Here is a 92,562-nt window from a genome sequence, read left to right as displayed (position 1 = left end):
AGAAGCAAAAGCCAAAGCAACGGCAACAGCAACAGCAACAGCAACAGCAACAGCGGGAGCGGGAGCGGGAGCGGGAGATTTGCCTGGGAAAGACATTGGCATGTCTTTCCGAGACTGCGGCATCGCGCCGCAGGCAGTCAACCCTTGGCAAAACCCTGCAAGCCCGTAGAATCGCGCTTCCTTTTCGCCCGTCGCCTTGAACGGTGGCAACCGGCAACCAAGACCGAGTCCGCGCCTGACCCCATGAACGCTCATGTGAAATAGGCTCAACCCTCCCCGCCCGGCCGTCTTCTCGCATGGCCAAGCGGTTGAGTCTTGCCCAGGTCGCATCCGTGCAGCCTCTACCCTATCCGGGTCGATCGGCGTGCGCGCTCGAAAAGGCCAACCTTCGCATATCCAACTTGAGGTACCTATGTCTGCGCGTTTGCTGGCCATGGCGCTGGCGCCGCTGCTCGGGCTGTTCATCATTGCCCTGGGCAACGGCTTCATGTCTTCTCTGACCACCCTGCGACTCGGCGAGGCTGGCGAGTCTGCCACCACCATCGGCATCGTCTCGTCCACCTACTTCATCGGCCTGACCCTGGGCGCCATCTTCAATGATCGGCTCATCCTGCGCATCGGCCATATCCGCGCCTACACCAGCTTTGCATCGCTGATCGGCGTCACCATCCTGCTGCAAGGCCTGTTCTATGACGTGACCTGGTGGTCGGTGCTGCGCCTGATCAATGGCTGGGCGGCCGTGGGTGTGTTTCTGGTGATCGAAAGCTGGTTGCTGCTGGCCGGGGACGCCAAGATCCGCGGTCGCCTGCTGGCCTTGTACATGATCGCTTTCTATGGCGCCGGGGTGCTGGCCCAGGCAGGGCTTGGCGAGATTACCCGCCTGGGCGAGACGGCGCCCTTCATGCTGGCGGGTGTGCTCACCGCGCTGTCGGTGTTGCCGATCGTGATCCTGCCACGGGTCTCGCCACTGCTGGACCAGGTTGAGCCGCTCAAGCCGCGGCAGCTGTTGGGCGTGGCACCCTCGGGGCTGGTGGGATGTTTTGGTTCCGGCGTGGCCATAGCCGGGATCTACACGTTGCTGCCGCTGTACCTCCAACGTATCGGGCTGGACGTTGGCGAAGTGGGCAATATGATGGCCTGGGTCATCCTCGGGGCCATGCTGCTGCAATACCCCGTGGGGCGTTGGTCGGACCGCAAGGACCGCCAGGACGTGCTGATTGCCCTGGCTGCGGTGTGCGCTGCGCTGGCGCTGGTCACCGTATTCCTGCCCTCGGATGCGTTCCTGCTACCGGCGATGCTGTTTCTGCTGGGCGGCGGGGTGTTCACCCTGTACCCGGTGGCGGTCAGCCATGCGGCCGACCGTGCCCCATCCGATGCCCTGGTGCCCATGATCCAAGGGCTGCTGCTGATCAACTCGCTGGGCTCGGCGATGGCGCCGATGGCGATTTCGCCCGTCATGACCGAGTTTGGCGAAGCCGGGCTTTTCTGGGCCTTTGCCGTGGTCAACCTGTTGATGGTGGGCTTTTTCCTGTGGCGGCGCGGCAAGCGTCCGGCCGCGGAACACCCTGCCCCGTTCACCGCCTCCACCACCTTCTCGCCTACCGGCGCTGAACTGCGGGTTACCGAGGACCTGATGCATGCTGCCCAGGAGCATCCTCCGATGGAAACGGCCGAACCCAAGCCATCGCATCATGGCGAGGCCTGTTGAGGTAAGCGTGCCGTAAACGACCATCCGTCGCCCTCAGGGCACCTCCTGTGCAGGTCTTTGCCAAAGCAATGACAGATTCCATGCACAGGAGCTTCGCCATGATTCGCATCCGTAGCCTTTCGCTGTCCGTTGCATTCGCCTTGGCCACCCTGGCCGGTACCAGTCAGGCCGCTACTGACACTACCAACACCGATATGCACCCGAAAACCGACCAGATGGGCGGCAAGACTGCAGGTGAAGGCAGCAGCGTTAATACCCCAGGCAGCAGCCGTGACAATGACAGCAGCAACGCCGGCGCAGCAGGTGCCCATGACGGTGCGGCAGGCGGATCCAACAGCACCGGCGAAGCCACAGGCTCCGGCGCAGGTGCCACCGGTGGGCAAGCTGAAGATCAAGACAGTCACTAAGACCGCGGTCTCGTGACCCTCCAACGTAATCATCCCATCGATTGCGCTCATAGCATTTTTCCATTGAATGGCCCGCGCAATGTGCAGTAAGCTCGGGCTCATTCACTGGAGAGCAACATGCAAGCAACCATCCACACACTCGTCCTTGCCACTGGCCGCGCTTCGCGCCCAGTATCGGCTGTGACCGTGTCTGTAAATGCACCTGCCTCCTATTACTTCGGGTATTGGTTTAGCCACTAGGCGCCGATACCCACACGGCGTCCACCTTCGAGGGGCCGCCGAACATGAGAATACTCAAACCCCCGGTCGGCCTCCCGACCGGGGGTTTTGTTTTTCAGGCCTACACCCAAACGATTCAGAGGACAGATTCATGAAATACGACACCTATTACGTAGCTGGCACCTTCACCTGGCGATTTAGTCACGTCCGCTCGGGCCAGCCTGCCGCCTCCGATCGGTTCTGCACAGGTGGCACAGCCCCAACCAATAGCCAATCACCGATCTGTCGAACACCTCGATAGGGCCGACCGCGCAGGATATAGCGCCTGCCGTCCGCCCAAGGAACCCCCCCATGCAAGCATCCAGCCTCGCCCTGCCTCCGACCCAACCTCAAGCTGCCAATACCGCTGTCAGCCGCCGCCTTCCCAGTCCGCACCTGCTCAAACAGCAGATGCCGCTCTCTGCCTCGCTCGCTCATCAAGTCCAGGCGCACCGCCAAGCCATTTGCGACATTCTCGAAGGACGCGACCACCGCCTGCTGGTGATCGTAGGGCCGTGCTCGCTGCATGATCCGCGCTCGGCGCTGGAATACGCCGATCGCCTGGCCGCGTTGAGCCGCCAGGTCGATGATCGCCTGCTGCTGGTGATGCGTGCCTACGTGGAAAAGCCGCGCACGACAGTGGGCTGGAAGGGCCTGGCCTACGATCCTCACCTCGATGGCAGCGACGACATGCACGCAGGCCTGGCCCTGTCGCGGGGGCTGATGCTGGGCATGATCGAACGGGGCCTGCCGGTCGCGACCGAGTTGTTGCAACCCATGGCTGCTGGCTACTTCGACGATGTGCTGGCCTGGGCTGCCATCGGCGCCCGTACCACCGAATCACAGATTCATCGGGAAATGGTCAGCGGGCTGGCGCTGCCGGTGGGCTTCAAGAACGGCACCGATGGTGGCGTGTCCATCGCGACAGACGCCATGCGCAGCGCTGCCCATGCCCATCGGCATTTCGGCATGGATGCCCAGGGCTACCCTGCGATCGTCGAAACCCTGGGCAATGCGCACACTCACCTGGTGCTGCGCGGTGGCCATCAGGGCCCGAACTACGACGCCCACAGCGTCGCCCTAGCCCGCCAGGGGCTCGCCAAAGCGGGTCTGCCTGCGCGCATCATGGTCGATTGCAGCCATGCCAACAGTGGCAAGGACCCGGCCCGGCAACCGGCTGTGTTCAACGAGGTGTTGCAACAGCGGTTGAATGGGGACGCCTCGATCGTGGGCATGATGATCGAAGGGCACCTGTTCGAGGGTTGTCAGGCGCTCGGCAAAGGGGCGCTGAAATACGGCGTGTCCATCACCGATGGCTGCCTTGGCTGGAGCGCCACCGAAACGCTGTTGCACGATGCGGCACGACGTCTGGGTGAGCGGCAGGCCGAACCCTGCGAGACACAACCGGTTGAAGTGCGTTAGGCTTTGCCTCTTTACCCTCCCAAGGAGCAGTACCCCATGGCACGTGCAACCGCCCGTCACATCCTGGTCAACAGCGAAGATAAGTGCAAAGAACTCAAGGCCCAGATCGAAGCGGGTGCTGACTTCGGTGAAATCGCCAAGGCCAATTCCACCTGCCCGTCCAGCCGCCAGGGTGGTGACCTGGGCTCGTTCGGTCCAGGCCAGATGGTCAAGGAATTCGATACTGTCGTCTTCAGCGCCCCGGTCAACACCGTACAGGGTCCGGTCAAGACCCAGTTCGGCTACCACCTGCTGGAAGTGACCAGCCGCCAGGACTAAGTCCTGCGAAGCAAGCCCGGTAGGAGGGAGTGGCTCAAAGCTGCTGCATTGGCGCCATGCGAAGGTACCCACGGAACCTTTGATCAGCCGCTCCGCTCCTACGCTCAGCCCATCCCGGGCGATGCCCAATGGCTTTCTTCGTTCCAGTCAGCGCCGGAGCGCTGCTAGGGAGCTTTGCATGACCCTCAAAGGCAAGACAGCAGTGATCACAGGTTCCACTAGCGGCATTGGCCTGGGCATTGCCCATGTGCTGGCGCGATCGGGGGCCAGCATCGTGCTCAACGGCTTTGGTGACCCTTCACCGGCCATCGCCAGCCTTGAGCAGTTAGGGGTGCAGGTGCGGCATCACCCCGCAGACCTTGCCGATGCCGCTCAGATCGAGGCCCTGCTGGCCTTTGCTGAACAGGCATTCGGTGCCGTGGACATCCTGGTCAACAATGCAGGCATCCAGCATGTGGCATCCGTCGAGCACTTCCCGGTGGATAGCTGGGACAAGATCATTGCCTTGAACCTGTCTGCGGTCTTCCACGGCACCCGCCTGGTGTTGCCAGGCATGCGTGCCCGCAACTGGGGGCGCATCATCAACATCGCCTCGGTTCATGGGCTTGTCGGCTCCACAGGCAAATCCGCGTACGTCGCCGCCAAGCATGGGGTGATTGGCCTGACGAAGGTCGTAGGGCTGGAAACTGCCATGAGCGGCGTGACCTGCAATGCCCTGTGCCCAGGCTGGGTGTTGACGCCGCTGGTGCAGCAGCAGATCGACGCACGTGCAGCAACCGGCATCGATCCCCAGCAGGCACAGCGGGACTTGCTCGCGGAAAAACAGCCTTCGCAGGCGTTCGTAACCCCTGAGCACCTCGGCGAACTCGTGCTGTTTCTGTGCAGCGAGGCTGGCAGCCAGGTACGCGGTGCAGCCTGGAACGTGGACGGTGGATGGCTGGCGCAATAAGCCATGCCGGTTCGCACGGCTAGCGGTGCGTCGGGCATAATGCCTGCTTTCTCTCGCTGCATGCATAGGTAGATCATGAAAGCCCAAGCCCGCCACATCCTGGTCAAGACTGCTGACGAAGCTGAAAAGCTCAAGCAGCGCATCGCCAAGGGTGAGGCGTTCGATGTGCTCGCCAGGAAGTTCTCCCTCTGCCCCTCGGGCAAGCGTGGCGGCGATCTCGGGGAGATTCGACCTGGGCAGATGGTCGGTGCGATCGACCAGGTCATCTTCAAGAAACCCTTGCGCGTGGTGCATGGGCCTGTGAAGAGCAAATTCGGCTATCACCTGGTACAGACGTTCTACCGCGACTGAGTCTCAACACTGCCACCTCAGTACCCAGCAGCTAGCAGTTCTGCCAGTTGTCGCCCTCAAGCCTGCCTCTGTAAAAAGTGCCTGACCCCGCGCAACCGATGCTGCGCGCTGGCTTGGGATGGAGGCTTCGCTATGCGTGTACGACTGATTGTGGGCTCACTGAGTTTACTGGGCGCAGCCCTGCCATCTGCTCAGGCAGCTTGCACATTTCCCCCTGGCGCCGGTAACGACACGTATGTCTGCGACAGCGGGTCATCGCCTTCGCTCGTCGATACCGAGGGCGACAACCGCCTGGTGTTTCCGGCGAATGGCACCGGCGCCATCGAAGGCGATGTCACCTTCGGTCCAGGCCGGGACAGTATCGATATGGGCTCCGGCACGATCGCCGGCAATGTCAATCAGGGCGGCGGCATCGATGACTTCGTCATGAGCGGCGGCGTGATCGAGGGCAACGTCAACCAAGGTGACGGGCTGGACACCTTCTATATGTCCGGCGGCTGGATCAAGGGCACCTTCGACAGCGGCGACTACGCCGAAATGGATGGCGGGCGGATCGGAAACGTCAACCTGCGCCTGGACAAGAATACCTTCATCATGCGCGGTGGCAGCGTTGACAGGAACGTCATCGCCGCGTTCGACACCGATTACATCGAAGTCTTCGACGGCACTATTGGCGGCAATATCAGTGTCAGCGGCGGCGACGACAGCGTTTTGATTCATGGCGGCAGTGTCGCGGGGGATGTACTGCTCAGCACGGGTAACGATCGCTTCGTCTGGGATGGCGGGACGATCGGCGGGAGAGTCGATGCCGGGCCGGGCGACGACACTGCGCTGCTCTCCGGGCTCAACCCGGAAACGCTGACGATCACGATCAATGGTGGCGAAGGCAACGATGCGCTCACATTCGACAATAGCCGCGTGGTGGGCGGTGCTCGTTACCTCAATTGGGAGACGGTGGCGTTGACCAATCTAAGCCAGCTGGCGCTCGACGACACCCTGGTGCTTGGAGACGCCGGCACCGGAACCGGCAGGCTCACGCTCGACAACAACAGCGTCCTAGCCTCCAGCGAGGGCGTGATCACAGCGTTTGGTCCAGGGCAAAGGGCATCGGTGAGCAACGCCGGTACGCTCAACCTCACCGAGGGTGGCGATGCCCTGGGCCGTCTTACTCTCCAGGGCGACTATGTCGGCGAAAATGGCTTCTTGCGCGTGAACAGCGTATTAGCCGGCGACAATTCGCCCTCAGATCGCCTGGTGGTCAGCGCTGGCTCCATAACGGGGACGACCGGCCTGATCGTCAACAACCTGGGTGGAGCCGGCGCGCCGACATACCAGAACGGCATTCAGGTGGTGGAAGCACGCGATGGTGCCACCAGTACGGCGACAGCCTTTGTGCAAACGCAAACCCTTTCAGCGGGCGCTTACGACTACCGATTGTTCAAAGGCGGCGTCACCGCCGGCAGCGAGAACAACTGGTACCTGCGCTCGACGCTGGTGGCGCCACCGGTGGTGACAGCGCCGGTTGAGCCCGAGGTGCCTGGCGAGCCGGACCCCGAGCAACCGGCTGCACCGCAGCCGGCGATCACCCCGCCGGTTGCCGCTCCGGCCCCAGGGCAACTGGACTTGCCCGCCCCGATCGCCGGCAACCAAAGCCTGCCACTGTATCGTCCCGAGGTCGCGGTCTACGCCGCCGCCCCCAGGGGGGCTGCTGTCGTGGTGCGCCAGGCACTGGGCACTTTCCATCAGCGTCAGGGTGACCAGCAACTGCTGGAGGGCCAGGGCGCATTGCCTGCTGCTTGGGGTCAGGGGTACGGCGGCGCGCTCCGTCAACAGTGGAGCGGTACTGTCAGCCCCAGCCTCGATGGCGACCTGTATGGCTTCAAGGTTGGTCAGGACGTGTACGCTCATGTGAGTGATACCGGCGCCCGTCAACACGCAGGGGTGTACGTGAGCCAGTCTCGCTTGACGGCCGGAGTCAAGGGCTTTGCATTGGCACAGGAGGACCGCAGCGTCGGTGACCTGCGCCTGGATGGCAAGAGTGCAGGTGTGTACTGGAGCTGGGTAGGTGCAGACGGTGGCTATGTGGATGGCGTTTTGCAGTACACCCGTCTGGATGGGCGGGCGCGCTCGGACCGAGGCGACAAGCTGGACCTGGATGGGGACGCCTGGGCCGCTTCGCTGGAAGCCGGCGTGCCCATAGCCTTGTCATCGCACTGGGCAATCGAGCCGCAGGCTCAGGTCATCGCCCAGAAAACCAAGTTCGATACCACCAGCGATCGTGTATCGCACATCGACCATGACGCGCAGGTCGAGCTCACTGGCCGCGTTGGGCTACGCCTTGAGGGGCGATTCAAGGCCAACGGCACCCGGCTGCTGCAGCCCTACGCGCAAGTGAACCTGTGGCATGGAGACGGCGGGCGGGACACGCTGGTGTTCGACAACACGGACAAGGTAAAGACCGATTACCGCTATACCGCCCTGCAAGCCGAGGCAGGTGTTGCAGCGCAACTCAACACATCATTGAGCGTGCACGGCGGGGTTCAGTACACGACGCACCTGGACAGCCGTGAACAGGAGGCTAGCGGCGTCAACCTGGGTGTGCGCTGGCAGTTCTGACACGCAAGAGGGGCGCGAGGGTAATACGCGCCCTGGCCTTCTTCAACGCCGGACGACCAACAGCCCTGCTCCAGCGCTTGCCAGCATCGCGGCACTCGTGCGATTGAACAACTTACGCGGCCGCGGCCTTGAAAACCATCGCTGCAAATAGGCGCCGATTGCGGCGTAGAGCGCGATAGCTGCCCACTCCAGCAGCAGAAACAGAGCGCCCAGTAGCAGGAACTGTTGACCTACAGGGACGGGGCTGGCGACCGATACGAACTGTGGCAAGAAAGCCGTGAATATCAAGATGGCTTTCGGATTGCCTGCTGCAACCATGAACTCCTGACGCGCCAGACGCCAACCGTTGCATGGCGGGTACCCAGCCTCGACGGCTGCGGCCACTGGCGCACGCCACAGTTGCCACGCCAGGTAGAACAGATACACCGCCCCCACCACCTTTATCGTCAGGAATAGGGTTTCGCTGGTATGCAGGACCACGGCCAGGCCCATGGCCGCAAGGCCTATCATGCCGCTGAAGGCCAGCAGGCGTCCTACCCCGGCAAAGCACGCGGTACGCAAGCCATAGCAACTGGCGTTGTGAAGCGACAACAGGTTGTTGGGGCCTGGTGCCATGTTCAGGGCAAAGCAGGCCGGTATGAAAAGCATCAGGCTGGCAGTGTCCATCTCTCTCTCCTCTGAATTCACGGGTTGTATCGCAGGTACCGGGCCGCAGCGTCAAGGTACAGCCACGTGCCACAACTGTACGGGCGAGCAGCGGCTGTTTAAGCTGTCGGTCATCACAAGGACCCTTCGATGCCCCATTCCACTACCACCCTGTGGCGAGACCCGCGCTTGCCGCAGGTCGAGAGCCGCCGCGCCTGTAACAGCCGAGCCTGCTACAAGGCCCATAGCCATCCGACATTCTCCATCGGTGCCGTGGACGCAGGCTCCAGCTTGTTCACGGGTGCAGGCTGCGGTACCGAGCGGCTCACCCCCGGTACGCTGGTGGCGGTCCCCGCGCACCGGGTCCATGCCTGCAACCCCGAGGCAGACCAGCCCTGGAGCTACCAGATGGTGCATGTGGATGCGAGCTGGCTGGCCGAGCTGCGCACTGAGTCCGGCCTGCCCTGCGGCGCCCCTGAGCAACCGGCGCGTGTCAGCCGGGATGCCGAGGCGTACCGCCGGTTCTGCCAACTGAATGCCGTGCTGTTTTCCGAGGCGACCCCGGTGCAAAAGGAGGCCGAGTTGATCGCTTTTCTGTGCGACATGGATTTCGATACTTTCTCGCCCTCGGCCGCAGCACCCGTCCTTCAAGCGCCGGCGCTGCAGGGCTTGCTCATGGACCTGCGCGACCAGGACCCGACTCGCCTGACCGTGGAGTCACTTGCCCGTGAGGCCGGCCTTGGCCGTTATCAACTGATTCGCGCGTTCCGCGCTGCCACAGGTCTGACTCCGCACGCCTACGTGCTCAACGCCAGGATCAACCAGAGTCGTCGACTGCTCCGGCAGGGTCACCGATTGGTGCAAGTCGCCCACGACCTGGGATTCGCTGATCAAAGTCATTTCCAGCGGGTATTCAAGGCGCATGTCGGGATCACACCCGGGCTATACCTCAAGGGGCAGACCACGAAGTAAGGCTGCGCGGTCATCACCTGCAATATTGTTCAATACGCGGGGTTCATGTGCCCGCACACTCGGGCAACTGACCTCAAGCGCCGAGTAACCTGCGACCATGCAAGCGTTTATCCTGATTGCCCTCGCCCACTTCCTGGCGCTGTTGTCGCCAGGGCCGGACTTCTTCCTGATTGCCCGAACTGCCATTGCCAGCGGCTGGCGCGTGGCCAGCGGTGCATGCCTGGGCATTGCATTGGGCAACGGGGTATTCATCGTGCTGGCATTTACCGGAGTATCCATACTGCACGAGGGCAGCGTGCTGTTCGACCTGTTGCAACTGGCTGGTGCGGTTTATCTCATCTACCTGGGTATTGCCTTTGTGCGTCATGCCGGCAGTACCAGCGTCTGCGCGACTTCGGGCAGCACATCGCCCACTTGGTGGCGCAACCTGCAGATGGGCTTGCTGTCAGGCCTGCTCAATCCTAAAAATGCCTTGTTTTATGCAAGCCTGGCCAGCCTGGTGGCGGGCAGTTCCACGGTGTGGAAGGTGTCGTACGGAGTCTGGATGCTCTGCGCGGTGCTTGCCTGGGACTTGCTGGTCGCCGTCGGCATAGGCCACCCGCGGGTGCTGCGGCGATTCAGCGCCGCCCTGCCCTTGCTCGAACGGTTGTCGGGCCTCGTGTTGCTGCTGCTCGGCATGGGTTTGCTGATCACGCTGGCCTGGCGTTGACGAGCGTCAGCGTACGCAGGTCCATCAGACTGAAATGCCCACTGGTCCATCCCCCGGTATCCAGATGCCACACATTGCCCAGCTGCCTGACAGACTGGACGGTGGTATGGCCGACCAGCAGGGCACGCAGCCCATTTATGGGCGTGGTATCGCCCTGCTTCAAACGTCGCCTTGACCACAGGCAGGTTTCAAGTACGTCTGGATCGTCGCCCAGTTCGAGCCAGGTACCCAGGGTCGACCAGTCATCGAACGGGCTGTCGGCATGCAGCAGGCCCACAGGGCCGCTTGCCGACTCGACCTGCAAAGCGATTGGCATCTGTTCGAAGCGTTCGACGAAGCGCAGCTGCTCAGCGGCCGCTGAATCGATGAACCATCCACCCCCGGCCGCACGGTACATGTCCAGGTCCAGCCGGCCGCCACGCACCAGGTTGATCGCCAGTGACTCGTGGTTGCCCTGGACCGCGTAGAACCATGGCTGCTCCAGCCAGTGCAGGGCTGCCCGGCTCATTGGACCGCGATCAACTAGGTCGCCAACGCTGAACAGCCGATCCTTGCCCGTATCGAAACCGACGGCGTCCAGGCTTTGCTGCAACCGGTCGAAATGGCCGTGTATGTCTCCCACGGCCAGGTCTCGACCCAGAACATTGGCGCCAACAACCTGGAAACGCTGCATGACCTGATCCCTTAGCAAGTAGGCAAAGACCCTAGGCCCTTGCCTGGACAGCATGGCACAAGCGTCTGGTCGGGAGTATGCTCGGCGATCACGTACCAGGGAAGGAAGTGTCATGAAGCTGTGCGCTGCGCAACTGGGTTCACTCAAGGGCGATGTGGCTGCTAACGTCAGGCGTCATCTGGCCTGCATCGAACAGGCCGCGAACGTGGGCGCTGCCGTGATTGTCTTTCCCGAGTTGTCTTTGACCGGTTACGAACCCAGCATTGCCCGTCAGGCTGCGCTGCCCCTATGCTCTCCACATCTGGACCCGCTGCAAGCGGCAAGTGACCGCCTGGGCATCATCGTTGCGGCGGGATTACCACTGCCAACCCCGAACGGCATCCAGATCGGCATGCCGATCTTTACCCCGAGCGCCCCGCGCCAAGCCTATGCTAAACAGCGCCTGCACGAAGATGAACTGCCCTACTTCTACGCTGGGGCGAGCACCTCGCTGATCCAGGCGGCGCAGCACCGAATCGCGCCGGCCATCTGCTATGAATCCATGTTCATGGCCCACGCTGCATCGGCCAAAGAACGAGGGGCAGACATCTATCTGGTCAGTGTGGCCAAGACGGCAAAAGGCGTAGGGGAAGGACACGCGCATTATCCGCAGGTGGCGCGAGAACTGGGCTTGATCGTGCTGATGGCCAACTGCGTTGGACCTGCCGACCATTTCGTGGCGGCCGGTGGTTCTGCGGCATGGGACAGTGAGGGCCGCCTGCTGGGTTGCCTGGACCCTCACAGCGAAGGCATGCTGCTACTGGACACCGAGGCTGGCACTGCCAGCATCATGCCGCTGGACGCGCCAGCGTGATCTACCTGGTAATGGCCCTGGCGAGCTACGGGCTAAGCTACTACGTGGTCGGATTGCTACTCGATGGCCAGGTGGCTGACATCGCCGAGGGTATGCGCCATCGCACCGATGCCCCGACCCCAGGTCAATACCTGCGCGCCGTTGAGCAACGGTTGCGCCGGGTGCGCTGGGAGTACTCGCTCATGGTAGGTACGGTCCTGACGGCGACGTCGTGCGCCGGCGTCTACTGGCTAGGCTGAAGCTGCAAGTGCAATGGCAACGTTTGCCGGCCTTCGAGGGCCAGTAGCAACTGCTTGGCTGCCAGCCCACCGGCAAAGCCGGTAAGCCCGCCGCTAGCCCCTATGACGCGATGACAGGGTGCGATGATCGAAATCGGATTGCGCCCATTGGCAGCCCCCACCGCCCGCACGGCACTGGGGTTGCCGATTTGCTGGGCGATCTGACCGTACGTGCGGGTTTCACCGAAGGGGATGCTCAGCAACGCGTCCCACACCTGACGCTGGAACGCCGTTCCAGTGAATGCCAAGGCCAGATCGAAACGCTGACGTTTACCGGCAAAGTATTCGCTCAGTTGATGTGCGGTTTCGATCAGAACAGGGCAGCGGTCTTCACGCTGCAGCGGGCCAAGGCGTACCCTGTTCTCTCGTTCCTGCTCCCACAGCACCGCACTCAGCCTTTGATCCTGAGAGACGAGGGTCAGCGTGCCAACTGGCGATGGCATGAGGGTGTACAAACTGGGCATATCGCGACTCGGGATCCAAAAGGCAGCTTGCGACGGGGTGCTTATGACAAAGCGACTAACCGTAATGGAACTGAATTACTGCGAATCAGCACCGGTCAACACTTGTGAACGCTGCAAGAAACTGACGAGGTGAATCATGACTATCGAAGCTGAGACGCTCGCACAACTCGCACAAGCCCTGAAAGCACAAGGGGCCAGGTTGATCGCTGACCTTACGTTCATCCGCGCGCCTTACCGGTGCGGCAAGCGCTGGGTATGCAATGTAGTACGCCGCAAAACCGCACGCAAGCCTGCACTGCTCCAATGAACGGCGGGCGAAACCACCACACACTTCAGTAGGCGAAGGACCGCCCTTTTTCCTGCAATCACCTACGTAAGCAAATCCGCCCACCGCTGGTGTCAATCAAGACATTCGCGTGCCGCCACCCTCAGCTTGTCGCCCGACAGAAAGCTGCCTTTGTAGAACGTTGCACGGCTACCCTCGCCCGATTCGATCACCTCCAACACATCATCGGTCGTCACCGCACTTGGCGCTGTCATACGTACGCCATGGGGTATGGATTTCTGCGTTGAATTGGGTGCCAGTGCCTGCCACTGCGGCATTACGCAGGCTGCATACTGCTGGGGCGTTTTGGATGTGAGTTTGCTGGCAGTGGGCTTGCCTGGGGAGGCGCAGCCCACAAGTACTACGCACAGCGCCGGCACGACATAAAGGTAATTAGGCATTTCTTTGGCCTCGATCAGTTGCGGGCATTTTAGCAAGCAGAGCAGGAACGAGTAATGGACCATCGTCGAATGCTGAAAACATCGCGGTTGCCCTTTATTGAACTACCTACGGAACGAATGCAGCCTGTGTTGTTTCTGATGAGCAATCATGCACGGCCACGGTGATGTGGCACTGATTGACTGATCTAATTTGGCTATTCGTTGGAGTCCTACATGGTGTGGTGGCTTGAAGTGCTTGCACAGTTTGCAACCTCCACTGGTCTGGCCATGGTGTGCATCCTGGTGTTCTGGACCTATGGGCTGGCGTTCGGCAGGCTTTACATGAAGCTGCTCGCTTGTCTGCTGGCCAGTGTTCTACTGATGGTTGCTGCATTCCCGCACGGGGTGAATTTTGCTACAGGACTTGGCGCATCAGTGGGCAACAGTCACTCACTGTCGTTGTTCCTGGCTGACGCCACCGGGGTTATCGCTGCGGTTCTGATCGCATCTTTTTTCTTCAATCCGGAACGCTTGATAGAGTAGCCGGCGCTGCGCGCGCTGTCGCCTGACAGTTCTGCCAGTAGCATGGGCAGGTAGAGACTGGCAATGTCATCAGGCCAATCCCGGCACAAGAACGCCTTACCTAAGGATGCCGAACCCATGAAAGAGCCGTCCAAACAAACGCGGTTGTTTTACCAGAGCGGTAAGCTGGTGACCCTTGTAAGTCCCGATCAGCGTCAGCAGATTTTTCGCACCCCTGATACAGCGCTTGCAGAAGCCCGTGCTGATGGCGGCCCTGTCCTACTGGGCACGGACGCTCAAGGATCGGTGCTGATGGTGCAGTCCGAAGACCAGGCACCGTCCTGATGGGGCGCGCGGCCAGGTGGAGAAACAGAGTGCGTCCAGGCGCTCCATCGCCCTGCGCCGTTGCCGCAAGCGTCGCCAGGCGCAGCGGACGCGAACATGCTAACGTTGACTCATCTTTCAGCGAGTCAACGTGTTCATGGAATCACTCGATTGCATCAAATCGGACTTGGTCAAAACCGCAGATCATCTAGAAGCGCTTGGCAAAGCCCTCAATGGCCATGCGCGCTTCATACAGGCGCGGGGTGCCCATCCTGATCAGATCGACGTGGACGCGCACATCCAAGCCCTTGCACAGGTGACCGAAGCCCTGCGCGAGGTAGCAACCAAGATGCAGAGCTCGCTTTGCCCTACGGTGCCTAACAAGTAACGCATTGTGTTCGATCCCCATGCACTGCAGATCGCCTCAACGAAACCTGAGCTTGACCACCTTGCTCAAAGCCCACCCGCTGAACACGTAGAACAGGTCCAAGTACAAGCGGCCGGCATAATTGGGCATTGGGTGGTTATCGATGAGCTGCTCAGGGCCGGGGTTAGGCGGCATGAGCGTGTAGAATGCATTCGGGATCAGAGCCAAGGCGATCAACAGCAAATAGGTTGCCCTTCTGATCCACTGCGCGCTTGGTGTAGGCTTGGCTGACCATTTGACGCCGTAGTATGCGATCAGACCTGCTACGGGCAATACCCAGAAATGTGTTGGAATACCAATGAACATTTCAGCCACAGCACTTCTTGTTTCCACGCACGTTCCTCCAATTGAATGAGCGAAGTATTGCGGTTGGGTTTGTTAAAAGCAAAGCCCCCATGACGCCTCTACCCGCCTGGCTGCTATTCGAGCGTTCAGTTGACCTCTTGAGTGAAGGCATCTGTCACTTCCGGAGCGCAGTCACTGTCGCTGGGTTTGCATCCAGCGTGGATGCAAACCCAGTACACGTTCCGTATCGCGCGTAGTAGCGTTCGGCTTTCGACGAACTGCCAGGGTCCGTTGCTATTGCCCACGGACCGGGCCACTCACGAACTGGGAAGTCAAATGGAACACGTTCATTCCGTCAGCCAAGACGTCATCGATTCAGCACTCATCGCGTTTTCACGTTTCAAAATTGGTGAAATCAAGGTATTCGATCTTGAAAGTTCAATGAGTTATGAAGCCGGGCAAGCGCTTGCCCGCAGCGGACTGGTGCGATTCTCGATTCACAAGATGCCTTCGGGGCGGTACCGCATCAGTGACGAAGGCGAAAACGCGATTACCGAAGCAGGCCGAGCACGGCTAAAGGTGATCAGGGGCTGAGTCGACGATTGGCTGCGATCGATCACCAAAGATGCAGCGGCACGGGGTGACCCGTGCCGCCTCGCTCCATCAGATACCCTGACTCCAGTGAGCGGCGATCGCCAATATAACGAAAGCCACCACCGCTTCCACAACGAGGTAGATACCGTAGAAATCCTCTGAAAACATACGCAACTATCCGCTTGAAAGACGACTGTCCACGGCCGGGCGAGCCGGCGCGTAAGTCAGATAAGCGATGGCATTCAGAAGTTCACGCCCAGTGAGCACTATCAGGCAACGCCGGGCGGTATCCCATCTTTGTTCTTGTCCTTGAGCCTCGCTTTTTCCTCCTCGGTGGCGTGAGCCGGTACCTCATCTTTCTTGGGTTCATGCTGCTGATCAGTCATGCTCAAGCTCCTCAACGTGTCATGCGTTAGGCATTGGTCGCGCCCAGCAGTTCAGGCGCATACGCAGCCATCACGTTCCATGATCACGCTTGGGGATGCCCAGGGAATTGCACGAAGCCACATCACGGGCCTTCATGACGCCCCAGGCCAATGCCCGGGACATGGACTCCTTTGGGCGGTCGTCGAACGCCTCCTCATAGACAGGCATGCCGCCCGGGGCATAGACACCGATGAACAATTGAACCCGGCCGTTTCGCGACAAGCGAACCTGAACATTGATCGACGTTCTGTCGATCAACGTCTCTTCGTGCGCGCGGTGGTGCAACGTAGGATCAGCCCAGGACCAGAACACACTGCCGCGCATCCGCATCGCGCCTCCTAATACTTTAGTCTAATGGCCACTACGGGGGACATTAGCGGCCCGCCGCTTGGGCTACTAGCAAAATATGGCATCGAGCGTTATCGATCAGACGAGCGGAAAACGTCAGTGCCATAATGCAGGACCATGCCGACAGGGAGCCATTGGCGATGCCTGGACACACTGCACATCTGCCGCGAGCATAAATCATGAACACGTTAGTTACCTTCTTCTCAGCCGCGGTGATGCCACTGTTGGCGATTAGCCTGACGGTCATGGCGCACCGGCACGTCATGAAGAAATGGCGAGCGAAGATCGATACCGAACTTGCAGATGCCTTGAGCACCTTAGGGGTCACTAGGTACACATTACTGGTCGACAAATTAACCTCGCCCAGTACGGACAGAACCGCCCAGGTCTATCGCATCCTCCGTGGCGAGCGTGGAGACCATTATCTGTTCATGAAAATTGGAGACCAGCCAGGCCTGCTCAAGCCGCTGAGCAAGGAACGGGCTTTGTTGGCTGTGCGGGTCAATGGTTAATATGCCTTGAAGGACGCATCAGCCTGACTTCGATAAGCACAGAGCGTCAGACTCAGACCGATAGCCTTACTCGTTAAAGGACCAAGAGGTATCAACTCCATGGATGGTCATCCCACGCTTTTTACTGATCGGCTGGTGCTCACGCGTCTGTGCTTGGAGGACGTTGCCTTCATCCAAGAGCAATTCCCCCAATGGGAGGTGGTGCGCTATCTGGATAGTCGGGTTTCATGGCCTTACCCAGTCGACGGCGCCCTGGCCTATGTTCGCGACATTGCGCTGCCGGGAATGGCGGCAGGTTGTGAATGGCATTGGATGATTCGCATGCGTGATGACCCTGACTGCAGACTGGGCAGCATTAGCCTGTTCGAACAGCCCGGAAACAACAGGGGTTTCTGGCTGGCACCGCAGTGGTGGGGTCGCGGTTATATGCGTGAGGCGTGCGCAGTCGTCACCGCCTACTGGTTCGAAACACTGGCGCGGCCGATCATGCAGGTGCCCAAGGCGGTGGCCAATCACGCATCTCGTCGAGTATCAGAATTTGAGGGCATGCGCTTGGTGGGCTTGCAGAAAGGATGGTTTGTAAGCGGCTTGATGGATGTTGAACTCTGGCAGATGACGCGGGCTGACTGGTTGGCAAATACCGCAGCTTACAGGGCTGATGGTCGCGGTATTGGTTGAACTGGAAAGGAGCCATTTGATTCGACTCACCTGTGCCCTGCTTATTGCCAACGCCGTCCTAACCGGGACACTTGGTGGATGAGGTTGCAATGAATAAAGGTCTACTAATCGCGCTGATGGCGACCCTGCTTACAGGATGCAATCACTACTTCAACAGCCCCTATGGCAGTCGCTGGGATCAGCGAAACATCCCCTGCGACGCCACACCACCCAACCAGCCTGGGTGCTACGACAATGTGCATCAAGAGGGGCTTCTCAACAGGCTTTTCGAAAAGGGCTAGTCATGCCTACCTTCTTCACGCGCTTGTTCAAGCGCAAAAATAAGTCAGGGCAGGCTGGGCTCAACCGTTCAACCGATTCCAGCCAGATCAGCCATGCCTGCTCCTTTGCGTTCACGAACAACGATGAGCCAGCGCCCATTACCTGTTCGGGACGACACCATGACGGCCATCATGTCAGCAACAGCGACCCTTCGAGTGACAGCCATTCTGGTGACAGCGCATCGAGTTCCAGCAGTTGTGACTGACGATCCGTCATCTTCTGGGTAACCAGGTCGCGATCAGCCAGATCACACCAGTCGCCAGCACCCAAGGCCACCTGCTTGCGGAGTTCATTGCCATTGCGAGCAACGCGATAACGATCAATGCTGCCCCAGCCCATCGCTTGCGTACTGGTGTAAACCATCTCTGAAAACGCTTATGCATGCGTGTCCCGTTTATAGGCAGGTCAGGGAACAGCACCGCCCGCCTGCTTCATTTCCTGCAAGGCTATCCGCCTGTGCTGCAGCGCTGACTGATCTTCGATCCTACGCACCGCCAGTGTTCTCAATACCTCATAAGCAAGCGCGTTACAGGCAGGCTCCGATACGCCGTCCTCATGCTTGATGTCGATAGCCGCTTGCCGGCGCTCAATCTCCATCCTTGCGGGGTCATACTGAAATGCTGCAGCATGCTCTTCAAGCATGACACTATTGGCAGCAGCCAGGTCGACATCCAGCATTCCGGTGATCGCGCACTGCTCCCCGGTAATGGATGACAGCGCAAAGCCCTTGTACTGAGCCTCCTCCATCACTGGCCGTGCAGGTTGCGCAGTACAGCTTGAAAGCATGACAGTGGCCATAATTAGGCATTGATAGTTTTTCATCAGGTCATGTCAGGTCTAATAAAGTTGATGAGCCATGCATTACAATCGGCCTCGTCAAATCCGCGCTCAAGGCACTGCACGCTCGGCCACGATACTGATGACGCGTAGGCTTCCTATCACGCCTACCGCGCCCCTTTCCAACTATTACCTGTTAAGGATGATGCCATGATCATTCGCCAGGCCACTAATGTCGACCATCCGCAGCTGCTGGACATTTGGCTGCGCGCTGTGCGCGCTACCCACCATTTCTTGCAGCAAGCCGATATTGAGGCATTGCTTGTTCAACTGCGCGATGTCTACCTGCCTGCTGTCGAATTATGGATCGCGGAAGAGCCCAAGGACGGACCGCTTGGGTTCATTGGGCTTAATGAAAGCCACGTAGAAATGCTGTTTATCGAACCCGATCGGCGAGGTGAAGGCATCGGCCGCGCGCTATTGGATCATGCCCGCGGTTTGCGCGGTCAAATCAGTGTTGATGTGAATGAGCAGAATCCGGAAGCGGTTGGGTTCTATCTGCATTATGGCTTTATCCAAACAGGCCGCTCCCCTCTGGATGGCGAGGGTCGCCCCTTCCCCTTGCTGCACCTGAGCTTGCCTGGCTAGCACTGTTGTCAGGGAGCGCTCTATTTCGCTCGTTGGTCAGGACGAAAAGCTCATCGGACCCCAACTGCTCACCTAGAGAGGCAGAGAAATGATCGACCATCTTGATCACCTCGTTTTGACAACCATCGATGTCGAGACATGCAAGGATTTCTACACCCGCATCATGGGCATGAAGCTGGAAAACTTCGGTGCTGGGCGCTTGGCTATGCGCTTCGGTGAGCAAAAGATCAACGTGCACGTGCGTGGCCACGAATTCGAACCCAAAGCTCACTTGCCGGTACCGGGCGCACTGGACCTCTGCTTCATCGCCTCGATCAGCCTTGAGGAAGTCGTAGCCCACTTGAAAGCACAACAGTGGCCAATCATTGAGGGCCCCGTTCAACGTACCGGCGCCACAGGACCTATCCGATCCATTTATGTGCGCGACCCGGACCTCAACTTGATAGAGATATCGGAGCGGCTCTAGTCGGTTTCGCAAAGCAGAGCGTGGAAGTCCAGGCAGGCCTGGATTGGCCTCAAGAAATTGAGCAGGCTATCGGGGGCTGCCGGTGGCAGCCCCAAATGATCAGGAAAAGAGCTTGAACGCTACCCAGCTCGTCGCCAGGGCGAACACTGCGCCTGCAGCAGCCGACAGAAAGATGCTGCGCGCTTGGTGTTGCGTGCCCTCACGGACCTCGCTGCCCAGCTGTGCTAGGTTCTCTTTCATCTGCTTGATAACTTGATCATGGCTCATGGTCGTCCTCGCTTGGGATGCCAGGTCACGCCTGTCGCAAGACCCTATGGCGCTAGTGTCGACCGAATTGGCGTAAAGCTCAAGACCGCTCGGCGCAAGCCTGTTTTCTAAGTGGGCAGGCTAGAGCTTTTGAATGAAGGCAGCAGCGGTAACGATGACGGTGACTAGCCCTCCCACCGCGACAAATGGGTAAAACAGCGTCTCGCGCTTCATTTTGTTGGCCTCGGCGATCAATTTTCGCGCCTCGGCAGTGAGCTTGTGAATCTCAGCCTGAAGCTTCTCAAGCTCCAGCTCCTCCTTCTCGGTCATTGGTCGTCCTTCCGTGCCTCGAGCCGCACCCCGTCGTGCGTCCTGTGTGCTGCATTATGTGCGCTTAAGTGAGGTAATGCAGCATGCCGCTGTTTTGCAGCTCGGCAGCTTTTCCGATTTCCTGAGATTCCACACGGTGCCTGGGGCGGCCGCCGTCAGCGGCTGCACCTCGCTGCATGACATCCAGATTGACGCACCAGCAATACCCTTTGCTATTCCAGCCGAACAAAGGTGGGCTGTGGATCGGCGAGACAAGTGTTACAATCCGCCAGTTCAAATCAGCGCCCAAGGCGCTGAACATCCGTGACCGCCGGCAGTACGCCCCCCCACACCTACGCAACCATGTGCTTGATGCCTGGGATGAACCCTGCGTTCATTGCAAATCAGCTCGGCCATAGCGTTGAGATGTTGCTCTCGACCTACGCGAAATGGATCAGCTCCTCCTCGGACTGGAGGGAGCTGGAGAAGCTGCCGCCCCGCGTCACGATTGGCCCATGCGTGGTCCAACCGTGACGCAAGGGGCTAAATACACCTCTGGCCCCCCCCCCGCAGGACAAGCACTTGATCTCCACAGCAAACATCACCATGCGCTATGCCATGGGGTTTTGCGGGTGGGAATGTGTCGATTTTGCTGGGCCAAACTCCTCTCACTTCCTCACCGATACTCATGAGTTGGTTCGCGAATTGGTCCGATGGCTTTCATCCGGCCATGATGCCGATCCGGCATAACGCACGTCGTTCCCGGCGTATGCTCCGCTGATTCAAAGTCTGCTATCGACCCACAGCGGACTTTCAGACCGTATCTGCTTGCATCACACATATGTATATTCGTATATTCGGATTTCCATATGTTATGGTGCAGCCATGATTACCCCGCCCGATGTGTTCAAGAACTTATCCGACGAGACCCGTGCTCGCGCCACCTTGCTGATCGCTAGCCTCGGTGAACTCTGTGTCTGCGAACTGATGTGCGCTTTGCATGACAGCCAACCCAAGATAAGTCGCCACCTAGCGCAGTTGCGCAGCAGTGGCATGCTGTTGGACCGTCGACAGGGTCAATGGGTGTACTACCGCCTAAATCCGGATCTTCCCGACTGGGTGCATGAAATGCTGCAGGTAACCTTGCAGGCCAACTCACAGTGGTTGGCAGAAAACTCGCTTCGGCTGCAAAACATGGACGGCCGCCCCGTTCGTGACGCTGCCTGCTGCTGATCAACATCGGGCGAGGCTTTCATGCTGATTGCAATTGCCGTCTTTGTGTTCACCCTAATCTTGGTAATTTGGCAGCCGAAGGGACTTGGGGTTGGCTGGAGTGCCGCACTCGGTGCCCTCATCGCCTTGGCGTCGGGTGCCGTTTCGCTGCACGACATCCCAACCGTGTGGGCGATTGTCTGGAACGCCACCGCCACCTTCATCGCCATCATCATCATCAGCCTGTTGCTGGACGAGGCAGGTTTTTTCGAGTGGGCCGCGTTGTATGTGGCGCGCTGGGCAAACGGCAGCGGCTACCGCCTGTTCGGCTTCTGCGTGCTGCTCGGTGCTGCCGTGTCGGCGCTGTTCGCTAACGATGGTGCGGCGCTGATACTCACGCCCATCGTCATGTCGATGCTTCTCGCGCTGCGTTTTTCTCCTGCCGCGACGCTGGCTTTCGTCATGGCCGCCGGCTTCATCGCCGATACGGCGAGCCTGCCGCTGGTAGTCTCCAACCTGGTGAACATCGTCTCGGCCGACTACTTCAGGCTGGGTTTCAGCGAGTACGCCTCGGTGATGGTGCCGGTGAATTTCGCCAGCGTGGGCGCAACGTTGCTGGTGCTATTCCTGTTCTTCCGCCGTGACATCCCTAAGCAATACACGGTCGGGGCCTTGAAAGTCCCAAGCGAGGCGATTCATGACCGCGCAACCTTCAACGTCGGTGGCTGGGTGCTGGTGGTGCTGTTGATCGGCCTGTTTGCCCTGGAACCACTTGGTATCCCGATCAGTGCGGTAGCCGCAGCCTGTGCGGCGATCCTCTTTGCCGTCGCCGCTCGCGGGCACCGCATTTCGACCCGTCGGGTGCTACGCGAAGCGCCTTGGCAGGTGGTGATCTTTTCTCTTGGCATGTACCTAGTGGTCTACGGGCTGAAGAACGCCGGCCTCACCGATATGCTCACTCACTTACTCGACAGACTTGCGCAGCAAGGGCTGTGGGCTGCCGCCATCGGCACTGGGTTGATCGCCGCATTACTATCCTCTGTCATGAACAACATGCCCAGCGTGCTGGTTGGCGCCCTGTCGATCCAGGCCAGCGAGGCGCAAGGGCTGGTGCGTGAGGCGATGATCTACGCCAACGTCATCGGTTGCGACCTCGGCCCAAAAATCACCCCTATCGGCAGCCTCGCCACGCTGCTCTGGCTGCACGTGCTTGAGCGCAAAGGCGTGCGCATCACCTGGGGTTACTACTTCAAGGTCGGCATCCTGCTGACGCTGCCGGTTCTGTTGGTCACTCTTTCGGCCCTGGCATTGCGCCTGAGCCTCTGACATCCGCCACGAAGCGGAGGAGCCCCCATGCGAGTCCTGTTCATGTGCACGGCCAATAGCTGCCGCAGCATCCTTTCCGAGGCAATGTTCAGTCACTTGGCGCCTCCCGGATTTGAAGCCGTCAGTTCCGGCAGTTTTCCGAAGGGCCAAGTGTTGCCTCGTACCCTGACCACTTTGCAGCATGCCGGCATCTCAACCGAAGGGCTGAGCAGCAAGGGCAATGACGCGTTCGTGGACCGTCCTCCTGGCATCGTCATCACGGTGTGCGACAAGGCAGCAGGTGAAGCTTGCCCGGTGTATTTCGGCCCTGCACTGAAGTCTCACTGGGGGCTGGAGGATCCGTCCGATGTCGTGGCTGACCATGCATCGGTCGAAGCAGCATTCCGCGCCACGCTGGCTCGCATCGAGTTACGCTGCCGGGCGTTCTTCGCCCTTTCTTTTGGCACCCTTAGCCGCGACGAACTCAAACGCGAGCTGGATCGCATTGGCGCTCTGTAACCAGGAGGAAGCATGTCCGATCAACTGCCTAATCTCGATCTCTCGCTGTTTGACCTACCGACAGCGACAACCTCTATCAGCGAGCACAAGCCGCGCATCCTTTTACTATACGGATCGACCCGCGAGCGCTCATTCAGCCGCCTACTGGTGGAAGAAGCAGCGCGCCTGCTTGAGCACTTCGGCGCAGAGACCCGCATCTTTAACCCCTCTGGTCTGCCGCTACCTGACGACGTGCCGGTGGAGCATCCCAAGGTGCAGGAGCTGCGTGACCTGGTGCAGTGGTCGGAAGGCCAGGTCTGGTGCTCGCCGGAGCGTCACGGCGCAATGTCCGCCGTGTTCAAAGCCCAAATCGACTGGGTTCCCCTCGCGCTTGGGGCCGTGCGCCCCACCCAGGGCAAGACACTGGCGGTAATGCAGGTCTGCGGCGGCTCGCAGTCATTCAACGTAGTCAACCAGCTGCGGGTGCTGGGCCGCTGGATGCGCATGTTCACGATCCCCAACCAGTCGTCGCTCCCAAAGGCCTATCAGGAGTTCGACGATGTGGGCCGCATGAAGCCGTCTGCGTACTACGATCGCGTGGTGGACGTCATGGAAGAACTGGTCAAATTCACCCTGTTGTTACGTGATCGCCAGCAGTTTCTGGTGGATCGGTATTCGGAACGCAAAGAAAGCGCCGAGCAGCTTTCCGTCCGAGTAAATCAGCGCTCAATCTGAGGCAGACATGTGCATTGAAGTCAGACAAGCCCGGCCCGATGACGCTGCGGCGATCCAGGCCATCTACGCCCCTTTCGTGACCGGCACGGCGATCTCATTTGAGGAAATAGCGCCGACAACCGAGGAGATGCGGCAGCGCATCATCAAGACGCTGCAGACCTATCCATATATTGTCGCGGAGCGTGATGGGCGCCTGGTTGGCTTCGCGTACGCCAGTCAACATCGTGCACGGGCCGCATACCGATGGGCGGTGGATGTCACTGTTTATGTCGCGGACGGAGAGTACCGCTCCGGGGTGGGTCGTAGCCTCTATGCCGAGCTGCTTCCCGCACTCTCCAAGCAAGGATTCAACGCAGCCTATGCCGGCATAGCGCTGCCCAATCCAGGCAGCGTAGGTTTGCATGAGCGGCTGGGCTTCATCCATATCGGAACCTTTCCTCAGGTGGGTTTCAAACTAGGCCGGTGGCACGATGTCGGTTACTGGCGCCTGGAGCTGAGCGCCGCAACTGGATTACCGGCAGATCCCATTCGCTATGTGGAAGGGGTCGGCTCATTACCCACATAGGCTCGAAATCCGAATCGGAAGCCTAACCTGCTAGACGATCATGGTCCCGCACGCTGAACCGCACCACACCCCACACCTCGAACGTATCGCCCTCCATGATGTACCGAGATGGGTACTTTGGGTTCTCCGACCGCAGGACCAGCACACCGTGCTCATGGCACATGCGCTTGCAGAGCGGTTCGCCGTTCACCGCCGCAATCACGATATCGCCGTGCTTGGCCTCGACGCTTCGATCCACGACCAGCAGGTCGCCAGAGTACATCCCAATACCCTGCATGCTCTCGCCTTCGATCTTGACCAGGTAGGTCCAGGGCGCTCGCACCTGCATAAGATCGTCCAGGCTGAGCAGGGGCATGTCATTGATTTCGAAGTCAAGGGCGGTGTTCATTAGCGGGGCCTCCATACTGTATGAATGAACAGTATGGTATTGGCATGCAATGGGCCGAGCAACTGCCGATAAGCGGGATGCGTTAGTGCGTAGGGGGTGGTTTGTTGCCCATCAGCTTGGAGACGGTGCGAAGCTGGTAGTCAGAAACCGCTTGGGCCAAGGACTCGGAATGCAGCCGCAGACGCTCTACCTCCTCGGCCGGCGCACCATAGTCCCTGGCCTCCCAGTACCGTTTGAGAGCTTGCATCGACTGCTCGATCAGCGGTTCGCCTGCCTCAACGGCAGCGGCAAATTCATCCTTGTCCATCGGGGATACCCTTATTTGGTCAGGGCATTATAGGACGCCTCGCACAGCTGTCCTGCTATTCGGGCCTGGTCATAAGCCTTCGCCAGCTCTCCCGCTCGAGCATCAGCCCGTGCGAGCAGGTCGGAGAGCACCATGGCGGCGTGGGTGGCTGCCTGGCCTCGGGCGACAGCGGCGGTATCCGTGCCGGGGCAACTGACGGCGGCAGCGAGCTTGGCGCCTTCGTCGCGCAGCCGCTGGCCAGCAGCATCGGCGCCAGCAGCGTCAGCAGCAACAGCCTTGTGTTGTTCATATGCATGGGCTCTCGCCTCCTCCTGCGCCTGGGCGCGTTGATGTTCCTGCTGACGGGCGCCGCGCTCGCCGATCACCTCCGCAAGACGGTCGCCGCTATCGCGGTTGGCCGACACTTGGCCAGCCTGCGCCTGCTCTACACTCCGGCCGTGCTCGTAGGCGCTCCAGTGGCTAGCCACCAAGACCACGGCAGCCGCCAAGCCAACCCAGGGGCTCATGCCAAGGCCCGCTTGATGCCCTCATCGATCAGCGTCGACGGATACGGGTTGGTGCCGTTCTCGTGCACGATGATGCCAACCACCAGCTCGCGCAGGATCTGCGGTCTGGAGATGTCGATCGATTCGCGCACGCCGACGCCCAGTCGCTTGGCGATGGCTTGCGCGTAGGCATTGGTGTCGTTCTCACTCGCCGGCGCCCAGCGGTTGATAAACTCCAGCGGGGTGTCGATACCAGGCCGGCCAACACCGGGCATCCCATCCTTGCCCCGGTAGTTGAGCAGCAACTTGCCCAAAGCGCGGATGCCGTTCTCTGGATGGTCAAAGCGCGCAAAGCGAGGCTTGGCCACGCCCACCTCAAGACCCAGCTGCCCCTGCCAGGCGTTGCGCGGGTTGTAATCGATGTTCCCTGGGTTATTGTTGCGGACACCGCGAGGTGTGGTCATAGGTTTTCTCCGGACGAAAAAAAGCCCGCGCTGGGCGGGCCGGATGTGCCTTATTTGTTGCACGAACGTCCAATCTGCATCATCCGTTACGCGAGACTGGGTATGAAAAATGGATTTTTAGCACTAGCGCTGTTCAGCTGGCTGCTTACTGGTTGCTCCCACTTCTCCAACAGCACCTACGGGAGCACCACCAACAAGCATGATATTGCGTGCGATGACACTCCTCCGAATCAACCGGGCTGCTACAACCGGCAGTATCAGGAAGGCATCCTCAACAAGCTGCTCGACTCGCTTTCTTGAATCACTGGTGGTCTCTGAGATCTACGTCCCTACCCGCCACTGCTAAGCGATACGATAGTGCAATCTATGGAAGGAATTTCTTATGAAACGTGTTGCTGCATTACTCATATTGACCGCGCTGGCGGGCTGCTCTCACTACAGCTCCAGCGACGACACCACGGAGGTAGGCTCGAAGGGATACACCGTTCGGTGTGATGCTTCGCCTGCTAACCAGCCAGGCTGCTATGAGCCACCTCCGTCTTTCAACTGGTGGCCAACCGATAAACTGAAGTTTCAAATCGGCAGGAAATGAGAGGCACCGCTGCTCGCGCATGAGGCGCTTTGGAAAGTGACTCGACAGGCACAAATTGCCCACGCCGAGCGGGCTGTATGGTGAAGCGTGGGGCTCAGGCCTCGGTGCTCTCGTCCGGTACCGGATCGGGCTTGGCTGGCTCGCTACCAGTGATCACGACTTCGGCAGTGAACTCCTCGAGGAGCTCGGCTGTAACGAACCGGTGGCTGGGGAACTGGAGCAGGCCGGCTTGAATACGCTCCTTGGCCTGCTCCAGGGTGTTGAATCGGGTCTTGTTGTCAGGGTCGTAATCATTGGTCAGGTTGATGGCTACGTAGGGCATGGTTATCTCCAGGCAAAAAAATGCCCGCGCGTGGCGGGCTCGTGGGGTAATTGACCGTCAGGTCTTGGGGTACTGCTGCTTTACTCGTTGGATCGTGGAATAGAACGGCTCCGCCTTGGGCATTGTTCCTTGGTCCATCGCGTGCCAAAGCATGTCCAGTTGCTCCTCGATGGCCGGATAATCCGTGGCCCGGGCTTTGGCATGATCACTTTTGTGCTCGATTTTCAACGCTCAATACCTCGCTCTGGTAAGGCCATAGGTCGATCACGACCTCGTACTCGCCGGGCAGGCTGAAGCCCAACTGGATGTCGCTGCCGTCGGCGGTGTACTCCACGCCCTCAATGTTGAGCACCGCATTGGCGGGCACGCCTTTGAGGGTCATCCCAACCAGCTGCAGTGCCATCTTCGGTCGAGGCACGATCTTGCCCGCGCTGACGAACTGCTCGAGCTCGCTGGCCCGGGCGAACAGATAGGAGAATCCTGTTCGCTTCGCGTTGAGCTCCGCCTCGAGCCGGGACATGTAGCCCCGCATACGGATTTCTCCACGATCGTTGTAGAGCACAACCTCCCCGACTTGGGGTGACTGAGTCATCGCATGATTCCTTGCACCATAAGGTTCTGATAGGAAAGCACCACGCCCACCGCCCCCAGGATCGAGAAATCGATCGTGTGCTGGCCTGCTCCCACGTACTGACCAGAGGCCAGGGTGATGGAGCTGTCCGACCAGTTCGCGACGGATTCAGCGATCATGTTTCCATCCAGCACCAGGCGGTACTGGTAGAACTGGGTGCCATTCGAGAGGAACGTCGAGCAGTAGTTGATGTAAACCATGCCTGGTTGAGGCATGAAGAACGTGATCGATAACGGGGTTTGCCAAGTAGCATTGCAAGCAAAGCGCGGTGCATAGCCTGTGTAGCGCGGGATTGTCACCGCTTCGTTACCGATCTTGAGCGTGCTCACCTGCAGATCGCCGATCTTAGCGGTCGAAATCGCGGCATCCTGGATCTTGGCTGTACCAATGGCAGCGTCTTGAATCTTCGCAGCACCGATACTGGCGTCACGGATGTACGCATCAGCGATGAACGTCTGTCCTCCTACGACAGACCAAGGAGAAGATAGGCCGCCCCCATTGGAGTTGATCAGCAAAAACTGATCGGAATACACCACGAAGGCCGATTGAGCGACACCGCCCTGCTCTGTAACCCCGATCCCGAATCCACCGAAGTGGTAATAGCCGCCTTGCCGGTTTACCTGGACCCGAACGGTATATTGGGCATTGAGCTCACCCTTCAGATTCGACTGTGCAGTCGCGACCTGCTGAACAGCAGCGTTAGCGTTACCCGCCGTTGCTTGGGCAGTATCGACGCGCTTGGAAAGAGCGCCATCGGCATTTGCCCGCGCTTGAACCTCGCTCTGGACCGCAGCTGCTGCTTCATCGGCTTTCGCCTGGGCGGTGTTGATCCGCGTGCTAAGTGCCGAGTCAGCAGTGGCGCGAGCAGTCGTTTCATCCTGAATCGCTGAGTTGACGTTGCCCACTGACGTGTACAAGCCGTTAATACGCTGAGTCTCTGCTGACAGCTTGTCGCCTTGCTGAGCAACGTTGACGCTGAGCGTATCGAACGCCCTACCCGACGCAGCCACTGACCTGCGACCGGCTGCGATGTAGGCAATGTCCACTTCGCCACTGGCATCAGTCGAGTTGTACATGTCCAGGCGGATGGCCCAGATCTTCTTCCCATTCCAGCCAGCATGGCCAGAGAGGTCGAGCTCAATGTCCTGCCAGTCTGCACTCGAGGTATTGATAGGCCAGTTGAATCGCCGAGCCTCGGCAAGTCCACCATCCTCGTTTGCCCAGTACATAGCCGCACTGGCCCGTCCAGTGTTGCGACGGCGCAGTCTGATGCGGATCAGCGGGTTCTCGGCACCATCTATAACCGGGAACGTGTTGGTAACCTGGATGGTCGTGAACTTGGCGACAGTTGCGTATTGAGGGCCAGCAGTCAGGGTTGCCCCGGATGTATTGGCCTTCCAACCCTCTACTGAGTTCGTAAACTCCCAGGTTTGCCCAGCCACGAATGGCAGAGCGTTGCCTATCTTCGCCTCCAAGTTAGTGATGCTGCTGGACTGAGCCGTCAACCCGCTTTCCGTAGCAGCGACGCGGTTGGCCACGCTGGTCAGCGCTGCGGTCGACGCCTTGCTGGCCAGGCCAGTGGAGCCGTTATTGACGCTGTTCTCCAAGCTGGTCGTTCTGCCAGAGACAGAGGTGATGTCCTTGCCCTGCTGACTAACGCTGGAGGTAAGGCCATCAACTGCCGTAGATACGGCGCCGATCGCGCTGCTATTAACTTGGCCATTGTCGCGCCAGCCTGTGGGGCGTGAACCGTACTCGATCTGTGGCCTGGCCACTTCGAACGTACCGGCCACTGTTCCACCAATCGCCGCGTGGGCCCGGTAGAAAACCCGAACCTTGGCAGCACCTGTCGGAGCAACCGATGTGAACGATATGCGGTCGCCGTCCACAGTCATCGGGAGAACTGCCGTCGCAGGCGCGTTGATTACGGTACCGGCGGCGTTGATCCACTGGTGAAAAATCCTCATTCCCAAGTCGCCGGAATCTGACGTTTTCCGTACGTAGATCGACGATGTGACAGTTTGACCAGGCGCGACTGCAGGTGCTCTCTCGCTGGCTGTGACCAGCGAAGTGTACGGGTTACCTGATGCCGTGCTGCCAACGCCGGTGGTACTGCATCGATATGCATTTTCAGCAGCGTTCAGCCAGGAACTGACCATTGACGGCGTATAGGTTGCCGTCCCTTCCGGTACCCACCCGTCAGGGTTGTTTCCTGTAGCCGCACCCAGTTTTGTGAAAGCTGGGTTGTAGAACAGGTTTTCCCCGCCCACGTCGCCGATCGAGTTGTCCAGCTGAGTTAGCCGACCACTGACTGATGTCAGGCCCTCCTCCGTGTTGGATACGCGACCGGATACGCTGCTGATCGCTACGGCGTTTGCTTGCGCTGCGCTTTGAGCGTTCTTGGCGTTGTCCTTCCAGGCACTGACCACGGTGGATAATTCAGCCTGGGCGCGATCAATCTCGTAGTAGCCGTCACTGGCAGTACCACCCAAAGGCCCTCTGACGCGTAAAAGAAGGTCCGCCCCAATCGTCCCAGCTGGAGCGGGAGCGCCCGTGAAGACTGGTCGGTTCCATGCGTCGCTCAGAATGGTTCGAAGCGGCCCATGCGTCCCGACCGTGGCCCCACCGCTGTTCTTGTATTGCAGATAGATCTCGCTGACCAGATCCTGGGTTCCCCGGACATACGCCGACACTGTCAGCACCTGCCCTGGCGCCATGGATACCCAGCTTGCGTTCGGTAGCGCAACGTCCACATACGCAGAGCCGGACAGTCCCTTGGCATCGACACGCTGCGCTTTACCGCGAGGATCCAAGGTTGACGGCACCAACGACAGGAGCCGATTAGGTGCAGCCAGCGAGGAGCCGACCCGCCAGCCATCAGCAAGGCCAGCAGTTTGCCCTTCTACCTCAAACGAAGGGTTAGGCAGCAGGTTCTCACCGCCAACCTGGCCGAGCGATGCATTGATACCAGTGATCGCCTCGCCAGCGGCGGTGATGGCTGTACCCTGTTGCTCTACCTTATTCATGAGGCTCTGAACGGTAGAGGCATCAGCCTTTGTCGCCACTTGGCTCAGGGCATTGCCCGCTGCTGTTGCGGCGTCCGTGGCTACCTTGTCCGAGACTGCCTGCCATGCAGAGCCGTTCCAACGCTTCGGTGTGTTTCCGCCCCCTGTGGTATCGATCCAAAGGTTCTGGATCTGCTGGTTAATGGCTGAAGGTGTTGAGTTTTGGACGATCACTTTGCCTTTGGCATCAGCGAGGCTGTATGCGTCTTGGGCAGCCTTCTGCGCGGCTAACACATTACCGTTGGCCGTATTGAGCCCACCCTGCAAGCTCACGATCGACTGGCCCTGGCTGGATAGCTTTCCTTCTGCTTCGGTAACCGCATTGCTCAGAGTGGACACGGCTTCTGCCGAGGCCGAGGCAGAACGCCTACCAACGGCGATGTAAGCGATATCGATCTCGCCGCTTGTATCGCCGAAGTTCATCATGTCCAGGCGGATGGCGTAGATTTTCTTGCCGTTCCACCCGGCATGGCCGGATAGGTCAAGCTCGATGTCCTGCCAATCCGTGGTTGTGGTGCTGATGAACCACCCAAAGCGCCTTGACTCGGCCAACCCGCCGTCTTCGTTCGCCCAGTACATCTGGGCACCCGCCCGGCTGGTACTACGCCGGCGTAGCCTGATCCGCAGATAGGGATTCTCTGCGCCTGCAATGATTGGGGTGAAATTGCACTGCAGGTTCGGGTTTGCAGTCACGGTAGCAAACAGCGGGCCCGCGGTTACCGTCCCGTTGGTAGCGGTCGCCACCCAGCCCCTGGTCGAGCCGGTGAACTCCCAAGCACGTCCAGCCACGAATGGCTGGGCGGCACCAACGCTGTTTTTCAGCTGCGTGATGTCAGTGCTCTGGCTGCTCAGCGCCCCTTCGGCAACCTCAACTCGGTTACCCAAGGACTGTACAGCCGATGCATCAGCCTTCTTGCTTACACTGTCAGTCAGCGAGGTGAGCGCTTTGCTTTGCGAGCTGATGAGCTGATCTTGGGCCTTGTCCTTGTCCTCGGTCGCCGTCACGCGGCTTGTGACCTGCTGCAGCGCCTGCGAGCTGGCCTTGCCGTCGATGCTGGTCTGCATGCCGTCCATGCGGGTGGCTTGCGACGTGAGCTTGCCCTCGGCATCGCTGACGCGAGTGGTCAGGCTGCTGACTACAGAAGCGTCAGCCTTAGTCTGTGCCAAGGCCAATGCGCCAGCGGCCGCTGCGGCGGCATCGGTGGCCACCTTGTCCGTCACCGCGACCCAAGCCGAACCCGTCCAGCGCTTCGGGGTGTTGGCGTTGCTGGTGGTGTCGATCCAGAGGTTTTGCGCCAAACGGTCCGCGACAGCAGGCGCTGCCGACTGAACGATGACCTTGCCCTTCCCGCCCGCCAGCGTGGCCGCATCCTGCGCAGCCTGCTGAGCAGCCGAGACGTTGCCGTTGGTGGTGGTCAGGCTCGATTGGAGTCCACTGATCTGCGATGCCTGCGCAGTAACCTTGCCATCGAGCGTCGATACGTCGGTCTCAACCTTCGACATCCGCGCGGCCATGCCGTTGGCAGTCACTACCGCCTGGCCAACATCGGTCCAGTAGCTGGCGTTCGGCGGTGGCGTGTTCAGCGGTACCGCTTTCAGGGCTTGGTATAGCTTGCCATCACTGCCCAGGGCGCTCTGGCCGACGCTGTAGGCCTTGTCCTTGCGATACGGCAGGGAGCCGGCCAAGGCCGAGACATTGGCGATCTGCTGCTGCAGCTCGGTCTTGGCAGCGGAAACGTCCGCGCTCACGGCGGTGATTTGCTGCTCGAGGTTGCCCTTCACAGTGCCAAGGGCGTTGTTCACATCGCTGATCTGTTTGGCCAGCTCGGTCTTCGCCGCCCCTACGCGCTCGTTCACCGACCCCGGGCCGTTACCGTCAATGAGCGCGATCTTTTCGATCTTGCTGGTGAGCTCCTTTCCGAGCTCGCTTTCGCCGATCTGCTTGGCAATCTGCTCGAGGATAGGACCGGCGTCGGCGCTGGCCTGCCCCTTAATCCCTGGCGCATCGACCGGAAACCAAGGGCCGACGTTGCCAGAACGGTCGACCAGGCGCGCCCAGAAGTAGAATGTCTGGCCAGCGCGCAAGCCCTGCAGGGTGTGGTCTGCCTGCGGGTAGGCCAGATCCGTCAGTTTCGTGGCTGCGGCTAGGTCTGAGCTCGGCCCGTACCACAGTTCTGCACGCTGCGTGTCGCTGGCACCCGCCGGGTAACCGATGGTGACCTTGATCCCGAAGATCAAGCTTTCAGCGCGCAGGAAGGTCACCGCCGGCGGTGGCGTTGTTTTGCCGGCAACTTCCGTCAGGGCTGAAGTGGTCGGGATAGAGGCCACGTCCATAGCGCTGATGGCGCGCACGCGGGCCAAGTACTGACCCGCGTAGACCCCACGAACATCAGCGGTGAGTTGACCAGTTCTCGGCATCCTCACCCAGTCACGCGAACCCCAGCGCCATTCAACGTCGTAGGCAACCGCACCTGGTGCCGCATCCCAAGAGATGGTCATGGTGGTGACCGCAATGCCCTGGTCCACAGCGGAGTGGCTGCCGATCAGCACGCGCGCGGGTGCATCTTGTACGCCCGGAGGAAGCACGCTGATGGGCCGATCATCGATGATGGTACCGAAGTCGATGGCGTCGAATTTGCCCGGCTCATACTGGATGCACTCCAGCTGGAACTGGTGCCACTCAGGCCGGGTGATGTTGCGGACGTAAAACTGCATGACCTTGAGGTCATCGAAGTCCAGCACCCAGGCACACTCAGGCTGCGGCGCCTCGCTGAATTCGGCTACCACGGTGATCTGCCGACCCGCCACGGACCGAATGACCCGGGCCTCTGCCTTTCCGCTCGGTAGGTTGACCAGCAGGCGTGCACCCGTTGGCACCTCTACGTCACGGTCCACGGTCACAACGCGGCCATTCACGGCCGTGATGCGCCCACCGTTCGCACGGCCAGCCAGCATCGGATCAGACAGGGTGATGACTTTGCCTGGCTTGGGAATGTATCCATCGAGCCCAACACGGAAGGTTGCCCCCCTGAGTTGCAGCTGCTCGGTCATCAAAGCCCACTGGCCAGCGCGCTGGGCCTGGCCACGCGAGGTGCACCCCACCGCCTCTACGGAGATCTCGCGGACCCCATATTCAGCGATCGCGTCCTCGTCGAAAACGGGCTCTTTGTCGGTGTCATACCCCCGCGCCGGGTCATCGAACGACACCATGGCCTGGCTATGCCGCTCGCGCAGCTTGCTGCCGGTGTACTTGACTGCGCCGTCGTCGAGGATCTGTGACAGGGTGTAGTTGTAGACCGGGTCCTGCGGCAGGTCTGCGTTCACGGTGATCTGGCTACCGTCCCAGAAGGCCAGGCCATGGAAGATGGCTGCCAGGTCCTGGATCACCGCCCAGGCCTCGGCCTGCTTCTGCAGGTACAGGTTACAGGTGAAGCGCGGTTCTTGGCCGCCCATGCCGTCTGGGACCAATTGGTCGCAATACTGCCCGATGCGATACAGCGACCAGCGATTGATCATGCTTGCATCAATGCGATCTCCCAGGCCGTAGTAAAGGTGCAGCACCAGGTCATAGAATACCCAGGCCGGGTTGTTGGTATAGGCCTCTTTGAAGGTGCCATCCCAGACTCCATTGGTTGTGCCGACACCGCTGGTGGCGTAGGTGCGAGTCTCTGCGTTGTAGTTCGCAGGTACGCGCACAATGCGCCCACGCATCAGCACAGCGATCTTGGCGATATCGCCGCCGAACTGCTCGGCGTCGTACTCCACGCAGCTGACAGCGGTCAGCGGGTACTCCTGGTCGCTGTCGACCACCTCCGACAGTGCCTCAACGTACATCCCATCTTGGGTCAGCGAGCTGTTGGCCTCGGGGGTGATACGGCGGGCACGGATGGTCCAGCGCGAACCGGCTGGGAGCTCGATGCGGTGCGAGCGTTCGTACTTGGTGACGTTCTTGCGGTTGACCTCGGACGCCAGCACTTGCTGGAAGGGTCCATTGTCGGTCGATACATCGACCGCATACTCAATGCGGACACCATCAATGTTTCCGCTCTGGTCCTGGCGCTGCAGCTGTGGCCAGGAGAAACGCAAACGCACGGCATCCAGCATGGGGTTGCTGATGGTGTGAACGTAGGGCGCAGTGGTCAGCAGCAACTGGCCAACAGCAATCTCGTTGCTCGACTCGGTGATGCCAGTCATCCGCTCCTGGTTCAACTCACCTGAGCGAAACTGCCATTTGACGCCCGGGTAGTTCATGGTGCCGTCGTCGGCCATGACCTGGGTGCCATCGAGCTTGACGGAGCGCAGCCCATTGACCGGCCCTACAATGGGGCCCCAGCTCCACAGGTACAGCAGGCGAGCAACGGCGATGGACGGTACGCTGTTGGAAGCGATGCTGGGCTGCTTCTGCTTCTTCTCCCCGCCCTTGCTGCCCACAACCTGGCGCTTACGCGCTGCGCGGGACTGCTGCGGCGCGCGCTTCGATACTTGGACCATTCCAGTCTCCACAAACAAAAAAACCCGCCGAAGCGGGTCATATGTTGCCAATATTCACAGCCGGTCTTGCGGGTAGATTCCCCCCGACTCTACGGCTCCGCCGATCTCGCGCTCGCCGTACAGCACCGGGTAGGGATTGCCCTGGGCAATCGTCGTGACCGCACCGCCAAACCCGTAGCTGGGGTTGTTGCCGTCCTCATTGCGATCAAGGCTGCCAGTTGTCGGTGTGGGCGACAGCATCTGCACCACACCAGTTGCAGCCATGGCGGCACCGCCGGCGATCATCGCCACGCCATAGGCGGAGGTGGTACCGAAGGTGAAGTAGCCAGCCACAATGAGCACGACGCCGATGATGGTGGTGAACAGCCCGGCCTGCTTGCTGCCCTGAATGATCGGAGCGATTCGGATGTCTCCGGCGTCGTCGCCCATCATGTCCAAGTCATCAGCTGAGAGGTTGCGGGTGCCGGAGAACACGGTGAATACCAGCCCTCGCTCCTCGCCCGTGGACAGAAACTTTTCGAAGCCGGGCACCATGTTGCACAGCGCCTGAATGGCGTCGCGTGTGCTGTTCACATCTAATTCATACTCACGCCCGAAGTGCTTGCGCAGCACCCCGTACAGTTTCACCTTGCGCTTCATGGTTGAAAGTCCTTGTGCCGCAGGATCAGCCGGCAGCGGTTGGCCATTGACCAGCCGTAGACTTCCCGCGTGGAGGCCCTGCCGGCCATGTGGTGGTAGATGAAGGGCCCACTGCCGCCCAGACGCGCAGCCGGCTCGCTGGTCAGCTCCGGCTGGCTGCCGAGGTAAATGGCCGCATGATTAGGGTGAAAGCAGGGCCGCCCCGGCGATGGGACCATAAACACCAACATGTCACCGCGCTGGAGCTCATCCACCTGGTAGAAGCCGGTTGCAGCAAAGTTGGCCTCATACAGGCTTGGGCCGTCTTCCTGCTCCCACCAGAGGTCATCGCGCTCGAAGTTGGGCAGCATCAAGCCGGCCTCGCGGGCGTACCAGTCTCGGCAGGCTGCCCAGCAATCCAGCAGACCATGGGCGAACTCGCGACCCAGCAGCGGGGCCTGATAGCCTGACGGCTTGAACCACTGCATGTCGCCACCTGGCCAGCCGACGATCCCCCAGGGCACCTCATGCAGTTCACAGCTCACCCGGTCTGCCATGCTGGGCGTAGGCGCAGCATCAGGATGGCTGTGCACGATCGCCAGTAGCTCGCCCTGATCCTCGGCGTCTGCCAAGTCCTCATGGTGAAGGCGGAAGTTCTCCCGCGGAGTTTTCGCCAGGTTGCGGCACGGCACATAGGCCCGGCCCTGTTCGGTCTTGATAAGCACCCCGCACGCTTCGGCCGGGTACGCGCGTTCGGCATGCTCGCGGATCGCGGCCTGCAGTGACTGGTTGATACGCATTGATCACCTCGAGCTGACGATCAGGCTTGCGCCCATGGAGCCGCCGAAGCGGCGTGTGTTGCCGCGAAGCTTGCAGCTCTTCCAGCGCCCCGGGCAGCGGTCGAGCGCCGGGTTGTCAGTGGGCTCGTCCTGCTTGGTGTACATGGCAGCGCCGGTATAGGCGCAGGCCTCGCCCCGGTACTGCCCGCGGCAGGCCCAGCGGCATAGCTTGGTGATCTGCTGAGCCGGCAGCATGACGCCGCCCATGTCCAGCGGGCTGGACAGCTGAAAGGTCACCTGCTGGCGGTCTTCGTCGGTCTTCTGCTCGATGTACCAGAGGTTTTCCCGGGCCTGGTTGGACGCATCGGGGTTTCCGGCCGGGAAGTTCGCAGCATCCAGGAAGTGGCGGAAGGTCTCGATGACCCTGACCTTGGAGCCCACCAGGTCCTTGAGCGCCAGGCAGAGCGCTGTGACCGCGCCACGCACGCCAGCTATCTCGTTGGCCATCTGCAGGGTCGGGGTCGCAGGCCGGCCATCGCCGCGAATGTCGAAGCCCTTGGCCTCGATCTGCATGGCCGAATAGAGCTGGCCCTGCCAGATGATATCGGCCTCCTGAGCATGGCCATGGAAGCGCATGATGTTCCCGCCCAGTCGGGTCGCGTCCACCTCGTAGAGCCGGATCTGGTTGCCAGGCTCAAGCTTCTGGATATCGGATTCGAAAGTCATGGGGGCCTCTGAAAGAGAAAACCCCGCAAGCGCGGGGTCAATAGGGGGTAAATCGCTGATCGAAAGTCCAGCTGATGGTCACCAGGTTGGGAGCGCCACGGGCTCTGATTTTGTAGCCTTTGGCCCTGTACCGACCCTGCACACCACCCGGCGGCGTCCAGTAGCAGGTGCGATAGCCCTCATGGCGGTCTAGGAACTTGCGAATCTCAAAGGCTTCCTCTCCCTCGACTAGAAGGCCTGTATGGGACAAGCTCCACGACTGTGTCTTGGTGTTAATGCCGACGCCACCTGCCTGGACAAAACCATCACCGAAGTTGTTCTCCCAGGTGTTCTGCTTGACCTCGCCGTCAGCTTCGGCCTCAACGTCAAAGCTGAAGATCTCTGTCATCACTTTCTCCAAAGAAGGCCGCCCTGCTGGGTTTCCCGATACAGCACATCACGCACGACACCTTCGAAGCCCTCTCGCAGACCTTCTCCCTGACGCCTCGCCTGCTCTTCACTTACTCCTTGCTGGGCCTGGACGTTGATTGGTGAGTTGATGATGATCTGCGCACCGCTCTGCGCGCGCTCTGCGCCAGCAGAAGCTGACGAACCTCGCCCGATTATCCCAATGCGCCCATCGCTAAGGGCTTCTAGATTGCCAACACCAATCCTGGCAGTGGCCTCGGCATCGAAAACGTATTCCCCACGGTGAACAGGGCCGGCGACTTCATCCCTGCGACCGTGGCCTGTGTAGCCGCCATCCATGAAGCCTGCACCTGCCATCGCTGAAGTCGCAGCAACACCAGCGACCATCGGTGCTGTTGCTGCGGCAGCTGCGGCAGCAGCTCCAGGGGCTAACGCCGGCCCAACTATCGGAATGGCAGCAGTGGACGCGAATGCTGCCAGACTGGCCTGGAACGCCGTAGCCTGAGCATTACCCACCATGGCAAGACTCGCGCCGGCCTGAGTCGACTTGTTAACCATTAACTGGACAGCTTGATAGATCAGCCACTGAGCAGCCATATCAGCCAAGGTTGAGACTACAGACTTTCCGAAACCCGTCACCATGTCTGCCAATGCATCGCCGGCGTCCTTTGACCTGGTGGCCATATCGGCGAAGAATGCTCCCAGTTCACTGCGGGCGCTGCCGAGAGTAGACGCGGTAGCATCGGCTGCAATAGCGGAGTAGTTGGTGGCCGCGTCAGCATAGTTCTGCCAGGCTTCCTGAGCACCCAGCACCCAGTTGGTCTGCAGCTCATCAACCTGCTCGTAGTAGAGCTGCTGGGCAAACAGCTGCTTGTTCAGCTCTTCCTGTAAAACCTCTGTCTGGCTGGCATAGAGCTCAGGGGTAATCTGACCAGTATTTCGCTGCTCGTTGAGGGCCTTTACATCCTCGACATACTTCTGCCGTACGGCCAGATCGGCACGCATCCGGTCACGGGCTTTGTCGCCCATCCCAATTCCCGCCAGCTCCTGCGCATAGCCGTTGATGGCTGTTTGTGTGCCAGAGGCCTGCGCAGCCTTGAAAGCGCTTAGCTTCAGCGCATCCTCATTGGCCTTCTTAATCTTGTTGAGCCCGTCCAGCTCTGCAGCCAGTCCCAGGAGCCGTTTTTGCTGAGCCTTCGACAGGTTGCCAAGTTTGCCCTCTTGTAACTCAAACGACAGCTTGGCGACCTCGGTGGCATCCTTTTGCCTGTCGCCGGTGGTGTTTATCAGCTGAATCTGACGCTTGAATCCCTCCTCAGTCGACTCAAAGTCCTTGAGCTGTTTTTTGGCGGCTTTCTCGCTTTCAGACTCACCCTTTCGCTTAGCCTTGTTGGCCGCGTCGTTGACTTTCTTCTGCGACTCGATAGCACTTGCTGCTGAGAGGATCGCGTTGCGGTCAGTGTCGGTGAGATCGGCGTGCTCTGCGATATAGCGATTGGCTATCTTGATCGCGTCATTGTTATCTTGCAGGCCGCCCAGCTGTTTCTGCAGGGTGTCGAGGTATGTCTGCCCGGCACTACTCATACCGATCTTGGCGGCAGTGTTTGCCTGGGTAGAAGCGGTGTTTCGGTCGGTTTCCTCGGTCAGTTCACCGAGCTTTGCGCGCAGGTTCTGCAACTGCGCGCTGAGCTCAGAGGCCTTAATCTGACCGGTCTCGATGGCCTGGGCCATGGCTTCGGTGACGCCGGGAATACCGCGCACCTGGTCAGCCACAGCCTTCCAATCCACAACTGCGCCTGTAGCCGCTTCATTCGCCGCCTGCCGAACCAAGTCGAGCGCTTTCTGCGCTTCTGCTGGCAGCGGCACCAGGGCACTAATAAAGCCGTCGACACCTGCGGCACCTACGTCGCGCAGGCTGTTTTCGAACCGGTCAGCGATGGAGCCGGCAACTTGGCTCAGCTCGCTGGCAGTGTCTTCGAGAGTCCCTTTTAGCTCGCGCAACGCCACAGCCTGTGTGGCCTTATTGAGCTTGCCGAACCGCTCAACCAGCTTATCGAGTGGGTCGTTTAGGTCTCCGAGCTTCTTCTCCAGCGAATCGGAATTGTCGCGCAGCAGCAGGAAACTGGCCGCTGCAGTACCGGCGAGCATGGCAATGCCCATCGGGCCACCCATCGCAGCCAGCAGGCCACCGGTGGCAGCCCGGGTAAGGTTTGCCTGGGCGATGGCCAGCGCGTCTGTCGAAGCCTTCAGCGCAGCCTGTTTGGGAATCAGTTCACTCTGGACGATCGAAAGGCGCTGCAGGCCGGTGGTAGCAACAACTGTGGCCTCGGCCTGCTGCAACTGGGCTTGTGCGTAGATGCGTTGAGCCTCAGCCGCCCACAGAGCAGCCTGCGCGTTCTGGACTTCTGCCCGGTACTGGGCCAATGCCGCCTTGAGCGCTAGGCCCGACTTGGCCACATAGTTAGTAAGCGCAGCCACGCCAGCGACACCCATCGCTGAAGCGACTAACTCGACATTTTCGCCCAGCACCAGTAGAACCTGGGATAGCCCGCCGACTACCCCAGTGCTCTCTTCCATGTTGCCAAGGAAGGTGCTGATGGCGTTTCCAATATTGGTCAACGCATCCTGCACACTGGTCGACATCTCGGCAGCTGCCTGGCGATTTGCACCGACCGTCTTCAGCAGGCCGTTGTTGAGGTCGTCAAGCGCAAGCTTGCCCTCTACGCCCAGCTTGCGGATCTGCTCGGCGCTTTTGCCGGTACCCTCAGCGATCGCATCGACGATAGTCGGCATTGCGGTCTGAATCGACACCCAGCCGTCAGCCTCGACTTTCCCAGTTTGCAGCGCCTTGGAATAGGCATCCAGCGCAGAGCCGGCTTTGTCCGCTGACGCAGCGTTGGTTACCAGCAGAAAGCTGAAGCTGTCGGTGATATCCAGGGTTTTCTGGGTGTCGTAGCCCAGGTTGCGCATTACCCCGGCAGTACGACTGTAGAGCTCTTGTGCCTCCGCCAGCGGGCGGTAGGTTTCATTGGCGGTCTGCAGAAGGTGCTCCTGCACCAACTGATATTCAGCGCCGCTGCCGGCAGCAGCCTTCATACGGTCGGACATCTGACCGTAGGCATCGACCTGCTTGATGATGCCGCCAACCAAGCCGGCACCGGCGACAGCCGCGAAAGCACCGCGGATAAGATTACCAGCCTGCTGCGCCGATTTGCCGGCCCGATCAAACGCGGAGTCTACTTGCGCCAGGTTGCGGTCGATGCTCTGTGAAGACCTCGCCACCATCTGATCGGCGTTAGCCAGCTCACGTCGAAGTTGAGCAGTAGTAGCCTCGATCTGGACCAACATGCCCTGGATTTGCTGGTCCGCCATATTTTCTCCTAAATGAAAAAACCCGGCGCTTGGCCGGGTTTATTAACAATTCACTTGCTTTATCTGTACGGGTTGGACATTTCGGTTGTGGTGTAGCTGACTACCTTCCCGTCAGCATCTAACACGACACTCAGCCCCTGATTTGTATAGCTAGAACCAGAAAAACCAACCTTCGCATATCCCCATGACAGGACCTGGGTGCCGTCCGAATTTCTGGTCGATGCCAGTGGTTTACCGAAACTGCTCAGCAAGTCGTCCTTGGTAGTAACGCCCTGCTTGATTTGGTCCAACTGTGCCTGCGTGACCGGCTTTCCATAGGTTGCGCAGGCAACTAATACACACGCTGCCAGCAGCGTGATTACATTCTTCATGGGGCACGTCTCCTTGATGAGCGCATGAATGTAGCACAGGACGATGTTTAGTCGCCGGATCTGCCGGTGAGTGCCTGGCGCAGCTTGTCTGCCACGTTCGATGCACTCGGTTTTCCCTTCCCTGGCTGAGCCTTGCCCTTGCCGAAGGGGTTCGTCATCTGTGACCACTCGATGCGCGCATCCATGGCCAGGAACAACTCCGGAAGAGGCGTGCGCCATGCTGCATCTGGTGACCAGCCAAGCCACCCTGTAGCGATTGCATAAAGCCGGTCTACGTAGCTGCCGTCCTCGACAACGCTCACGCCTCCCCGGCTGCCTCCTTTCCCTCATCACCGCCGCGTGGATTGTAAAGCGCGACCAGGTAAGCATTCAGTTGGCTGGCAACTCCCAGCACGCCGGCTTGCCACACTTTCTCTGGCATAGCGTCTGCAGCCTTGCCTTCCAGGCCGGCTCCAGCAGCCAGGATTATCGCGCAGCCATCAATGCTCAAGGCAGAGATGGTTTGCGAGGCACCGCGGAGGCCACCAAAACGGCTTTCAATAGCCCGCACCGCTTTCAACGTTGGCTGGAGGACGAACTCCTCATCACCCAGTTTCACGGTCAAAGTCCCGTAGAGGGTCTTGTTCATAAAGCACTGTCCTTGGTTGCCGGGGCTGAGCCCCGGTTATTCAGGCGGCTGCAGGTAGCAGCTCCAAGATATCGGAGTTGATACCGATGGTGATGTTGCGGCGCACGACGTTGTCGGCGGCACCAGGCGCGACGGTGTTGTTCATCACCTTCCCTCGCATGTAGAACGTGGTCGGCTTGAGCGCTGGGGTGGCGGTAGGATCACCATCGTTAAGAGTGATCTTGATGTTGTAGTCGCCCTTGCTACGGTCCTTGTGAGCGACCTTCACAGCCTTCTGACCGGCATCGCCGTTGTCCAGCCCCACGGTCAGCGTCAGATCACCAGCATCAGCGGTGCCCTTGTACTTGCGCACGCGGCCGTTCTTCAGCGACGTGAAAGTCACGCTGCTGAATGTGTCGCCGAACTCGCCCAGGTCTTCAATTTCGCCTACCTCGACATAGGTGTCGGCTTCGTATTGGGTCTGGGTGTCAGCGCCGGTTTTGCCGCCAAGCCAGAAACGGCAGCCAGCAGCGGTGTTCAGGTTGTCTTCGGCCATGGGGGTTCCTCCAAAGGCACATTGGATTGAGCCGCGGAGCGGCCGGTGGGTGGATCAGTGGGTGGTGATGACGCGGACGGTGATCGATCCTTGGTAGGTAACCCCGTCAGCGTCACGCTGGGCGTCCGACTGGATGACGCGCACAGAGACAGCCCTGCCGACGCTCAGCGGCAGCGGGCGCTCGTCCAGGGCGGCAATGACCTCCCCGTTGATGCGTTTCACCTCTGCCTGGCCAACCGTGTCTGACCAGACCGACAGGTACAGCAGGCGCTGCTCGCGCTTACGGCCTGATATCGGGCTGACGTTGACTGAGACCTCGCGGTCGATCGACACATAGGGCATGTCGGCGTCCATGGGTGCACCGTCATAGACCGGACAGCTCACCTCGGCCTGCAGCCTGGCAAAAATGGCCTCTTGCAGCGATACCGAGGGATCAGCCATTGCCCCCCCCTGGCTTGCCTTGCGCAGCGTGCGGCGCACGGCCGTCTCGATGTCAGCCATAACGTACTCACGGTTCACGTCGATGGAGGGCCGAAGCCACGGGTGCGCCGGCCTGGCCGGAATGTCCGGGTACTTGCCGAAGAAATGCGTACCGTCGCTCTTGTTGGTCGCCCGCCGGTTGCGGTTACCGGCTCGCTTGCCGCCGATGTAGCCCTTGGTGCCGTACTCGATGAAACGCAGGTAGAAGAACTTGCGGTTGTCGCTCTTGCCCCTGATCCCGATCTGCGCATCAAGGCCGCTGGGCGCGACGTAGATCTTCAGCGCGGCGGCGGCAGCGCCCGTATCCTTGGGCATCAGCTGTTGCTGCGTGGCCAGCACCCGCTCGGCAGCATGGCGCATGGCCGGGGCCAGTTCGTTGTCCATGGTCTTGTGGATGTTGCGCAACGTTCGCCGTAGGCGGATATCGCCGCGCATCTTTGAGCGGCGGGCCATGGCCTACTCCTTGGCCTGGGCCTTGGCTGTTTTTTCCTGCGCCGCGTCTTCCTTGATCTCGATCGCGTAGCCGCGGGCGATCAGGCCTTCGCCGTATTCCTTCTTCACTTCGAAGATATCGCCCTTTTCGCGCTCGCCGGATGCACCGGTCAGGGGGCCCAATGCTTGAATTTTCATGGTTCACCTCATGGATTCGGTACCGATGAGCAAAGAAGTCTCATCAGCGTGTTTTCGTTGTCTGGCAATACAGCCTCGACCTGATACGTGACGCCCCGGCGGGTGAGCCTTACGCCTGCCACCATGTCAGTTCGAGGCCTGCTGATGATCTCGGCTGTAACTATCGCTTTGAGCTTTTCAGCTACAGCGATGATCCGGCCAGAGGGTGTACGCACTTCACCCCACATCTTTGGACGAGCTGCAGGGAGCCAGGTGACGACAGCCCCACCGGACTTGGTGCGCTCCTCGTGACGGACAGTGACTTCAAACAAGTGACGAAGCGGTCCGGCCCTCATATACCCCACCCCACCCGGTATGGAGTCAGCAAGGCCTGCGAGCCTCGAGGCAGGTCAGTCGCGATTGTCCCCGTCACCACGTCTTCCCGGTTGGCGTAGAGGTGACCCAGGATCAGAAGGCACGCCGACTTGAACGATGCGTTGCTGAGCATAGAGTTTTCCCCTGCCGAGCCTGCCAGTACCGCCTCTGCCATCGATTGCGCATCGACGTAAACCTGGCGGTTGAGGTAGTTCATTGCCGAGAGCTCGGCCGAGTCGATCAGCAGCTGCAGATAATCGTCGTCATCGTCTGGATCACGAAGGTGGGCCCGGGCCTGCGCCATGCTGATCAATGACATGGCTCACTCCTCCAGCGGTGTGCGCGATACCAAGTTGCGGAGTTCAAGCTCCTCGGCATGACGCCGTGGCACTTGGTAACCTGGCCCTCCGCGTCTGCGCAGTTCGCCTTCGTCCATGAACGAGCGCAGCGGGTAGACTTTGACCTTGGCTGGGTTTACCTCGACGATTGGGCTGGATGTGAGGTCGTTCAGCCCTGCCGCATCAGCGGCGAAATGCAGCGCGTCGCCACCCTGGCCTGGCTGGATCGTCGAGACGCCGGCATTCCCAGCATCTCCGGTCGAGATAAGCGCTGGCTCCAGCTCTACTGCCAGGCCTGTTGCCATGCCGCCCGCTTCTGGCGCGTCGTTGACGCTGGTTGGGGTGGTGACAGTGACACCCGCGGTCGGATCGGCAGTGGCAGCGTCGGCACCGATGTGCGGAGAGTTCAAGGTCTGGTCAGTTGGATTTGAGCCGGCCTGCTCCGGTACCGGGGTGGACTTGTCCTGCTTCTTGGTGCTAGCCATGGAGTCGCTCCTGGGGGCGCCATCACTGGCGCCTTTCAAGTTGAGGGCTTAGGAACCGCTGCCGGTCAGCTCACCGGTAACGAAGGCCTCGCCGCGGTAGACGGCTAGTGCAAGACGCTGCTCGGCGCGAACGGTGACCATGTTGTTTTCGAAGTCCTTGTCGTTCTCAGTAGAGATCAGGATTTCAACGTCCATGCGGTCGAAGATCTGCGCGCCCAGACCGAATGCCCCGACGAGGAAGTCGTCGAGCGGCATGGCTTGAGTAGACACAACAGGTCGACGCCACAAGGTTGGCTGGGTATCACCTTGTGGTTGACCGATGAGGTAGCGACCCTGTGCATCCTTCAGCAACTCGATCATTGCCCAGTCGATCGGATTGAGGACGATACCGTCCGCTGGGAACTCGGCGAGTTCTGCCTGCAGCAGGGCCAACCGAATTCGATCGATGCGCTGCTCACCCGCCACCACTACACCACCAGGTGGCGCATAGAGCTGGGCAGCCGGCACGATACCGCCGATGTTCGCTCCGGTGCCGTTGCCGAACAGCAGCTGGGACTCTTCAGCGAGCTTGAGGCCATAATGACCACGGGCGTCGATGAAACTTCTCAGCGCAGGCGCATCGTCGAGAATCTGGCGGCTAGCCTTGAACAGGTGCGCCAGCGTGCGTACTGGGGCGTTTTCAAGCTTGAACTTGATGTCCGAATAGGGCTTGGCTGTCCCCTCGGCAACTGGACGCGCGCTGTTGGTGAAACCTTCTTCCTGAACGTACTCGACCGAGTTGCTGCCGGTCTGACCCGGCGCGATCAGATCGCGAATTGTCAGGCGTCGCTCAGGGATCGCCTGAATCCCGTAGCGCCGATCTGCCGGGACGGTATCAGCCCCCGACCCTGGTGCGGAAGTGATTGCGGCCCGTGCCACCGAGATGCGTCTTGAACCGCGGAACGAGGAGTCAACGCCCTCCATTTCCTTGGCTGCGATAACGATTTCGCCTGCGGACTTCTGTCGATCGGGCTCGCTGCGCGCACGGTTCGCGTTCACCAGCTTCTGCTCGGCTTCGCCCAGGCGCGCCTGCAGCTCACCCTGCTTGGTCAGCAGTTCATCCACCTTGGCACGGGTCTCAGCGTTCATTTCGCCAGACGCCTTCATCTGCTTTTCAGTGGCTTCGGCTTGGGTTTTGATCTGATCGCCAATCCCCTTAAGGCTGGCATTCAGTTCTTTGACTTGCGATTCGAAATCCATGGTCACTTTCCTTTGAGGGAGTTGAGAAGATCGGTTGCCGCGCTCAGCGAGGCGGAGAGGTCTGGCACGGCAGCGCTTGACGTGCCGGTCGGAACAGCGCGCGGCGTGTTCCCGCTGGCAGCGCGAGGCATGCCAGACTTGAAAGTGGCGAAGAGTTCGCGGCGCTCCGAGCGCGGCATGCCGGCCTTGGCCAAGGCTGCATCCATGGCCTTGAGTGCATTGGCCTGGCCGGTTTCCTCGGTCTCGCGCTCAGTGACCTCGGTTGCTGCCAGCAGGCCGGTGGCCAGCCCCAGCTCCACCGCTCGCTTGCCACGAATGAACGTCTCGTCATCCATAAGCTCGGCCATGTCCTGGACGGGCTGGCCGCTGGTCTCGGCGTAGAGGTCGGCCATGGCGGCATCGAACTCCTCCATGTCATCCGATACGTCGCGCAGGTAGTGGCGGTTGCCGGATAGGAAGGTCCAGCAGTTGTGGATCATCAGGAACGCGCTGCTGGCCACCTGGCGCTCGGTCCCGGCCAAGTAGATGATCGAGGCCGCGCTGGCGGCCATGCCCAGTACCTTGGTGGTGACCTTCTGGCTGTGTTCGCGCAGGCGGTTGTAGATGGCGATGCCTTCGAACATGTCGCCGCCGGGCGAGTTGATGTACACCGTCACCTCGCGGTCGCCGATCGCGCGCAGCGCTGCATCGATGCGCTTGACGGTAACGCCCTCCCCGTACCAGTCCTCACCGATCACGCCATAGATGGTGATGGTTTCCGAGGTGTTTTCCACGGCCGCCTGGATGGCGGGGTTCCATTTATCGAGCGCACGCGGGCTCATCTCGCTGCGCAGGCCGCGAGACTGGATCTTGTGTTTCATGGGTTACTCCCCGGAGTTGCTTTGGAGCCAGTTCATCAGCGCCGCGCGCGCGGCTTGGCTGTCGTTTTGTTTGCCCAGCTGGTCAAGCGGTACCAGGTTCGATTGCACGGTGAGGATGTCGCCGCCAGGCATGCTGGGCAGGTTCTCTTTGTGCCGACCCTCGTTTCGGGTCATGTAGCCGTTTTGGCCCATGGTGCTGAGGTAGGCAGCACGGCCGGCACTGTCAGCGCGCAGGAAGGCTTCCAGCGAAAACTCCGCGTAGTGCTTGATCCGATCCACCGCTGTTAGGCATCGCTTGTTCACGCACTGCTCGATCGGCGCCGTGTAGGTCATGATGCAATAGGTCAGGAACGCGATTTGCTGTTGCTCAAGGCCTGTGCCCCAGTTGCTGCCCTTGTCGGTCTTCATCACCATCCAGGGCGGCACGCCGAACCAACGGCAGATCTCCTCGATGCTGTGCCCACGTGATTCGAGCAGTTGGGCGTCAGCCGGATTAATCCCGATCATCTCGGGCTTCACGCCCTGCTCAAGCACCGGGCTCTTACCCGCATTGAGCGCGCCAGAGATCGTCTTGACGTAGTCCCGAAACTCGGCACGCTGCGTAGGGTTGAGCGTCTTATCCACCGAGAAGGCTACGGTGGGCATCATCCCGTTCTTGAAGGTGGTATTGGCCGCATCGTCGGCCGACATGGCCGAGCCGAATACATCGGCGCCGTAACGAATCGCCGAAAGGCCCATTCGCCCATCCAAGGTAAACGCTGGGATATGCAGCATGTCGGCCTGGGCGATCTCCCGGCGGGCGCCCTTGCGTGGCTGGAAGAAGTAGCGCAGCCTGCCATCGTCGTCCGGCTCGGGAGTCACCCGCGACGGCATCAAGAAATCCAGTGCGATGACCCTTCCACCGGACCTGTGAATCTCGCAGTAGGCATTTCCCCAAAGCAGCATCGAAGCAACAACCGCCTGCCAGAAGTGGAAAGCCGCCATGTCCTCGTTCGGGCTGTTGTGCACCACATCGTAGAGCGGGAAGTCTCGCGCCGTCTCACGCCCGCCGTCCGGAAGGCGCCGGTAGATGCTGAGCGGCAAGCCTGCAACCGAGGTAGAGATGATGCGCACGCAGGCCCAGACCGCCGACAGGCGCATGGCCTTGTCGACCGTGACAGCCTTGCCGCTACTGGACTGGGCGCCCAAGAAGGCGCTCCAGAACCCACCGTCCGACAACCGAATGCTCTTGCCCAGCCAACTGCTCATGCTTGCCGAGGGTTTGGCGGCTGCAGTGCCGAGCGCTTGAGAGAGGGTTTTAATCACTGCTCAGCCCTCGGCGAATGAACGCTGCAATGCTGAACAGGCTGACCGAGCCCGCGATCAGAGACCAGCCCGTACCCGCCAGCATCCAGACGCCCGCGCAGGCCAAGCCGAATCCGCACAGGGCGCAGATGATGAAGTAGTGAAATGCGTTCATGCGATCAGTGGATCCCGAATGCCGGCCATGAAGTTTTCCATGCCGCCCTGGCCCTCTGGATTGAGGGCCATAAGCGTCACAGCGTTGAATAGCGCCATCAGCGGGTCGATCTTGGCCGAGCCGCTGGCCTGCTTAGTAATGAGGATCGAGTTGCCACGGGGCTCGACTTTGGCGTTACCGCAGCACCAGGCCATCATCGGCTGGCCCCCGTGTAGCAGCGTGCCCTCGGCAAGCTTGCGCTCGGCAGTCTTGATGGCTCCGCCCAAGCGCCAGCCTTGTGAGATGCCGTCGATTTTCTCGCGCGGAATACCCATGGCCTCCAGCGCATCGAGAATCGCGCCGACGCCGGCCGGGTCCAGGCCGACCTTGTCCAGCAGGCCAGCCTGCTCGACCTGCGCCACCAACTGCGTCACCTCCTCGATGTCGTCACCGATGCGTTCGACCAGGGTCAGGTGTCCATCCTTGGCAAAGTCGCGGATGCGCGGCGCTTCGGCTTTACGCCGCTCCAGTACTGATGGATGGGCCCAGGCGTGGGTCCAGGTCAGCCAGCGCCGTGTGCCCTGCTCACGCCCGACTGCTGCCAGGCCAAGCAAGTCATCCAGCCCCCCGCCATCCACGCCGATATCGATCACTTCGCAGCGCTCGATGAGATCTTCCAGCGTGCGACATAGCTCGGACGTCTGCGCCTCCCAGAAATCGGCACCCGCCCAGCGATCCGAAAGCAGCGCCAAGCCGATCTCGACGTTGAGGTGCTTGGCCAGAAAGCCGCGGAACGACTCTTCACCGTCCAGCTGCGCCTGGGCGTACCCGCGCTCGATGAACGGCTCATCCACCGACAGGCCAAGGTTCGGGTTGGTGATGTAGGCGTTCGAGGCGTCCCGGTGTGCACCGGCGTCGAGCATCGCCTTGGGAAATTCATACAGCACCGGCAAAAACGACTTATCGACGATCTCGCCGTCGCGCACCTTGCGGGCGTACATCAGCTTCTGCCGGAAGACGCCGGCCGGCGGTGCATCGGACTGGGTGGTGGCCCAGATGATGAATCCCTCTGGCCGAGAGGCCAGGCCACCAGTGGCCTCGCGCAGCATGGCCTCGGCGTTGGCCCGCTTGCCGAACACCCACAGCTCGTCGACGAACACGCCAATGGCTTTCTTGCCCGACACCGTCTCGCTGTCCGCCGCAACCACCTTGAGGGTGGCGTTAGTCTGACGGTGCGTCACGGTGCGCAGGTGATCCTGCACCTTGAGCAAGGCCTTGAGCTCTTCGTCAGCACCCACCATGTCCCTGATCGGGAGGTAGGAGTTATCCGCGATCTCCTTGGTCGGCGCCAAGATGATGAACTCACCCGACGCCCGCCAGTTAAGGATCAGTGCGGTGAGCATGATGCCGGCGGCGATGGTCGACTTGCCATTCTTCTTGCTGATCAGCAGCATGAACTCGCTGACCAGGCGCCGGCCTGAATCTGGGTCGTAGGCCCCGAAGATCGCGGCCACGAACTGATTGACCCAGTCACGCACGGTTTCGCACATCAAAGGACTGCCAGTGGCGTCCACCATACGCAACGCCCCGAACACATCCAAGGCTTCCTCAGCTTCGGTCGGGAACAGCGGCTCGAACGGAATCAGGCTCTGGCGCGCAATGATGCGTTGCTCCCAATCTGGGCAGGCGGTTGACCATTCCATCATTTCACCGACTGCAGCGGACCGCGGCGGGTACCGAACTTGCCGGTGGCAGCCTTATCGGCGTTGGCCTGGGCCTGGTCCTTCTTGCCGCTCTCGCCCTTGCGGGGATGAACGAATGGCATCAGGGCCTTGGCGGCGTCTACACGAAGCTTCGCTTCCGTGCCCATGTCGTTCATCACCGAGAGGAGGAAGTCCTTCGGGTCACGGTGGAGCAGCGCCTGGGCCAGGTCGAAGCCGGCAGGTTCCGGCTCTGCTTGCTCCTCGGATTCCAGTGCCCCTTCCGGGCCCGGCTCAGCATCTTTAGCAGCCTTGGCGGCGGGCCTGGCTTTAACATCCGGTTTAACATCGCCTTTAACATCTGGAGGCATCAGCCCCAGGGCGCGCAGCTTCATCAGTTCGGCCGCCACGTCCTTGTCCTTGACCAGCCGAGAGCCCGCCGCAGACGCTGTGCGCTCGGAGTAGCCAGCGGCCACAGCAGCGTCCCGATTGGACGCACCTTCCCTCAGCGCGGCGATGAAAGCGCGCTTGCGGGATGTTAAAGCCATTTAACAAAAATCCTGTGGGGGAAAAAAATCTGTACGTGGGGTCGGGAGCGGTCTAGCTAGATGACAATCCCTAGCTTTTGACCCCCCTACCCCTTTGTGGCACGTCACTGGCGTGCTTAGGGAAAGATCCCGCACCTATTTGTTGCGCCGCGCGGTCAACCCACTAAGCCTGCGGCCTCTTCGGCTTGCTTGACCGTGTCGTGGCAGGACTTGCAGAGCGGTTGCCAGTTGTCCTGGTTCCAGAACAGATCGCGATCACCCCGGTGCGGCACGACATGGTCAACAACGCCGGCGGCGGTCGTTCGCCCGATCTTCGCGCAGTAGGCGCAGAGCGGGTGTTCTTCGAGATATCGCTCCCTCGCCTTCTGCCACTTGTAGTTGTACCCGCGCTGCGAGCTGGTCATTCCACTACGCCAACTGCTGGGGTCTACTAGCTTGACCCTAGTGTTTTCGGCTTCCTGTAGGCGGGGGCTGATCGTCTTGAGCCTGGCCATCAACGCACCTCGACCACGATGCCGCGCTCTATCCAGCGCGTGACGCGACCAAGGTGAGGATCACGCCCGGTGAGGTGACACGCCAGCAGCACGCCAGCCAAGTAGTACTTCAACCACCAGCGGTGGCGGCAGACGATCGTTGCGTAAACCTTGGCCATGGCCGATGTTCCTTATCTCTTGTACCAAGTCAGCTGGTAGCACCGTGCATCAGGCGGTAACTCAGCAATGGGCCAGCGCAGGCAGTCCATGTGCTTGCGCTCTGGCCTGGTGCGACTCACCCTCAGCGTCTGCACCAGGTAGGCAGAACCAGCAGCAGTGGTTATGTAGTCACCAACCGCGATGCCGTCGGCGCCGTCCACGTAAAGCTTGCAGGGTGTATACGGCGCTCGTGTCCTAGCCACCTCTCACCCCTCTCGGCGCATACCAATTTGGCTGGCGATATCGGTGGCGCGCTCGCGAACCTCAAGCGTTTGGCCATCGAACGTATGGACGATGGCGCAGATGCCGTGCCACTGAGAGCTGGCGCTGGCCTCGCTTACACGAGCGATAGCAGCAGGCGCCAGGTAGTAATTGTTGCCGTTGGTGCTGGTCAGCTTGATCACGGTCGTTCCTCGCTCTGCACTCGATTGAGGGCTTCGTCAGCCTTGTCGGCGGCCTGGGTAGCGGTAGTCGCTGCCTTCGACGCCTTTGCGGCGGCGCTTCCAGTCTGCCTGGCTAGTTCATCCAGGCGCTGATCACGCTGCAGGCTGGCTTCGTCATAGGCGGCGCGGATCTCGGCGACCTGCGCCAGGTAACTGCGGGCAAGAGCCCATTGAGCGAGCTGGTAGCCGCCGAACCCGCCACCCACCACGAGCAACAGGGCGATTACCCAAACCTCGATGCGACGCCACCAGCGGCGGGCAATGAATTCAATTGCGCATCTGTCCATCACGACATACCTCCGAGCTTGGTGCGCAAGCGGGCAATCTCTTCGCTTTGCAGCGAGACGCGCTCAGTGAGCTGGCCGACCTGGCTGGTCAGAGCCTCGATCTTCCCTTCCATGCGCCCAACGGTGGCGGCAAGGTCGTTGCGCTCCTTGGCGAACTGGTCAGCCCGGGCCTCGGCGAGCTTGCGGGCCTCGCGCTCCGAGTCGAGCAGTTCGTTCAGGCGGCGCACCGTGCCGATATCGGCGTTATCCATCGCTCGATCTGCCGCATCTTTAGATAGGAATTTGCGCAGCCAAAGGAAGCCGCCCAGCAGGACGGTGCCCGTACCGCCCAGCCAGGTGGCTGTGCCTGGGCCGAGATCGGTCGGGTCCATCAATTTCTCCTGAAGGGAACGAGCTACGACGAACGTCGAGGCCGATAATTCTGTTGTGTCGTACAAGCGCGACTTGATGTCACAATTCAAAACCGATTTCCAAGCCCTCCCAGGAGCTCCGCAGTGCCCAGGTCACGAAGCCACTATGAAACGACTCTGCGCCTCTATCAGGCAGAGGCAGAGATGGCATACATCCTTGATGTTTTTGGAGATCACTTAGCAAAGGCGCATCAGTTGCCGCCAGACCTGTACGGTATTTCGGCAGTGAATTATTACCTGATGCAGAAGCACAACTGGACCAAATCGCAGCTTGAGCAAATGAGCTCTGAAGAGAAGCGGTTTGCTCTCAGTGCCGAGATGACCGGCTACAGACTTCCGGCTGAAGCTCAATTCGATAGCTGAGGCGAGATGATGTCGCAGGACAGGCACCGAACCCTGCTGAAAAGCAAAAAAGCCCGCGCTAGGCGGGCAAGGGAGGGACTGTGAATTAGATCTGATGGCTATAGAACAGCGAGTATGACTCGATGCCGTCGTTCGGTTGCTTGATGCCAGCGTTGGAATAGTGGATCGCTCGGATACCGACCTTTTGCGTTTCGCCAATCTTCAGGCCTGCACCAATACGGTCTTCGAAGTTGAAAGCCGAGCCGAACTCCTGATCACCTGCAGAGGTGCCCGAGAACACTGCGAGCCCAATCCCCGCTTCGATGAAAGGCTTGATGTTACCGCTGCCAAATTCATAAACGAACACAGGGGCGAAGGACAGCGAATGGGCTCCACCAGAAGCGTCTCCAGCTTCCCAATAGGTGTAGCCAGCATCCCAGTACCCGGTTAAGCGGCCGGTGCTGCTCTCAAACCAGCTCTTGTCCCAGTTGAAGCCCACAGCTGCGCGAGCGGTCAAGCCGCCCTGACTAGTCGCACCGATTGCGCCAGATAGATCAGCAGCATGTGCACCGGTAGCCAAAAGGGAGAACAGCGCAGCAGCGATGATTTTTTTCATGATCACGGAATCCTGATGGTTTTCTTAGCAAGCTATCAGAATCATAGTGCTATCAATTCGTTCCGTGCACTCTGAAAAATGAGGCATCTACCAAAGTTTGTGTTTTCGGGACTCGTGAGGCCCTCTGAAGGCAATAAAAAACCCGGCGCGATAGCCGGGCTTTGCAGCGCCATTCCTCAGCAACGCGCAGGAATGACAGGATGGGAATAATTTCTCTCACTCTCTCACTGATGTCAACAGGCAATTATGCGGCGTCTTTGATCAGCAGCCCTTCTGCTTCAAGAATCGCTCGGACCTCGCGCAAAGAGTCGTTGATCATGCCATCCAGCTTTTCCTTGATTCCGGCACGCCAGCGGTAGCGCGTTGGCTCCGACGTAGCATCGAGGTCCCAGGTGTTCATGTCGTAGAAGCTGTCAGGCAGAATTACCAGATCCTCGGCCAGAGCCTCTGCCTTTTTGCGTTCCGCCTGGCCAGCGGCCAATGCAGCGTTGACCAAGTTCTCGCGGCGCCATTCAGGCGCATCCAGCGGAATATCAACCGCAACCGAGCGAGGCCCCTTGCGACGCGCACCTTTGAGCTTTGGGATGGCCCAGGTGGTCACGGCCTTGAAGATGAACAGCTGAGGCGCAGGGCTGGCAATCAGAGGCGCAATGGCCGTGATACCCTGTAGCCGCTTCGCCTTGTTGGTGGCGTACTTCGCATTCAGTGCGCTCCAGTGACGAGGAACGAGCAGGTGATGCAGGCGCGCAGCCAGCCAATAATCCACCTGGGCCCGATCGAAGCCACCTGAACTCCCTCCCAACGAAGCCAGGCAGCCACCCTCTTCTTCTGCCGACTTGTAGAGCTTCTGCCATGCCTGGCCTTTCGCAGCGCCTTTCTCCCCTGCCGCCAGAGCGGCAACTACTGCACCCGATACGCTGTTGTAGATCATGTCCTTCCCCTCAATCCCCGGTGTAGTTGGTGCCGCCGGCGCCGCGGCGGTTGTTCGACTGATACTGATCTTCCGGGCCGCTGATCGCGGCCAGGGGTTTGCTTTCGGCCTGTTGCTCCAGCTCGCGAAGGCGCAGGCCAAGCTGCATAGCCAGATCCTCGAGAGGTAGTGGCTCACCCGTCGCCGCCGAAACCCAGCCAGACACATTGCAGGCTATGCAGGGCCGCGGCCCGAAAAGCCCGCTGATTGCTGCTCGGCCACCACATGCCGAGCAAGCAGTCAGCGGTATCCGCCTCGTTGAAAACTCAGGCGTGCGGCTCTTCTTCATCCTTTCGAATCCTCGCTAGTAACAAATTCGGGATGGCGGCTACAGGCCTTGCCCGCTGCCGCCTGCGCCTGGATCTGTGGGATTTCGGATAAGGCCTCTGTAAGGCCGTGTATGCGCCCAAAGCCGATGCCGTCTAACCAGGCATGCCACTTCTCAAGGGCTGCCCTGCGCTGCGCCATGGCCTGGGTGTGGATGTAGGTGCTGGCGATCTTGCCCAGTGAATGGTTGAGCAGCATCTCGCCGATGTGTCCATCAATGCCGAGGTCGGTCCAAGTGCTGCGCGATACCTTGCGCAAGTCGTGGCTGGTCCACTCGCCCCGGCCAAGCTCGGTGAACACCGCACTGGCCTGGCCTTCGCTCAAGCACACGCCGCGCCGGTTCGGGAACAGGTAAACGCCTTCGTACCCATTGGCCTGCTGGATATCCCGGTAGCGCGTCAGCAGAGCGCATAGCTGGGCGGTCAGCGGGAGACGGTGTTCGGTCCGGGTCTTGGCGTTCGCCGCAGGGATGAACCATTCACCGGCCGTTACCGAAACCTCGCTCCACCGTGCCATACGGGTCTCGCCGATCCGGGTGCCATGCGCCAGCATCATCAGGGCCAGCATCACTTTCTCGGGCGCGTCATCAAAGGCATGTACCAGCTGCTGCATGACCTCAGGCAACTGCACGGCTCGCAGTCGGGAGGCCTTAGGCATGATCTTGGCCTTGGTGAAGTCGCTGAAGCACATGCCGGCCATGGGATCGGCCACGACCAGCCCCAGGCGCTTTGCCTGCTTGAAGGCGGTCAGCAGCAACGCGAACATCTGGCGCAGGTACGATAGCGACACCTCGGCCTGAGACGGCCACATCAGCTGCTTGTCCAGGCTGTCGGCGTTCACATCAGCTATGGACAAGTCGTCCAAGCGCGGCTTCAGGTGCTGCGCAATCGCCGATCGTGCACCCGCCTTGCGCTTAGCAGACAGCGCCCGGTCTCGGCCCATGCGGTCACCATACCAATCGAGCAGCTGCCCCACTGTAGCCATGCCCGACGCGACTGGTGCGGTGGCCGGGTCGCGAAGCAGCCGCTGGCGCAGTGCGGGCAGCTCGGCGATTACGGCCGCAGCGCCCAGATCAGGCCAGCGTGCTACCGGCACCCACTGCTTGCCGCGGACCAGGTGCCAGGTGCCCCTAGATCGATCCGACCAGAAGCGCAGGTACAGGCCCGGGTAACGCGGATCGCGCAGGTCGCGCACGGCCAGGTCGGCGGCCTGTCGGCGCACCTCAGTTTCCGTGAATTTGATGGACCGCGTTGCGCTCATGCTGCCACCGTCGCAGGCTGCAGGAGGTAGGCACGTATCGCTTCTACGGCATCAATGCGGCCCCGGCACACAATCGCCAAGTAGCCCTGCTGGGTCAGAGCCTCGATATAAGCGTGCTGACTGGCTGAGATGTCAGCATCGAACGGTGGCAAAGCTTTGAATTCGATGTACAGGCCGAACCAGCCACCGCGGGCCATCGGGAGCACAAGATCAGGCACTCCCGCTTTGACTCCTTGGGCTTTGAGCTTGCCGGCCACCGCCTTCACTCGGTGCCCCCCGTTCGGAACGTGATAGATCAGTTTGAACACCTGCGGGTAACGCAGCTGCAGCTCCTGCATCAGCGCTGCCTGCTCCTGCCCTTCCCTGTCGACGGGCTTGGCGCGTGGCTTGCGCGGCTTGAACGTGCGCATGGCAAACGCAGTCATGCGACCAATACCCCCTCGCTGATGAGCTGCGCCTGGGTTCGCATCACGCCCTCGGCGTGGTATTGGCGAGCGGTTATACGGTCAATCACGTGGCTTCGGCCGTCGCATGCGTCATGGCAAGCGCTGCAGCACCATGCGCCCTGCATGTCGTGCGGCTTTTTACCGACGCCACAGGTACCCGCCAGGCGGTAGTGCGCCAAGACAGTAGTTTCGGGGTTACCGTTGCACACGCCTGGGATACGCACTTGGCACTCGCGGCCACGCGCGGCCTTGGTCAGCTTGGTCTGCCTCATCATTCAACCTCGCAATGCAGCCATATCAGTCTTGCCTGGCGAAGAGCGCCGGGCTGGTCTAAGGGACCGTCCATCAGCACCATGGAAAACGGCCGATAGCCTGGTACGTGCACGGTCCAGATTCGTTTCACTGCTGCACGTCCAACCCAGCCAACGCGGCGCGAGCCTGGCGCTTGCGGAGGTAGGTGCTTACACGGCGCCGCTGCGCCTCTTTCGCACGGGCGCTATCTTTCTTTGCCTTGGAAGCCATCAATATCGAGCGGACTTCTGCAAGCTTCTCTCGCACCGCGGCGCTGGGCTGAGTACGCACCGCCCCTGTAAGCAGGCCTGCGATGGCCTGGCCGTCAGCAGTCACCGGAGCTATGCGAAGGTCGGCGAGGTACTTGTCTCCCGTGTTACGGCTGATCAACTGAGTCCGCACAGCGGTTTCAACGGCCGTCACGCGCCGCCCGGAATCGAAGCCCAGAGAAACCTCCCAGGTGACAGGCTTGTCTTCAGCGCGAGCGAAGCTGACCAAGCGCTCATAAGCGCTCATGAAAGCCATTCGAGCGCCTATCTTGTCGCCTGCTTCAAGGATCGGCTGGGACGCCACCATGGCCTGGCGAATCTCGGTGGTGAGTACTACCGTTTCGTACTCGTCACTGGCTGCCAGGGCGATGGACCACGCTTCATCCTTACCGGGCCGGCCATCTGCAGCGTGGATGTGTTTCAGGACCATGCCCAGCGACAGGCGCCCGGCTGGTTCACGACGACAAGCGCGCAGGGCGGCAACAATCACCTCAGGTTCGTGCGCTGACAGGTCTTCGGCGATCAGCTTGGCCCCAGCAGCACTAATGGCCTGGCCCATGGCTTCAGCCGTTGCGCAAATAGCCATAGCCAGCTCGGCGATGTCATCACAGGAAAGCATTGCGCTTACCCCCCTGGTTGTTGCGTATGGCATCGGCGGCATCGTGGGCCGCATTGATGTTTGCTTGGGTCTGCTCCTGCTGGCGCGCAGTGGTCGCGTTCATCTGCCGGTTTGTGACCCACTGGGTGTGGTAGGCCTCACACTTGGTGAGCAGGTCGCCCAGGTTGTGGCAGCCGTTGATCAGTCTGGAGTCGTTGATCGACACGAAGTACGCGGCCACTTGGTGGGCGACGTCGATACCCAGGCGGTCGATCAGTTGTCCAAGTTGCCCGCCGACCTTAGCGTTCCACACTGGCCAGGCGCCGTAGCGCTTGCGATAGGCCATGGCGTAGTTGGCCCAGGCCTTGTAGGTCTTGCAGGTCTGGTCCTTCGGCCCTGGCATGTCCTCGGGGATTTCACACCGAGGTGCACCAGCCGGAACCAGCGTCAGCCCCGTGGGTTGCGACGGCGGAGCCGGGGCATCCTGCGAACTGTGACTGGTACCCTGATTGGTATCTTGATTACTGGTATCTTGATTTGTCGGAGATTTTTCCGACCCTGGCTCGGATTTATTTCCGACCTTGCTCGGATTTTTTTCCGAGGTAGATCGGATTTTTTTCCGACCCTCTGTACCCGCCTTCAAGGTCGGATATTTTTCCGACCCATCCTCTTTTTTGTTCCACTGCGCGGCCTTATCGGTCAGCCGGAAAAGCGTGACATTCGAAGTGCTCGAAAGCTCGATCAGGCCAACGTCCTGTAGCGCCTTCAGCATGCGATACGCCGTGTCGGGCTTATCCGTCAGCAGCGGCAGTTCTTCGATGATCTTGGCCTTGCTCAGCACGAAGAAAACGCCCTGCTCCGTTGTCATCGCTTTGGCCCAACTCGGGCAGCCGTAAACGAACGCGAACAGCAACGCCTGCTGGGAGTTGAGCCCCCACTCCAGGGCCTTGACCTGATTGATGGTCAGGGTGAATTGCATGTCAGGTACGCTCCTGCGTGCGCGGCTTGGCGATGTCTGCTTCGGCCAGCCGTGCGAGACCTTTGGTAGTTACCAGCACGCTGAAGGCCGCACGGTCGGCGCCTGACTCTGGATCTGGCTTGAGCGATGTGATCTTGTGCTTGAGCAGGCCCGCGGTGATGCGGGGCTGGAAGGCGACCCAGCGTGTCGACCCCGCGCGGCGGTAGATCCACCGGTGCTGCTCCATCCAGGCGAACAGTCTCGACGGCGCCAGCTGCAGCTGCTTCGCCGCGTCAGTGATGCAGATCGCACCGCCAGCGCCAGCCAGCCGGTTGATGGCCGCGACCTTGGGGGCCTGCTTGGCCAGGGCGTCTTGCAGACGCTGGTTCTCCTCGGCCTTGTCGGCAGCCAGGCGCAGGGCATCGGCGAAGGTAGTCGGAATCTGGACATGGGCCACCACGCGCGCTTCCAGCTCCTGCCAGCGGTCGATGATCTTGGCCCGCAGCTCGACGCTATAGCCCGATACAACCACCAGAGTGTCCCGATATGTGAGCAGGAACTCGGTGTACCGCTGGCCGTTCTGCTGATGGGTGTAGGGGGTCTCGTTTGATGAAACGACACCCCTTTTGACCAGCTGGCGTACGGTCTTGAGGACGTTGTCATGCGTGCTTCCCGTGAGCTGCGCGATCTCGCGCGAGGACATCACGTGGTCGACAGCGTGTGAAGGAAAACCAACCGCGCCGGGCTGGGTGTTGCGTGTATCGACTGCACTGGGCATAATCGACCTCGAAGTTTGTTGAAGAGACCGCCCGGCCAGGCGGTTTTTTTGCGCCCAAAATTCAGGCTTTATGGGCGTCCGGCGCATCCGTGGTAGCTTTTTGCTTCCACACGAAAAGGCCCGGGAGGCCGGACATATGCGTTACAACCAGAGCGCTGGGGACTACCTTGAATCCTTGGCAAATGAAGCGCCGAATGACGTACAAAAAATCAGTCGCGATCTTGACGTGGGCGACTACATCAACAGGCTTCATTACGGCTACCAGCGACTCCTTCTGGAGACCCTTGACGAAAGGATGCATGCCAAGCTCTACCTGCCCTGGGAAAAGGTTGAGAAATTCGAGCCCCTTCGGGTGCATCTGGCCGTTACTCATCACTGGCGGATTGAGGACGTTCAGCTGATGAAGGAAGGCGAGCTTGTAGAGCTGCTTCGCCCAGAACTGATGTCTCTTCGGCTGAGCTCTGGTGATGTGCAGAGCATTCTTGGGAAGCTGGGTGACTTGGATGTGCCCATGATTCGCGAGGATCTGCAGGCGCGGACGCTGATGAGCTAGCGTCTTTCACTCGCCTGGCATGTTCTCGGGCGCGCTCGAAGCCCGCCGCCCGCTCAACCAAGCGATCCTTCTCGGCGACGTGCCAGGCAGCCCTTTCCTCAGTTGTGCCAAAACGCTGTTTGGGCCACAGCATTACCATCGGCGCGCCAGGACCTGCGTCCAGCGCCTCAATCCCCGCCAGAATCTGGTAAGCGGCCTCAACGGGAGTACCCCGGGCCAGAGCTGCGATGGCTCGCACAGCGATCTCTCGGTCGAGACCGGTGAGACGTGTCAGCGGGGTGTCGGATTGGTCTTGGCTCATGGCATCTCTCATGTCGATTGAGTTCGATGGCTTGTTGGCTTTGGGTACTGGATGGATCAGCAGGTGTTTTGGTCATCTACTGGCGAAGCGCCAGATCAGTAATCATTTAAATGTCAGGCGGCTTCTGGGCCGCGAGCCGTTGGCGGAAAGACTCCATCAAGGCTGCAATCGGCGCCGAGACCGTTCAGCGCATCGACTATCTTCCGGGCTGCATCCAAGCCGACACTCCGTCGGCCGGCCTCGTAATTGGCCAGACGCGACTGATTCCAGCTGAGCTCCCGGCAAAGGCGCGCCTGGCTTATCCCCGCCTCTACCCGGATCTTGCGAACGTTGTTCATTCGGGGCTCCTCAATGACTAGCACTCAGGATAAACACGCATCGTGTTAATATCAATCACAATAAGTGAAAGCCGCGTATTTCGTTTCGTGATGAAATCCCGCGCATGAATGAATCACTGAGCCAGCGCATTAAGCGCTTGAGAAAAGCGACGGGAATGTCCCAGGCCCAGCTGGCAGATGCTTGCGGCTGGAAATCGCAGTCACGCGTAGGAAACTATGAAGCCGGTACGCGAGAGCCGACGCTGGCGGATATTGCAGCTATGGCAGCTGCCCTTGGAGTCGACCAATCCGAGCTACTCCTGAACTCTCCGACAGTGCCCGAGGTTTCGGCGCCAGCACGGAGTACGGCTGATCTTGTCAGGCAGATGCTCGCAAAGAGCGGCAAAGGCATTCCGGAAGAAGCCCGTCAGCGCCTCCTTGCTGCGGCTGAGGAGCCGAGCGCTAGCAGTGTTGTCGCGGCTGACTTTGTTCGCCCAGGCCTAGTGGGCGATGAGGTGTGGATTGCTCACTACGACGTGCGCGGAGCAATGGGTGATGGTGAGGTAGCTCACGACTTCCCTGAGATGCTGCAGGACATCCGCGTCAGCCCTACTCACCTACGTGAGATGGGAGTGGAGTTCAAAGAGCACTTCCATCTGAAGCTCATCACAGGCGTAGGCCAGTCCATGGCGCCGACCATCAAGAGCCGCGACCCGCTAGTCGTTGACATCAGCATTCGTGAGTTCGTGGGCGACGGGATCTATTACTTCTCCCACCAGGGCCATCAGTACATCAAGCGTTTGCAGAAGAAAGGGCGCGATCACTTCAAGATGATTTCTGACAACAAGAATCATCCTCCTGAGGACATCCGTGTAGACGAAACCTACATCCAAGCTAAGGTACTGCTGGTCTGGAACGCCCACCTAGTGTGAGCAGATCCTCGAATTATCAGGAGCTCGCATGGCTCAGAAGGGCTAGAAATGATGGAGATCGCAATTGAAGATTAGGGAAGACGGTAAAGCTTATGCTCAAGACGTGTCGCTTGAGGAGCTGCGTGACTTTGTCCTGACTAACAACCTAAACGATGCCGGATGCAGGTACTGCGGTAGCACCACGTGGGACATCCCGGCCCACGATGGCAAGCCAATCGTAATAAATCTGCCAACGCCTACTCACCATCCAGGCGGAATCAACGCTTTCTACATGTCGTGTGCACGATGTGGTGGGATGGAAACCTTTTCAGCTCAAACCGTGGTCTCGCGACTCATGGGGTGGATTTGATGAGCATCGCTATTCAATTCATCGAGTCTGTCGAGGCAGGCGCTGGGATAACGGAGCCCGTCCGGTTCTCGTTGAGGTCAAGTCAGGTCATCAGGCTTGAATCATTCGGCTACCATTCCCATATAGGTATGGTAGATACATTCGCGTACACTAGATATAGTGTAACAGTTAGACCTGATTGCCAAAGGAGGGGAATCGTGCTCAGCTTTCTGAAGTTCGACAATCGTGACCTCTCCATGATGGTCGGGATGGCAACCATCGTAGGCGCAGCTTCCGGAGAAATTTCCAGGGCTTTCTTCGATGCGCCTCCTATGAATCTCCTGTCACTGGGAGCGGTCCTCGCCGCCTTCGTTGCGGGACGCTATATGGCAAGCTGGCTGGGGCTCAAAGTGAATGATTGAGTATTTGGCCTTTTTTTTCCTAAATCTTTGGAAAATTACCGGCGTCTTTTGCATTGTCGTCTTCGTGCTTCATATGTTCTGGGCGCGGAGAGCAGAGGACAACCTCCAGGTTGCCATTGGCAAGATGGTATCGGCAGCAGGCGTCCCGAACGGACTCGCTTTTGTGGCCTGCTCGTTTTATCCCGAATTCATCGTTAAAATGGAGGGTGCTTCCTGGGCATTCTTCATCGCTGGGCTTGTGCTTGTAGTTGTTACAGCTCGGGACATCGCCAAACCAAAACGCAGTCCTGGCCTGGCTATCGGAGTTGATTGATTGTCAAAAGAACCCGTTTCAGCGGGTTCTCTTGTGCATTAGAAGGGCGCCTCCTCCTCCACCTTCTCCTCTTCCCAGTCATTTGGCACGACTAGGTCGTTGCGATCCTCCGCGCTCTGCGGCTCCCACCGGACCGTTACGCTCTCGTCGTCGTTGAACGTCAGATCCAATTCCGGCGTTTCGACTAGCAGCCCCATCACCTCCTCCCACTCCACATCTCCATCCGTGTCCAGGCGATGGATAGTCACCCAGCGCTGCGACTGCGCAATCGGGTGATTGATCATCGATGAGACCCGAAGACCAAGTCGCTCTACCCCGGTCATTTCTTGGCGTGCTTGTGGTGCCGTCTTCTTCTGCTTGGACATAAACCATCTCCATTACTGTATATCCATCCAGTTTTTGCGGTGAGCATACATCACGCCTTGTGAAACGTGAACCCGCACCGTAGGGAAAATCCTGAACACACCATCAGGCAAATAAATCACGAATCGTGTTGACATTAAAAACACGATGCGTGATATTTGCATCAGCACGCAGCCACTAACGCTGACTGCCGGGGCAATCCAGTTTCACCGCTCTTTACACAATCAGACGTGACCACCTCGACGCACCCAGGCCATCACCTGGGTCGGGACAAGCTAAGTCGTCGACCATGCAGCCTCTGGATAGCTGCCGGCCTCTCCCATGAGAGGACGCCAAACTATGCAAGCCACCTGATGCGTAGCCAGTAGCTGCAGCAGGCAGTGGTGGGGATACCCGGCAACCAGCATGGCGCGGATCAAAAACCATAGGAGGAACCTGCCAGTGAAGTGACAAGTCCAGCCGGAATACGGACCGGCAACCCACGACGAGCTGCCCTAGCCGAGCTGCAGCTGACAGTCGTGTAGCGAACACCTAACCCCACGACCATCCCGCCAAGGCCGATCAAAGCGAGGTGACCAGGGAAGCTCAAGGCCAGACAAAAGATCGGGTGAAGCCATCGGTGGTGGAGCTCGACCAAGGTTTCACCGGCTGGCCTTCTCACGAGGGCCAGAAGGGAAACCAACCAAGGAGTAGGACCATGCTGATACTGACCCGCAAAGTGGGCGAAACCATTGTGATCAACGACACGATTCGAGTCACGGTGCTGCAGATTAAGGGCAACCAGGTGCGCATAGGTATCGAGGCACCAAAAAACGTATCGGTGCACCGCCAAGAGATTCAGGAGCGAATCGCGGCTCAAGCTGAAGTTGCTGCCTGATTTGATTTCACTGGCTGGCCTTGGCGACAGGGCCAGACGGGACATCAACTGCCCTGGAGGGCAAAACTATGAGCTGCACCTGCATCAGCGATGCTGTGAAGCTGGTAACCGACGCACTCGGCGAGGAGACGCCTGGGTCCGGGCCTTTCTACATGCGCGCAGAGGGTCACAACTTGTCCCTGAACGTCGAGACAGGGAAAGCGGAGCGGCGCTTCTGTGTCGAGGTCACCGGCCACTACATGGCGCCCAGGAAAGCCGGCGGGATGAAGCGCGTGAACAAAACGGTGTCAGTGGTCGCAAATTACTGCCCTCTATGCGGAAAAGCCTGCGCCAACGATGAACGAGAAGTGACAACCAGCGCCACGTCCGCCTGACGTTAACTGCCCGATGCCCTGCTCCCCATCGCAGGGTGCATCGGGATGTGATCTGAACACTCAGGCTGATGAGTTGATAGCGGCTACAGCAGCCCGGGTTGCTCCGGAAACTCTTGAAAAGACGCCGCTTAAAAGTCTGTAGAGCAACCAGACTAGAAAGCCGGAGATCAGCACCGGCCAGATCACATCACCGATACACCCCGCATCCCCCTCCCTTTACATACGACCGCATTAGGCAGGCGCCAGGCCCGCGCCCATCGGCTGCGCGGGGGTTGGTCACCCGCCCTGACGCCTGACCAATGCGGTTGCTGAGGATAATCATGGAGACGATCACCTGCGGCTCATGGACTGGCCAGCTCGGCAAGACGCTGGCACCACGCGAGCTGGAAGCACTGCTCTGGGTTGCCCAGGGCCTGACCACCAAAGAGATCGCGCGGCAGATGGCGGTCACCCCCGGCACCGTGGCCAACCGGATCGAGGCTGCGCTTTTCAAGCTGGAGGCCGGGCGTCGCATCGAGGCGGTCACCAAGGCCATGCGCCAGCAGATCATCAGCCCTCTTTGCATCGTGCTGGCCGGCCTTATCGCCATGCACGCTGCCATCAACGATAGCGACCCCATGCGCCGCGACCGCCGCGCTCCGGAGCGCCGCACTGCACAAGTCCGCATTGTTCGTAGAGCCGAAGCCCTCGAGCTCCACGCCTGACCGAGGATCACCCTATGCAAACAGCTACAAGCATCGCCTTCGCTCAAAGCGTACCGAAACTCAAGGCGCTTCTAGCAAGTACAAGCATTGCTCGTGACGAGGCTCGCGCCCGAATCAAGTCATCGGCCCCGCGATTTCAAGCTAAGGGTCGGGGGAAGATCTGGGAGGTAGTCGAGATCAGCACCGGCGCCATTATGGGCATTGCTTATCAGTATGAGACTGCCTTGGTATTCGTCAATGCGATGGAAGCCGGCGCCGCCAGCAAAGGCCTGCGGCAATGAGCAAGCGCAAGCCTCACAACATGCGTGCCCGGCTGGATAGAACCTGCCGCGCCCTGGTGTCAGCAAACCATGCCGCCGTGGTGAACATCGATCCAAGCGGCCAGCAGGTGCTGATCAATTGGAAGAACCTCAAGCAGATCCGCGTTCGACAGATCGTAGACGCCGTCTGCGATATCCCTCATCGCTGGACCATCTACCTCAGCGTGCTGTGTCGCACTGAGTTCGGCGAGCGGTACCACAAATCGATTGAGGTCGCGCCCCAAGGTAACTACAGGGCCGAGCACCTCACTGAGGTGATCCAGGCGACCTACGCAGACCTGCGGGCGACAGCCAATCCTAATCACCTGGTAGCCGCCGGCTGGATCGCCATCCCTACCGATACGACGCTCGACGAGGCAGAGGCCGCAAAGATTTTTGCCGCCGTCGGCGCATGGAGTCAGCAGAAAGCAGCATGAAGCGCATCACCTCACGCGTTCGGCACGGCCGGCGCCAGCAGTACATCAACCTGCCGCCCAGCGGCCTTGTCCTCTCGGAGCATCAGCAATGCCAAAACCTACAGACACTACCGAGTTCCTACAGGAGCTTAACGGCGGCGCATTCGCCAGCCAGATCGGCCACGCCCTCTCAGAAGTAGCCGCCGGCGTGGTCGATCACGGCAAGGCCGGCAAAATCACCATCACTCTGGACTTCAGCCAGATCGGTGACTCCCACCAGGTGAAGATCAAGCACAAGCTCGCCTACAAGGTGCCCACCAAACGCGGTGATCGCAGCGAAAACACTAGTTTGGACACGCCGATGTACGTCGGTACCGGCGGCAACATTTCGCTATTCCCTGAAAAGCACGACCAGCTTTTCACCCGTGAAGACGCCCCAGTCCATCCCCGCACTTGACTCCCACAGCAAGGAACCTCCGCATGTCCCTCACCAAAGACGCTCTGCAACTGATCACCGATAACGCCCTGGCTGCTGCTGGCAAAGAGCTACCCACTAACACCCCCACCGCAATCGTTCCGGACAGCTCGACGGTTATCGATCTGGAACGCTTCCAGCTCCACCGCTCTCGCTTCCGTGGCACCTACTCCACCCACTCCCTGGTCGACTTCGGCGCATATGTGGTCGAGCGCGCAGCGCCAGACGCCCGTGGCTTCATCGATCAGGATGCCATGACCTGCGTGGTGCTGTTCAACCTGGGTACGCCGGACCTACCAGGCCACGCTGACGACCGTGCGGTGCTGCGACTCAAGCCTTCGGCCGCGTTCGCCGCCGTACAGGCCATCTGTGGCCAGGCTCTGGTGCAGAAGGCCATGAGCGACTGGGTCGAGGACTGGCACCAGCACTTGGTCGCTACCGACGAGAACGGCGCCGTGATGAGCATCGCCAAGGCTATCGCAGCCGTGCGCACCATCACCGTCAAGGCTTCGTCCGAAAGCGACCACGCCGTCAGCGAGACTCGCGCTAGCCGCAGCGCCATGGATTCGATTGAGGCAAGCAGCAAGGAAACCCTGCCCGCCTGGCTCGACTTCAAAGTCATTCCTTTCGAAGGCCTGGACGAGCAGACCATCCGTCTGCGCGTGTCGGTCATCACCAGCGGTTCACAGCCGCAGCTGAAACTGCGCTGGCTGGGCGAGGAAGCGCAGCGCGAGGCGATCGCTCAGGAGTTCAAGCAGGTACTTGAGAGTAACGTGGGCGAGGCTGCCAAGCTGGTATTGGGTAGCTTCGATTCGAAGTGATTCAGCAAAGCGCCACGTATGTAAATGAGCGGCCTGTGGCGCTGCGCTAACCATGGTGCACAAGGCCTCGACGAAGAGGTCGCACATCAGTCTCGAAGTATCGCCTCATGAATCTTCGGCAGAAGTGCGACTTCCCCCCATTTTAAATTGTCAAGAGATAAACCTAAGCCGCTCTTCACCACCCGACCATAACCTATAATAATGCGGCCAATCGACGCATCCGCGATCTGATGGTGATCTGCATCTGAAACCGACATTTTGAAGCAAAAGTCTCTATAACCGAGACTTGAGGTATAACGTACAAATACCTGCCGCACGTTCCAGGGGTTAGAGCCACCGCTTGTTATCCGGACTATAGTCCCATACAGGAGCACCGGCTCTTCTGTGAGATCGGTCTGTGGCCCGACTTGCCGCAATGCATCCATCAACAGCTGGGCATGTTGAGCACCAGGGAAGTAGTAATACTTATAAAGGTTTTTGTCGAACCCGCGCCCTAGCCCTGCTATAGATGACACCACGCTTGGAACCTTTAATTTTTCCCCGCGGTGACGGCCTATCGGAACTTCGGAAACCTCGCCGTTAACGTCCTCTATTTTCGTTTGGTTGTAGACTCCCGAGGTAATCTCAGGCGATACCGGCCTGTCCTGCATGAACTGCTTAATAACTACTAACTCACCATCGACGACAGCCTGTCTTGCTTCTTCTTCGGTAGTATAGTTTTTGCCTACGTTGGGCTTTGTTCGCAGGCCGCACTCGGTTTTAATCCCTCGCTTGTGGGCAAAAAAAGCGCTTCCCCCGCGCTTATTTGCATCTTCTTCCTCAGGAGACCGAAAAAGTGGACAGGTGCACTCTGGGCAAAAGAGCGCCCCTTTCATTTCTCCAAGATACTCAGAGACCAGAACCGGCGTACCTTGACGCCTTAGCAAGCCTTTGTCACCTGACGCGAAGTTCCAGCCTGGCAGCATGAGGGCGTGCTTGATACGGTTGCTCGCACCTTTTCCCTTACCAACTTCCATTGAGTCGCCTCCTTTGCTCCTTGCTTTTTAACTGTAATACCTCATACCCAACCAAATTTCCACCATGCCGTATCCGGGTACGGAGGGCGGCGCATGCATGGAGAAAGCCGTGAGCAACTACAACTGCGACTATGTCCGTCGCCACTACGATGTGCCGGCCGAGATCGGGCGCCGGGTGATCGCCAACGGCGAGCCAGGCGTCATCATGGCCGACCGAGGCCACTACATTGGCGTGATCCTCGACAGCGATCCGAAGAAGCGTATCCGCAATTACCACCCCACCTGGGAAATGCAGTACGGCGAGATGGCTGAGAAGCTGCCGCTCAAGCAGTGGGAAGTGCTCACCAACGGCATGTACGACTGGGATGACGTCAAGTACATGCTTGGCGATGCCCGCCACTACGTGCGGCGAATCTGGGCGACTACCCGAAGCCAGGCCAAGTATCGTGCCTAACAGGAGCTGGCCGAGTGTTTCAACGATGACGCGACCGCCATGCTGACCTTCAAGGTTCGCGCCGCCTGACCCTCTAGCGCTGCCCGCCAGCGCCTTCCCCTCTCAAACGATGAACGCCGTCCCGGCGAGGAGCCGTATGGCTGCGTATTACAACGAACTAGACCCATACGCCGCGCAGTGGCTCCGCAACCTCATTGCCGCAGGCCACATCGCGCCTGGCGACGTTGACGAACGCTCGATCGAGGATGTGCACCCCGATGACCTCAAGCCTTACACCCAATGCCACTTTTTCGCCGGCGTCGGCGTTTGGTCCTACGCCCTTCGCCGCGCCGGCTGGCCCGATGATCGACCTGTTTGGACCGGTTCCTGTCCGTGCCAACCTTTCAGCGCGGCAGGCGCGGGAGCTGGGTTTGATGACGAGCGGCACCTCTGGCCGCATTTCCACTGGCTCATCAGCGAGCGCCAGCCTGCAATCGTCTTTGGAGAGCAGGTTGCAAGCAAGGACGCAGAGCCTTGGCTCGACCTTGTACAAACTGACTTGGAAGCCCTGGCGTATGCCTTCGGGGCTGTTGCGTTCCCGTCTGCGGGCGTCGGTGCTCCGCACATCCGAGACCGGCTCTACTGGATGGCCCACTCCGACAGCCAGTCTCGCGCACAAAGGCGTCCGCTCACCCGAGGGCGGTTATCGGGAAGCAATGCGAGCCAGGGGCCCGGATCTGGCTGCAGTAGCGTGCCTGGCGGGCTGGGGAACACCGACAGCGAGCGAGTGCGGCGGGAGCGCAGAACGATTTTTGGAGAGGAAGAGTCAGCTCGGCGGCAAGTGCGGCGTGAGCTTGACGCCGCTCAACCTTCAGGTACAGCTGGCCGGGTGGGTTACACCGACATGCCGGGATTACAAGGGGGACAGGCCGGAGCCAAGGGCGAAGGGCCAGGCACTGCCATATCAGGCGTCGATCACCGGCCCGGTCCGGCTAACGGCTTCTGGGGTGTTGCTGACTGGCTTGGGTGCAGGGATGGAAAATTCCGGCCAGTTGAACCCGGCACATTCCCGCTGGCTCATGGGGCTACCAGCCGAGTGGGACGCCTGCGCGCCTACGGAAACGCCATCAATGCTGAAGCGGCGGCGCACTTCATAGCCGCCTATCTCGAAACCCTATGAGCGCGCCTCCCCGGCGAGGGCGGCGCCTGCACGCATGGAGCAAGCCATAACACAGTAAAATCGTATACTGCTAGGCAACTGGGTTGCAGCTATATCGCAACGCTCATTGCTACACAAAGTGAAAGGCGTGCCCGTAACAGTTCTGACTCCGGACTAGATCCTGGAGGCATCAAACTGCCCTGACCTTCGACCATTATATCGGCGAATGAAAGCGCGCTCAGTAGGTTGAATAGCCTGAGATAGTTGGCTTCTGTAGCATATCCTTGAAAAAATCCATGAGAAATGCCATGTCTATTTAACGTGAGATGCTCTGGCGCATTTTTAGTATATAAGTACAGCTTCATCTTTAGGTAGTTCGAAATACCCTCAAAAATCTGTACCCTCTCGTGAAATCTATTCAACAAGCTGATATTAATCTCACTAGCCGGAAACCAGTCAAAACCATCCATCATCGAATCTACTTCTTTCTGCTGCAAGCGCCGGAATACTTTTACGAGGTTGTTGATACTTACTTCGCTGTCTACACGAATTCCTGACGCCAACCCCAAACGCCTAACAATTCCTTCGATGCACGGTAAAATTCCAACTATCGCAACGTTGTATAAGCCTAAGCAGTATGCCTTTGAAGACTCTACTAACTGATCATAGTAAGGCTTAAAAGCAGTTCGTTTGGACCAGACTCCTTCGATCAGTTCGGCAATAGCCTGAGGCGTGTATATTTCACGGAGCATGCGATCTCCGCACTCAAACTTACCTAGCTGCCCATTCGCTGAGTTTATGCTCGAAGCATGAAAACTAAGCAGTCCTATCATATAGTATGGCGGAGTTACAATATCAACAGAGGCAAATGCTTCGCGATGCCAATTCAAACCTGTCTGGCTTGGAATCTCTGTCAAATCTCTAGGGAAGAACGCTGTACCTTCCAGAGTGACAATACGATAGCCGTGTATAGGCCAGAACCCATCAACTTTTGTCGCCTCAATAGTTACATAGCAAGCATTTTCTCGTTCGAAGCACGCGGCAACTGACTTCACGCCTTTTCCTAAAGCCTGCGTTCGTCTACACGCCCTATACATTTTAGCGAAATCCATAACACCACCCTGCTTAAGAACAGGAACTATAGCCGCGAGGTATCCCGATGCCCACAGAAAACCGATCCAGCAACACAGAGATGGTCAGCGTGCCGCGAGCATTGATAGAGCGGCTTGAGCAATTTGGTGAAGGCTCTACTCCGGGCCGCACCGTCAGAAAGGATGCTCTGGAACAGCTCTACGCGGTTTTGGCCCATTCCGCCACCCAGCCCCACCCCGAGCCTATAGCCTGGATGGTTGGTACTGCCTTCTGGTGGACAAAAGAAGAGGCAGAGAGGGATGCAGCGGAGACTGGGCTGCCGATTGTTGGGCTGGGGCCGATGACCGAAAGTGCCGACATTGATCAGCTCCAGCTGGAGATCGCAGAGCTGCAGCTGGCACTGACGGTGCACGATGACGCAGCGATCCAGGATGAATGTATTCGGGCCGAGAACTCGGAGCTGCACGCCAAGCTGGCCGAACGGAGTGCCCCAATAATTCCAGAGCTGACCAGCGATCTTCGCGAAATTCTCGGGCGCCCGAACTTCACCTGCCACCACGTCGCCAAGGCACTTCGGGTCATGGGGATCACCATCGCCCCTAAGTCCGAGGATGAGCAGGCCGTCGTGATCCACTGGCTTCTCGGGCACTACCTGAAACATGGCGCAGATTGGCGCCAGCGAGCCACCGCCGAACTCGAAGCGGCCAGCGAGACGATGAAAGCCTGAAAGAGCACATCTGTACTCCATCCCGCTGTAACCCCTTCCCCTCTATTTCGAAGCGGCGAGCAGGTCAGCGGCGGGAGCGCCTTCGGCTGCAACCCGGCGCGCTCGACCCACGCCCCAAGCAAGGGCCCTGGTCATCGACTCGCCAGGCCGAGAATCAAAGGCCTCCTCGTGAATGGCCATCCCGCCTGGTGCATATACCCCGATGAACATCTGCGTGCTGCCAGTTCGCGACAGTCGCACCTGGACATCTATGTATGTCCCATCATCGAGTGCCTCGTCATGAGTGCGGTGATGAAGCATCGGATCAGCCCAATTCCAGAAAACATCGCCGCGAATTCGCATACAGCCCTCCTGCAACCGTCAGTGGGGTGGTGTTTATTCAAGTTAGCCAAAGCCAAACGGGTCGCAGTGGCATTTAGCCAATTTACGATCTTAATCGGATAAGCGGCAATCCCCTCTCCCCTCTATTCACTGCCGCGATATGGCGGCCAAGGACTACCCGTGCCTGAAGAAACGTTGATTGACCTCGAAAGCCTTGAGCAGAAAGCCCGCGCTGCCAGTCCCGGCCCATGGGTGGTTCACGCAGACGGCATGGAATTCGGCAGCTCAGATCGCTCCACAAACCCTGGAATCGACACCGCAGATGGCCAGGTGGTCTGCTGGTGGGGCACCGGTCTATGCGGAATACCGCAGAAGCCAGATGCCGAATTCATCGCCAGCGCCAATCCTGAAACTGTGCTGGCAATGGTTGAAGAGATCCGCAGCCTGCGCCGCGCCCTCGGCGGCATGCTTTTCGCCTTTGACGACGGCGTAGGTGAGGACTGGTCGCAGAGCGTGCTCGACTTTGCCCGTCAGGTCACCCCGGCAGTCGAGTTCAAATCATGACCCGCCTCGCCCTCTGCCTCCTGCTGCTGGCCACCCTGGCCGGCTGCGAACCGATGACACCAGAGCAGGCTGCGCGACAGAAGCCTGCGCGACACAAGCTGACGAACCCTATGCGCGACACAACCGTCGAGCATGACGACGTCCGAGCAGTGACCTGCTGGAAGTGGTCAGCTGGCGGCGGTGCCGGCGCGGCAAGCGGCCTTTCCTGTTTGCCCGACTGGATGCTGCGTGGCCCAGACCAGGCCGGCAACGAGCGCCAGCTCTCCCCGCACGAAACCCAACCCGAACCTACACCCGCTATGGCGCCTGGGCGCTGGATTGATGAGAGGTATGAGCTGTGAGCAAGAAGAAAACGCACTTCACCATCGTCTCCAGCGATGAGCTGGAAGCCCTGCGACGGGACAGGGCTCGCCTGAATGCCATCGAATCCTGCTGCTGGGACGTCGTCTTCGAAAGCCATTCGAACAGCATGGACGGCGACTACACCATCGGCATCGAGATCGTTGGTCACTACATGGGCAAGCCCAACCGGCGAGTTCTTGGGGAGAACTACAACGAAAACCTGCGCGCCGCCATCGATCAAGCGCTGACCGCCGAGGCCTATCCGCCAGAACGGCCAGAGTACGACATTTACGGTAACCCCGAGCGGAGGCGCGCATGACCGACCTGATAGAAGTGAAGACGGCAGACCTTGCCGGCGAGCCACTAGGCTGGGCGGTGGGCATGGCCGAAGGCATGGCTCTACACCTCGAGCCGCCCCAGTACGGCAACGGGTGGCGCGTATTCGCCATCTACCGGGGCGAGGCGACTGAGCGCTGCGAGCGGTACAACCCATGGGAGGCCTGGACGCTGGGCGGGCCGCTCTTCGACAAGCACTGCAAGGGCTTCGGCATGCTGCAAGACGGCACAGACGCACGGTACCGAGCATTCGCCTATGACCGGCCTACCGGATTCAGCCGCTTAGCCGGGGGCCCAACGATTCTCGTCGCGGGCTGCAGGGCGATAGCCGCTTTGAACTTTGGCGATACCGTCCAGGTACCCAAGGAGCTGACACATGACTGATTTCAATGATACGCAGCGCCTGGACTTCATCTTGACGCGAGGCCGGCAAGTCGTTTTGGAAGGCGTGGGCACCAACGGCCGTGGCACGTTCTTCTACGAGCTCTACGTGCAGGAAGGTATCTGGCCAGACGCGAAGTACGAGTGCATTCACCTCGAAGGCCCTGCCGACTTCTATGGCAGCCCCGAACAAAAGCGCCATGCAATCGACCTTGCTATGGAGGCTCAGCCATGATCGCACCTACCTGCATGGCCTACCTGGTATGGAAGACGCCGCGATGAACGAAGTCAGCCTGTACCAAGGCGATTGCCTAGAGGTGATGAAGACGATCCCAAATGCAAGCGTCGACCTGATTCTGGCTGACCTTCCCTACGGCACAACGCAGTGTGCCTGGGATTTGGTTATTCCGTTTGCCCCCCTGTGGGAGCAGTACTTGAGAATCGCCAAGCCTGAGACGGCTGTTGTACTTTGCGCGGCCCAGCCGTTTAGCTCGCTGGTGGTCGCCAGCAACCCCGGCGACTACCGTTACGAGTGGATCTGGGAGAAAGGTAACGCGACAGGCTTCCTCAATGCGAAGAAGCAACCACTGCGGGCGCACGAGAGCGCCCAAGTCTTCTACCGGCGCCAGCCGGTGTACAACCCGCAGATGACCTCCGGGCACGAGCGGCGCACGGCGAAGCGGAAGACGGTCAACTCGGAGTGCTACGGCAAGGCCCTGTCGCTCACCGAGTACGACTCAACAGATCGGTACCCTCGCTCAGTGCAGTTCTTCTCGAGCGACAAGCAGACGGCCAGCTTCCACCCTACGCAGAAGCCAGTGAGCTGGATGCGGTTCCTGATAGCCACCTACACCAATGCGGGGCAAGTCGTGCTCGACAACACGATGGGTAGCGGCACCACCGGCGTAGCAGCAGTCCAGTTAGGCCGTCGTTTCATCGGGATCGAGAAGGACACCGACGAAAACGGCAATCCGCTTGGCTACCTCGACATTGCCAGGCAGCGCATCGACGAGGCCATCGCCATTCGCAACATCCAGGCAGCGCAGATCGAACTGTTCGAAGCTCAAGCCTAACCCCCTCCCCCAACTACTCAAGCCCGCCGACATGCGCGGGCGAGGATGACCTATGTCTGCAACAGAACGATTCCACCACACCGCGAATGACTGCCTAGAGCGCCTGGCGGCCGATCTCTGGCCGGAAGCCAAGTTGGCTCTGGTCATCTACACCCCTGAAAAGCCTGAGCTCGACCTCGTGCTCAAAGATAGCGGCCTCAACGTAGACGAGGTCGTGAGCACCCTCCGGCGGCGCGGGGGCCTGGGCATAGGTGGCGAGAACATCTACAAGCGACTGCTCTGTGACGCCATCATCGGCGCCATGGCTTTCGGCAAGCAGAACAACAACCCTCCACCAGATGGCCACTGGGGTCAGGAGTTCTGGGATATCGGTCGCGCCGAAGGTGCGCTGCAGGAGGAACTTGTACGGGCGCTGCGCCGGGTGCGCACAGAGCTGGATGCTTGCCAGCGAGTGATCCATTACGCGGGCGGCTTCGATCCGGCCTACATTCGCGACGCCCAGGCCGCACTTAAAGTCGCCGACGCCGTGCTCGAGCAAACACACGTCTGACCACCAACCTGCCGCCGCCGGCGGCGTGGAGACCACCCATGGAAACCGCCAACACCGGTGACGTCGACAAAGTTACCGAACAGAAAATGGCCGATTTACTCGGCTGCACGAAGCGCGCTCTCGAAGGCCGGCGACTACGGGGGTCTATTCCCGAGGGCGTATGGATAAAGCACAGCGGCCGAATTATCTACAGCAAAAAGAGGTATGACGAATGGCTGGAAAGCCAATGGATTTACCCCCTGGCATCGACGTCCACTACGGCTCGCTCCGGCTCAGGTTCATTTGGGAAGGTGCTCGCAGGAGTGAGACCCTTCCCTATCCCCCGACACAAAAAGGCATCAAGGCTGCATCCCAGCTTCGAGATAAAGTAAACAGCCTGATAAAGCTCAACCTACTCGACCATGACAAGTACGCAGAACTCTTTCCCAGCTCCGGCGCTGTCGTTGGTGGCGTACCAACGTTCGGCGAGTACGCGCAATTGTGGTTGGACAGCCGGGAGATCGCGGCGGGCACGAGGCTCAATTACAAAGGCACCTTGAATCTGTATTGGGTGCCCCACCTCGCCTTGGTACGTATAGATCTAATCACGTCCACGCTTCTTAGGCGGATCGTCACCTCGATCACCTGGACATCGGCATCCGTTAAACGCAATGCCATGGTGAAGCTGTCGACAATCCTCCGCTCAGCTGTGCTGGACGGGCTGATCACCAGGAATCCCGCCGAAGCGATCCAACTTCCAGCGCGCTCAAGGAAGGAAGTCGATCCGTTCACTCTCGACGAGGCCAATTTGATCATCGCTGAGCTATACAAGCACGCGCACTGGCCCAGCCAGATCTACGCAGCATTCTTCGAGTTCATGTTCTTCACGGGGCTTCGTCTCTCTGAAGGCTTGGCTCTACGCTGGGATGCGGTGGATTCAATAAAGAAAACCGCTCACGTCCGACGGACAGTCGCGCTGGGCGTTGTGGAAGAGAGGACTAAAACCGGCCGTGATCGGTTTGTTCTGCTCAACGACAGAGCGCTGCATGCCTTGGCGTTCGCGAAGCAGTATGCAGAGCGCCGCAAGCAGGGCAAGGGGCAGTTCAATGAGTCGCCGTTCGTCTTCCCTCCAGGGAAGAATGGCGAGTACGTCAAGCAGACATCGGACCTCCACCACCAATGGCGCCCAACCCTGAAGGGTTTGGGGATCCGATATCGCCCACCGTATAACTGCCGCCATACCTATGCGACAATATGCTTAATGTCCGGTCTCAACCCCGCATTCATCGCCCAACAGCTCGGGCATAGCGTGCAGATGCTCTTATCGACTTATGCACGTTGGATTAACTCGTCCAATGACTGGCAGGAGCTGGAAAAGCTCCAGATTGGTCCAAAATTGGTCCGTAGCTGCGATGAAGCCACGTAAGTTATTGATAGGTAAGCTCCTTGATCTCCACCGCTAATATCACCATGCAATTCGGCTCCAAGCCGCTGTTCGAAAACGTTTCGGTCAAATTCAACAACGGCAACCGCTATGGCCTGATCGGCGCCAACGGCTGCGGCAAGTCGACCTTCATGAAGATCCTGGGCGGCGACCTGGAGCCTTCTGGCGGCCAGGTGATGCTCGAGCCGAACACGCGCCTGGGCAAGCTGCGCCAGGACCAGTTCGCCTACGAAGAATTCACCGTGATCGATACCGTGATCATGGGCCACGGCCATCTCTGGAAGGTCAAGGCCGAGCGTGACCGTATCTATTCGCTGCCTGAAATGTCCGAAGAAGACGGTATGGCGGTCGCCGAGCTGGAAACGGAGTTCGCCGAAATGGACGGCTACACCGCCGAGTCCCGCGCAGGCGAATTGCTGCTGGGCCTGGGTATTCCGCTGGAGCAGCATTTCGGCCCCATGAGCGAAGTGGCGCCAGGCTGGAAACTGCGCGTGCTGCTGGCCCAGGCGTTGTTCTCCGACCCGGACGTACTGCTGCTCGACGAGCCAACCAACCACCTGGACATCAATACCATCCGCTGGTTGGAAACCGTGCTCACCGCGCGTAACAGCACCATGGTGATCATTTCCCACGACCGCCACTTCCTCAACAGCGTGTGCACCCACATGGCTGACCTGGACTACGGTGAGCTGCGCCTGTTCCCCGGCAACTACGACGAGTACATGACCGCCGCCACCCAGGCCCGCGAGCAGTTGCTGTCGGACAACGCCAAAAAGAAAGCCCAGATCGCCGAACTGCAAACCTTCGTCAGCCGCTTCTCGGCCAACGCCTCCAAGGCCAAGCAAGCCACCTCGCGGGCCAAGCAGATCGACAAGATCCAGCTGGCCGAGGTCAAGCCGTCGAGCCGGGTCAGCCCGTTCATCCGCTTCGAGCAGACCAAGAAACTGCACCGCCAGGCTGTGACGGTCGAAAAAATGGCCAAGGCCTTCGACGACAAGGTGCTGTTCAAGGACCTCGGCTTCACCGTCGAAGCCGGAGAGCGCGTCGCGATCATCGGACCCAACGGCATCGGCAAGACCACCTTGCTGCGTACGCTCGTGGGCGAGATGACCCCGGACAAGGGCGAAGTCAAATGGACCGACAGCGCGGAAGTGGGCTACTACGCCCAGGACCACGCCCATGATTTCGAAGACGACATGACCCTGTTCGACTGGATGGGCCAGTGGACATCGGGTGAGCAGGTGATCCGCGGCACGCTGGGGCGCATGCTGTTCTCCAACGATGAAATCCTCAAGTCGGTCAAGGTCATCTCCGGTGGCGAACAGGGCCGCATGCTGTTCGGCAAGCTGATTCTGCAAAAGCCCAACGTGTTGGTCATGGACGAACCGACCAACCACCTGGACATGGAATCGATCGAAGCGTTGAACCTGGCACTGGAAAACTATCCAGGCACCCTGCTCTTCGTCAGCCACGACCGTGAATTCGTCTCCTCGCTTGCGACCCGCATCATCGAGCTGTCAGCCGATGGCGTGGTGGACTTCAGCGGCACCTACGACGAATACCTGCGCAGTCAGGGCGTGGTGGCTTGATTCAGCGTAATCGCTGAACGCCTCTGAGGCTGCGGCGCATCGAGCGTCTGCTCGAAAAACGCAGCCGTCTCGCGTTGCAGCGAACGATGGATGTGCCGGCGGTCCACACCCTCGGCATCCTTGCACAGCGCCGGCATGCGCAGGGCCTGCTCGGCGTCGCAATGCGCCATGAATACGAAATGACCGGCGCCTGCCAGCAGGCGGTAGTCAGGTGTGAGGGGTAACTTGCGAGCCAGGGCCTGGGCGTTGCGATCCACCGCCACGAGCTGGTCCTTGTCGCCGCTGTAGATGAGCGCCGGCAGGTGCACATCGACCAGGGCGTGGCGTCCGAACAGCAGGCTCAGCGGCGCCATCAGCATCACTGCGCCGACGCGTGAGTCTGCCTGTGGCGAAAGTTCGCTGCGGTCGGCAATCAATACACCGTGGGTTTTGCAGGCATCGTGATCATCCGGTCGCTCGAGGCAATACGCACGCAGGCGATCAAGGTCAGGGCGCGCGCCGGCCAGGATCAAGGCAGTTTCGCCGCCAGCCGAATAGCCAATCAATCCGACTTTCCCGCCATTGAGCCGAGGCCCAAGCAGTGCATCGCTGCGCGCTGCGGTGATAGCAGCGCTGACTTGCAGCGGCCGACCGTACAGATTGCTCAGGGTGCCCAGCCGGCTGGGGTCGCGGGCATTGTCGCCTGGGTGGACCACGGCCACCACTACATACCCTTGCTTGGCCAGTGAGGTTGCCAAATAGTGCAAGGCCAGTGGGCTACCGGTGTTGCCATGCGAGAGCACGAGCAACGGAAAACGCCCTTGGGCCACAGGCGCCTCTTCAGCCACCTCCAGCGCGTAACCGTCGATGTGGCTGGCGCGGGTATGCCCCTTGGCGGGATAGAACGCCAAGGCTTGCATCGGGCGGTTGTCTACCGGGTCGGTCAGGGTCATGTGATGCAGCCCTGCCACCCAGGGCGCAGCATCAGCGGCGCCCATCGGGCCAACGACCATGGCCAGTGCCAGCAAGCAACGAGAAAGGATCATGGGGGCTCTGCGCATCTGCCACTGAATAGCTTGAGCTTAATCGCTGCCCTCCCGTCAAAAATGAAAAACCGATGAAACATCGGCTGCGCCATGGAAGATCCGTTCTGTGTTTGTGCGCGTCATCGAACCCATGGCATATAGGCAGGTCAATCAGACGTCGTCGATCATTCGCAATCGTGGAGAGCCGAGCATGAGCACACCCGCTTACCAACCCCCGAAGGTATGGCGCAACGAAGCGGCCTCGGGGGGCCACTTCGCCAGTATCAACCGGCCGGTCGCCGGGCCTACCCATGACAAGGACCTGCCAGTGGGCGAGCAACCGCTGCAGCTTTATTCGCTGGCGACACCCAATGGCGTCAAGGTCACCATCGCCCTGGAAGAGCTGCTGGAACTTGGCCATGCCGGCGCTGAATACGATGCCTGGCTGATTAGAATTGGCGAGGGTGACCAGTTCTCCAGCGGATTCGTACAGGTCAACCCCAACTCGAAGATCCCCGCATTGCTTGACCGCAGCGTCGAGCCGCCGGTGCGGGTATTCGAATCAGGCTCCATCCTGCTGTACCTGGCCGAGAAGTTCGATGCCCTGCTCCCGCAAACGGCCGCCGAGCGCACCGAAGCCCTGAACTGGCTGTTCTGGCAAATGGGCGCGGCGCCGTACTTGGGTGGTGGGTTCGGACACTTCTACGTCTATGCCCCTGAAAAGATCGAGTACGCGATCAATCGCTTCACCATGGAAGCCAAGCGCCAGCTGGACGTGCTCGACCGCCGTTTGAGCGAGACCACCTACCTTGCCGGCGGCCATTACAGCATCGCCGACATAGCCGTGTGGTCATGGTACGGCCAGCTGGTGCTGGGCAACCTCTACAACGCTGCTGAGTTTCTCGCGGTTCACGAATACCCCAATGTTCAGCGCTGGGCCCAGGCGATCGCTGCACGGCCCGCCGTGCAGCGGGGCACGCGGGTCAACCGGACCTGGGGAGATGAATCCAGCCAGGTACCGGAGCGGCATTCGGCAGCGGACCTGGACTGAACGGTCCGTTGATGTCGGGCGGCCCTGATTGCGGGGCCGCCCAGGCGTCAACGAAGCGTCCTGGCTCAATGCCCGCATGCATGCACCCATTTGCCCGTGCGCACACCTGCGCACGCTTTAACCTTCTTGTACACTCCCTGCATCAGCCTGATGCCATTCACCTCTAGGGCCGCTGCGCGGCCCCAACGATCCTGGATGAACAGCATTACCGCATTAGCCCAACCTGCACTTTCTGGTGAACGCATGATCGAGGTAACCGAGGTTTCCATTGCCGAGCTGCGCAGCGCGCTCGAGTCGGGCCGCACGACGGCGGTCGAACTGGTCAAGGCCTACCTGGCCCGCATAGACGCCTATGATGGCGCCGACACCGACACCGCCCTCAATGCCGTGGTAGTCCGCAATCCTGATGCACTGGCCGAGGCCGAGGCCTCCGACGCCCGCCGGGCCCGTGGAGAGGTGCTCGGGCCATTGGACGGGATACCCTACACCGCCAAGGACAGCTACCTGGTAAAAGGCCTGACCGCAGCGTCCGGCAGCCCGGCCTTTAAGCATCTGGTAGCCCAGCGCGACGCCTTCACCATCGAACGGCTGCGCGGGGCCGGGGCCATCTGCCTGGGCAAGACCAACATGCCACCCATGGCCAACGGTGGCATGCAGCGCGGCGTCTATGGCCGCGCCGAGAGCCCCTACAATGCGGCATACCTGACCGCGCCCTTCGCTTCAGGCTCTTCCAACGGTGCCGGTACCGCGACAGCTGCGAGCTTCAGCGCCTTCGGCCTGGCTGAGGAAACCTGGTCCAGCGGCCGCGGCCCTGCGTCGAACAATGGCCTGTGCGCCTACACACCCTCACGCGGGGTCATTTCGGTAAGGGGTAACTGGCCCCTCACGCCGACGATGGATGTGGTCGTGCCATTCGCCCGCACCATGCATGACCTGCTGGAAATTCTCGACGTGGTCGTGGCCGATGACCCTGATACCCGGGGCGACCTGTGGCGGCTGCAGCCTTGGGTGTCGATCCCGAAGCCCTCGCAGGTACGCCCAGCCAGCTACCTCGACCTGGCAGCGGGCACCGCCGCCTTGCAAGGCAAAAAGTTTGGCGTACCGCGCATGTACATCAACGCCGATGAGCACGCGGGCACGTCGGAAAAGCCGGGTATCGGCGGCCCCACTGGCCAGCGTATCCATACGCGGGCAAGTGTCATGACGCTCTGGCAGCACGCTCGCCAAGCCCTGGAAAACGCCGGTGCGCAGGTTGTGGAAGTCGACTTCCCGCTGGTCACCAACTGCGAAGGCGACCGGCCGGGCGCCCCCACCGTCTACAACCGTGGCATCGTCAGCAAGGCTTTCCTGCACGATGAGCTGTGGGAACTCTCCGGCTGGGCGTTCGACGATTTCCTGCGTGCCAACGACGATCCGAATCTCAATCGGCTGGCGGATGTGGACGGCCCGCAAATCTTCCCACACGACCCCGGCACTTTGCCTAACCGTGAGGATGATCTGGCCGCTGGCATGGACGAGTACGTCACCATGGCCAAGCGCGGCCTGAAGACGTGGGATCAGATCGAGACCCTGCCTGACGGCCTGCGTGGCCTTGAACAGACCCGCAAGATCGACCTGGAAGACTGGATGCAAACCCTTGGGCTGGATGCCGTGCTGTTCCCTACTGTGGCCGATGTAGGGCCTGCCGATGCTGATGTGAACCCGGCGTCGGCTGACATTGCCTGGAGCAATGGCGTGTGGGTGGCCAACGGCAACCTGGCCATACGCCACCTGGGCGTGCCCACGGTCACCGTGCCCATGGGCGTGATGAGCGACATTGGTATGCCGGTAGGCCTGACCTTCGCGGGGCGGGCCTACAGTGACAATGCGCTGTTGAGCTATGCCGCAGCGTTCGAAGCCACGGGTTCACGACGGATCATTCCACCACGCACCCCAGCCTTGGGCTGAAAGCACAGGTGAGCGCCAAGCGACTCGCACAAATCAACATTATGTGTAAATATGCACAAAATGTTGATTTGAAGAGTTCGCATGGCCCTGTTGCCCGAAGATGAACGCCGCTTGACCTTGAGCGTGCTCAAAGCCTCTATCGAGGCCTTGGGCAGTGTCGTCACTCACAACACCGAAATTCTGCTTCACGACCTGGACCAGCCCGAGCGGTCCGTCGTGGCCATCGTCAATGGGCACCTTTCTGGCCGGCAGGTGGGCAGTCCTATCCTGGCTGTGCCGGAGCAGGATCAGGGCCTGCAAGCCTTGATGGAGGCCGCAGCCGATCAGCAAGGCTGTGGGCCCGTTGTGCTGCCCGACTATCCGACCGCCATCAAGGGCCGCACGCTGCGCAGCGCTACCGCGATCTTTCGCGACAGCGCTGGCCACCCTTTCGCCAGCCTTTGCGTCAACACCGATGTCACCGGCCTGGACGCTGCCATGGGCTTTCTACAAAGCTTCGCGCCCATGGGCAGCTCGCCCGCAGCGGCAGAGCCCGCGGACATGGAGGCGCTGATGAGCGAGATCATCCAGGCGGCGCTGCATGACACCGGCCAAGGCCGCATGACCCGGCAAGCCAAGATCGAAGCGGTCCGCGTGATGCAGGAACGCGGGCTGTTCATCGTCAAGGGCGGCGTCGAGAAAGCGGCCAACGCCCTCGGCGTGACCCGCTATACCGTCTACAACTACCTCGAACATTTGCGCGGAGCCTCCCAATGACCTTGCACATCCGTACCCCCCTCATCGAATCACGCCCACTGTCGCTGGCTGCCGATTGCACTGTCTGGCTCAAGCTCGAGGCATTGCAGCCCTGCGGCTCCTTCAAGCTGCGCGGCGTTGCCCACGCCTGTGAGTTCCACCATGCCCGCGGCGCGAAACGGTTCGTGTCTTCCTCAGGCGGCAACGCCGGGCTTGCCGTCGCCTATGTCGGGCGCAAGCTCGGCGTTCCCGTGACCGTGGTCGTGCCCGAGACCACCACCGTGCGTGCCCAGGAATTGCTGCGTCTTGAGCACGCTGAGGTCATCGTCCACGGGCAGTCCTGGCAGGAGGCCAATGCGTTGGCGCTGAGCCTGATGGGTGACGATGCCGCGTTCATTCATCCGTTCGACGACCCTTTGCTGTGGGAAGGCCATGCCAGCCTGGTCGATGAGGTGGCCGAAGCCGGCATCAAGCCCGATGCGGTTGTGCTTTCGGTGGGCGGCGGGGGTTTGCTGAGCGGCGTCGTGCAGGGGCTACAACGTAATGGCTGGGCCGATGTGCCGATCCTGGCCGTGGAAACCCATGGCGCAGCCTCCCTGCATGCCGCCATCGAAGCCGGCGAACTGGTGACCTTGGAGCGGTTGGATACGATTGCCACCACCCTGGGCGCGAAACAGGTAGCCGAACACGCGTTTCGCTGTACCCAGCAACACCCCGTGCACAGCCTGCTGGTCAGTGACCGGCAGGCCCTGGAGGCGTGCGAGCGCTTTTTGCTGGATCACCGTCTGCTGGTCGAGCCCGCCTGCGGCGCCGCCTTGGCGGTAGCGTATGAGGCCAGCGCGCTGGCAAGCTACCGCAATGTACTGGTGGTCGTGTGCGGGGGCGCCACGGCTACCTTGGCGCAGATCCAGGCATGGCGTGCAGCGCTCGAGGCATGAACCAGCCTGCCGGGAGCGGTCATGAACCGCTCCTTGCATAACCCCGCTGCACTCTGCACGTATAGACACGGCCCAAAAAAAGCCCGTGATACACACGGGCAACTGAGCACCAACGCAATAACCTGTGTTCTCAGCCCTTCTTCAATGCCTGCTCCTTGTGCATGGCCATGTGCCCGGTCTTGTCGCTCTTGACCTCGTACTGTGGCTCCTCTTTTGAGCAATGGCGCTGACGCCCCATGAACTCGACGTCCTGGGTATGCACTTTTTCTACGGTGCCGTGTACGACCCCGGCCTCGGAATTCCAGTGCACCTTGTCACCTTTCTTGAAGGTATTGCTCATCGATTTCTCCTTGTAACCTGCGCGGGAGGATTGAGAGTGTCATCTGTCGTTGTTCTACTGAGCACGCCGAGCATAAAAAGATTCAGTCACGGCAACGATGCCCAGACGAAATGCAATTGCACCCTTTCGGTCTGCGGCGAGTGAAGGCACAATGCGTGTCCTTTTTTTGGCCGGCCTTGCCGAGGGCCTCTAAATGATCAATACGCCGTACTACCTCATCGACAAGACCAAGCTGCTGAGCAACATGCAGAAGATCGCCTATGTGCGCGAACACTCGGGTGCCAAAGCGCTGCTGGCGCTCAAGTGCTTCGCCACTTGGTCGGTGTTCGACCTGATGCAGCAGTACATGGACGGCACCACGTCGTCTTCGCTGTACGAGCTCAAGCTCGGCCGCCAGAAGTTCGCCGGCGAAACCCACGCCTACAGCGTGGCGTGGGCCGACGACGAGGTCCAGGAGATGCTCGAGAACTGCGACAAGATCATCTTCAACTCCATCGGCCAGCTGCAACGTTTCGCCGAGCAGTCCGAAGGCAAGGTACGGGGTCTGCGCGTCAACCCACAAGTCAGCAGCTCGGACTATCAGCTGGCCGACCCGGCACGCCCGTTCAGCCGCCTAGGGGAATGGGACCCTGCCAAGATCGAAACCGTAATCGATCAGGTATCGGGGTTCATGTTCCACAACAACTGCGAGAACGGCGACTTCGCCCTGTTCGACCAGATGCTGACCCGCATCGAGGAACGTTTCGGCCACCTGCTGCACAAAGTGAAATGGGTAAGCCTGGGCGGCGGCATCCATTTCACCGGCGAAGGCTATGCGCTGGAAGATTTCTGCGCGCGTCTGAAGGCGTTCTCGCAAACCTATGGCGTACAGGTTTACCTGGAGCCAGGTGAAGCCGCGATCACCCAGAGCGCTTCGCTGGAAGTGACCGTGCTGGACACGCTGTACAACGGTAAGCACCTGGCCGTGGTCGACAGCTCGATCGAAGCGCACATGCTCGACCTGCTGATCTACCGCCTCAATGCCAAGATGGCGCCCAACGACGGTGAGCACACCTACATGGTATGCGGCAAATCGTGCCTGGCCGGCGATATTTTCGGTGAATACCAGTTCGAACGCCCACTGGCGATCGGCGACCGCCTGTCCTTCGTGGATGCTGCGGGTTACACCATGGTCAAGAAAAACTGGTTCAACGGTTTGAAGATGCCATCCATCGTGGTCAAGCAACTCGACGGCAGCGTCGAGGTGGTGCGCGAGTTCGGTTTCGAAGACTACGTTTCCAGCCTGTCGTAAGACAGGCCTCGTCTGTAAGGAGCAACAGGTAAATTGAAGAAGAACGTTCTTATCATTGGTGCAGGAGGTGTCGCCAAGGTGGTGGCCCACAAGTGCGCGCAGCATAACGACGAACTGGGTCGTATTGCCATCGCGTCACGGAACATCTCCAAATGCCAGGCCATCATCGACAGCGTCAAGGCCAAGGGTAGCCTCAAGGTACCCGCCGACATCCAGGCCTTTTCGCTCAATGCCCTCGACGTCGAGGCGACCAAGGCATTGATCCGCGAAACCGAATCGCAAATCGTGATCAATGTCGGCTCTGCATTCCTGAACATGTCGGTGCTGCGTGCATGCATCGATACCGGCGCTGCCTACCTGGATACTGCCATCCACGAAGAGCCGGGCAAGATCTGTGAAACCCCGCCATGGTACGGAAACTACGAGTGGAAACACCTCGAAGAGTGCCAGGCCAAGAACATCACGGCCATTCTCGGTGTCGGTTTCGACCCGGGCGTGGTCAACAGCTACGCAAAGCTTGCGCAGCAGCAGTATTTCGACCGCATTGATTCGATCGACATCCTCGACGTCAATGCAGGCTCGCATGGCAAGTACTTTGCCACCAACTTCGACCCGGAAATCAATTTCCGCGAGTTCACCGGGCAGGTGTGGAGCTGGCAGAACAGCCAGTGGACCAGCAACACCATGTTCGAAGTCAAGCGCACCGATGACCTGCCCGTGGTGGGTTCGCAAAACCTGTACCTCACCGGTCACGATGAAGTGCACTCCATCTCCAAGAACCTGAACGTACCCAACGTCCGGTTCTGGATGAGTTTCGGCGAGCACTACATCAATGTGTTCACGGTCCTGAAAAACCTGGGCCTGCTCAGCGAGCAGCCGGTCAAGACCGCAGAAGGCCTGGAAGTGGTACCGCTGAAAGTGGTCAAGGCCGTGCTGCCTGATCCAGCGTCCCTGGCGCCTGGCTACACCGGCAAGACCTGCATTGGTGACCTGGTCAAGGGCACCAAGGACGGGCAACCGCGTGAAGTGTTCATCTACAACGTGGCCGATCACGAAGAGGCGTACGCCGAAACGGACAGCCAGGGCATTTCCTATACCGCTGGCGTACCACCGGTAGCCGCTGCCTTGCTGGTGGCTCGCGGCGAGTGGGATGCCAAGCGCATGGTCAACGTCGAGGAGCTGCCTGCCGAGCCGTTCCTCAAGGCGCTGGACGTGATGGGCCTGCCAACCCGTGTGAAGGACGAAAAAGGCGACCGTCCGTGGGACGCTGAAGCCTGATTCACCCAAGAGGGCGCCTTCGAGGCGCCCTCTTCTTTTATCGCCCAACCCCACCATGTCTTTCACGAGCGCTGAAACCCAGTAGCTGCCCGCGCCATCAACCACTCATCGGATAACCTAGGAATCTGCTCGGATATCTCGCCGCGCGGCGTTCAGCACTTGCAATTGACCTTAGCCCTCAATACTGTATGAATATTCAGTACGACAGGTAAGAGTCATGCAACTGATCGCCAAACTGGGCATTCTTGCCGATGCCGCCAAGTACGATGCATCTTGCGCCAGCAGTGGTGCGCCAAAGCGCAGCTCGCGTGGCGGCAACGGTTTGGGCGCTACCAACGGCATGGGCATTTGCCACAGCTACACCCCAGATGGTCGCTGCGTGTCTCTGCTGAAGATTCTGCTTACCAACTTTTGCCTGTACGACTGCCAGTATTGCGTCAACCGACGCTCGAGCAATGTGCCCCGCGCACGGTTCAGCCCTGAAGAAGTGGTGCGCCTGACGCTGGACTTCTACCGGCGCAACTGCATCAGTGGCCTGTTTTTGAGCTCGGGCATCATCCGCTCGGCTGACTACACCATGGAGCAGCTGATCAGGGTCGCGCGGTTGCTGCGCGAAGAACATAACTTCCGTGGCTATATCCATCTCAAGACCATTCCGGACGCCGATCCGCTGTTGATCGAAGAAGCAGGCCGTCTGGCCGATCGCTTGAGCGTTAACATCGAACTGCCTACCGACGACAGCCTCAAGCGCCTGGCACCGGAAAAGCAAGCATCGACCATCCGTCAAGCCATGGGCGTGATTCATCAAGGGCAGCAAGCGGTAGCCAACGAGCCTCGCGCCCCGCGCTTCACCCCTGCCGGTCAAAGTACCCAGGTCATCGTCGGGGCTGACAGTACTGACGACAGCACACTGCTGCGCAATGCCGAATCGCTGTACCAAGGGTACGGCCTCAAACGTGTCTACTACTCAGCCTTCAGCCCCATCCCCGACAGCCCTGGCAGCGTGCCACTGGCCGCCCCGCCTCTGCTGCGTGAACACCGCCTGTATCAAGCCGATTTTCTCTTGCGCGGGTACGGGTACAAGGCCGGCGAGCTGTTGGGACAAACTGGCAACCTGGCGCTGGATATCGATCCCAAATTGGCATGGGCGCTGGCCAATCGCGAAGTGTTCCCGCTGGATGTGAACCGCGCAGAGCCCGCGCTGCTGGCCCGTATTCCAGGCATAGGCCTGCGCAGCGTGCAGCGTCTGGTCGCCTTGCGCCGTGAGCGGCGTATCCGCTATGACGACCTGATCCAGCTGCGTTGCGTGCTCGACAAGGCCCGGCCCTTTATCGTCACCAGTGATTATCGCCCTGCCCAGGCCGACCTTCGCAGCAGCCTGCTGCGTGCCCGCCTGCGTGAACCACAGGCACCGGTCCAAATGGGGCTTTGGGGGTGATAGCGCTCGATTGCGATGACCTGTTCGGCGTCTGGCGGGATCAGGCCAGAGCCTTGCTGAGCCATGGCGTCGATCCGTCACAAGTCACCTGGTCCCATGGGCCCATGACCGACATGCTGGCCGACACCACCACGCTGCCGGCCGGTACGGGCCCGTTTCGGGCGAAGGTGCCGGCGGCCTTGCTCGGTCAACTGGAGGAAGCGGCACGCTATCACGGCGAGCAGCGGTGGAATCTGTTGTACGAAGTGCTGTGGCGGGTTGCTCACGGCGACCGCACGGCGATGCTGGCCGGTGATCGGCTGGGCAGCGAGCTGCATCGACGCATTAAGCAAGTCAGCCGCGAAGCCCATCACCTGCATGCGTTTTTGCGGTTCGTGCCGCTGCCTGAAGCGTTGGTCGAGCACTTGCAATTGGACCTGGTCGCTTTTCACGAACCTGCTCACGACATTCTGCAAAGCGCCAGCCCGCATTTTGCCGATAGGCTGGGGCGGCTGCGGTGGCTGATCGCAACGCCACGCGATGGCATCCGCTATGACGGCCGCCGCTTCGACTATCAACGGCAATGCCCGGAGCTCTGGCGGCAATGGGCGCAGCACGCAGAAGACCCTGGCGCCGAATTGTGGCGAACCTATTACCGCCACACCTTCAACCCCGCCCGGCTGAACCCCAATGCCCTGCGCCTGCACATGCCTGGCCGCTTCTGGCGCCACTTGCCAGAAGGGATGCTTATTCCTCAACTCGAGGGGCTGGCACGCCAAGGCAAGCAGCGGGACGGCCAGGCCTTGGAAGTCGCAGCCCAGGCTGGCAAGCAGATCAACAAGGCCTCGCGGAACAGTTGACTGCCGGAGCCCGAAAAGCGCGCCTGCCACAAACCCCGTGTTGAGCCGTAATGCTGTTCACTTAGGGCCGCTTCGCGACCCATCGCGGCACTAGGCCGCTCCCACCCTGACTGCGTGACGCTTGAGTCAAAGGGCTCACAGGACAGTGTGGAAGCGGCCTTGTGCCGCGATGGGCCGTGAAACGGCCCCAACGATCTTAAGTGAACAGCACTACGTGTTGAGCCGAACGTTCCGCGTGCCCTGCCGTCATAACCTGAGCCGGTGCCGACACGCAAAGAGGACGCGAGATGACCCAACCCGACCCGTCATACGTCAAGTGGCTTGAAGAACGCTCCATGCTAAAGGCATCCCAGGAGCGGGCCAGCCTGTACTCCGGGCAAGCGCGACTGTGGCAAAAGCCCTACGCCCTGGCCCAGCCGCGCCGTGCGACAGAAATCGCTTCGGTCTGGCTGACGGTTTACCCCGATGCGATCATCGCGCCCGACGGTTGCTCGGTGCTGGGCGCTTTGGCCCATGAAGCGCTCTGGAAGCGCCTGTCAGAAATTGGTATTCAAGGTGTCCACACCGGGCCAATCAAGCGTTCCGGCGGTATCAGCGGGCGCGAGCTTACGCCGAGCGTGGACGGCAACTTCGACCGGATCAGCTTTGACATCGACCCGCTCTACGGTACCGAGCAGGAACTGATACAGATGAGCCGCATGGCCGCCGCCCACAATGCCGTCACCATCGATGACCTGATCCCGTCGCACACCGGCAAAGGCGCCGATTTCCGCCTGGCCGAGCTGGGGCTGGCGCCCTACCCAGGCCTCTACCACATGGTCGAGATCCGTGAAGAGGATTGGGGGCTGCTTCCTGACGTGCCCGAAGGCCGCGATTCAGTCAACCTGCTCCCCGCTCAGTGCGACGAGCTCAAGGCACGCCACTACATCGTCGGTCAGCTACAACGGGTGATCTTCTTCGAGCCGGGCGTCAAGGAGACCGACTGGAGCGCCACGGCGCCAATCACGGGCGTGGATGGCAAGACCCGCCGGTGGGTTTACCTGCATTATTTCAAGGACGGTCAACCCTCCCTGAACTGGCTCGACCCGACCTTCACGGCGCAGCAGATGATCATAGGCGATGCCCTGCATGCCCTGGACTGCCTGGGCGCACGTGGTTTGCGCCTGGATGCCAATGGTTTCCTGGGTGTCGAAACACGCGCCAGCGGCACCGCCTGGTCGGAAAGCCACCCCTTGTCGCTGGTCGGTAACCAGTTGATCGGTGGCATGATCCGCAAGGCAGGGGGGTTCAGCTTCCAGGAGCTGAACCTCACCCTCGATGACATCGCCCAGATGTCCAGCGGCGGGGCCGACCTGTCCTACGACTTCATTACCCGACCGGCCTATCAGCACGCGCTACTGACCGGCGATACCGAATTCCTGCGCTTGATGTTCAAGGAAATGCACGCCTTCGGCATCGACCCAGCCTCGCTGATTCATGCGTTGCAAAACCATGATGAGTTGACGGTCGAGCTGGTGCATTTCTGGACCCTGCATGCGCATGACATGTACCTGTACAAGGGCCAGACCTTGCCCGGCAGCATCTTGCGCGAGCATATCCGGGAGGAAATCTACGAGCGCCTGTCCGGTGAGCATGCACCTTACAACCTGCGGTTCGTCACCAATGGCATCTCTTGCACCACGGCCAGCTTGATCACCGCTGCCTTGGGTATCCGGGAGCTTGATGACATCACCTCCGAGCAAGTTGAATCGATTCAGAAGCTGCATCTGCTGCTGGTGATGTACAACGCCATGCAGCCTGGTGTGGTGGCCATATCCGGTTGGGACCTGGTGGGTGCCCTGCCCTTGCCTGCCGAAGCGGTGGCTGAGCGGATGACCGACGGCGACACACGTTGGATACACCGCGGCGGTTATGATCTGGCAGGTCTGGACCCAGAGGCCCAGGCCTCAGTGCGCGGTATGCCGCGTGCCCGTGCCTTGTACGGCAGCCTTGATGAACAACTCGAGCGCAGTGACTCGTTCGCCAGCAAGGTCAAAAAGCTGCTCGCGGTTCGCCAGGCATATGGCATCGCCACTAGCCGACAACTGCTGGTGCCCGACGTGACCTCGCCTGGCCTGCTGGTGATGGTGCATGAACTGCCTGCAGGGCGCGGTATCCAGATAACCGCCCTGAACTTCAGCCAGGACGAAATCAGTGAGGAGCTGCAACTGACCGGTTTCACGCCAGGCCCTGTGGTGGACATGATCAACGAAACGGTCGAGGGCGATTTGACCGAGGACGGACGCTTGATGGTTAATCTGGACCCCTATGAGGCGTTGTGCCTGCGCATCGTCAACAGCAGTGGTCACGTCTGAGGTGCGGTGACTTGCATTTGCGGGCGCCTGGGCATAGTTTGCGCAAGTCAACTTACCCGTGCCCAGGAGCAACGCAATGTACACCGGCATCGTCCAGGCCGTCCGCCCTCTGCTTGATGTAGCCCGTCACCCTGGCCACAACCAGTTCACCATCGACCTCACCCCGGCACTGCTCGACGATCTGAAGATCGGTGCCAGCGTCAGCGTTGAGGGGACCTGCCTGTCGGTCACCGAGATCGAAGGCACACACGTTCGCTTCGACGCCATGACCGCAACGCTGGAGCGCACTAACCTGCGTTGCTTGCAGGCCGGCCAAGGAGTGAACATCGAGCGTTCGGCGAAAATGAATGCAGAGGTGGGCGGCCACCTCATGGCTGGCCACATCGCCACCACTGCAGCCATCGTAGACATCTCCATCGCTGCCACCGGTGCATACATCAAGTTCCGCATGCCGCCAGAGTGGGCCAAGTATGTCTTTTCCCGCGGCTTCATTGGCGTCAATGGCTGCAGCCTCACCGTCGCCGACATCGAGGACAACGTGGTCACTGTCAACCTCATTCCAGAAACCCTGCGCCAGACCACGTTTACCCGTTATCAGGAAGGCGACTTGCTCAATATCGAAGTCGACCACCACACCATGGTGCTGGTCGATGTCGTGGAGCGCACCATTCGCAATACCCTGGCCCGCGAGCAACGGTAGACCCGAGGACTGCACATGCTCCCTGCCGCCGCAGCCACACCTCCTTCCAAGCGCCATCGTGTCCACCGGTTACGAGGCCGCGTAGGGCTCGGTCTGGTGGCCGGCCTGTCGGTACTGGCAGGGATGACCGATGCCATCGGTTTGTTGGCCTTGGGCGATTTCGTCTCGTTCATGAGCGGCAACACCACGCGCCTTGCCGTCGCCATCAACGAAGTCGATGGCCCGATGATCCTGCGCCTGGCAGGCGCGCTGCTGGGCTTCGTGGCTGGCAATACCTTGGGTGTGGTGCTGGCGCACAAGTGCCGGCGCCGTGCCTGGCCCGTACTGCTGGTGGTAGCGGTGCTGCTTGGGTTTGCGGGGATGCTGCCAGCGCCGGATACCTCAATACCCTTGTTGGCCGCCACACTGGCGATGGGGATGATCAATGCCGTGGTTGAGCAGGTCAACGGTCTGCCGATTGGCCTGACCTATGTTACCGGTGCCCTTTCGCGATTTGGCCGTGGCCTGGGCCACTGGATGCTGGGCGCTCGCCGCCATGGCTGGCGGGTGCAACTGGTGCCTTGGCTGGGCATGCTGCTGGGAGCAGCATGTGGCGCTTGGTTGCAGAAACACCTAGGGCTGCAGGCTATGGTCGGCAGTTGCGTCCTGACCTGCCTGCTGACCCTGGTGTCGCTGTTCA

At 60.0% G+C, this 92,562-nt stretch carries 120 protein-coding genes and 4 pseudogenes (1 of these 124 cut by a window edge); 62 read left to right on the top strand and 62 right to left on the bottom strand.

Features of this window, described 5'->3' with window-relative positions; genetic code table 11:
* Window positions 1–412 precede the first annotated feature (412 nt).
* From ACF8GB_RS08380 to ACF8GB_RS08350, 7 genes are all read left to right on the top strand, one after another.
* A complete protein-coding gene (locus tag ACF8GB_RS08380; protein ID WP_028687876.1) occupies window positions 413–1,708 on the top strand; it encodes an MFS transporter in 1,296 nt (431 codons plus the stop codon).
* Window positions 1,709–1,806: 98 nt separating this feature from the next.
* Window positions 1,807–2,115 carry a hypothetical protein gene (locus ACF8GB_RS08375; RefSeq protein ID WP_027916365.1) on the top strand — a complete coding sequence of 103 codons (309 nt, stop codon included), beginning with the start codon at window positions 1,807–1,809 and terminating at the stop codon, window positions 2,113–2,115.
* A 570-nt stretch (window positions 2,116–2,685) separates the two neighbouring features.
* Entirely contained in the window at window positions 2,686–3,795 is a 1,110-nt protein-coding gene (locus ACF8GB_RS08370; RefSeq protein ID WP_392526857.1) for a 3-deoxy-7-phosphoheptulonate synthase, read from the top strand.
* Between the two features lie 36 nt (window positions 3,796–3,831).
* The gene (locus ACF8GB_RS08365) at window positions 3,832–4,113 is read left to right on the top strand and encodes a peptidylprolyl isomerase (protein WP_197844084.1); all 282 of its coding nucleotides are present in this window, start codon (window positions 3,832–3,834) and stop codon (window positions 4,111–4,113) included.
* Window positions 4,114–4,291: 178 nt separating this feature from the next.
* Entirely contained in the window at window positions 4,292–5,062 is a 771-nt protein-coding gene (gene hbdH / locus ACF8GB_RS08360; protein ID WP_196126191.1) for a 3-hydroxybutyrate dehydrogenase, read from the top strand.
* Between the two features lie 75 nt (window positions 5,063–5,137).
* Complete coding sequence (locus ACF8GB_RS08355; RefSeq protein ID WP_027916368.1) at window positions 5,138–5,413, top strand: peptidylprolyl isomerase; 276 nt, start codon at window positions 5,138–5,140, stop codon at window positions 5,411–5,413.
* A 132-nt stretch (window positions 5,414–5,545) separates the two neighbouring features.
* Window positions 5,546–8,029 carry an autotransporter outer membrane beta-barrel domain-containing protein gene (locus ACF8GB_RS08350; protein ID WP_392526856.1) on the top strand — a complete coding sequence of 828 codons (2,484 nt, stop codon included), beginning with the start codon at window positions 5,546–5,548 and terminating at the stop codon, window positions 8,027–8,029.
* Window positions 8,030–8,071: 42 nt separating this feature from the next.
* On the opposite strand, the gene ACF8GB_RS08345 is transcribed toward ACF8GB_RS08350, so the two are convergent.
* Window positions 8,072–8,695, bottom strand: coding sequence for a LysE family translocator (locus tag ACF8GB_RS08345; RefSeq protein ID WP_392526855.1), 624 nt, complete (start codon window positions 8,693–8,695; stop codon window positions 8,072–8,074).
* A gap of 129 nt (window positions 8,696–8,824) precedes the next feature.
* Between ACF8GB_RS08345 and ACF8GB_RS08340 the strand changes: the two genes are divergently transcribed.
* Both ACF8GB_RS08340 and ACF8GB_RS08335 read left to right on the top strand, forming a co-directional pair.
* Window positions 8,825–9,646: an AraC family transcriptional regulator gene (locus ACF8GB_RS08340; protein ID WP_078478576.1), complete on the top strand. Its 822-nt coding sequence runs from the start codon at window positions 8,825–8,827 to the stop codon at window positions 9,644–9,646.
* 97 nt (window positions 9,647–9,743) lie between these two features.
* Window positions 9,744–10,355 carry a LysE family translocator gene (locus tag ACF8GB_RS08335; protein ID WP_078478575.1) on the top strand — a complete coding sequence of 204 codons (612 nt, stop codon included), beginning with the start codon at window positions 9,744–9,746 and terminating at the stop codon, window positions 10,353–10,355.
* Here ACF8GB_RS08335 and ACF8GB_RS08330 read toward each other — a convergent pair.
* Complete coding sequence (locus ACF8GB_RS08330) at window positions 10,336–11,028, bottom strand: metallophosphoesterase (RefSeq protein WP_058638251.1); 693 nt, start codon at window positions 11,026–11,028, stop codon at window positions 10,336–10,338. The two genes, ACF8GB_RS08335 and ACF8GB_RS08330, sit on opposite strands and share 20 nt — an antisense overlap.
* Before the next feature lie 112 nt (window positions 11,029–11,140).
* On the opposite strand from ACF8GB_RS08330, the gene ACF8GB_RS08325 reads away from it, so the two are divergent.
* Both ACF8GB_RS08325 and ACF8GB_RS08320 read left to right on the top strand, forming a co-directional pair.
* The gene (locus tag ACF8GB_RS08325) at window positions 11,141–11,881 is read left to right on the top strand and encodes a carbon-nitrogen hydrolase family protein (protein ID WP_058638252.1); all 741 of its coding nucleotides are present in this window, start codon (window positions 11,141–11,143) and stop codon (window positions 11,879–11,881) included.
* Window positions 11,878–12,120: a hypothetical protein gene (locus ACF8GB_RS08320; RefSeq protein WP_058604143.1), complete on the top strand. Its 243-nt coding sequence runs from the start codon at window positions 11,878–11,880 to the stop codon at window positions 12,118–12,120. The genes ACF8GB_RS08325 and ACF8GB_RS08320 overlap by 4 nt, the downstream gene beginning before the upstream one ends.
* Here ACF8GB_RS08320 and ACF8GB_RS08315 read toward each other — a convergent pair.
* Window positions 12,105–12,623, bottom strand: a complete 519-nt coding sequence (locus tag ACF8GB_RS08315) for a methylated-DNA--[protein]-cysteine S-methyltransferase (RefSeq protein WP_145256035.1) — start codon at window positions 12,621–12,623, stop codon at window positions 12,105–12,107. The genes ACF8GB_RS08320 and ACF8GB_RS08315 overlap by 16 nt on opposite strands.
* 136 nt (window positions 12,624–12,759) lie before the next feature.
* Between ACF8GB_RS08315 and ACF8GB_RS08310 the strand changes: the two genes are divergently transcribed.
* Entirely contained in the window at window positions 12,760–12,930 is a 171-nt protein-coding gene (locus ACF8GB_RS08310) for a hypothetical protein (RefSeq protein ID WP_023533860.1), read from the top strand.
* 92 nt (window positions 12,931–13,022) lie between these two features.
* On the opposite strand, the gene ACF8GB_RS08305 is transcribed toward ACF8GB_RS08310, so the two are convergent.
* On the bottom strand, window positions 13,023–13,349 hold the full coding sequence (locus ACF8GB_RS08305) for a hypothetical protein (protein ID WP_392526854.1): 327 nt from the start codon (window positions 13,347–13,349) through the stop codon (window positions 13,023–13,025).
* Window positions 13,350–13,562: 213 nt separating this feature from the next.
* On the opposite strand from ACF8GB_RS08305, the gene ACF8GB_RS08300 reads away from it, so the two are divergent.
* The 3 genes from ACF8GB_RS08300 to ACF8GB_RS08290 all read left to right on the top strand — a co-directional run bounded on the left by ACF8GB_RS08300 (window position 13,563) and on the right by ACF8GB_RS08290 (window position 14,562).
* Window positions 13,563–13,871 carry a hypothetical protein gene (locus ACF8GB_RS08300; RefSeq protein WP_078478572.1) on the top strand — a complete coding sequence of 103 codons (309 nt, stop codon included), beginning with the start codon at window positions 13,563–13,565 and terminating at the stop codon, window positions 13,869–13,871.
* A gap of 117 nt (window positions 13,872–13,988) precedes the next feature.
* On the top strand, window positions 13,989–14,195 hold the full coding sequence (locus ACF8GB_RS08295) for a hypothetical protein (RefSeq protein ID WP_392526853.1): 207 nt from the start codon (window positions 13,989–13,991) through the stop codon (window positions 14,193–14,195).
* A gap of 136 nt (window positions 14,196–14,331) precedes the next feature.
* Window positions 14,332–14,562, top strand: coding sequence for a hypothetical protein (locus tag ACF8GB_RS08290; protein ID WP_058638257.1), 231 nt, complete (start codon window positions 14,332–14,334; stop codon window positions 14,560–14,562).
* Window positions 14,563–14,598: 36 nt separating this feature from the next.
* Here the strand turns inward: ACF8GB_RS08290 and ACF8GB_RS08285 are convergent, their stop codons facing one another.
* Window positions 14,599–14,907, bottom strand: a complete 309-nt coding sequence (locus tag ACF8GB_RS08285) for a hypothetical protein (protein WP_058638258.1) — start codon at window positions 14,905–14,907, stop codon at window positions 14,599–14,601.
* A gap of 315 nt (window positions 14,908–15,222) precedes the next feature.
* On the opposite strand from ACF8GB_RS08285, the gene ACF8GB_RS08280 reads away from it, so the two are divergent.
* The gene (locus ACF8GB_RS08280; RefSeq protein ID WP_196126670.1) at window positions 15,223–15,480 is read left to right on the top strand and encodes a hypothetical protein; all 258 of its coding nucleotides are present in this window, start codon (window positions 15,223–15,225) and stop codon (window positions 15,478–15,480) included.
* Window positions 15,481–15,936: 456 nt separating this feature from the next.
* Here ACF8GB_RS08280 and ACF8GB_RS08275 read toward each other — a convergent pair whose 3' ends face one another.
* Window positions 15,937–16,236 carry a hypothetical protein gene (locus ACF8GB_RS08275; RefSeq protein WP_058638260.1) on the bottom strand — a complete coding sequence of 100 codons (300 nt, stop codon included), beginning with the start codon at window positions 16,234–16,236 and terminating at the stop codon, window positions 15,937–15,939.
* 197 nt (window positions 16,237–16,433) lie between these two features.
* Here ACF8GB_RS08275 and ACF8GB_RS08270 point away from each other — a divergent pair, with 197 nt between their 5' ends.
* Both ACF8GB_RS08270 and ACF8GB_RS08265 read left to right on the top strand, forming a co-directional pair.
* Entirely contained in the window at window positions 16,434–16,766 is a 333-nt protein-coding gene (locus ACF8GB_RS08270) for a hypothetical protein (RefSeq protein WP_058638261.1), read from the top strand.
* A 99-nt stretch (window positions 16,767–16,865) separates the two neighbouring features.
* Window positions 16,866–17,444, top strand: coding sequence for a GNAT family N-acetyltransferase (locus ACF8GB_RS08265; RefSeq protein WP_058638262.1), 579 nt, complete (start codon window positions 16,866–16,868; stop codon window positions 17,442–17,444).
* A 450-nt stretch (window positions 17,445–17,894) separates the two neighbouring features.
* Here the strand turns inward: ACF8GB_RS08265 and ACF8GB_RS08260 are convergent, their stop codons facing one another.
* The gene (locus ACF8GB_RS08260) at window positions 17,895–18,128 is read right to left on the bottom strand and encodes a hypothetical protein (protein WP_392526852.1); all 234 of its coding nucleotides are present in this window, start codon (window positions 18,126–18,128) and stop codon (window positions 17,895–17,897) included.
* Between the two features lie 42 nt (window positions 18,129–18,170).
* A complete protein-coding gene (locus ACF8GB_RS08255; RefSeq protein ID WP_196126669.1) occupies window positions 18,171–18,587 on the bottom strand; it encodes a hypothetical protein in 417 nt (138 codons plus the stop codon).
* Window positions 18,588–18,752: 165 nt separating this feature from the next.
* Here ACF8GB_RS08255 and ACF8GB_RS08250 point away from each other — a divergent pair, with 165 nt between their 5' ends.
* Window positions 18,753–19,190: an acetyltransferase gene (locus ACF8GB_RS08250; protein ID WP_058638265.1), complete on the top strand. Its 438-nt coding sequence runs from the start codon at window positions 18,753–18,755 to the stop codon at window positions 19,188–19,190.
* Window positions 19,191–19,278: 88 nt separating this feature from the next.
* Complete coding sequence (locus ACF8GB_RS08245) at window positions 19,279–19,656, top strand: VOC family protein (RefSeq protein ID WP_326383708.1); 378 nt, start codon at window positions 19,279–19,281, stop codon at window positions 19,654–19,656.
* A gap of 99 nt (window positions 19,657–19,755) precedes the next feature.
* Here the strand turns inward: ACF8GB_RS08245 and ACF8GB_RS08240 are convergent, their stop codons facing one another.
* The 3 genes from ACF8GB_RS08240 to ACF8GB_RS08230 all read right to left on the bottom strand — a co-directional run bounded on the left by ACF8GB_RS08240 (window position 19,756) and on the right by ACF8GB_RS08230 (window position 20,533).
* Window positions 19,756–19,923 (bottom strand): hypothetical protein, encoded by a 168-nt coding sequence (locus tag ACF8GB_RS08240; RefSeq protein WP_165919287.1) that lies wholly within the window; start codon window positions 19,921–19,923, stop codon window positions 19,756–19,758.
* A gap of 120 nt (window positions 19,924–20,043) precedes the next feature.
* The gene (locus ACF8GB_RS08235) at window positions 20,044–20,232 is read right to left on the bottom strand and encodes a hypothetical protein (protein WP_027916391.1); all 189 of its coding nucleotides are present in this window, start codon (window positions 20,230–20,232) and stop codon (window positions 20,044–20,046) included.
* Window positions 20,233–20,296: 64 nt separating this feature from the next.
* Window positions 20,297–20,533: a hypothetical protein gene (locus tag ACF8GB_RS08230; protein ID WP_326383746.1), complete on the bottom strand. Its 237-nt coding sequence runs from the start codon at window positions 20,531–20,533 to the stop codon at window positions 20,297–20,299.
* Here ACF8GB_RS08230 and ACF8GB_RS08225 point away from each other — a divergent pair.
* From ACF8GB_RS08225 to ACF8GB_RS08200, 6 genes and pseudogenes are all read left to right on the top strand, one after another.
* A pseudogene (locus ACF8GB_RS08225) lies at window positions 20,421–20,758 on the top strand (integrase). The gene ACF8GB_RS08230 and the pseudogene ACF8GB_RS08225 sit on opposite strands and share 113 nt — an antisense overlap.
* A gap of 338 nt (window positions 20,759–21,096) precedes the next feature.
* Window positions 21,097–21,444: a metalloregulator ArsR/SmtB family transcription factor gene (locus ACF8GB_RS08220; protein ID WP_058638266.1), complete on the top strand. Its 348-nt coding sequence runs from the start codon at window positions 21,097–21,099 to the stop codon at window positions 21,442–21,444.
* 21 nt (window positions 21,445–21,465) lie between these two features.
* Window positions 21,466–22,749: an arsenic transporter gene (locus ACF8GB_RS08215; protein WP_058638267.1), complete on the top strand. Its 1,284-nt coding sequence runs from the start codon at window positions 21,466–21,468 to the stop codon at window positions 22,747–22,749.
* Window positions 22,750–22,776: 27 nt separating this feature from the next.
* Entirely contained in the window at window positions 22,777–23,247 is a 471-nt protein-coding gene (locus ACF8GB_RS08210) for an arsenate reductase ArsC (protein WP_392526851.1), read from the top strand.
* A gap of 12 nt (window positions 23,248–23,259) precedes the next feature.
* Window positions 23,260–23,961 (top strand): arsenical resistance protein ArsH, encoded by a 702-nt coding sequence (arsH, locus tag ACF8GB_RS08205; protein WP_058638269.1) that lies wholly within the window; start codon window positions 23,260–23,262, stop codon window positions 23,959–23,961.
* Window positions 23,962–23,968: 7 nt separating this feature from the next.
* Entirely contained in the window at window positions 23,969–24,526 is a 558-nt protein-coding gene (locus ACF8GB_RS08200; protein ID WP_392526850.1) for an arsinothricin resistance N-acetyltransferase ArsN1 family B, read from the top strand.
* A 22-nt stretch (window positions 24,527–24,548) separates the two neighbouring features.
* On the opposite strand, the gene ACF8GB_RS08195 is transcribed toward ACF8GB_RS08200, so the two are convergent.
* The 4 genes from ACF8GB_RS08195 to ACF8GB_RS08180 form a co-directional block, all read right to left on the bottom strand.
* Window positions 24,549–24,929 carry a LexA family protein gene (locus tag ACF8GB_RS08195; RefSeq protein ID WP_392526848.1) on the bottom strand — a complete coding sequence of 127 codons (381 nt, stop codon included), beginning with the start codon at window positions 24,927–24,929 and terminating at the stop codon, window positions 24,549–24,551.
* Between the two features lie 67 nt (window positions 24,930–24,996).
* A complete protein-coding gene (locus tag ACF8GB_RS08190; protein WP_392526847.1) occupies window positions 24,997–25,221 on the bottom strand; it encodes a hypothetical protein in 225 nt (74 codons plus the stop codon).
* A gap of 11 nt (window positions 25,222–25,232) precedes the next feature.
* Complete coding sequence (locus ACF8GB_RS08185; protein ID WP_392526845.1) at window positions 25,233–25,727, bottom strand: DUF2514 domain-containing protein; 495 nt, start codon at window positions 25,725–25,727, stop codon at window positions 25,233–25,235.
* Complete coding sequence (locus ACF8GB_RS08180) at window positions 25,724–26,170, bottom strand: structural protein P5 (protein ID WP_392526844.1); 447 nt, start codon at window positions 26,168–26,170, stop codon at window positions 25,724–25,726. The genes ACF8GB_RS08185 and ACF8GB_RS08180 overlap by 4 nt, the downstream gene beginning before the upstream one ends.
* Before the next feature lie 102 nt (window positions 26,171–26,272).
* Between ACF8GB_RS08180 and ACF8GB_RS08175 the strand changes: the two genes are divergently transcribed.
* Window positions 26,273–26,470 carry a hypothetical protein gene (locus tag ACF8GB_RS08175; protein WP_058637837.1) on the top strand — a complete coding sequence of 66 codons (198 nt, stop codon included), beginning with the start codon at window positions 26,273–26,275 and terminating at the stop codon, window positions 26,468–26,470.
* A 386-nt stretch (window positions 26,471–26,856) separates the two neighbouring features.
* Here the strand turns inward: ACF8GB_RS08175 and ACF8GB_RS08170 are convergent, their stop codons facing one another.
* The 31 genes and pseudogenes from ACF8GB_RS08170 to ACF8GB_RS08020 all read right to left on the bottom strand — a co-directional run bounded on the left by ACF8GB_RS08170 (window position 26,857) and on the right by ACF8GB_RS08020 (window position 52,573).
* Window positions 26,857–27,084 carry a hypothetical protein gene (locus ACF8GB_RS08170; protein WP_028686462.1) on the bottom strand — a complete coding sequence of 76 codons (228 nt, stop codon included), beginning with the start codon at window positions 27,082–27,084 and terminating at the stop codon, window positions 26,857–26,859.
* A 57-nt stretch (window positions 27,085–27,141) separates the two neighbouring features.
* The gene (locus tag ACF8GB_RS08165) at window positions 27,142–27,312 is read right to left on the bottom strand and encodes a hypothetical protein (RefSeq protein WP_181074198.1); all 171 of its coding nucleotides are present in this window, start codon (window positions 27,310–27,312) and stop codon (window positions 27,142–27,144) included.
* Window positions 27,290–27,676 carry a hypothetical protein gene (locus ACF8GB_RS08160; protein ID WP_392526841.1) on the bottom strand — a complete coding sequence of 129 codons (387 nt, stop codon included), beginning with the start codon at window positions 27,674–27,676 and terminating at the stop codon, window positions 27,290–27,292. Before ACF8GB_RS08160 ends, ACF8GB_RS08165 begins: the two co-directional genes overlap by 23 nt.
* On the bottom strand, window positions 27,673–35,271 hold the full coding sequence (locus tag ACF8GB_RS08155; RefSeq protein WP_392526859.1) for a phage tail protein: 7,599 nt from the start codon (window positions 35,269–35,271) through the stop codon (window positions 27,673–27,675). The genes ACF8GB_RS08160 and ACF8GB_RS08155 overlap by 4 nt, the downstream gene beginning before the upstream one ends.
* A gap of 54 nt (window positions 35,272–35,325) precedes the next feature.
* The gene (locus ACF8GB_RS08150) at window positions 35,326–35,910 is read right to left on the bottom strand and encodes a tail assembly protein (protein ID WP_392526840.1); all 585 of its coding nucleotides are present in this window, start codon (window positions 35,908–35,910) and stop codon (window positions 35,326–35,328) included.
* Entirely contained in the window at window positions 35,907–36,689 is a 783-nt protein-coding gene (locus tag ACF8GB_RS08145; protein ID WP_392526839.1) for a C40 family peptidase, read from the bottom strand. The genes ACF8GB_RS08150 and ACF8GB_RS08145 overlap by 4 nt, the downstream gene beginning before the upstream one ends.
* Before the next feature lie 3 nt (window positions 36,690–36,692).
* Window positions 36,693–37,394 (bottom strand): phage minor tail protein L, encoded by a 702-nt coding sequence (locus ACF8GB_RS08140; RefSeq protein ID WP_392526838.1) that lies wholly within the window; start codon window positions 37,392–37,394, stop codon window positions 36,693–36,695.
* 37 nt (window positions 37,395–37,431) lie between these two features.
* Window positions 37,432–37,782, bottom strand: a complete 351-nt coding sequence (locus ACF8GB_RS08135; protein WP_028686466.1) for a phage tail protein — start codon at window positions 37,780–37,782, stop codon at window positions 37,432–37,434.
* Window positions 37,782–41,174 (bottom strand): phage tail tape measure protein, encoded by a 3,393-nt coding sequence (locus ACF8GB_RS08130; protein WP_392526837.1) that lies wholly within the window; start codon window positions 41,172–41,174, stop codon window positions 37,782–37,784. Before ACF8GB_RS08130 ends, ACF8GB_RS08135 begins: the two co-directional genes overlap by 1 nt.
* 59 nt (window positions 41,175–41,233) lie before the next feature.
* Window positions 41,234–41,545, bottom strand: a complete 312-nt coding sequence (locus ACF8GB_RS08125) for a hypothetical protein (RefSeq protein ID WP_125922813.1) — start codon at window positions 41,543–41,545, stop codon at window positions 41,234–41,236.
* 47 nt (window positions 41,546–41,592) lie between these two features.
* Window positions 41,593–41,847 carry a hypothetical protein gene (locus tag ACF8GB_RS08120; protein WP_392526836.1) on the bottom strand — a complete coding sequence of 85 codons (255 nt, stop codon included), beginning with the start codon at window positions 41,845–41,847 and terminating at the stop codon, window positions 41,593–41,595.
* The gene (locus ACF8GB_RS08115) at window positions 41,844–42,173 is read right to left on the bottom strand and encodes a hypothetical protein (RefSeq protein WP_392526834.1); all 330 of its coding nucleotides are present in this window, start codon (window positions 42,171–42,173) and stop codon (window positions 41,844–41,846) included. Before ACF8GB_RS08115 ends, ACF8GB_RS08120 begins: the two co-directional genes overlap by 4 nt.
* 40 nt (window positions 42,174–42,213) lie before the next feature.
* The gene (locus ACF8GB_RS08110) at window positions 42,214–42,708 is read right to left on the bottom strand and encodes a hypothetical protein (RefSeq protein ID WP_028686470.1); all 495 of its coding nucleotides are present in this window, start codon (window positions 42,706–42,708) and stop codon (window positions 42,214–42,216) included.
* Window positions 42,709–42,762: 54 nt separating this feature from the next.
* Entirely contained in the window at window positions 42,763–43,149 is a 387-nt protein-coding gene (locus ACF8GB_RS08105; protein ID WP_028686471.1) for a DUF3168 domain-containing protein, read from the bottom strand.
* Window positions 43,150–43,155: 6 nt separating this feature from the next.
* Window positions 43,156–43,641, bottom strand: a pseudogene (locus ACF8GB_RS08100) (HK97 gp10 family phage protein); the annotation flags it as partial.
* Between the two features lie 3 nt (window positions 43,642–43,644).
* On the bottom strand, window positions 43,645–43,818 hold the full coding sequence (locus tag ACF8GB_RS08095) for a hypothetical protein (RefSeq protein WP_392526833.1): 174 nt from the start codon (window positions 43,816–43,818) through the stop codon (window positions 43,645–43,647).
* A gap of 8 nt (window positions 43,819–43,826) precedes the next feature.
* Window positions 43,827–44,153 (bottom strand): head-tail adaptor protein, encoded by a 327-nt coding sequence (locus tag ACF8GB_RS08090; protein ID WP_392526832.1) that lies wholly within the window; start codon window positions 44,151–44,153, stop codon window positions 43,827–43,829.
* Window positions 44,150–44,491 carry a head-tail connector protein gene (locus ACF8GB_RS08085; RefSeq protein ID WP_392526831.1) on the bottom strand — a complete coding sequence of 114 codons (342 nt, stop codon included), beginning with the start codon at window positions 44,489–44,491 and terminating at the stop codon, window positions 44,150–44,152. The genes ACF8GB_RS08090 and ACF8GB_RS08085 overlap by 4 nt, the downstream gene beginning before the upstream one ends.
* 3 nt (window positions 44,492–44,494) lie before the next feature.
* On the bottom strand, window positions 44,495–44,995 hold the full coding sequence (locus ACF8GB_RS08080; RefSeq protein WP_392526830.1) for a hypothetical protein: 501 nt from the start codon (window positions 44,993–44,995) through the stop codon (window positions 44,495–44,497).
* Between the two features lie 48 nt (window positions 44,996–45,043).
* Window positions 45,044–46,234 carry a phage major capsid protein gene (locus ACF8GB_RS08075; RefSeq protein ID WP_236165582.1) on the bottom strand — a complete coding sequence of 397 codons (1,191 nt, stop codon included), beginning with the start codon at window positions 46,232–46,234 and terminating at the stop codon, window positions 45,044–45,046.
* A 2-nt stretch (window positions 46,235–46,236) separates the two neighbouring features.
* Entirely contained in the window at window positions 46,237–47,094 is an 858-nt protein-coding gene (locus ACF8GB_RS08070) for a head maturation protease, ClpP-related (RefSeq protein WP_392526829.1), read from the bottom strand.
* Between the two features lie 3 nt (window positions 47,095–47,097).
* On the bottom strand, window positions 47,098–48,399 hold the full coding sequence (locus ACF8GB_RS08065) for a phage portal protein (RefSeq protein ID WP_206405743.1): 1,302 nt from the start codon (window positions 48,397–48,399) through the stop codon (window positions 47,098–47,100).
* Window positions 48,392–48,553: a hypothetical protein gene (locus ACF8GB_RS08060; RefSeq protein ID WP_182138798.1), complete on the bottom strand. Its 162-nt coding sequence runs from the start codon at window positions 48,551–48,553 to the stop codon at window positions 48,392–48,394. Before ACF8GB_RS08060 ends, ACF8GB_RS08065 begins: the two co-directional genes overlap by 8 nt.
* On the bottom strand, window positions 48,550–50,238 hold the full coding sequence (locus ACF8GB_RS08055; protein WP_392526828.1) for a terminase large subunit: 1,689 nt from the start codon (window positions 50,236–50,238) through the stop codon (window positions 48,550–48,552). Before ACF8GB_RS08055 ends, ACF8GB_RS08060 begins: the two co-directional genes overlap by 4 nt.
* Window positions 50,235–50,780: a terminase small subunit gene (locus ACF8GB_RS08050; protein ID WP_392526827.1), complete on the bottom strand. Its 546-nt coding sequence runs from the start codon at window positions 50,778–50,780 to the stop codon at window positions 50,235–50,237. The genes ACF8GB_RS08055 and ACF8GB_RS08050 overlap by 4 nt, the downstream gene beginning before the upstream one ends.
* A 155-nt stretch (window positions 50,781–50,935) precedes the next feature.
* Window positions 50,936–51,274 (bottom strand): HNH endonuclease, encoded by a 339-nt coding sequence (locus tag ACF8GB_RS08045; protein ID WP_049696035.1) that lies wholly within the window; start codon window positions 51,272–51,274, stop codon window positions 50,936–50,938.
* Entirely contained in the window at window positions 51,274–51,432 is a 159-nt protein-coding gene (locus ACF8GB_RS08040; RefSeq protein WP_181074789.1) for a hypothetical protein, read from the bottom strand. The genes ACF8GB_RS08045 and ACF8GB_RS08040 overlap by 1 nt, the downstream gene beginning before the upstream one ends.
* 12 nt (window positions 51,433–51,444) lie before the next feature.
* A complete protein-coding gene (locus ACF8GB_RS08035) occupies window positions 51,445–51,675 on the bottom strand; it encodes a hypothetical protein (protein WP_080992863.1) in 231 nt (76 codons plus the stop codon).
* A 3-nt stretch (window positions 51,676–51,678) separates the two neighbouring features.
* Window positions 51,679–51,876 carry a hypothetical protein gene (locus ACF8GB_RS08030; RefSeq protein WP_049696036.1) on the bottom strand — a complete coding sequence of 66 codons (198 nt, stop codon included), beginning with the start codon at window positions 51,874–51,876 and terminating at the stop codon, window positions 51,679–51,681.
* Entirely contained in the window at window positions 51,873–52,202 is a 330-nt protein-coding gene (locus tag ACF8GB_RS08025) for a hypothetical protein (protein ID WP_392526826.1), read from the bottom strand. Before ACF8GB_RS08025 ends, ACF8GB_RS08030 begins: the two co-directional genes overlap by 4 nt.
* Window positions 52,202–52,573, bottom strand: coding sequence for a hypothetical protein (locus ACF8GB_RS08020; protein WP_028634947.1), 372 nt, complete (start codon window positions 52,571–52,573; stop codon window positions 52,202–52,204). The genes ACF8GB_RS08025 and ACF8GB_RS08020 overlap by 1 nt, the downstream gene beginning before the upstream one ends.
* 183 nt (window positions 52,574–52,756) lie before the next feature.
* On the opposite strand from ACF8GB_RS08020, the gene ACF8GB_RS08015 reads away from it, so the two are divergent.
* The gene (locus ACF8GB_RS08015; RefSeq protein WP_288649661.1) at window positions 52,757–52,975 is read left to right on the top strand and encodes a hypothetical protein; all 219 of its coding nucleotides are present in this window, start codon (window positions 52,757–52,759) and stop codon (window positions 52,973–52,975) included.
* An 85-nt stretch (window positions 52,976–53,060) separates the two neighbouring features.
* Here the strand turns inward: ACF8GB_RS08015 and ACF8GB_RS08010 are convergent, their stop codons facing one another.
* The 9 genes from ACF8GB_RS08010 to ACF8GB_RS07970 form a co-directional block, all read right to left on the bottom strand.
* Entirely contained in the window at window positions 53,061–53,570 is a 510-nt protein-coding gene (locus ACF8GB_RS08010; protein WP_392526825.1) for an acyloxyacyl hydrolase, read from the bottom strand.
* Between the two features lie 244 nt (window positions 53,571–53,814).
* The gene (locus ACF8GB_RS08005) at window positions 53,815–54,501 is read right to left on the bottom strand and encodes a hypothetical protein (RefSeq protein ID WP_392526824.1); all 687 of its coding nucleotides are present in this window, start codon (window positions 54,499–54,501) and stop codon (window positions 53,815–53,817) included.
* Between the two features lie 10 nt (window positions 54,502–54,511).
* The gene (locus ACF8GB_RS08000; RefSeq protein WP_288649665.1) at window positions 54,512–54,649 is read right to left on the bottom strand and encodes a hypothetical protein; all 138 of its coding nucleotides are present in this window, start codon (window positions 54,647–54,649) and stop codon (window positions 54,512–54,514) included.
* Window positions 54,650–54,825: 176 nt separating this feature from the next.
* Window positions 54,826–56,127 carry a tyrosine-type recombinase/integrase gene (locus ACF8GB_RS07995; protein ID WP_392526823.1) on the bottom strand — a complete coding sequence of 434 codons (1,302 nt, stop codon included), beginning with the start codon at window positions 56,125–56,127 and terminating at the stop codon, window positions 54,826–54,828.
* Window positions 56,124–56,552: a VRR-NUC domain-containing protein gene (locus ACF8GB_RS07990; protein WP_392526822.1), complete on the bottom strand. Its 429-nt coding sequence runs from the start codon at window positions 56,550–56,552 to the stop codon at window positions 56,124–56,126. Before ACF8GB_RS07990 ends, ACF8GB_RS07995 begins: the two co-directional genes overlap by 4 nt.
* Window positions 56,549–56,845 (bottom strand): DUF1364 domain-containing protein, encoded by a 297-nt coding sequence (locus tag ACF8GB_RS07985; RefSeq protein WP_028686488.1) that lies wholly within the window; start codon window positions 56,843–56,845, stop codon window positions 56,549–56,551. Before ACF8GB_RS07985 ends, ACF8GB_RS07990 begins: the two co-directional genes overlap by 4 nt.
* Before the next feature lie 127 nt (window positions 56,846–56,972).
* Window positions 56,973–57,719 (bottom strand): hypothetical protein, encoded by a 747-nt coding sequence (locus ACF8GB_RS07980; protein WP_392526821.1) that lies wholly within the window; start codon window positions 57,717–57,719, stop codon window positions 56,973–56,975.
* A gap of 19 nt (window positions 57,720–57,738) precedes the next feature.
* A complete protein-coding gene (locus ACF8GB_RS07975) occupies window positions 57,739–58,710 on the bottom strand; it encodes a phage replication protein (RefSeq protein WP_392526820.1) in 972 nt (323 codons plus the stop codon).
* A 1-nt stretch (window position 58,711) separates the two neighbouring features.
* Complete coding sequence (locus tag ACF8GB_RS07970) at window positions 58,712–59,392, bottom strand: Rha family transcriptional regulator (protein WP_392526858.1); 681 nt, start codon at window positions 59,390–59,392, stop codon at window positions 58,712–58,714.
* 211 nt (window positions 59,393–59,603) lie between these two features.
* Here ACF8GB_RS07970 and ACF8GB_RS07965 point away from each other — a divergent pair, with 211 nt between their 5' ends.
* Window positions 59,604–60,020: a hypothetical protein gene (locus tag ACF8GB_RS07965; RefSeq protein WP_392526819.1), complete on the top strand. Its 417-nt coding sequence runs from the start codon at window positions 59,604–59,606 to the stop codon at window positions 60,018–60,020.
* Window positions 60,021–60,434: 414 nt separating this feature from the next.
* Here the strand turns inward: ACF8GB_RS07965 and ACF8GB_RS07960 are convergent, their stop codons facing one another.
* A complete protein-coding gene (locus ACF8GB_RS07960; protein ID WP_028686491.1) occupies window positions 60,435–60,659 on the bottom strand; it encodes a helix-turn-helix transcriptional regulator in 225 nt (74 codons plus the stop codon).
* A gap of 104 nt (window positions 60,660–60,763) precedes the next feature.
* Between ACF8GB_RS07960 and ACF8GB_RS07955 the strand changes: the two genes are divergently transcribed.
* The 3 genes from ACF8GB_RS07955 to ACF8GB_RS07945 all read left to right on the top strand — a co-directional run bounded on the left by ACF8GB_RS07955 (window position 60,764) and on the right by ACF8GB_RS07945 (window position 62,633).
* A complete protein-coding gene (locus ACF8GB_RS07955; RefSeq protein ID WP_392526818.1) occupies window positions 60,764–61,570 on the top strand; it encodes an XRE family transcriptional regulator in 807 nt (268 codons plus the stop codon).
* Window positions 61,571–62,116: 546 nt separating this feature from the next.
* Window positions 62,117–62,320, top strand: a complete 204-nt coding sequence (locus tag ACF8GB_RS07950; protein WP_392526817.1) for a hypothetical protein — start codon at window positions 62,117–62,119, stop codon at window positions 62,318–62,320.
* The gene (locus tag ACF8GB_RS07945) at window positions 62,313–62,633 is read left to right on the top strand and encodes a hypothetical protein (protein ID WP_392526816.1); all 321 of its coding nucleotides are present in this window, start codon (window positions 62,313–62,315) and stop codon (window positions 62,631–62,633) included. The genes ACF8GB_RS07950 and ACF8GB_RS07945 overlap by 8 nt, the downstream gene beginning before the upstream one ends.
* Window positions 62,634–62,671: 38 nt before the next feature.
* Here ACF8GB_RS07945 and ACF8GB_RS07940 read toward each other — a convergent pair whose 3' ends face one another.
* Entirely contained in the window at window positions 62,672–62,998 is a 327-nt protein-coding gene (locus ACF8GB_RS07940) for a DUF1654 domain-containing protein (RefSeq protein ID WP_392526815.1), read from the bottom strand.
* A gap of 695 nt (window positions 62,999–63,693) precedes the next feature.
* Between ACF8GB_RS07940 and csrA the strand changes: the two genes are divergently transcribed.
* From csrA to ACF8GB_RS07905, 7 genes are all read left to right on the top strand, one after another.
* Window positions 63,694–63,873: a carbon storage regulator CsrA gene (gene csrA, locus ACF8GB_RS07935; protein WP_286929250.1), complete on the top strand. Its 180-nt coding sequence runs from the start codon at window positions 63,694–63,696 to the stop codon at window positions 63,871–63,873.
* A 68-nt stretch (window positions 63,874–63,941) separates the two neighbouring features.
* On the top strand, window positions 63,942–64,247 hold the full coding sequence (locus ACF8GB_RS07930; RefSeq protein ID WP_392526814.1) for a hypothetical protein: 306 nt from the start codon (window positions 63,942–63,944) through the stop codon (window positions 64,245–64,247).
* A 320-nt stretch (window positions 64,248–64,567) separates the two neighbouring features.
* A complete protein-coding gene (locus ACF8GB_RS07925) occupies window positions 64,568–64,951 on the top strand; it encodes a response regulator transcription factor (RefSeq protein WP_058604085.1) in 384 nt (127 codons plus the stop codon).
* A gap of 14 nt (window positions 64,952–64,965) precedes the next feature.
* A complete protein-coding gene (locus ACF8GB_RS07920; protein WP_196126587.1) occupies window positions 64,966–65,232 on the top strand; it encodes a hypothetical protein in 267 nt (88 codons plus the stop codon).
* A complete protein-coding gene (locus tag ACF8GB_RS07915) occupies window positions 65,229–65,687 on the top strand; it encodes a hypothetical protein (protein ID WP_392526812.1) in 459 nt (152 codons plus the stop codon). The genes ACF8GB_RS07920 and ACF8GB_RS07915 overlap by 4 nt, the downstream gene beginning before the upstream one ends.
* A gap of 88 nt (window positions 65,688–65,775) precedes the next feature.
* Complete coding sequence (locus tag ACF8GB_RS07910; RefSeq protein ID WP_196126589.1) at window positions 65,776–66,123, top strand: hypothetical protein; 348 nt, start codon at window positions 65,776–65,778, stop codon at window positions 66,121–66,123.
* A 23-nt stretch (window positions 66,124–66,146) separates the two neighbouring features.
* The gene (locus ACF8GB_RS07905; protein ID WP_392526811.1) at window positions 66,147–66,962 is read left to right on the top strand and encodes a DUF2303 family protein; all 816 of its coding nucleotides are present in this window, start codon (window positions 66,147–66,149) and stop codon (window positions 66,960–66,962) included.
* An 86-nt stretch (window positions 66,963–67,048) separates the two neighbouring features.
* On the opposite strand, the gene ACF8GB_RS07900 is transcribed toward ACF8GB_RS07905, so the two are convergent.
* Window positions 67,049–67,978: a hypothetical protein gene (locus ACF8GB_RS07900; RefSeq protein ID WP_392526810.1), complete on the bottom strand. Its 930-nt coding sequence runs from the start codon at window positions 67,976–67,978 to the stop codon at window positions 67,049–67,051.
* 109 nt (window positions 67,979–68,087) lie between these two features.
* Here ACF8GB_RS07900 and ACF8GB_RS07895 point away from each other — a divergent pair.
* Both ACF8GB_RS07895 and ACF8GB_RS07890 read left to right on the top strand, forming a co-directional pair.
* Window positions 68,088–68,501: pseudogene (locus ACF8GB_RS07895) on the top strand (hypothetical protein).
* Between the two features lie 40 nt (window positions 68,502–68,541).
* A pseudogene (locus ACF8GB_RS07890) lies at window positions 68,542–69,018 on the top strand (DNA cytosine methyltransferase); the annotation flags it as partial.
* 662 nt (window positions 69,019–69,680) lie between these two features.
* On the opposite strand, the gene ACF8GB_RS07885 reads toward ACF8GB_RS07890, so the two are convergent.
* Window positions 69,681–70,625, bottom strand: coding sequence for a hypothetical protein (locus ACF8GB_RS07885; protein WP_392526809.1), 945 nt, complete (start codon window positions 70,623–70,625; stop codon window positions 69,681–69,683).
* 104 nt (window positions 70,626–70,729) lie between these two features.
* Here ACF8GB_RS07885 and ACF8GB_RS07880 point away from each other — a divergent pair, with 104 nt between their 5' ends.
* Entirely contained in the window at window positions 70,730–71,389 is a 660-nt protein-coding gene (locus ACF8GB_RS07880) for a hypothetical protein (RefSeq protein ID WP_392526808.1), read from the top strand.
* Between the two features lie 42 nt (window positions 71,390–71,431).
* Here the strand turns inward: ACF8GB_RS07880 and ACF8GB_RS07875 are convergent, their stop codons facing one another.
* Window positions 71,432–71,731 carry a hypothetical protein gene (locus ACF8GB_RS07875; protein ID WP_230384345.1) on the bottom strand — a complete coding sequence of 100 codons (300 nt, stop codon included), beginning with the start codon at window positions 71,729–71,731 and terminating at the stop codon, window positions 71,432–71,434.
* A 159-nt stretch (window positions 71,732–71,890) separates the two neighbouring features.
* Between ACF8GB_RS07875 and ACF8GB_RS07870 the strand changes: the two genes are divergently transcribed.
* The 9 genes from ACF8GB_RS07870 to ACF8GB_RS07830 all read left to right on the top strand — a co-directional run bounded on the left by ACF8GB_RS07870 (window position 71,891) and on the right by ACF8GB_RS07830 (window position 77,968).
* Complete coding sequence (locus tag ACF8GB_RS07870) at window positions 71,891–72,274, top strand: hypothetical protein (protein ID WP_392526806.1); 384 nt, start codon at window positions 71,891–71,893, stop codon at window positions 72,272–72,274.
* Window positions 72,271–72,615, top strand: coding sequence for a hypothetical protein (locus tag ACF8GB_RS07865; RefSeq protein WP_392526804.1), 345 nt, complete (start codon window positions 72,271–72,273; stop codon window positions 72,613–72,615). The genes ACF8GB_RS07870 and ACF8GB_RS07865 overlap by 4 nt, the downstream gene beginning before the upstream one ends.
* Window positions 72,612–72,935, top strand: a complete 324-nt coding sequence (locus ACF8GB_RS07860; RefSeq protein ID WP_392526803.1) for a hypothetical protein — start codon at window positions 72,612–72,614, stop codon at window positions 72,933–72,935. The genes ACF8GB_RS07865 and ACF8GB_RS07860 overlap by 4 nt, the downstream gene beginning before the upstream one ends.
* Window positions 72,932–73,336: a phage protein NinX family protein gene (locus ACF8GB_RS07855; protein WP_392526802.1), complete on the top strand. Its 405-nt coding sequence runs from the start codon at window positions 72,932–72,934 to the stop codon at window positions 73,334–73,336. Before ACF8GB_RS07860 ends, ACF8GB_RS07855 begins: the two co-directional genes overlap by 4 nt.
* Entirely contained in the window at window positions 73,329–73,568 is a 240-nt protein-coding gene (locus tag ACF8GB_RS07850; RefSeq protein WP_392526801.1) for a hypothetical protein, read from the top strand. The genes ACF8GB_RS07855 and ACF8GB_RS07850 overlap by 8 nt, the downstream gene beginning before the upstream one ends.
* Before the next feature lie 43 nt (window positions 73,569–73,611).
* The gene (locus tag ACF8GB_RS07845; protein ID WP_392526799.1) at window positions 73,612–74,406 is read left to right on the top strand and encodes a DNA-methyltransferase; all 795 of its coding nucleotides are present in this window, start codon (window positions 73,612–73,614) and stop codon (window positions 74,404–74,406) included.
* A gap of 52 nt (window positions 74,407–74,458) precedes the next feature.
* Window positions 74,459–74,956 carry a hypothetical protein gene (locus tag ACF8GB_RS07840; protein ID WP_392526798.1) on the top strand — a complete coding sequence of 166 codons (498 nt, stop codon included), beginning with the start codon at window positions 74,459–74,461 and terminating at the stop codon, window positions 74,954–74,956.
* A 211-nt stretch (window positions 74,957–75,167) separates the two neighbouring features.
* Entirely contained in the window at window positions 75,168–76,361 is a 1,194-nt protein-coding gene (locus tag ACF8GB_RS07835; RefSeq protein ID WP_392526797.1) for a tyrosine-type recombinase/integrase, read from the top strand.
* A gap of 20 nt (window positions 76,362–76,381) precedes the next feature.
* Window positions 76,382–77,968 (top strand): ABC-F family ATPase, encoded by a 1,587-nt coding sequence (locus ACF8GB_RS07830; RefSeq protein ID WP_023533837.1) that lies wholly within the window; start codon window positions 76,382–76,384, stop codon window positions 77,966–77,968.
* Here ACF8GB_RS07830 and ACF8GB_RS07825 read toward each other — a convergent pair.
* Window positions 77,950–78,993, bottom strand: coding sequence for a dienelactone hydrolase (locus ACF8GB_RS07825; RefSeq protein ID WP_058638271.1), 1,044 nt, complete (start codon window positions 78,991–78,993; stop codon window positions 77,950–77,952). The two genes, ACF8GB_RS07830 and ACF8GB_RS07825, sit on opposite strands and share 19 nt — an antisense overlap.
* 190 nt (window positions 78,994–79,183) lie before the next feature.
* Here ACF8GB_RS07825 and yghU point away from each other — a divergent pair, with 190 nt between their 5' ends.
* From yghU to ACF8GB_RS07805, 4 genes are all read left to right on the top strand, one after another.
* Window positions 79,184–80,023, top strand: coding sequence for a glutathione-dependent disulfide-bond oxidoreductase (yghU, locus tag ACF8GB_RS07820; protein ID WP_058604069.1), 840 nt, complete (start codon window positions 79,184–79,186; stop codon window positions 80,021–80,023).
* A gap of 243 nt (window positions 80,024–80,266) precedes the next feature.
* On the top strand, window positions 80,267–81,970 hold the full coding sequence (locus ACF8GB_RS07815) for an amidase (RefSeq protein ID WP_078478565.1): 1,704 nt from the start codon (window positions 80,267–80,269) through the stop codon (window positions 81,968–81,970).
* Window positions 81,971–82,051: 81 nt separating this feature from the next.
* On the top strand, window positions 82,052–82,726 hold the full coding sequence (locus ACF8GB_RS07810) for a transcriptional regulator (protein WP_392526795.1): 675 nt from the start codon (window positions 82,052–82,054) through the stop codon (window positions 82,724–82,726).
* Complete coding sequence (locus ACF8GB_RS07805) at window positions 82,723–83,643, top strand: pyridoxal-phosphate dependent enzyme (RefSeq protein ID WP_392526794.1); 921 nt, start codon at window positions 82,723–82,725, stop codon at window positions 83,641–83,643. Before ACF8GB_RS07810 ends, ACF8GB_RS07805 begins: the two co-directional genes overlap by 4 nt.
* Window positions 83,644–83,773: 130 nt before the next feature.
* On the opposite strand, the gene ACF8GB_RS07800 is transcribed toward ACF8GB_RS07805, so the two are convergent.
* A complete protein-coding gene (locus ACF8GB_RS07800; RefSeq protein WP_197844072.1) occupies window positions 83,774–83,983 on the bottom strand; it encodes a DUF2945 domain-containing protein in 210 nt (69 codons plus the stop codon).
* Between the two features lie 193 nt (window positions 83,984–84,176).
* Between ACF8GB_RS07800 and nspC the strand changes: the two genes are divergently transcribed.
* From nspC to ACF8GB_RS07765, 7 genes are all read left to right on the top strand, one after another.
* Window positions 84,177–85,274, top strand: a complete 1,098-nt coding sequence (gene nspC, locus ACF8GB_RS07795) for a carboxynorspermidine decarboxylase (RefSeq protein WP_392526793.1) — start codon at window positions 84,177–84,179, stop codon at window positions 85,272–85,274.
* A 33-nt stretch (window positions 85,275–85,307) separates the two neighbouring features.
* A complete protein-coding gene (locus ACF8GB_RS07790) occupies window positions 85,308–86,552 on the top strand; it encodes a saccharopine dehydrogenase family protein (protein ID WP_058638276.1) in 1,245 nt (414 codons plus the stop codon).
* Between the two features lie 217 nt (window positions 86,553–86,769).
* A complete protein-coding gene (locus ACF8GB_RS07785) occupies window positions 86,770–87,990 on the top strand; it encodes a putative DNA modification/repair radical SAM protein (RefSeq protein ID WP_023533877.1) in 1,221 nt (406 codons plus the stop codon).
* Entirely contained in the window at window positions 87,981–88,829 is an 849-nt protein-coding gene (locus tag ACF8GB_RS07780; RefSeq protein ID WP_392526792.1) for a TIGR03915 family putative DNA repair protein, read from the top strand. Before ACF8GB_RS07785 ends, ACF8GB_RS07780 begins: the two co-directional genes overlap by 10 nt.
* A gap of 287 nt (window positions 88,830–89,116) precedes the next feature.
* Complete coding sequence (gene treS / locus ACF8GB_RS07775) at window positions 89,117–91,183, top strand: maltose alpha-D-glucosyltransferase (RefSeq protein ID WP_392526791.1); 2,067 nt, start codon at window positions 89,117–89,119, stop codon at window positions 91,181–91,183.
* 76 nt (window positions 91,184–91,259) lie between these two features.
* Window positions 91,260–91,883: a riboflavin synthase gene (locus ACF8GB_RS07770; RefSeq protein WP_058638279.1), complete on the top strand. Its 624-nt coding sequence runs from the start codon at window positions 91,260–91,262 to the stop codon at window positions 91,881–91,883.
* 15 nt (window positions 91,884–91,898) lie between these two features.
* On the top strand, window positions 91,899–92,562 hold the 5' portion of the coding sequence (locus tag ACF8GB_RS07765) for a YoaK family protein (RefSeq protein WP_196125778.1). It continues 38 nt past the right edge of the window; 664 of the gene's 702 nt are visible here — the first part of the coding sequence; the start codon lies at window positions 91,899–91,901; the stop codon falls past the right edge of the window.

The organism is Pseudomonas sp. xss_4 (assembly GCF_043104125.1).
GTDB classification, from domain to species: Bacteria; Pseudomonadota; Gammaproteobacteria; order Pseudomonadales; family Pseudomonadaceae; genus Aquipseudomonas; species Aquipseudomonas parafulva_B.
The sequence above is the reverse complement of the archived record's forward strand: the minus strand, read 5'-3'. Positions and strand labels throughout refer to the sequence as shown.

What these genes read in the sequence shown, in the direction of transcription:
- ACF8GB_RS07995 (WP_392526823.1), bottom strand. Translation starts at nt 56,127, where the DNA reads ATGAGCGCAACGCGGTCCATCAAATTCACGGAAACTGAGGTGCGCCGA.
- ACF8GB_RS08130 (WP_392526837.1), bottom strand. Translation starts at nt 41,174, where the DNA reads ATGGCGGACCAGCAAATCCAGGGCATGTTGGTCCAGATCGAGGCTACT.
- ACF8GB_RS08285 (WP_058638258.1), bottom strand. Translation starts at nt 14,907, where the DNA reads ATGTTCATTGGTATTCCAACACATTTCTGGGTATTGCCCGTAGCAGGT.
- ACF8GB_RS08055 (WP_392526828.1), bottom strand. Translation starts at nt 50,238, where the DNA reads ATGATGGAATGGTCAACCGCCTGCCCAGATTGGGAGCAACGCATCATT.
- ACF8GB_RS08105 (WP_028686471.1), bottom strand. Translation starts at nt 43,149, where the DNA reads ATGGCTGATCCCTCGGTATCGCTGCAAGAGGCCATTTTTGCCAGGCTG.
- ACF8GB_RS07965 (WP_392526819.1), top strand. Translation starts at nt 59,604, where the DNA reads ATGCGTTACAACCAGAGCGCTGGGGACTACCTTGAATCCTTGGCAAAT.
- ACF8GB_RS08200 (WP_392526850.1), top strand. Translation starts at nt 23,969, where the DNA reads ATGTGCATTGAAGTCAGACAAGCCCGGCCCGATGACGCTGCGGCGATC.
- ACF8GB_RS08265 (WP_058638262.1), top strand. Translation starts at nt 16,866, where the DNA reads ATGGATGGTCATCCCACGCTTTTTACTGATCGGCTGGTGCTCACGCGT.
- ACF8GB_RS08275 (WP_058638260.1), bottom strand. Translation starts at nt 16,236, where the DNA reads ATGCGGATGCGCGGCAGTGTGTTCTGGTCCTGGGCTGATCCTACGTTG.
- ACF8GB_RS07810 (WP_392526795.1), top strand. Translation starts at nt 82,052, where the DNA reads ATGGCCCTGTTGCCCGAAGATGAACGCCGCTTGACCTTGAGCGTGCTC.
- ACF8GB_RS07985 (WP_028686488.1), bottom strand. Translation starts at nt 56,845, where the DNA reads ATGAGGCAGACCAAGCTGACCAAGGCCGCGCGTGGCCGCGAGTGCCAA.
- ACF8GB_RS08040 (WP_181074789.1), bottom strand. Translation starts at nt 51,432, where the DNA reads ATGGCCAAGGTTTACGCAACGATCGTCTGCCGCCACCGCTGGTGGTTG.
- nspC (WP_392526793.1), top strand. Translation starts at nt 84,177, where the DNA reads ATGATCAATACGCCGTACTACCTCATCGACAAGACCAAGCTGCTGAGC.
- ACF8GB_RS08070 (WP_392526829.1), bottom strand. Translation starts at nt 47,094, where the DNA reads ATGAAACACAAGATCCAGTCTCGCGGCCTGCGCAGCGAGATGAGCCCG.
- ACF8GB_RS07930 (WP_392526814.1), top strand. Translation starts at nt 63,942, where the DNA reads ATGAGCTGCACCTGCATCAGCGATGCTGTGAAGCTGGTAACCGACGCA.
- ACF8GB_RS07875 (WP_230384345.1), bottom strand. Translation starts at nt 71,731, where the DNA reads ATGCGAATTCGCGGCGATGTTTTCTGGAATTGGGCTGATCCGATGCTT.
- ACF8GB_RS08050 (WP_392526827.1), bottom strand. Translation starts at nt 50,780, where the DNA reads ATGGCTTTAACATCCCGCAAGCGCGCTTTCATCGCCGCGCTGAGGGAA.
- ACF8GB_RS07880 (WP_392526808.1), top strand. Translation starts at nt 70,730, where the DNA reads ATGCCCACAGAAAACCGATCCAGCAACACAGAGATGGTCAGCGTGCCG.
- ACF8GB_RS07840 (WP_392526798.1), top strand. Translation starts at nt 74,459, where the DNA reads ATGTCTGCAACAGAACGATTCCACCACACCGCGAATGACTGCCTAGAG.
- ACF8GB_RS07975 (WP_392526820.1), bottom strand. Translation starts at nt 58,710, where the DNA reads ATGCAATTCACCCTGACCATCAATCAGGTCAAGGCCCTGGAGTGGGGG.
- ACF8GB_RS08305 (WP_392526854.1), bottom strand. Translation starts at nt 13,349, where the DNA reads ATGCCTAATTACCTTTATGTCGTGCCGGCGCTGTGCGTAGTACTTGTG.
- ACF8GB_RS08190 (WP_392526847.1), bottom strand. Translation starts at nt 25,221, where the DNA reads ATGGACAAGGATGAATTTGCCGCTGCCGTTGAGGCAGGCGAACCGCTG.
- ACF8GB_RS08270 (WP_058638261.1), top strand. Translation starts at nt 16,434, where the DNA reads ATGAACACGTTAGTTACCTTCTTCTCAGCCGCGGTGATGCCACTGTTG.
- ACF8GB_RS07990 (WP_392526822.1), bottom strand. Translation starts at nt 56,552, where the DNA reads ATGACTGCGTTTGCCATGCGCACGTTCAAGCCGCGCAAGCCACGCGCC.
- ACF8GB_RS08250 (WP_058638265.1), top strand. Translation starts at nt 18,753, where the DNA reads ATGATCATTCGCCAGGCCACTAATGTCGACCATCCGCAGCTGCTGGAC.
- treS (WP_392526791.1), top strand. Translation starts at nt 89,117, where the DNA reads ATGACCCAACCCGACCCGTCATACGTCAAGTGGCTTGAAGAACGCTCC.
- ACF8GB_RS08290 (WP_058638257.1), top strand. Translation starts at nt 14,332, where the DNA reads ATGGAATCACTCGATTGCATCAAATCGGACTTGGTCAAAACCGCAGAT.
- ACF8GB_RS07960 (WP_028686491.1), bottom strand. Translation starts at nt 60,659, where the DNA reads ATGAACAACGTTCGCAAGATCCGGGTAGAGGCGGGGATAAGCCAGGCG.
- ACF8GB_RS08325 (WP_058638252.1), top strand. Translation starts at nt 11,141, where the DNA reads ATGAAGCTGTGCGCTGCGCAACTGGGTTCACTCAAGGGCGATGTGGCT.
- ACF8GB_RS07980 (WP_392526821.1), bottom strand. Translation starts at nt 57,719, where the DNA reads ATGGCTATTTGCGCAACGGCTGAAGCCATGGGCCAGGCCATTAGTGCT.
- ACF8GB_RS07955 (WP_392526818.1), top strand. Translation starts at nt 60,764, where the DNA reads ATGAATGAATCACTGAGCCAGCGCATTAAGCGCTTGAGAAAAGCGACG.
- ACF8GB_RS08155 (WP_392526859.1), bottom strand. Translation starts at nt 35,271, where the DNA reads ATGGTCCAAGTATCGAAGCGCGCGCCGCAGCAGTCCCGCGCAGCGCGT.
- ACF8GB_RS08240 (WP_165919287.1), bottom strand. Translation starts at nt 19,923, where the DNA reads ATGAGCCATGATCAAGTTATCAAGCAGATGAAAGAGAACCTAGCACAG.
- ACF8GB_RS08160 (WP_392526841.1), bottom strand. Translation starts at nt 27,676, where the DNA reads ATGACTCAGTCACCCCAAGTCGGGGAGGTTGTGCTCTACAACGATCGT.
- ACF8GB_RS08110 (WP_028686470.1), bottom strand. Translation starts at nt 42,708, where the DNA reads ATGGCCGAAGACAACCTGAACACCGCTGCTGGCTGCCGTTTCTGGCTT.
- ACF8GB_RS08355 (WP_027916368.1), top strand. Translation starts at nt 5,138, where the DNA reads ATGAAAGCCCAAGCCCGCCACATCCTGGTCAAGACTGCTGACGAAGCT.
- ACF8GB_RS07835 (WP_392526797.1), top strand. Translation starts at nt 75,168, where the DNA reads ATGGCTGGAAAGCCAATGGATTTACCCCCTGGCATCGACGTCCACTAC.
- ACF8GB_RS08075 (WP_236165582.1), bottom strand. Translation starts at nt 46,234, where the DNA reads ATGGATTTCGAATCGCAAGTCAAAGAACTGAATGCCAGCCTTAAGGGG.
- ACF8GB_RS08010 (WP_392526825.1), bottom strand. Translation starts at nt 53,570, where the DNA reads ATGAAAAAAATCATCGCTGCTGCGCTGTTCTCCCTTTTGGCTACCGGT.
- ACF8GB_RS07910 (WP_196126589.1), top strand. Translation starts at nt 65,776, where the DNA reads ATGCCAAAACCTACAGACACTACCGAGTTCCTACAGGAGCTTAACGGC.
- ACF8GB_RS07915 (WP_392526812.1), top strand. Translation starts at nt 65,229, where the DNA reads ATGAGCAAGCGCAAGCCTCACAACATGCGTGCCCGGCTGGATAGAACC.
- ACF8GB_RS08025 (WP_392526826.1), bottom strand. Translation starts at nt 52,202, where the DNA reads ATGGACAGATGCGCAATTGAATTCATTGCCCGCCGCTGGTGGCGTCGC.
- ACF8GB_RS08060 (WP_182138798.1), bottom strand. Translation starts at nt 48,553, where the DNA reads ATGAACGCATTTCACTACTTCATCATCTGCGCCCTGTGCGGATTCGGC.
- ACF8GB_RS07855 (WP_392526802.1), top strand. Translation starts at nt 72,932, where the DNA reads ATGACCGACCTGATAGAAGTGAAGACGGCAGACCTTGCCGGCGAGCCA.
- ACF8GB_RS07800 (WP_197844072.1), bottom strand. Translation starts at nt 83,983, where the DNA reads ATGAGCAATACCTTCAAGAAAGGTGACAAGGTGCACTGGAATTCCGAG.
- ACF8GB_RS08135 (WP_028686466.1), bottom strand. Translation starts at nt 37,782, where the DNA reads ATGACAGAGATCTTCAGCTTTGACGTTGAGGCCGAAGCTGACGGCGAG.
- ACF8GB_RS08245 (WP_326383708.1), top strand. Translation starts at nt 19,279, where the DNA reads ATGATCGACCATCTTGATCACCTCGTTTTGACAACCATCGATGTCGAG.
- ACF8GB_RS08150 (WP_392526840.1), bottom strand. Translation starts at nt 35,910, where the DNA reads ATGAAGCGCAAGGTGAAACTGTACGGGGTGCTGCGCAAGCACTTCGGG.
- ACF8GB_RS07865 (WP_392526804.1), top strand. Translation starts at nt 72,271, where the DNA reads ATGACCCGCCTCGCCCTCTGCCTCCTGCTGCTGGCCACCCTGGCCGGC.
- ACF8GB_RS07940 (WP_392526815.1), bottom strand. Translation starts at nt 62,998, where the DNA reads ATGTCCAAGCAGAAGAAGACGGCACCACAAGCACGCCAAGAAATGACC.
- ACF8GB_RS08295 (WP_392526853.1), top strand. Translation starts at nt 13,989, where the DNA reads ATGAAAGAGCCGTCCAAACAAACGCGGTTGTTTTACCAGAGCGGTAAG.
- ACF8GB_RS08000 (WP_288649665.1), bottom strand. Translation starts at nt 54,649, where the DNA reads ATGCAGCTTGGCCTGCGCCTTCGCGAGCTGGAGCAACAGGCCGAAAGC.
- arsH (WP_058638269.1), top strand. Translation starts at nt 23,260, where the DNA reads ATGTCCGATCAACTGCCTAATCTCGATCTCTCGCTGTTTGACCTACCG.
- ACF8GB_RS08005 (WP_392526824.1), bottom strand. Translation starts at nt 54,501, where the DNA reads ATGATCTACAACAGCGTATCGGGTGCAGTAGTTGCCGCTCTGGCGGCA.
- ACF8GB_RS08175 (WP_058637837.1), top strand. Translation starts at nt 26,273, where the DNA reads ATGAAAAATGGATTTTTAGCACTAGCGCTGTTCAGCTGGCTGCTTACT.
- ACF8GB_RS08235 (WP_027916391.1), bottom strand. Translation starts at nt 20,232, where the DNA reads ATGACCGAGAAGGAGGAGCTGGAGCTTGAGAAGCTTCAGGCTGAGATT.
- ACF8GB_RS08370 (WP_392526857.1), top strand. Translation starts at nt 2,686, where the DNA reads ATGCAAGCATCCAGCCTCGCCCTGCCTCCGACCCAACCTCAAGCTGCC.
- ACF8GB_RS07825 (WP_058638271.1), bottom strand. Translation starts at nt 78,993, where the DNA reads ATGATCCTTTCTCGTTGCTTGCTGGCACTGGCCATGGTCGTTGGCCCG.
- ACF8GB_RS08015 (WP_288649661.1), top strand. Translation starts at nt 52,757, where the DNA reads ATGGCATACATCCTTGATGTTTTTGGAGATCACTTAGCAAAGGCGCAT.
- ACF8GB_RS08125 (WP_125922813.1), bottom strand. Translation starts at nt 41,545, where the DNA reads ATGAAGAATGTAATCACGCTGCTGGCAGCGTGTGTATTAGTTGCCTGC.
- ACF8GB_RS08220 (WP_058638266.1), top strand. Translation starts at nt 21,097, where the DNA reads ATGATTACCCCGCCCGATGTGTTCAAGAACTTATCCGACGAGACCCGT.
- ACF8GB_RS08300 (WP_078478572.1), top strand. Translation starts at nt 13,563, where the DNA reads ATGGTGTGGTGGCTTGAAGTGCTTGCACAGTTTGCAACCTCCACTGGT.
- ACF8GB_RS08365 (WP_197844084.1), top strand. Translation starts at nt 3,832, where the DNA reads ATGGCACGTGCAACCGCCCGTCACATCCTGGTCAACAGCGAAGATAAG.
- ACF8GB_RS07905 (WP_392526811.1), top strand. Translation starts at nt 66,147, where the DNA reads ATGTCCCTCACCAAAGACGCTCTGCAACTGATCACCGATAACGCCCTG.
- ACF8GB_RS08340 (WP_078478576.1), top strand. Translation starts at nt 8,825, where the DNA reads ATGCCCCATTCCACTACCACCCTGTGGCGAGACCCGCGCTTGCCGCAG.
- yghU (WP_058604069.1), top strand. Translation starts at nt 79,184, where the DNA reads ATGAGCACACCCGCTTACCAACCCCCGAAGGTATGGCGCAACGAAGCG.
- ACF8GB_RS08335 (WP_078478575.1), top strand. Translation starts at nt 9,744, where the DNA reads ATGCAAGCGTTTATCCTGATTGCCCTCGCCCACTTCCTGGCGCTGTTG.
- ACF8GB_RS07845 (WP_392526799.1), top strand. Translation starts at nt 73,612, where the DNA reads ATGAACGAAGTCAGCCTGTACCAAGGCGATTGCCTAGAGGTGATGAAG.
- ACF8GB_RS08345 (WP_392526855.1), bottom strand. Translation starts at nt 8,695, where the DNA reads ATGGACACTGCCAGCCTGATGCTTTTCATACCGGCCTGCTTTGCCCTG.
- ACF8GB_RS08260 (WP_392526852.1), bottom strand. Translation starts at nt 18,128, where the DNA reads ATGGTTTACACCAGTACGCAAGCGATGGGCTGGGGCAGCATTGATCGT.
- ACF8GB_RS08280 (WP_196126670.1), top strand. Translation starts at nt 15,223, where the DNA reads ATGGAACACGTTCATTCCGTCAGCCAAGACGTCATCGATTCAGCACTC.
- ACF8GB_RS08330 (WP_058638251.1), bottom strand. Translation starts at nt 11,028, where the DNA reads ATGCAGCGTTTCCAGGTTGTTGGCGCCAATGTTCTGGGTCGAGACCTG.
- ACF8GB_RS08375 (WP_027916365.1), top strand. Translation starts at nt 1,807, where the DNA reads ATGATTCGCATCCGTAGCCTTTCGCTGTCCGTTGCATTCGCCTTGGCC.
- ACF8GB_RS08045 (WP_049696035.1), bottom strand. Translation starts at nt 51,274, where the DNA reads ATGGCCAGGCTCAAGACGATCAGCCCCCGCCTACAGGAAGCCGAAAAC.
- ACF8GB_RS07770 (WP_058638279.1), top strand. Translation starts at nt 91,260, where the DNA reads ATGTACACCGGCATCGTCCAGGCCGTCCGCCCTCTGCTTGATGTAGCC.
- ACF8GB_RS07850 (WP_392526801.1), top strand. Translation starts at nt 73,329, where the DNA reads ATGACTGATTTCAATGATACGCAGCGCCTGGACTTCATCTTGACGCGA.
- ACF8GB_RS07925 (WP_058604085.1), top strand. Translation starts at nt 64,568, where the DNA reads ATGGAGACGATCACCTGCGGCTCATGGACTGGCCAGCTCGGCAAGACG.
- ACF8GB_RS08380 (WP_028687876.1), top strand. Translation starts at nt 413, where the DNA reads ATGTCTGCGCGTTTGCTGGCCATGGCGCTGGCGCCGCTGCTCGGGCTG.
- ACF8GB_RS08095 (WP_392526833.1), bottom strand. Translation starts at nt 43,818, where the DNA reads ATGAAAATTCAAGCATTGGGCCCCCTGACCGGTGCATCCGGCGAGCGC.
- csrA (WP_286929250.1), top strand. Translation starts at nt 63,694, where the DNA reads ATGCTGATACTGACCCGCAAAGTGGGCGAAACCATTGTGATCAACGAC.
- ACF8GB_RS07815 (WP_078478565.1), top strand. Translation starts at nt 80,267, where the DNA reads ATGATCGAGGTAACCGAGGTTTCCATTGCCGAGCTGCGCAGCGCGCTC.
- ACF8GB_RS07945 (WP_392526816.1), top strand. Translation starts at nt 62,313, where the DNA reads ATGATTGAGTATTTGGCCTTTTTTTTCCTAAATCTTTGGAAAATTACC.
- ACF8GB_RS08210 (WP_392526851.1), top strand. Translation starts at nt 22,777, where the DNA reads ATGCGAGTCCTGTTCATGTGCACGGCCAATAGCTGCCGCAGCATCCTT.
- ACF8GB_RS08140 (WP_392526838.1), bottom strand. Translation starts at nt 37,394, where the DNA reads ATGACTTTCGAATCCGATATCCAGAAGCTTGAGCCTGGCAACCAGATC.
- ACF8GB_RS08185 (WP_392526845.1), bottom strand. Translation starts at nt 25,727, where the DNA reads ATGAGCCCCTGGGTTGGCTTGGCGGCTGCCGTGGTCTTGGTGGCTAGC.
- ACF8GB_RS08255 (WP_196126669.1), bottom strand. Translation starts at nt 18,587, where the DNA reads ATGAAAAACTATCAATGCCTAATTATGGCCACTGTCATGCTTTCAAGC.
- ACF8GB_RS08170 (WP_028686462.1), bottom strand. Translation starts at nt 27,084, where the DNA reads ATGCCCTACGTAGCCATCAACCTGACCAATGATTACGACCCTGACAAC.
- ACF8GB_RS08180 (WP_392526844.1), bottom strand. Translation starts at nt 26,170, where the DNA reads ATGACCACACCTCGCGGTGTCCGCAACAATAACCCAGGGAACATCGAT.
- ACF8GB_RS08115 (WP_392526834.1), bottom strand. Translation starts at nt 42,173, where the DNA reads ATGAACAAGACCCTCTACGGGACTTTGACCGTGAAACTGGGTGATGAG.
- ACF8GB_RS08315 (WP_145256035.1), bottom strand. Translation starts at nt 12,623, where the DNA reads ATGCCCAGTTTGTACACCCTCATGCCATCGCCAGTTGGCACGCTGACC.
- ACF8GB_RS07970 (WP_392526858.1), bottom strand. Translation starts at nt 59,392, where the DNA reads ATGTCCTCGCGCGAGATCGCGCAGCTCACGGGAAGCACGCATGACAAC.
- ACF8GB_RS07785 (WP_023533877.1), top strand. Translation starts at nt 86,770, where the DNA reads ATGCAACTGATCGCCAAACTGGGCATTCTTGCCGATGCCGCCAAGTAC.
- ACF8GB_RS08310 (WP_023533860.1), top strand. Translation starts at nt 12,760, where the DNA reads ATGACTATCGAAGCTGAGACGCTCGCACAACTCGCACAAGCCCTGAAA.
- ACF8GB_RS07900 (WP_392526810.1), bottom strand. Translation starts at nt 67,978, where the DNA reads ATGGAAGTTGGTAAGGGAAAAGGTGCGAGCAACCGTATCAAGCACGCC.
- ACF8GB_RS08195 (WP_392526848.1), bottom strand. Translation starts at nt 24,929, where the DNA reads ATGGAGGCCCCGCTAATGAACACCGCCCTTGACTTCGAAATCAATGAC.
- ACF8GB_RS07805 (WP_392526794.1), top strand. Translation starts at nt 82,723, where the DNA reads ATGACCTTGCACATCCGTACCCCCCTCATCGAATCACGCCCACTGTCG.
- ACF8GB_RS08215 (WP_058638267.1), top strand. Translation starts at nt 21,466, where the DNA reads ATGCTGATTGCAATTGCCGTCTTTGTGTTCACCCTAATCTTGGTAATT.
- ACF8GB_RS08080 (WP_392526830.1), bottom strand. Translation starts at nt 44,995, where the DNA reads ATGGCTAGCACCAAGAAGCAGGACAAGTCCACCCCGGTACCGGAGCAG.
- ACF8GB_RS08145 (WP_392526839.1), bottom strand. Translation starts at nt 36,689, where the DNA reads ATGCGTATCAACCAGTCACTGCAGGCCGCGATCCGCGAGCATGCCGAA.
- ACF8GB_RS08090 (WP_392526832.1), bottom strand. Translation starts at nt 44,153, where the DNA reads ATGAGGGCCGGACCGCTTCGTCACTTGTTTGAAGTCACTGTCCGTCAC.
- ACF8GB_RS07920 (WP_196126587.1), top strand. Translation starts at nt 64,966, where the DNA reads ATGCAAACAGCTACAAGCATCGCCTTCGCTCAAAGCGTACCGAAACTC.
- ACF8GB_RS08350 (WP_392526856.1), top strand. Translation starts at nt 5,546, where the DNA reads ATGCGTGTACGACTGATTGTGGGCTCACTGAGTTTACTGGGCGCAGCC.
- ACF8GB_RS08230 (WP_326383746.1), bottom strand. Translation starts at nt 20,533, where the DNA reads ATGTTCAGCGCCTTGGGCGCTGATTTGAACTGGCGGATTGTAACACTT.
- hbdH (WP_196126191.1), top strand. Translation starts at nt 4,292, where the DNA reads ATGACCCTCAAAGGCAAGACAGCAGTGATCACAGGTTCCACTAGCGGC.
- ACF8GB_RS08085 (WP_392526831.1), bottom strand. Translation starts at nt 44,491, where the DNA reads ATGTCATTGATCAGCATGGCGCAGGCCCGGGCCCACCTTCGTGATCCA.
- ACF8GB_RS08020 (WP_028634947.1), bottom strand. Translation starts at nt 52,573, where the DNA reads ATGGACCCGACCGATCTCGGCCCAGGCACAGCCACCTGGCTGGGCGGT.